At 47.7% G+C, this 115,343-nt stretch carries 91 protein-coding genes, 1 tRNA gene and 5 pseudogenes (2 of these 97 running past the window's edge); 56 read left to right on the top strand and 41 right to left on the bottom strand.

Annotated features, from left to right (window positions below; translation table 11 throughout):
- The 6 genes in view from AB7038_RS09210 to AB7038_RS09185 are tightly spaced (at most 47 nt apart) and all read right to left on the bottom strand, a layout consistent with a single transcriptional unit that may run on beyond the window.
- A protein-coding gene (locus AB7038_RS09210; protein ID WP_369453178.1) for a fimbrial protein crosses the window boundary here: on the bottom strand, nucleotides 1-241 show its 5' portion. Its footprint begins 299 nt before the window's first position; 241 of the gene's 540 nt are visible here — the first part of the coding sequence; the start codon lies at nucleotides 239-241; its stop codon lies off the left edge, out of view.
- A gap of 10 nt (nucleotides 242-251) precedes the next feature.
- Nucleotides 252-788, bottom strand: a complete 537-nt coding sequence (locus AB7038_RS09205) for a fimbrial protein (protein ID WP_369453177.1) — start codon at nucleotides 786-788, stop codon at nucleotides 252-254.
- 12 nt (nucleotides 789-800) lie between these two features.
- Nucleotides 801-1,805 carry a fimbrial protein gene (locus AB7038_RS09200; RefSeq protein ID WP_369453176.1) on the bottom strand — a complete coding sequence of 335 codons (1,005 nt, stop codon included), beginning with the start codon at nucleotides 1,803-1,805 and terminating at the stop codon, nucleotides 801-803.
- Nucleotides 1,806-1,816: 11 nt separating this feature from the next.
- Complete coding sequence (locus AB7038_RS09195) at nucleotides 1,817-4,363, bottom strand: fimbria/pilus outer membrane usher protein (RefSeq protein WP_369453175.1); 2,547 nt, start codon at nucleotides 4,361-4,363, stop codon at nucleotides 1,817-1,819.
- A 47-nt stretch (nucleotides 4,364-4,410) separates the two neighbouring features.
- Entirely contained in the window at nucleotides 4,411-5,088 is a 678-nt protein-coding gene (locus AB7038_RS09190) for a molecular chaperone (RefSeq protein ID WP_368888713.1), read from the bottom strand.
- A gap of 47 nt (nucleotides 5,089-5,135) precedes the next feature.
- Complete coding sequence (locus AB7038_RS09185; protein WP_368888712.1) at nucleotides 5,136-5,684, bottom strand: fimbrial protein; 549 nt, start codon at nucleotides 5,682-5,684, stop codon at nucleotides 5,136-5,138.
- A 794-nt stretch (nucleotides 5,685-6,478) separates the two neighbouring features.
- On the opposite strand from AB7038_RS09185, the gene AB7038_RS09180 reads away from it, so the two are divergent.
- From AB7038_RS09180 to AB7038_RS09160, 5 genes are read left to right on the top strand one after another with little or no spacing between them, the layout of a single operon-like run.
- Nucleotides 6,479-7,000, top strand: a complete 522-nt coding sequence (locus AB7038_RS09180; protein WP_369453174.1) for a fimbrial protein — start codon at nucleotides 6,479-6,481, stop codon at nucleotides 6,998-7,000.
- Nucleotides 7,001-7,055: 55 nt separating this feature from the next.
- Nucleotides 7,056-7,730: a molecular chaperone gene (locus tag AB7038_RS09175; protein WP_368888710.1), complete on the top strand. Its 675-nt coding sequence runs from the start codon at nucleotides 7,056-7,058 to the stop codon at nucleotides 7,728-7,730.
- Between the two features lie 11 nt (nucleotides 7,731-7,741).
- Nucleotides 7,742-10,279, top strand: a complete 2,538-nt coding sequence (locus AB7038_RS09170; protein ID WP_369453173.1) for a fimbria/pilus outer membrane usher protein — start codon at nucleotides 7,742-7,744, stop codon at nucleotides 10,277-10,279.
- Complete coding sequence (locus AB7038_RS09165) at nucleotides 10,272-11,261, top strand: fimbrial protein (protein WP_369453172.1); 990 nt, start codon at nucleotides 10,272-10,274, stop codon at nucleotides 11,259-11,261. The genes AB7038_RS09170 and AB7038_RS09165 overlap by 8 nt, the downstream gene beginning before the upstream one ends.
- A 16-nt stretch (nucleotides 11,262-11,277) precedes the next feature.
- Nucleotides 11,278-11,805, top strand: a complete 528-nt coding sequence (locus AB7038_RS09160) for a fimbrial protein (RefSeq protein ID WP_369453171.1) — start codon at nucleotides 11,278-11,280, stop codon at nucleotides 11,803-11,805.
- Between the two features lie 73 nt (nucleotides 11,806-11,878).
- Here the strand turns inward: AB7038_RS09160 and pflA are convergent, their stop codons facing one another.
- The 4 genes from pflA to ycaO form a co-directional block, all read right to left on the bottom strand.
- Complete coding sequence (gene pflA, locus AB7038_RS09155; protein ID WP_004235814.1) at nucleotides 11,879-12,619, bottom strand: pyruvate formate lyase 1-activating protein; 741 nt, start codon at nucleotides 12,617-12,619, stop codon at nucleotides 11,879-11,881.
- Between the two features lie 104 nt (nucleotides 12,620-12,723).
- A complete protein-coding gene (gene pflB / locus AB7038_RS09150; RefSeq protein ID WP_368888705.1) occupies nucleotides 12,724-15,006 on the bottom strand; it encodes a formate C-acetyltransferase in 2,283 nt (760 codons plus the stop codon).
- A gap of 54 nt (nucleotides 15,007-15,060) precedes the next feature.
- A complete protein-coding gene (gene focA, locus AB7038_RS09145) occupies nucleotides 15,061-15,921 on the bottom strand; it encodes a formate transporter FocA (RefSeq protein ID WP_072870939.1) in 861 nt (286 codons plus the stop codon).
- A 305-nt stretch (nucleotides 15,922-16,226) separates the two neighbouring features.
- A complete protein-coding gene (ycaO, locus tag AB7038_RS09140; protein WP_369453170.1) occupies nucleotides 16,227-18,008 on the bottom strand; it encodes a 30S ribosomal protein S12 methylthiotransferase accessory factor YcaO in 1,782 nt (593 codons plus the stop codon).
- A 353-nt stretch (nucleotides 18,009-18,361) separates the two neighbouring features.
- Here ycaO and serC point away from each other — a divergent pair, with 353 nt between their 5' ends.
- From serC to kdsB, 11 genes are all read left to right on the top strand, one after another.
- On the top strand, nucleotides 18,362-19,447 hold the full coding sequence (gene serC / locus AB7038_RS09135) for a 3-phosphoserine/phosphohydroxythreonine transaminase (protein ID WP_036414234.1): 1,086 nt from the start codon (nucleotides 18,362-18,364) through the stop codon (nucleotides 19,445-19,447).
- An 86-nt stretch (nucleotides 19,448-19,533) separates the two neighbouring features.
- The gene (gene aroA, locus AB7038_RS09130; protein ID WP_369453169.1) at nucleotides 19,534-20,811 is read left to right on the top strand and encodes a 3-phosphoshikimate 1-carboxyvinyltransferase; all 1,278 of its coding nucleotides are present in this window, start codon (nucleotides 19,534-19,536) and stop codon (nucleotides 20,809-20,811) included.
- Nucleotides 20,812-20,927: 116 nt separating this feature from the next.
- Nucleotides 20,928-21,617 (top strand): (d)CMP kinase, encoded by a 690-nt coding sequence (gene cmk, locus AB7038_RS09125; RefSeq protein WP_368888701.1) that lies wholly within the window; start codon nucleotides 20,928-20,930, stop codon nucleotides 21,615-21,617.
- Between the two features lie 226 nt (nucleotides 21,618-21,843).
- Nucleotides 21,844-23,517: a 30S ribosomal protein S1 gene (gene rpsA / locus AB7038_RS09120; RefSeq protein WP_004235822.1), complete on the top strand. Its 1,674-nt coding sequence runs from the start codon at nucleotides 21,844-21,846 to the stop codon at nucleotides 23,515-23,517.
- A gap of 65 nt (nucleotides 23,518-23,582) precedes the next feature.
- Complete coding sequence (gene ihfB / locus AB7038_RS09115) at nucleotides 23,583-23,867, top strand: integration host factor subunit beta (protein ID WP_369453168.1); 285 nt, start codon at nucleotides 23,583-23,585, stop codon at nucleotides 23,865-23,867.
- 376 nt (nucleotides 23,868-24,243) lie between these two features.
- The gene (locus AB7038_RS09110; RefSeq protein WP_368888700.1) at nucleotides 24,244-26,541 is read left to right on the top strand and encodes a DNA internalization-related competence protein ComEC/Rec2; all 2,298 of its coding nucleotides are present in this window, start codon (nucleotides 24,244-24,246) and stop codon (nucleotides 26,539-26,541) included.
- A 37-nt stretch (nucleotides 26,542-26,578) separates the two neighbouring features.
- The gene (gene msbA / locus AB7038_RS09105; RefSeq protein WP_439958081.1) at nucleotides 26,579-28,324 is read left to right on the top strand and encodes a lipid A ABC transporter ATP-binding protein/permease MsbA; all 1,746 of its coding nucleotides are present in this window, start codon (nucleotides 26,579-26,581) and stop codon (nucleotides 28,322-28,324) included.
- Between the two features lie 12 nt (nucleotides 28,325-28,336).
- Entirely contained in the window at nucleotides 28,337-29,320 is a 984-nt protein-coding gene (lpxK, locus tag AB7038_RS09100) for a tetraacyldisaccharide 4'-kinase (protein WP_368888699.1), read from the top strand.
- A 360-nt stretch (nucleotides 29,321-29,680) separates the two neighbouring features.
- Nucleotides 29,681-29,896: a cold-shock protein gene (locus AB7038_RS09095; RefSeq protein WP_024474051.1), complete on the top strand. Its 216-nt coding sequence runs from the start codon at nucleotides 29,681-29,683 to the stop codon at nucleotides 29,894-29,896.
- A gap of 106 nt (nucleotides 29,897-30,002) precedes the next feature.
- Complete coding sequence (locus AB7038_RS09090; protein ID WP_004235830.1) at nucleotides 30,003-30,179, top strand: Trm112 family protein; 177 nt, start codon at nucleotides 30,003-30,005, stop codon at nucleotides 30,177-30,179.
- A gap of 5 nt (nucleotides 30,180-30,184) precedes the next feature.
- Entirely contained in the window at nucleotides 30,185-30,934 is a 750-nt protein-coding gene (gene kdsB, locus AB7038_RS09085; protein WP_369453167.1) for a 3-deoxy-manno-octulosonate cytidylyltransferase, read from the top strand.
- 59 nt (nucleotides 30,935-30,993) lie between these two features.
- Here kdsB and elyC read toward each other — a convergent pair whose 3' ends face one another.
- Entirely contained in the window at nucleotides 30,994-31,797 is an 804-nt protein-coding gene (gene elyC / locus AB7038_RS09080) for an envelope biogenesis factor ElyC (RefSeq protein ID WP_369453166.1), read from the bottom strand.
- 209 nt (nucleotides 31,798-32,006) lie between these two features.
- Between elyC and cmoM the strand changes: the two genes are divergently transcribed.
- Genes cmoM through mukB form a run of 4 tightly spaced genes read left to right on the top strand, consistent with a single transcriptional unit; the run spans nucleotide 32,007 to nucleotide 39,315 of the window.
- Nucleotides 32,007-32,795: a tRNA uridine 5-oxyacetic acid(34) methyltransferase CmoM gene (gene cmoM / locus AB7038_RS09075; RefSeq protein ID WP_004235834.1), complete on the top strand. Its 789-nt coding sequence runs from the start codon at nucleotides 32,007-32,009 to the stop codon at nucleotides 32,793-32,795.
- Nucleotides 32,788-34,113 (top strand): chromosome partition protein MukF, encoded by a 1,326-nt coding sequence (gene mukF, locus AB7038_RS09070; protein WP_368888697.1) that lies wholly within the window; start codon nucleotides 32,788-32,790, stop codon nucleotides 34,111-34,113. Before cmoM ends, mukF begins: the two co-directional genes overlap by 8 nt.
- Entirely contained in the window at nucleotides 34,094-34,831 is a 738-nt protein-coding gene (mukE, locus tag AB7038_RS09065; RefSeq protein ID WP_072870915.1) for a chromosome partition protein MukE, read from the top strand. The genes mukF and mukE overlap by 20 nt, the downstream gene beginning before the upstream one ends.
- Complete coding sequence (mukB, locus tag AB7038_RS09060; protein ID WP_369453165.1) at nucleotides 34,828-39,315, top strand: chromosome partition protein MukB; 4,488 nt, start codon at nucleotides 34,828-34,830, stop codon at nucleotides 39,313-39,315. Before mukE ends, mukB begins: the two co-directional genes overlap by 4 nt.
- 66 nt (nucleotides 39,316-39,381) lie before the next feature.
- On the opposite strand, the gene AB7038_RS09055 is transcribed toward mukB, so the two are convergent.
- Nucleotides 39,382-40,059: a hydrolase gene (locus tag AB7038_RS09055; RefSeq protein WP_349418385.1), complete on the bottom strand. Its 678-nt coding sequence runs from the start codon at nucleotides 40,057-40,059 to the stop codon at nucleotides 39,382-39,384.
- 276 nt (nucleotides 40,060-40,335) lie between these two features.
- Here AB7038_RS09055 and aphA point away from each other — a divergent pair, with 276 nt between their 5' ends.
- The 4 genes from aphA (at nucleotide 40,336) to AB7038_RS09035 (ending at nucleotide 44,817) form a co-directional block, all read left to right on the top strand.
- Nucleotides 40,336-41,049, top strand: coding sequence for an acid phosphatase AphA (aphA, locus tag AB7038_RS09050; RefSeq protein ID WP_368888694.1), 714 nt, complete (start codon nucleotides 40,336-40,338; stop codon nucleotides 41,047-41,049).
- 333 nt (nucleotides 41,050-41,382) lie between these two features.
- Entirely contained in the window at nucleotides 41,383-43,116 is a 1,734-nt protein-coding gene (gene ldtD / locus AB7038_RS09045) for a L,D-transpeptidase (protein ID WP_368888693.1), read from the top strand.
- Nucleotides 43,117-43,582: 466 nt separating this feature from the next.
- Nucleotides 43,583-44,131: a DUF882 domain-containing protein gene (locus AB7038_RS09040; protein WP_368888692.1), complete on the top strand. Its 549-nt coding sequence runs from the start codon at nucleotides 43,583-43,585 to the stop codon at nucleotides 44,129-44,131.
- 38 nt (nucleotides 44,132-44,169) lie between these two features.
- Nucleotides 44,170-44,817: an MBL fold metallo-hydrolase gene (locus AB7038_RS09035; RefSeq protein WP_368888691.1), complete on the top strand. Its 648-nt coding sequence runs from the start codon at nucleotides 44,170-44,172 to the stop codon at nucleotides 44,815-44,817.
- 74 nt (nucleotides 44,818-44,891) lie between these two features.
- Here AB7038_RS09035 and AB7038_RS09030 read toward each other — a convergent pair whose 3' ends face one another.
- From AB7038_RS09030 to pncB, 4 genes are all read right to left on the bottom strand, one after another.
- Nucleotides 44,892-46,082: an amino acid aminotransferase gene (locus AB7038_RS09030; RefSeq protein ID WP_004235846.1), complete on the bottom strand. Its 1,191-nt coding sequence runs from the start codon at nucleotides 46,080-46,082 to the stop codon at nucleotides 44,892-44,894.
- A gap of 361 nt (nucleotides 46,083-46,443) precedes the next feature.
- A complete protein-coding gene (locus AB7038_RS09025) occupies nucleotides 46,444-47,616 on the bottom strand; it encodes a porin (RefSeq protein ID WP_368888690.1) in 1,173 nt (390 codons plus the stop codon).
- A gap of 293 nt (nucleotides 47,617-47,909) precedes the next feature.
- A complete protein-coding gene (gene asnS, locus AB7038_RS09020) occupies nucleotides 47,910-49,310 on the bottom strand; it encodes an asparagine--tRNA ligase (RefSeq protein ID WP_072870894.1) in 1,401 nt (466 codons plus the stop codon).
- A gap of 225 nt (nucleotides 49,311-49,535) precedes the next feature.
- On the bottom strand, nucleotides 49,536-50,750 hold the full coding sequence (gene pncB, locus AB7038_RS09015) for a nicotinate phosphoribosyltransferase (RefSeq protein WP_369453164.1): 1,215 nt from the start codon (nucleotides 50,748-50,750) through the stop codon (nucleotides 49,536-49,538).
- 274 nt (nucleotides 50,751-51,024) lie between these two features.
- On the opposite strand from pncB, the gene pepN reads away from it, so the two are divergent.
- The 4 genes from pepN to AB7038_RS08995 all read left to right on the top strand — a co-directional run bounded on the left by pepN (nucleotide 51,025) and on the right by AB7038_RS08995 (nucleotide 57,104).
- Complete coding sequence (pepN, locus tag AB7038_RS09010) at nucleotides 51,025-53,643, top strand: aminopeptidase N (protein ID WP_369453163.1); 2,619 nt, start codon at nucleotides 51,025-51,027, stop codon at nucleotides 53,641-53,643.
- 286 nt (nucleotides 53,644-53,929) lie between these two features.
- Nucleotides 53,930-55,156, top strand: a complete 1,227-nt coding sequence (locus tag AB7038_RS09005; RefSeq protein WP_369453162.1) for a TPM domain-containing protein — start codon at nucleotides 53,930-53,932, stop codon at nucleotides 55,154-55,156.
- Nucleotides 55,157-55,360: 204 nt separating this feature from the next.
- The gene (gene pyrD, locus AB7038_RS09000; RefSeq protein ID WP_004235854.1) at nucleotides 55,361-56,371 is read left to right on the top strand and encodes a quinone-dependent dihydroorotate dehydrogenase; all 1,011 of its coding nucleotides are present in this window, start codon (nucleotides 55,361-55,363) and stop codon (nucleotides 56,369-56,371) included.
- 187 nt (nucleotides 56,372-56,558) lie between these two features.
- Complete coding sequence (locus AB7038_RS08995; protein WP_004235855.1) at nucleotides 56,559-57,104, top strand: cell division protein ZapC; 546 nt, start codon at nucleotides 56,559-56,561, stop codon at nucleotides 57,102-57,104.
- A gap of 151 nt (nucleotides 57,105-57,255) precedes the next feature.
- Here the strand turns inward: AB7038_RS08995 and AB7038_RS08990 are convergent, their stop codons facing one another.
- Nucleotides 57,256-58,326, bottom strand: coding sequence for an MOSC domain-containing protein (locus AB7038_RS08990; protein WP_440590464.1), 1,071 nt, complete (start codon nucleotides 58,324-58,326; stop codon nucleotides 57,256-57,258).
- Between the two features lie 196 nt (nucleotides 58,327-58,522).
- On the opposite strand from AB7038_RS08990, the gene rlmKL reads away from it, so the two are divergent.
- The 6 genes from rlmKL (at nucleotide 58,523) to rmf (ending at nucleotide 66,622) form a co-directional block, all read left to right on the top strand.
- The gene (rlmKL, locus tag AB7038_RS08985; RefSeq protein ID WP_368888833.1) at nucleotides 58,523-60,637 is read left to right on the top strand and encodes a bifunctional 23S rRNA (guanine(2069)-N(7))-methyltransferase RlmK/23S rRNA (guanine(2445)-N(2))-methyltransferase RlmL; all 2,115 of its coding nucleotides are present in this window, start codon (nucleotides 58,523-58,525) and stop codon (nucleotides 60,635-60,637) included.
- A gap of 8 nt (nucleotides 60,638-60,645) precedes the next feature.
- Nucleotides 60,646-62,565 (top strand): ABC transporter ATP-binding protein, encoded by a 1,920-nt coding sequence (locus AB7038_RS08980; RefSeq protein ID WP_369453160.1) that lies wholly within the window; start codon nucleotides 60,646-60,648, stop codon nucleotides 62,563-62,565.
- 33 nt (nucleotides 62,566-62,598) lie between these two features.
- Nucleotides 62,599-63,876 (top strand): membrane integrity-associated transporter subunit PqiA, encoded by a 1,278-nt coding sequence (pqiA, locus tag AB7038_RS08975; RefSeq protein ID WP_368888683.1) that lies wholly within the window; start codon nucleotides 62,599-62,601, stop codon nucleotides 63,874-63,876.
- Nucleotides 63,866-65,515 (top strand): intermembrane transport protein PqiB, encoded by a 1,650-nt coding sequence (gene pqiB / locus AB7038_RS08970; protein WP_369453159.1) that lies wholly within the window; start codon nucleotides 63,866-63,868, stop codon nucleotides 65,513-65,515. The genes pqiA and pqiB overlap by 11 nt, the downstream gene beginning before the upstream one ends.
- 1 nt (nucleotide 65,516) lies before the next feature.
- On the top strand, nucleotides 65,517-66,107 hold the full coding sequence (pqiC, locus tag AB7038_RS08965) for a membrane integrity-associated transporter subunit PqiC (protein ID WP_153641877.1): 591 nt from the start codon (nucleotides 65,517-65,519) through the stop codon (nucleotides 66,105-66,107).
- A 347-nt stretch (nucleotides 66,108-66,454) separates the two neighbouring features.
- Entirely contained in the window at nucleotides 66,455-66,622 is a 168-nt protein-coding gene (gene rmf / locus AB7038_RS08960; RefSeq protein ID WP_015422581.1) for a ribosome modulation factor, read from the top strand.
- A 68-nt stretch (nucleotides 66,623-66,690) separates the two neighbouring features.
- Here rmf and fabA read toward each other — a convergent pair whose 3' ends face one another.
- Together fabA and AB7038_RS08950 are read right to left on the bottom strand one after the other, a co-directional pair.
- Nucleotides 66,691-67,209 carry a bifunctional 3-hydroxydecanoyl-ACP dehydratase/trans-2-decenoyl-ACP isomerase gene (fabA, locus tag AB7038_RS08955; RefSeq protein ID WP_025155194.1) on the bottom strand — a complete coding sequence of 173 codons (519 nt, stop codon included), beginning with the start codon at nucleotides 67,207-67,209 and terminating at the stop codon, nucleotides 66,691-66,693.
- 86 nt (nucleotides 67,210-67,295) lie between these two features.
- Nucleotides 67,296-69,041 (bottom strand): AAA family ATPase, encoded by a 1,746-nt coding sequence (locus AB7038_RS08950; protein ID WP_369453158.1) that lies wholly within the window; start codon nucleotides 69,039-69,041, stop codon nucleotides 67,296-67,298.
- A gap of 261 nt (nucleotides 69,042-69,302) precedes the next feature.
- Between AB7038_RS08950 and matP the strand changes: the two genes are divergently transcribed.
- Nucleotides 69,303-69,761: a macrodomain Ter protein MatP gene (matP, locus tag AB7038_RS08945; RefSeq protein ID WP_015422583.1), complete on the top strand. Its 459-nt coding sequence runs from the start codon at nucleotides 69,303-69,305 to the stop codon at nucleotides 69,759-69,761.
- A 58-nt stretch (nucleotides 69,762-69,819) separates the two neighbouring features.
- On the opposite strand, the gene ompA is transcribed toward matP, so the two are convergent.
- Entirely contained in the window at nucleotides 69,820-70,893 is a 1,074-nt protein-coding gene (gene ompA / locus AB7038_RS08940) for a porin OmpA (protein WP_108657483.1), read from the bottom strand.
- A gap of 349 nt (nucleotides 70,894-71,242) precedes the next feature.
- On the bottom strand, nucleotides 71,243-71,749 hold the full coding sequence (sulA, locus tag AB7038_RS08935; protein ID WP_369453157.1) for an SOS-induced cell division inhibitor SulA: 507 nt from the start codon (nucleotides 71,747-71,749) through the stop codon (nucleotides 71,243-71,245).
- A gap of 224 nt (nucleotides 71,750-71,973) precedes the next feature.
- On the opposite strand from sulA, the gene AB7038_RS08930 reads away from it, so the two are divergent.
- Nucleotides 71,974-72,585, top strand: a complete 612-nt coding sequence (locus AB7038_RS08930; protein ID WP_369453156.1) for a TfoX/Sxy family DNA transformation protein — start codon at nucleotides 71,974-71,976, stop codon at nucleotides 72,583-72,585.
- A 44-nt stretch (nucleotides 72,586-72,629) separates the two neighbouring features.
- Here AB7038_RS08930 and yccS read toward each other — a convergent pair whose 3' ends face one another.
- Nucleotides 72,630-74,846, bottom strand: coding sequence for a YccS family putative transporter (gene yccS / locus AB7038_RS08925; protein WP_368888677.1), 2,217 nt, complete (start codon nucleotides 74,844-74,846; stop codon nucleotides 72,630-72,632).
- A 156-nt stretch (nucleotides 74,847-75,002) separates the two neighbouring features.
- Between yccS and helD the strand changes: the two genes are divergently transcribed.
- Nucleotides 75,003-77,057 (top strand): DNA helicase IV, encoded by a 2,055-nt coding sequence (helD, locus tag AB7038_RS08920; RefSeq protein WP_369453155.1) that lies wholly within the window; start codon nucleotides 75,003-75,005, stop codon nucleotides 77,055-77,057.
- 45 nt (nucleotides 77,058-77,102) lie between these two features.
- Here the strand turns inward: helD and AB7038_RS08915 are convergent, their stop codons facing one another.
- Nucleotides 77,103-77,561 carry a methylglyoxal synthase gene (locus tag AB7038_RS08915; protein WP_032098482.1) on the bottom strand — a complete coding sequence of 153 codons (459 nt, stop codon included), beginning with the start codon at nucleotides 77,559-77,561 and terminating at the stop codon, nucleotides 77,103-77,105.
- 131 nt (nucleotides 77,562-77,692) lie between these two features.
- Between AB7038_RS08915 and AB7038_RS08910 the strand changes: the two genes are divergently transcribed.
- Nucleotides 77,693-78,106 carry a CoA-binding protein gene (locus AB7038_RS08910; protein ID WP_072870852.1) on the top strand — a complete coding sequence of 138 codons (414 nt, stop codon included), beginning with the start codon at nucleotides 77,693-77,695 and terminating at the stop codon, nucleotides 78,104-78,106.
- Nucleotides 78,107-78,151: 45 nt separating this feature from the next.
- Here the strand turns inward: AB7038_RS08910 and hspQ are convergent, their stop codons facing one another.
- Complete coding sequence (gene hspQ / locus AB7038_RS08905) at nucleotides 78,152-78,472, bottom strand: heat shock protein HspQ (protein ID WP_004235876.1); 321 nt, start codon at nucleotides 78,470-78,472, stop codon at nucleotides 78,152-78,154.
- Between the two features lie 202 nt (nucleotides 78,473-78,674).
- On the opposite strand from hspQ, the gene AB7038_RS08900 reads away from it, so the two are divergent.
- A complete protein-coding gene (locus tag AB7038_RS08900) occupies nucleotides 78,675-78,953 on the top strand; it encodes an acylphosphatase (protein WP_004235877.1) in 279 nt (92 codons plus the stop codon).
- A 7-nt stretch (nucleotides 78,954-78,960) separates the two neighbouring features.
- On the opposite strand, the gene tusE is transcribed toward AB7038_RS08900, so the two are convergent.
- Nucleotides 78,961-79,290 (bottom strand): sulfurtransferase TusE, encoded by a 330-nt coding sequence (gene tusE, locus AB7038_RS08895; protein ID WP_368888675.1) that lies wholly within the window; start codon nucleotides 79,288-79,290, stop codon nucleotides 78,961-78,963.
- 191 nt (nucleotides 79,291-79,481) lie between these two features.
- Between tusE and AB7038_RS08890 the strand changes: the two genes are divergently transcribed.
- Nucleotides 79,482-79,569, top strand: a tRNA-Ser gene (locus tag AB7038_RS08890).
- Nucleotides 79,570-79,787: 218 nt separating this feature from the next.
- On the opposite strand, the gene AB7038_RS08885 is transcribed toward AB7038_RS08890, so the two are convergent.
- From AB7038_RS08885 to AB7038_RS08845, 9 genes and pseudogenes are all read right to left on the bottom strand, one after another.
- Complete coding sequence (locus tag AB7038_RS08885) at nucleotides 79,788-80,150, bottom strand: hypothetical protein (RefSeq protein WP_154631964.1); 363 nt, start codon at nucleotides 80,148-80,150, stop codon at nucleotides 79,788-79,790.
- Nucleotides 80,147-80,539, bottom strand: a complete 393-nt coding sequence (locus AB7038_RS08880) for a hypothetical protein (protein WP_369453154.1) — start codon at nucleotides 80,537-80,539, stop codon at nucleotides 80,147-80,149. The genes AB7038_RS08885 and AB7038_RS08880 overlap by 4 nt, the downstream gene beginning before the upstream one ends.
- On the bottom strand, nucleotides 80,532-81,395 hold the full coding sequence (locus AB7038_RS08875; protein WP_161680411.1) for a hypothetical protein: 864 nt from the start codon (nucleotides 81,393-81,395) through the stop codon (nucleotides 80,532-80,534). Before AB7038_RS08875 ends, AB7038_RS08880 begins: the two co-directional genes overlap by 8 nt.
- A 143-nt stretch (nucleotides 81,396-81,538) precedes the next feature.
- Nucleotides 81,539-82,273: an outer membrane protein gene (locus AB7038_RS08870; protein ID WP_144140893.1), complete on the bottom strand. Its 735-nt coding sequence runs from the start codon at nucleotides 82,271-82,273 to the stop codon at nucleotides 81,539-81,541.
- 627 nt (nucleotides 82,274-82,900) lie between these two features.
- Nucleotides 82,901-83,737: a DUF932 domain-containing protein gene (locus tag AB7038_RS08865; RefSeq protein ID WP_369453153.1), complete on the bottom strand. Its 837-nt coding sequence runs from the start codon at nucleotides 83,735-83,737 to the stop codon at nucleotides 82,901-82,903.
- A 101-nt stretch (nucleotides 83,738-83,838) separates the two neighbouring features.
- Nucleotides 83,839-84,273, bottom strand: a complete 435-nt coding sequence (locus AB7038_RS08860) for an antirestriction protein (protein WP_087825876.1) — start codon at nucleotides 84,271-84,273, stop codon at nucleotides 83,839-83,841.
- A gap of 240 nt (nucleotides 84,274-84,513) precedes the next feature.
- The gene (locus tag AB7038_RS08855) at nucleotides 84,514-84,939 is read right to left on the bottom strand and encodes an antirestriction protein (RefSeq protein ID WP_099659355.1); all 426 of its coding nucleotides are present in this window, start codon (nucleotides 84,937-84,939) and stop codon (nucleotides 84,514-84,516) included.
- A gap of 91 nt (nucleotides 84,940-85,030) precedes the next feature.
- On the bottom strand, nucleotides 85,031-85,903 hold the full coding sequence (locus AB7038_RS08850) for a GTPase family protein (RefSeq protein ID WP_369453152.1): 873 nt from the start codon (nucleotides 85,901-85,903) through the stop codon (nucleotides 85,031-85,033).
- 412 nt (nucleotides 85,904-86,315) lie between these two features.
- Nucleotides 86,316-86,605 (bottom strand): annotated as a pseudogene (locus AB7038_RS08845) (transposase); the annotation flags it as partial.
- A 293-nt stretch (nucleotides 86,606-86,898) separates the two neighbouring features.
- Here AB7038_RS08845 and AB7038_RS08840 point away from each other — a divergent pair.
- Genes AB7038_RS08840 through AB7038_RS08825 form a run of 4 tightly spaced genes read left to right on the top strand, consistent with a single transcriptional unit; the run spans nucleotide 86,899 to nucleotide 97,233 of the window.
- On the top strand, nucleotides 86,899-87,828 hold the full coding sequence (locus AB7038_RS08840) for a WYL domain-containing protein (RefSeq protein ID WP_273800747.1): 930 nt from the start codon (nucleotides 86,899-86,901) through the stop codon (nucleotides 87,826-87,828).
- Nucleotides 87,825-90,713 carry an SNF2-related protein gene (locus AB7038_RS08835; RefSeq protein WP_369453151.1) on the top strand — a complete coding sequence of 963 codons (2,889 nt, stop codon included), beginning with the start codon at nucleotides 87,825-87,827 and terminating at the stop codon, nucleotides 90,711-90,713. Before AB7038_RS08840 ends, AB7038_RS08835 begins: the two co-directional genes overlap by 4 nt.
- 17 nt (nucleotides 90,714-90,730) lie before the next feature.
- On the top strand, nucleotides 90,731-93,841 hold the full coding sequence (locus AB7038_RS08830; RefSeq protein WP_369453150.1) for a DNA methyltransferase: 3,111 nt from the start codon (nucleotides 90,731-90,733) through the stop codon (nucleotides 93,839-93,841).
- A 2-nt stretch (nucleotides 93,842-93,843) separates the two neighbouring features.
- Nucleotides 93,844-97,233 (top strand): DEAD/DEAH box helicase family protein, encoded by a 3,390-nt coding sequence (locus AB7038_RS08825; RefSeq protein WP_369453149.1) that lies wholly within the window; start codon nucleotides 93,844-93,846, stop codon nucleotides 97,231-97,233.
- Nucleotides 97,234-97,263: 30 nt separating this feature from the next.
- On the opposite strand, the gene AB7038_RS08820 is transcribed toward AB7038_RS08825, so the two are convergent.
- On the bottom strand, nucleotides 97,264-97,566 hold the full coding sequence (locus AB7038_RS08820) for a hypothetical protein (protein WP_273800751.1): 303 nt from the start codon (nucleotides 97,564-97,566) through the stop codon (nucleotides 97,264-97,266).
- Nucleotides 97,567-97,712: 146 nt separating this feature from the next.
- Here AB7038_RS08820 and AB7038_RS08815 point away from each other — a divergent pair.
- Both AB7038_RS08815 and AB7038_RS08810 read left to right on the top strand, forming a co-directional pair.
- A pseudogene (locus AB7038_RS08815) lies at nucleotides 97,713-98,176 on the top strand (TraI domain-containing protein); the annotation flags it as partial.
- A gap of 34 nt (nucleotides 98,177-98,210) precedes the next feature.
- Complete coding sequence (locus tag AB7038_RS08810; protein ID WP_161729449.1) at nucleotides 98,211-98,444, top strand: lysis system i-spanin subunit Rz; 234 nt, start codon at nucleotides 98,211-98,213, stop codon at nucleotides 98,442-98,444.
- Nucleotides 98,445-98,603: 159 nt separating this feature from the next.
- Here AB7038_RS08810 and AB7038_RS08805 read toward each other — a convergent pair whose 3' ends face one another.
- Entirely contained in the window at nucleotides 98,604-100,610 is a 2,007-nt protein-coding gene (locus AB7038_RS08805; protein WP_369453148.1) for a hypothetical protein, read from the bottom strand.
- 86 nt (nucleotides 100,611-100,696) lie between these two features.
- On the opposite strand from AB7038_RS08805, the gene AB7038_RS08800 reads away from it, so the two are divergent.
- The 3 genes from AB7038_RS08800 to AB7038_RS08790 all read left to right on the top strand — a co-directional run bounded on the left by AB7038_RS08800 (nucleotide 100,697) and on the right by AB7038_RS08790 (nucleotide 103,424).
- On the top strand, nucleotides 100,697-100,939 hold the full coding sequence (locus tag AB7038_RS08800) for a helix-turn-helix transcriptional regulator (RefSeq protein WP_164528599.1): 243 nt from the start codon (nucleotides 100,697-100,699) through the stop codon (nucleotides 100,937-100,939).
- A gap of 17 nt (nucleotides 100,940-100,956) precedes the next feature.
- Nucleotides 100,957-102,450, top strand: coding sequence for a YfjI family protein (locus tag AB7038_RS08795; RefSeq protein ID WP_369453147.1), 1,494 nt, complete (start codon nucleotides 100,957-100,959; stop codon nucleotides 102,448-102,450).
- A 302-nt stretch (nucleotides 102,451-102,752) separates the two neighbouring features.
- On the top strand, nucleotides 102,753-103,424 hold the full coding sequence (locus tag AB7038_RS08790; protein WP_369453146.1) for an inovirus Gp2 family protein: 672 nt from the start codon (nucleotides 102,753-102,755) through the stop codon (nucleotides 103,422-103,424).
- A 691-nt stretch (nucleotides 103,425-104,115) separates the two neighbouring features.
- Here the strand turns inward: AB7038_RS08790 and AB7038_RS08785 are convergent.
- A complete protein-coding gene (locus AB7038_RS08785) occupies nucleotides 104,116-104,784 on the bottom strand; it encodes a Shedu anti-phage system protein SduA domain-containing protein (protein WP_243210029.1) in 669 nt (222 codons plus the stop codon).
- Between the two features lie 149 nt (nucleotides 104,785-104,933).
- On the opposite strand from AB7038_RS08785, the gene AB7038_RS08780 reads away from it, so the two are divergent.
- Both AB7038_RS08780 and AB7038_RS08775 read left to right on the top strand, forming a co-directional pair.
- Nucleotides 104,934-105,278 carry a hypothetical protein gene (locus tag AB7038_RS08780; protein ID WP_210786599.1) on the top strand — a complete coding sequence of 115 codons (345 nt, stop codon included), beginning with the start codon at nucleotides 104,934-104,936 and terminating at the stop codon, nucleotides 105,276-105,278.
- A gap of 304 nt (nucleotides 105,279-105,582) precedes the next feature.
- On the top strand, nucleotides 105,583-106,947 hold the full coding sequence (locus tag AB7038_RS08775) for a hypothetical protein (protein ID WP_369453145.1): 1,365 nt from the start codon (nucleotides 105,583-105,585) through the stop codon (nucleotides 106,945-106,947).
- A gap of 365 nt (nucleotides 106,948-107,312) precedes the next feature.
- Here AB7038_RS08775 and AB7038_RS08770 read toward each other — a convergent pair whose 3' ends face one another.
- Nucleotides 107,313-107,543 carry a hypothetical protein gene (locus AB7038_RS08770; protein ID WP_369453144.1) on the bottom strand — a complete coding sequence of 77 codons (231 nt, stop codon included), beginning with the start codon at nucleotides 107,541-107,543 and terminating at the stop codon, nucleotides 107,313-107,315.
- Nucleotides 107,544-107,626: 83 nt separating this feature from the next.
- Nucleotides 107,627-108,592, bottom strand: a complete 966-nt coding sequence (gene rlmF, locus AB7038_RS08765) for a 23S rRNA (adenine(1618)-N(6))-methyltransferase RlmF (RefSeq protein WP_210786593.1) — start codon at nucleotides 108,590-108,592, stop codon at nucleotides 107,627-107,629.
- Between the two features lie 461 nt (nucleotides 108,593-109,053).
- On the opposite strand from rlmF, the gene AB7038_RS08760 reads away from it, so the two are divergent.
- Nucleotides 109,054-110,727, top strand: a complete 1,674-nt coding sequence (locus AB7038_RS08760; RefSeq protein WP_369453143.1) for a DUF262 domain-containing protein — start codon at nucleotides 109,054-109,056, stop codon at nucleotides 110,725-110,727.
- Nucleotides 110,728-111,029: 302 nt separating this feature from the next.
- Here AB7038_RS08760 and AB7038_RS08755 read toward each other — a convergent pair whose 3' ends face one another.
- Entirely contained in the window at nucleotides 111,030-112,223 is a 1,194-nt protein-coding gene (locus tag AB7038_RS08755) for a tyrosine-type recombinase/integrase (protein WP_115113542.1), read from the bottom strand.
- Between the two features lie 813 nt (nucleotides 112,224-113,036).
- Between AB7038_RS08755 and AB7038_RS08750 the strand changes: the two are divergent.
- The 3 genes and pseudogenes from AB7038_RS08750 to AB7038_RS08740 all read left to right on the top strand — a co-directional run bounded on the left by AB7038_RS08750 (nucleotide 113,037) and on the right by AB7038_RS08740 (nucleotide 114,690).
- Nucleotides 113,037-113,555 (top strand): annotated as a pseudogene (locus AB7038_RS08750) (Hcp family type VI secretion system effector).
- A 60-nt stretch (nucleotides 113,556-113,615) separates the two neighbouring features.
- Nucleotides 113,616-114,095, top strand: a pseudogene (locus AB7038_RS18175) (contractile injection system protein, VgrG/Pvc8 family); the annotation flags it as partial.
- Nucleotides 114,096-114,420: 325 nt separating this feature from the next.
- Nucleotides 114,421-114,690 carry a PAAR domain-containing protein gene (locus AB7038_RS08740; RefSeq protein ID WP_368888673.1) on the top strand — a complete coding sequence of 90 codons (270 nt, stop codon included), beginning with the start codon at nucleotides 114,421-114,423 and terminating at the stop codon, nucleotides 114,688-114,690.
- Between the two features lie 104 nt (nucleotides 114,691-114,794).
- On the opposite strand, the pseudogene AB7038_RS08735 reads toward AB7038_RS08740, so the two are convergent.
- Nucleotides 114,795-114,935, bottom strand: a pseudogene (locus tag AB7038_RS08735) (MerR family DNA-binding transcriptional regulator); the annotation flags it as partial.
- Between the two features lie 161 nt (nucleotides 114,936-115,096).
- Here AB7038_RS08735 and AB7038_RS08730 point away from each other — a divergent pair.
- Nucleotides 115,097-115,343: the 5' end (the start) of a DUF554 domain-containing protein gene (locus AB7038_RS08730; protein WP_036414286.1), read on the top strand. It continues 449 nt past the right edge of the window; 247 of the gene's 696 nt are visible here — the first part of the coding sequence; the start codon lies at nucleotides 115,097-115,099; its stop codon lies beyond the right edge, outside the window.

The raw sequence follows: 115,343 nt of genomic DNA, 5'->3' as shown, positions 1-115,343 counted from the left end.
GGCATTCCAGAACAATATCCCAGTCAACTTTATCGCTGACAGAATCAGGTTTACTGCCCAGCCCGTTGTTACTCAGATACACATCATTCATTTTTACATTGATAGTGGAGGCGGAAACTAAGCTACAGGAACCCGGTTGAATACGGCCGGATATTTTATAAACAGCATCATAGGCTGCAGCATTAAAAGAGAGAAAAATAGCAGCAAGTATGAAGGCCGATTTTTTAGTCATTGTTAACATTTCAGGTCCCTTATTTATTTTCCACAACAAATGTTACGGATGTATTGGCTTTTCCGGTAGTGGCTTTCGCGGCTAACTGCTTATAACGGGCGCGGAATTTCAGCCGGTTTGTTCCTGCCTGAGTTTGTTTTACTGCCAGAAACTGACTGATTTTATTGGCATCTGCCGCTTCCCAGCGATTAGCGGATGCGGAGAAATAGTCAATCTGAATTGCCATGCCGCTGGCCGTACCGGGGATCTTATCCAATTCAAAGGAGGTATTATCGGATGCAGCCGTTCCCTGAAGTGAACCGGAAATCCGGCTCATACTGCTGTGGCAGTTAAAAACAAGTTCAAATTCAGTCCAGTCTGTCGTACTGCCGGCAGGGAAATTACTGCCGTTGCCGGTTAATAACCAGGTGCCCAGATCAACATTGGTACTCGTGCTTGTAATATCACATGCCGGTATTTTAATTGTTCCGCTGTAATTGACTTTTACATTGCTATCCGCTGCCGCATAGGATGAGAAAAAAAGCAGGCATAAAAAAACAGCGCGTATTTTTTTCATTATTATTACCTGTTATTTATAGATAAGGGTAATCGTTGCCTGCGCATTCCCTTCCGTTGCTTTTACATCATCTGACAGCTTTACATATTTAAAATCCAGATATTTGGTGATGCTCTCTGCATTATTATTGCCGGTCTTATAAAACGGATACTGGTGCGCAGAACCGGTTTTTTTATCTCCCCCTAACATATAGGGCTCTGATTTTTCCGGTTCAAATATCTGCACCCCGAATCCCGGATTGGTATTGTGATTTTCAAGAAAAAGGGTATCGGTATTTATATTTCCGGAATGCAGATGATCACCGAGTGTAAAAAAGACATTCATTCCGGCATCACATTTCACGGTAAGCCCGGCACGGGCATGACCGAAATTCTCACCCACTTTTAATTTTCTGACGGCCATCAGTTCATGGCTGCCGAGATCAACAGACTGGGTTTTATTGGTGACATTGCAGGTTTCAGCTTTCTGCTTTGCACCATTACTGCGTACTGATAATTCTTCCGGCATCCATGTGGGTGAGTTGTAAAACAGGCATTCGGTTTTTATCAGGCTGATTTCCTGTGCAACGTTTGTCGGTACTAACGTCTTTTGCGTCTTCACATAAATACCTTTTACGTCAAATGAGGTATTACTGCCGGGTTTACTGAGTGAAATTTTTGTCTGGTCTGCTGTGACCGGATACCAGACGGATGTGCCTTTTTCACGTATCGCGAGTGCCACGCCGACGCCTTCAATATAGGTCTTGAATACCGGGTAGCTTTTTCCGCCGTCAGACAGTGTTATTCCGGTGGTGGTATAGCCGTTATTACTGAAACGGTAAGTATCTGCGTCCATGCTTCCGGTACAACTTATTGAGGTTCTTAAATCCTGCCAGGAGCCGAGAGTGGTACCGGTGGACTGCTGTTGCGCAGCACTGTCAATCGTGATGCTGGTCATGTAAGAAATGTCGTAGGCACCGGCCTGAACAGAAAACAGACCGGCACACAGACAGAAAAAGAGGCGTTTTGTATAATTCATCGTAATATCTCTCAATGACAGATAACAGGGACAACCGGCAAATGCTGCTCAGTCTGTGATTTGGTCAGCTGATAATCAGCGCGGCACTGTTTATCCGGGCTGTTACCCCACTGAATATTAATCCGGCCTTTTTCCGGCATCCCGCTGAGGTAAACATCCCCGTTTTCATCTGCGATACCGGTGCTGTTGTCGCTGCCGCCATTCTGTTCTGACGATGCAACTGCACCAAACGGTACCGGTGCACCATCTTTGGTGACCGTAAAGAGGATGCGGTAACCGACATGTGTCTGATAATTGATCATAACGGCAGCACCTTTTACCGGTACAACGGTGGCAGCATTCGATTTCAGCTCCACATTGGCCGGCAGGCTGCTGACATCAAGGGCAATTTCATTTTTTGCATAGGCATTGAGGTAAGGCACAATCGCATAGCCCCGCCAGTCTGTGGATACGCCGCTGCGGTTGGTCACAGCGACATTTTCCGCACCCGGCGCGCGGATAATGGCAAATGCGTCATACACCGGTTGTGATAATGTCACCCCGTAAGGATGAGCAATAATGGCGCCGGTTAAGCCGTAATTCAGACGCTGTGAGTTTTTATCGTAGCTGTAGCCGGCATTGGCGATACCGTAACTGCCACGGTAAGAGGCTGACGCATTACCGCCCGCGCCGGTGCCCTGATTGGCATAAGATTGCTGAACGGAATAATTGAAACGGTTATCATCAGATAAGTTGCCGCTGATACCGGCCATCATATCGCTGCGTCCGTTATTATTCGTGGTTACCGAGGTATTAAAGGTCGCATTGCTGCCGGCTGATGCCGTTAACGGCACACTCACGGAAAATGAAAACTGGTTATCCGCCTTGTGCTGAAAAGCATTACCGGAATAGCTGTAGCTGAGGTTATAACTGATCCCCTCATAGCTGTTATTGTATCCCGCACTGGCGGAACGCTCTTTACCGGCCCGGTTCCGGTAATCCTGCTGATAAGCACTCAGGTAAACGCTGCCGTATTCATTCAGTGACTGGCTGAGTGTAATCTGCATACGGTTCTTTTTATTGTCACGGTACAGATCCGCACGGTTTTTATTGGTCTCTTCAAAGGAATAGTAGCCATCGGTGGAATAACGGTAGTTCGCCAGGGTAACGGAGGTTCCGGTGGTCATCATATTTTTTGAATACTGAAGACGGTAAGAACGGCCGCTGTCACGGGATCCTTCGCCGCGTAACTGACGGGTTGCGGCGTGGGTGACATCGGCGGAAAATGCCCCGAAATTACCCATGTTGATACCGGTTCCGGCAGCCAGGGACTGATAGTTATCCGCTAAAATGGTGCCGGTGTAGGCAGTGATCCCTTTCGGCAGGCCGTAAATCAGCGTGCCCTGAAAAAAATCCGGCTCTTTGCCGTCACCCGCTGACCGGAATTTACCGCCGGTCAGGGAGTAACGTAGCTGTCCCTCACGCTGCATAATGGCAACAGATGAGAAGGGTACAATACTGGTGCGCTCTGTGCCGTCAGCCTCTTTGATAACCAGGGTCAAATCACCGTTGGTACCTGTCGGATGGAGGTCATTGATTTCAAATGCACCCGGAGCGACATAGGTCTGATAGATAACATAGCCGTTTTGTCTGACCGTGACTTCCGCATTAGACTGCGCAATACCGCGGATCACCGGGGCAAATCCTTTCGCGGCATCCGGCATCATGGATTCATCACTTTGCAGCTGTATGCCGCGAAACTGAAACCCGTCAAAAATATCGCCCGGGGTGGATGAATCCCCGATAATCAGGCGTGATTTTATAAAGTTAATACCGCGTTCCAGGCTGGTATCGATATTTTTCCATTTTTTTTCACCGGCACTGACGGAATACGTAGAGTAATTGTTTACGCGCCATGCCCCGAGGTTCAGGCCGCTGCGTAAATTAAGATAATGGGCATCGCTATCCGGTGCATGGTTATTAAAATTATTTGAGCCGCTGTAATAATAATTCAGGATAAAGGCGGTAACGCCGTTTTCCCACTGAGCTTCAGGAATACCACCGGCAACGGTATTATTCATGGCAATCTGCGGAACAGAAATCAGCAGGCGCTGATGATTAATTTCAGGTGTGGCGGAGGCATCCGGAATATAGCGGCTGATATCGGTGATTTCCTGCTCCGGTGAAAGTGCTGCCAGCTCAGGGAGAGCATCAGTATTAATACCCCATGCAGTCAGGTCGGCTTTAGTCAGAACCGGTGACAGGCCGTTATTGTCATTATTGCCGGTAAAGGTGATTGTGCGGGTCTCCGTAATAACACCATTTACAACAACATCCACATTATACTCACCGGCCAGTTGCCCGCCCGGCGCGGAAAATTGATCAAGACTCTGAAGATCTGCGATATTCTGCCCTTCAGTCATGCTGAGTGAATTAACGCTGAAATAGTCTTCAGCAAACGAAATGCTGCTGCCTGCACTGAAGATCAGCGCGGTAACGGCAATAGCAATTCTGTTTAACTGAAAACGATATCCGGCATTATCGGCATTCTGATAAGGCTTTTCACAGGTGAACGTCATTGTTTTAATCTCTGTGGCGTGATGAATAATGAATAATTGTCCGGCGTTTAATTTAATGGCCGGGTTTTATTTTCTGTTATTGAGCCGTAATCATTAACTGCATTCCAGGTCACGCTGTTTGCCTGAATACCGCTGATATTCCATGAGGCGGTTCCTTTCGGCGGCACCATGCCGGAATATTCAATTTCGGTATTACCGGCTTTTAACTCACCGAATGACACATAATAAGGTGTCGGGTTTGTTGCCTGTAATACGCTGCCTTTCTTTTCAAAACGCAGTTGAGTATATGCTGTGGCGGCATCTGCGGACGGTAATCCGGCCGGGCGGTAAATCAGTTTTATTTTGTTATTGACGGAAATGGTCAGGTTATTTGTCGCCGCAGGGTCTGATGGCGGAATAGATTTTACATTCAGCCAGTAAACAGATTCTCTGTCTTCAGGAAGCCCCGGTGTAGTTAATACAACACGTATGGCATTGGCGGATTCCGGCTCAATTCTGAACAGCGGCGGTGTCACGGAAAATGGCGGTTTGGCCGTATTTTTGTCATCAAAGTTATTGACCCATGACTGCACCAGATAAGGTGTTTTTTCATCATTTCTGACGGTAATTGAGGCTTCTTTTTTATTGCCTTCATAAATCACACGGGTTCCGCCCAGAACAACACTTGCATTGGCCGCAGACACTGCAGTACCCAGAAGAAATAATGTGATCAGTGATTTTTTCATAATGAACTCCGGTAAAAAGAGGGAGCAGAGCCCCCTTCAGGGAATAATTACTGGGTGTACTGGACGGTGACGGTAACATCGGCATTCGCGGTGCCCGGGGTGACCGTATCTGAGGTTGTCATATAACGGGCGAAATAGGTTTTCTGGCCTCTGTTATCTTTACCCAGCTCAATGCCGTCTGCTTCAGTGTTCGGACGGTAAAAAGTTTCGCTGGTGGCGCTGCCGGTAATACCGATGCCGACGCCGGTGGCATTATCCACTTTATACAGATCCGCATTGTCATCATGCTCTGTACCGCCGAAGGTCACGCGGGCTTTACCCAGGGTTGCCGGGCAGCCGCTCAGGCCGATGGTGAACGGAGTAGCCTCTGTTTTTTCACCGGTCTTTGAGAAGGCCTGTGTCATCCAGGTGCCCAGCTGTACAGTTCCTTCTGTTTTATTTTCGTTATTGGTTTCCACCTGACAGGTGGAATCAATAAACTGGCCTTTGAAGTGAATTTTTCCGGCAGTATTTACATTTTCCGCTGCGGCAAAAACATTGCCGGAAAATGAAGCAGCAACCACAGATGCAATTAACAGAGTCTTTTTAATGCACATTGAAAACCTCGATATTATTTAAGTAGATTGTTATTAATTTATTACGACTAAAGGGTGTGAAATACAGATCCTGCTGTTTGTTTAACTCGTAATGATTGTATTTTGCTTTGCTGAGCAGATCTATTTCAGCGGGGATGTGCTTTAGTTTCCGTTTAGATTGCGGATTTAATTATTTTGATGCTGTTGAATTACGTGTTTGTTGGTTAGAAATTCGAGATAAATGGATTATTACGGAGTTAAATTCTGGTTTATCGTATGGTTATGGTGTTTGATGTTACTGACTAAATGAAACAAAGAGTAAACAGGTCTGCCAAAAGTGTGACTACAGATACAGACACACTGCTGGTGAAAATGCTATTCATTCTTAATACGTTATATTTTTTGCTGTCGCTACACTGACTGATTTTTATATGAGAGTAATTGCGATAATGATAGTAACGCAATGAATTATCACTTTTTATGTAACACAGCGTTCCATTTTTACTTATTTTAAGTTTTCTGCGTGATAATTATACTCTTTGCCGGAAGACAAATTCTTCACCTGTTTACCGGACAATGATGAATTCTGACACCATAAAACCTGAGGATAATATAGTGCTCTTATAATCCGGCTATTGGTTAATAAGAGAAAAAATACATATCAGATGATGAATTCAATTTTAAAAATATAAGATAATTTTTTTAACTCTTATGTTTATCATGTTAACAACATGGGTGAAAAAATGAATTTTCAGTCTTTGTATTTTTTATTTTTTATCAGGATGCATATTCCAGTCTTAAAAAAAGGTTAGTTAATGAAAAAAATATTATCAGCGACAGTCATTGGTATTGTGTCAATTATACCTGCTGCTGTCTCGTTTGCTGCAACCGGAACCATTAATTTCGCGGGCTCAATTATTGATAGTGCCTGTACCCTGAAAGGTGTTGGTACGGCAATTAATGTACCCATGGGTAAACTGAGTTCTGCAGATTTTACCGCAGCAGGCGATACCAGCGCAGCGCAGAAGTTCACTATTGTAATGACCAATTGCCCGGCTGCCGTAACGGCGACGGTTAATTTTGACGGAAAACCGGATGCCTCTGATCCTGCACTGCTGGGGCTTTCAGGGGCAGGAACCGCAGCGAAAGGCGTTGCTATTCAGCTGATGTCTTCGGATAAAACACTGCTTCCGTTAAATACAACCAGTATTCCGTATTCGTTAAATGCTACCGGTGATAATGAATTGGTCTTTTTTGCCCGTTATAAATCCACCGAAAAAACTATCACTGCGGGTGATGCTAATGCAACAGCCAATTTCTCGGTAGTGTATAACTAAATAATAATACAGGAAATAAAAGAAGGAATTCATTTCCTTCTTTTATTAATAAAATATGAATGCGTTTATAAAAGTAGCAGTCACCATTTCTCTTTTTCATTTTTCTGCAGCCAATGCCGGTGTCGTGATTGGCGGTACGCGCGTTATCTATGACGGAAGTAAAAAAGAAGCATCTATTAATGTCAGTAATCAGGACACGATACCTTATCTTATTCAGTCATGGATTGAATCACCTGATAATCATAATGAGAAACCACCGTTTATTATTACACCACCACTTTACCGGCTGAATCAGGGGCAAAAGAATGTGGAACGGATTGTGATGACGGGAGAGTTACCACAGGATAAGGAAAGTCTCTACTGGCTGAATATTAAAGCCATCCCGTCCTCTGATCCGAAAGATAATACATTACAGATTGCCGTGAAAACCAGGATCAAACTTATCTACCGCCCGGCAGCACTTCATGATTCCTTACCGGAGGCGCTGACAAATCAGCTTAGCTGGCACTGTCAGGGAAATCAGTTGGTCGTTTCAAATCCGACACCGGTGGTGATGAATTTTAATGAAATTACGGTTGGCGGGAAAAGTATCGCAAATGTCAGTTATGTCCTGCCCGGAGATAAAAATCACTTTGAGTCAAAGGAATGTGCCAAAGGGCATGAGGTGATATTTAAAATCATTAATGACTATGGTGGTATGGGGCAGTCTGTTCACTCCCGGATTCAATAGAGTAATAAAGAATGCTCAAAGAAACCTGCAGCAAAAAAAAGCAGTTTCAGCCTTCCCGGCTGGTGTTTTTAATCACTGCCGTCCTGAGCGGTTATAGTGGTGCGGCAACTGAACATGATTATTTTAATCCGGAATTGCTGGAACCGGGAAATCCGGGCGCGGAACGGGCTGATTTATCGGTCTTTGAATCAGGTGACCAGGCGCCGGGTGTTTATCACGTCGATATTATACTTAATGATCAGATTGTTGATTCCGGAAATATTGATTTCTCATTATCAGATGGTCTTCTGACACCGTGTCTTACGGCCCTGCAATTAAAAGCGTGGGGGGTGAAAACAGAGGCTTTCCCTGAATTAAAGACGGGTGATACCTGTACAGATATCAGCGCTGTTCCTGGTATTCAGGCTGATTTTCAATTCAGCAATCAGCAACTGATACTTCATATTCCCCAGGCGGCAACAGAAGTGCGTGCCCGCGGTTATGTTCCGCCGGAGAAGTGGGATAACGGCATTACTGCCGTGATGCTTAATTACAGTATCAGTGGTTCTCAGCGCAGGGAGCACGGAGACAGGAATAACGAAAGCAGTCTGTATGCTAATTTGCGGCCGGGTATGAATATCGGCGCATGGCGCTTACGTCACTATTCCACCCTGAGCCGAAATAGTGCGGGACAAAATAAACGGGAAAGTATTTATACCTACGCGCAGCGTTCGGTGATCCCGCTGAAAGCACAACTGACAATTGGTGACAGTACCGCGCCATCAGACGTGTTTGACAGTGTACCGTTTCGCGGAGGGCAACTGGCATCCGATGATGACATGATGCCCGACTCACTGAAAGGGTATGCGCCGGTGGTCAGGGGGATTGCCCGCAGCAGTTCTCAGGTGGTGATACGCCAGAATGGTTATCAGATTTATCAGACCTATGTTCCCGCCGGGGCTTTTGAAATCACCGATATGTACCCGACAGGGGGCGCCGGTGACCTTGATGTAACAGTCAAAGGGGATGACGGCAGTGAGCAGCATTTCATTGTGCCGTTTGCCTCACTGCCGGTTCTGCAGCGTGAAGGACGGCTGAAGTTTTCGGTGACCGGCGGACAGTACCGTTCTTATCATTCCCGCACAGATAAAGCCCGTTTTGCTCAGGTAACGGGCATCTATGGTTTACCCCGTGGTTTTACGGTGTATGGCGGCATACAGGAGTCAAAACAGTATCAGTCTCTGGCAATCGGTGCCGGTAAAAATATGGGCGGACTTGGTGCATTATCCTCTGATGTCATTCTGGCCCGCGCGGTACCGGCGTTACAACAACGGCAGCAGGGGCAGTCATGGCGGCTCCGTTACAGTAAAAACTTCGCACAGACCGGAACCAATTTCACGATCGCCGGTTACCGGTATTCCACGCGTGGTTTTTACGCCATGCAGGAAATTCTGGATTCTTACGGGGATAACCGTATACCGGCGGATCGCCGCCGCAGCCGTGAAGAGCTGACGTTGAGTCAGCAACTCGGGGAAAAACTGGGATCGCTGTCCGTCAGTGCCGTTAAGGAAGATTACTGGAATTCCGGTAACAGCATGACATCACTGAGCGCGGGTTATAACAATACGCTTGGCGGCATCAGTTATGGCTTGCTCTGGACCGGAAGCCGGAACGGCCGCAGCGGTGGCGTAAACGGTCGTCCCGTTTATACGAATGACCAGACATTCGCTGTCAATATCAGTATTCCGCTGAATGAATTTATGCCGCAGACATGGGCTAATTACAGTGTGAATACCGATCAGCACGGGCGTGCGGTGCATACCGCCGGGATCAGCGGCGTAGCGGGTAAAAATAATGCACTGAGCTGGAATATTCAGCAGGGATATAGTTCAGATGGCGCTGACTACACCGGCAGTATGAATGCCGATTACAAGGGCACATACGGGGAAGTGAATGCCGGGTATGCCTATGACAGAAACAGTGAGCGTCTGAATTATGGCGTGCAGGGGGGGATTGTTCTGCATGAAAACGGTATCACTTTCTCGCAGCCGCTGGGGGAAACCAATGTGCTGGTTAAAGCACCCGGAGCAGAAGGCGTCAGTGTACAGAATCAGGCGGGCAGCAAAACCGATTTCCGGGGCTATACCACGGTCAGTAATGTGATGGTTTACCGGCAGAATGATGTGACACTCGATAGTGAAACACTTCCGGATAATGCAGAGCCGGTACTGATGACACAAACGGTGATCCCTGCCAGAGGCGCGGTGGTCAGGGCAGATTATATGGTCAGTGTGGGGCGTCGTGTCCTGCTGACGATGACGCAGAGAAACGGGCAGCCGGTACCGTTCGGCGCGGTTGTCACCGCCGGGAATTCAGACCGGCAGGGGGCCATTACCGGACGTGACGGACAGGTGTATTTAACCGGGATAACCGGTGACGAAAAACTGTCTGTCACATGGGGCCCTGCCGCAGCAGAAAAATGCACTGTCCGGCTGAAAAATATATCTGAGGGCACAGGCGTGTTACAGGCAGATGAGACTTGTATTTCTGACAGGAGCAATAATGATTAACGTTCTGAAATTATGTGTTTTCACGTGGCTGATGCTGGTTTTTTCGTTGTCTTATGGTGCCACCTGTACTGCACAGGCACCCTTTTCGGTAAGTCCGTCGAATATTGTTATTCAGCGGGATGCGCCGGTGGGAACCAAATTGCTGGAAGTCCGCGGAAACAGGGATGTTGCATGGAAATGCAGTGGTTCTGTGATATCTCAGGCACTGGGAATTAAAACGTATGGACGCTTTATTCAGGTGCTGAACGGACGAAATATCTATGCAACAGATATTGCCGGTATCGGGTATGCATTCGGGGCTGAAATTGATGTTACCGGATGCAGGGGAGCTGTGACTTACCTGGGATATGGCGGCAGCAAAAATCAGTATAGTATATGCGCAGGCGGCGGGCTGATTGATGGCGGCAATGCGTATATACAATCTGGGATTGCATTTTATAAAATAGGTAAAAGCGGTTCCGGTACTATCAGAAGCGGGAGTCTGGGGGTACTTATAAATGAATTGCAGTCAGCGTGGCAAACCGAAGTGCCCGTCAATGTAACGGCGTTTACTGTGACAACCCTGGCGTGCAGTATCACCACACCATCACTGAATTTTCCGATCGGTGATATATCAGCAGCAAACTTTCGCGGTGGTATCGGCAGTATTCCTGCGGGCACGGAGGTTAACCGGAATTTAGGTCTTGATTGTGATGCCGGCGCGAATATCAATGTAAGCCTTCAGGGAACACAGAATCCGGATGTCAGTAACACCAGTGTACTGGCGTTAAGCGGTCAGGGCAGTGCCGGTGTGGCACAGGGTGTGGGCGTTCAGTTGTTATATAACGGCGCACCGCTGGAATTAAATAAGCGTCTGGTGCTGAAAACATCAGGCGGCGGCAAAGAAACCTTTCCGGTCACAGCGCGTTATTATCAGACGAAAACAACCGTGGTTCCGGGCAAAGCCAATACGTCCGCAACACTTGATTTAACCTATCAGTAAATAACAGGAACAAAGTATGTCTGCATTTCTCCGCCCTCTGATGTGTCTGGCGATAACCTGCGCTGTTCTGAATAATACTGCACTGGCCGGTGATACTGTATCGCTCAGTGTGACCGGTAATGTACTGGCGGCGCCCTGTGATATCCGCAGCGACAGTGTGACCAAAACAGTCGATCTGGGGGATGGGGCACCGGTTCAGGCCGGATTGCTGCAAACCCCGGGGTCTGCCACAAAATGGATTCCTTTCACACTGGGACTGGTTAATTGCCCGGCGGGAACAACAAAAGCCACGATTGAATTTTCGGGGAAACCGGATGCGGTTAATCCTGAGGACTTATATGAAAATACAGGGACTGCCGGGAATATCGCCATACAATTACAGGGAGCGGGGGGAGAGCCGTTCGGAAACGGTAAACGTTTCACCGGAGACATTGCGGCCGGAAGTTATACGTATAATCTCCGGGCACGGGTTTATTCTGAAACCGGCAAAGTGACGGCAGGAACAATTCGTGCGGCAGTCACAACCACATTCACCTATCAGTAACGGGCCGCTTCAAAACGCGTACAAATAAAAACAGCACACCGGAGTGTGCTGTTAATAATAAAGGAGATGTGACTTAATACATCACTTTATGACCATAGCTTTCCAGGATGGATTTCACTTTTTCCATGGTCTCTTTTGACGGAGGCTTAACACCATCAAGTTTGTATTCTTCATTCATTGCCGTCCATTTATGCTTTCCTAACTCGTGGTAAGGCAGCAGTTCAATCTTCTCGATATTCTTCATATCTTTGGTGAAATCACCGAGAAGGTGGGCGGAATGCTCATCATCAGACCAGCCCGGCACGACAACATAGCGCACCCAGGTTTTCTGATTACGTTCAGCAAGATAACGGGCGAACTGTAATGTGCGGTGATTGGACACACCGACTAAATTCTGGTGGATGCTGTCATCGAGTTGTTTTAAATCCAGCATAACCAAATCGGTTACTTCCATCAGCTCGTCAATGACCGGGTCATAACGGCGGACAAAACCATTGGTATCCAGGCAGGTGTGAATACCTTCTTTTTTACATTCACGGAACCAGTCACGCACGAACTCAGCCTGCAGTATCGCTTCACCACCGGATGCTGTCACACCGCCGCCGGATGCATTCATAAAGTGGCGGTATGTGACCGCTTCTTTCATTAACTCGTCGACAGTGACTTCCTGACCGTCATGCAGATCCCATGTATCGCGGTTATGACAATACAGGCAACGCATCAGACAGCCCTGAAAGAAGACGATAAAACGAATGCCCGGGCCATCAACGGTCCCGCAGGATTCAAATGAGTGAATACGACCTAATACTGACATGACAGGATTACTCCAAAACTGACCAGTTATAATAAAGGCCCCGAAACAGAGGGGCCTTTTAGTTTAAGTTATTTTAATAAGACAGCAAATGGTTACCGCACAAATTACATGGATTTTGTGAATGTACGGGTAATAACGTCTTTCTGCTGTTCTTTAGTCAGTGAGTTGAAACGAACTGCGTAACCAGAAACACGGATGGTCAGCTGAGGATATTTCTCAGGATTTTCCATTGCTTCTAACAGCATTTCGCGGTTCATCACGTTCACGTTCAGGTGCTGACCACCTTCGATGCTTGATTCGTGGTGGAAGTAACCATCCATCAGGCCTGCCAGGTTAGTACGACGAACATCGTCATCTTTACCTAATGCGTTTGGAACGATAGAGAAGGTGTAAGAAATACCATCTTTCGCGTAAGCAAACGGCAGTTTGGCAACGGAAGTCAGAGAGGCAACAGCACCTTTCTGGTCACGGCCGTGCATAGGGTTAGCACCTGGTCCGAACGGAGCGCCTGCGCGACGGCCGTCAGGAGTGTTACCGGTTTTCTTACCATACACAACGTTAGAAGTGATGGTCAGAATTGACTGTGTAGGAACTGCGTTACGGTACATGTGGTGTTTCTGAATTTTCTTCATGAAACGTTCAACGATGTCACATGCGATGTCATCAACACGGGAGTCGTTGTTACCGAACTGCGGATATTCGCCTTCGATTTCGAAGTCAACAGCCAGACCGCTTTCGTCACGAACCGGTTTAACTTTCGCGTATTTGATTGCAGACAGGGAGTCAGCTGCAACAGACAGACCCGCGATACCACATGCCATTGTACGATATACGTCACGGTCATGCAGAGCCATCAGCGCTGCTTCGTAGCTGTATTTGTCGTGCATGTAGTGGATGCAGTTCAGGGCGGTGACATAGTTAGTTGCCAGCCAGTCCATGAAGTGATCCAGGCGATCCATAACAACGTCGTAATCCAGAACATCTGAGTGAATTGGTTCGTGTTTCGGACCAACCTGGATTTTCAGTTTTTCGTCAACACCGCCGTTGATTGCATACAGCAGGGTTTTAGCCATGTTTGCACGGGCACCGAAGAACTGCATTTGTTTACCGACAACCATCGGGCTCACGCAGCATGCGATTGCGTAGTCATCGTTATCAAAGTCAGGACGCATCAGGTCATCGTTCTCATACTGTACAGAAGAGGTATCGATAGACACTTTAGCCGCATAACGTTTGAAGTTCAGAGGCAGTTTTTCAGACCACAGGATGGTCATGTTTGGTTCCGGTGAAGGACCCATGGTGTACAGGGTGTTCAGGAAACGGAAGCTGTTTTTGGTTACCAGAGTACGGCCGTCGGTACCCATACCTGCCAGAGATTCTGTTGCCCAGATTGGGTCACCGGAGAACAGTTCATCATACTCAGGGGTACGCAGGAAGCGGACCATACGCAGTTTCATGATCAGGTGGTCAACGATTTCCTGAGCTTCAACTTCAGTGATTTTGCCTTGTTCCAGGTCACGCTGGATGTAAATGTCCAGGAATGTGGAAACACGGCCGAAGGACATTGCAGCACCGTTCTGAGACTTAACCGCAGCCAGGTAGCCGAAGTAAGTCCACTGTGCAGCTTCCTGTGCGTTAGTTGCAGGACCGGAGATATCCAGACCGTATTTGGCAGCCATTTCTTTCATCTGGCCTAATGCACGGTGCTGTTCTGAAATTTCTTCGCGCAGCTGGATAGTTTCACGCAGATCTTCGCCGCTTTCTAATTTAGCCTGCAGAGAAGTGAACTGGGCGAATTTGTCTTTCATCAGGAAGTCGATACCGTACACAGCAACGCGACGGTAGTCACCGATGATACGACCACGGCCGTATGCGTCAGGCAGACCGGTCAGAACACCGGATTTACGGCAGCGGATGATGTCCGGAGTATAAACGTCGAACACACCCTGGTTGTGAGTTTTACGGTATTCGGTGAAGATTTTTTCGACTTCAGGGTTCATTTCGCGGCCGTAGGCTTTGCATGAACCTTCGATCATACGGATACCACCGAACGGCAGCATTGCACGTTTCAGAGGTTTTTCAGTCTGCAGACCAACAACTTTTTCTAAATCTTTGTTGATGTAACCGGCATCGTGAGAAGTGATAGTAGACGGCAGATCAGTGTCAAAATCGATAGGAGCGTGGGTACTGTTTTCGATTTTGATGCCTTCCATAACTTTTGCCCACAGAGCAGTTGTTGCCTCTGTAGCACCTGCTAAGAAAGACTCATCGCCTTCATATGGGGTGTAGTTTTTCTGGATAAAGTCACGGACGTTAACTTCCTGTGACCAGTCACCCAGATTAAAGCCTTGCCATGCTGAAGCGAATTTTTCATTTAATTCTGACATGATACTTTACCTTTTAACAATGGAACTTAGAAATTCAGTCGTGATAAACAGAGATTAATGCTTCTGGTCACCGCGTAAATGAATCAGCCAATAAGTCAGACCTACTAAAACTGCACCACCAATAATGTTACCGATGGTGACCGGAATCAGGTTGTTAATCACAAAATCAGAAACTGTCAGTGACGGAAACTGTTCAGGCGACGAACCAACCATAGTCCAGAATTCAGAAGGTGCAAAATTTTTAATCACAATCCCCATCGGGATCATAAACATATTGGCGATACTGTGCTCAAATCCGCTGGCAACAAACATACCGATAGGTAAGACTAAAGCTAAAAGTTTATCGGTCAGACTACGGCCTGCGTAGCTCATCCATACCGCCAGACAAACCATTAAGTTTGCCAGAATCCCGAGACAGACGGCTTCAATAAAGGTGTGATGAAGCTTATGATCCGCTGTTTGCAGGATATTTAATCCCCACAGCCCGTCGGCTGCCATATACTGTCCGGCGTACCAGATGAGGGCGACAAAGAAGAGGGCGCCGACCAGGTTACCGAAATACACGCGGGTCCAGTTTGCAAACATCTGTCCCCAGGTGATGCGCCCGGTGGCTTTCGCCACGCTGGTTAATACGGTGGAGGTGAATAAGTCAGCCCCGCAAACCACAACCAGCATCAGACCGAGCGAGAAACATAAACCACCGATAAGTTTAGCGATACCAAAAGGCACTATGCCTGCGGTACCGGTGGTGGCTGTAATATAAAAGACAAAACCTACTGAGATGAAAATTCCTGCCATAAATGCAGATAAGTATGTGATGTGAGGGGCTTTCGTTGCTTTATAGACACCCACATCGTCTGCAACATGTGCCATATCGGCAGGAGATAATAAATTAAAAAGTGCGTCAGTTTTCATAATGCTAACTGTCTCTTGATTCCAAATAATTATAGCACGCAATGATAGTAACAAAGGGTGAAAAAATTAAACTTGATGTGGATCATAAAGGCGTTCAAGAGAATCGTCAAATACCCTGAAAAAAGTTGAAAAATCAATGTAAGTTTATGTATATAAAGGAAAAACAATTTTTTAAAAATTGTAATATATTTTTATTTTTTGTTTTTTATTTAATTAAAGTAAAAAATCAGGTTAACTTGTCGTTTTTGTGTTACTTAAAACGAACAAATTAACCTAATATTTACGTTTATCGCTATTTACGACGATTAAATCGCATTTTTATCGTTTAGCCAAAAATGCGTTTTTGCTTTTTGCAGTTTTTCATAAGCTGCCAGCAGTGCCTGATGCGCAGGAAATGCTGTTAAATTATTATCTGATGCACATAGCCCGAAGAAACAGTTTTTACCGTTCAGGGCATCCAGCGCCGCATTCAGGGTTTCCTGACCATACATACGGGCAAACGCCGGCAGGTACTGTTCTGCGTCGCGCTCAGGCTCCTGTGTTAACAGCAGCAGGGTGTGCAGGCAGCGGTAATAGTTTGCCCGTGCGGCACTGAGAACACTGGCGTTGAAGTCCTGTGTCCACTCCACCCAGGCCAGTGCCTGATCGGTATCGCCGCCTGCCAGTGCCAGCATGGATTTCAGTTCACCGATGCGCAGGGTTGACCAGCCGTTATCTTTACCGGCAGCAATGCCCAGCAATTCACGGACACGGGTAAAATCGTCATGGCCTTCTTCATCCAGCTGTGCCAGCAGAGAGAGGTAATCTTCCTGACGGTAACGGCTTTCCGGCAGCGCGAGAATGGTTTCACGCAGATGAATACCCATGGCGTTATTCGCCATATGCAAGTCTTCCACCGGATAGATATCTGACATGCCCGGTACAAGAATACGGCAGGCATACACACCGAGATGCTCATAATCGGCAATATACACTTCGTGGCCGGATGCCGCGAACTGTGCCATCAGTGTGGTGAATTCTTCTTCGGTGGTGCCGCGGAACTGCCAGTCAGCGAAATCATAATCCGCATCCTGTTTAAACAGATCCCAGCTGATCAGGCCGCTGGAATCGATAAAGTGGGTTTCCAGGTTGGTCTGATCCGCCACTTCCTCATCATCAAAGGTCGGTGCGGTGAAGACATCGAGGTCTTTCAGGCTGCGTCCCTGTAACAGCTCAGTGACAGTCCGCTCCAGAGCTACACCGAAATCAGGATGAGCACCGAAAGAGGCAAAACAGGTACCGTTGGCCGGGTTAAACAGCACCACACAGATCACCGGATACTGACCGCCGAGCGAGGCATCAAAACAGAAGATCGGGAAACCTTCATTTTCCAGGGTGCGGATTGACTCAACAACCTGCGGATAACGCGCCAGCACTTCTTCCGGGATAGCCGGTAAGCTGATGCGCTCAGCAATAATGCGGTTTTTCACATAACGTTCAAAGACTTCCGATAATCCTTGTACGCGGGCTTCATTGCGGGTGTTCCCGGCGGACATGCCGTTGGACACATACAGGTTGGCGACGATATTCATCGGAATATAAACTGTTTTGCCGTCAGACTGGCGGGTAAACGGCAGGGCGCAGATACCGCGCTCCTCATTGGAGGATTGCAGATCAATCAGCTGGCTGCCCTGTAAATCATTTTCCGGATCATAATAATCGCGCAGATGCTGATCGAGAATACCTTCCGGCAGAGAGTCATCCTCTGTCAGCGGGAACCATTTCTCATCCGGATAGTGAACAAACTCCCCGCTGGCGATAGTCTCACCCAGCCAGAAATCAGCAAAAAAGTAGTTGGTGGACAGACGCTCAAAATACTCGCCCAGCGCGGAGGCCAGCGCGGCTTTTTTCGTGGCCCCTTTGCCGTTGGTAAAGCAGAGCGGGCAGTCAGTATCACGGATATGCACAGACCAGACGTTCGGCACCGGGTTGAGCCACGAGGCTTCTTCTATATTGAAACCCAGCTGCTGCAGTTTCTGCTGAAAACGGCTGATGGAATCTTCGAGAGCGGCATCTTTGCCGGGAATAAAAGTATGTGTTTGCGTCATGGGATCCACAATTGCTGTAACGGCCCGCTGTACGCGGACTCAGGAATACCGGGGAAGAAAGGCGCACATAATACGGATTTTTCGTGTCAGCGGCTACCTTTGTGAATGTAAAGTTACTGCCGGGTTATTCCGCTGTATTTCCGCTGTCCGCCATGCATCTCCGGAAATACATTATATAATATCCCAATCTGATAGTCAGAGGCAGTCAGATATTCTGCCGGGCGACAAAAAGGGTTTGCCGCCCATCATGCAATAAGCGTTGCAGCAAAGGGTGGGGAGTGATAAAACCGACAGACAGGGCGTATTCATATGATGGATATACAGGGCATTAATTTACAGATAGGGTGAGGTCAATGAGTCAGGTATACAACTTTAGTGCCGGTCCGGCTATGCTGCCGGTAGAAGTGCTGCGCCGTGCTGAGCAGGAACTGTGCAACTGGCGCGGGCTCGGCACCTCAGTCATGGAAATCAGTCACCGCAGCAAAGAGTTTATGTCGGTGGCAAAGGAAGCGGAAAATAATCTGCGCCAGATCCTCGCGGTGCCGGATAATTATAAAGTGCTGTTTTGTCACGGCGGCGCACGCGGACATTTTGCCGCACTGCCGATGAACCTGCTGGGTGAGAAAACCAAAGCGGATTATGTGGTGGGCGGATACTGGGCGGAATGTGCGGCAGAAGAAGCAAAAAAATACTGCACACCGAACATTATTAATGTCAGAACCGAATCAGAAGACGGCATCGGCGTGAAGCCGATGAGCGAATGGCAGCTCAGTGATGATGCAGCCTATGTTCACTACTGCCCGAATGAAACCATTGATGGTATTGCCATCCACGAAGAGCCGGATTTCGGCGATAAAATCGTGATTGCGGATTACTCGTCTGCCATCCTGTCCAAACCGCTGGATGTCAGCCGTTTCGGGGTGATTTATGCGGGTGCGCAGAAAAATATCGGCCCGGCCGGTCTGACCCTGGTGATTATCCGTGAGGATCTGCTGGGCAAAGCGCGCAGAGAAACTCCGTCCATCCTCGACTATACCGTACTGAGTGAATGCGACTCCATGTTCAACACCCCGCCGACCTTTGCCTGGTATCTCTCCGGCATGGTCTTTAAATGGCTGATTGAACAGGGTGGTTTACAGGAAATCGCCCGGATCAACTATGACAAAGCACAACTGCTTTATTCTGCGGTGGATCACAGTGATTTCTATATTAACCGTGTGGCGGCAGCCAACCGTTCACTGATGAACGTGCCGTTCCAGATGTCTGATCCGTCACTGGACAGCAAATTCCTCGCCGAAGCACAGGCACAGGGACTGGTCTCCCTGAAAGGGCACAAAGTCGCCGGCGGGATGCGCGCCTCCATTTATAATGCGATGCCGTATGAAGGCGTGCGCGCACTGGCTGAGTTTATGGCGGAGTTTGAAAGTCGTCACAGCTGATTTTTTGCAGACACTTTTCCGGGACCGGGTAAGCATCCGGCCCCGTTTTTCGTTTTTTATGTTTACACACCGGAGAATAACTTCGTATGGATTCCCTGACGTTACAACCCATCGCCCGCATTAACGGGACGATTAACCTGCCCGGCTCCAAGAGTGTCTCCAACCGGGCACTGCTGCTGGCGGCACAGGCAGCGGGCACAACACGCCTTATCAACCTGCTCGACAGTGATGATATCCGCCATATGCTCAGTGCACTGCGGGAACTGGGGATCCGTTATCAGCTTTCTGACGATAAAACCGAATGCATTGTGGAGGGTCAGGGCAAACCGATCAGCGGATTTAAAGGTATTGAATTGTTCCTCGGCAATGCCGGAACGGCGATGCGCCCGCTGACGGCAGCACTGTGTCTCGGGGATAATGACATTACCCTGACCGGCGAACCGCGTATGAAAGAGCGCCCGATTGGTCATCTGACCGATGCACTGCGTCAGGGCGGCGCACAGATTGATTTTCCTGAGAATGACGGTTATCCGCCGTTGCGGATCCGCGGCGGCTTTACCGGCGGGCGTATCAGTGTGGACGGTTCCGTATCCAGCCAGTTTCTGACTGCGCTGCTGATGGCGGCACCACCGGCGGAGAATGACACCGAAATTACCATCTCCGGCGAGCTGGTCTCCAAACCGTATATCGATATCACGCTGGCAATGATGTCCGTGTTTGGTATCACCGTGGTGAATGAAGATTACCGGCGTTTCCTGATCAAAGGAAAACAGCAGTATCAGTCCCCGGGAGAATACCTGGTGGAAGGGGATGCCTCATCCGCCTCCTATTTCCTCGCGGCGGCAGCCATTAAAGGCGGTACCGTACGGGTCACCGGCATCGGGCGTAACAGTCTGCAGGGCGACACGCAGTTTGCGGCAGTGCTGGAAAAAATGGGTGCGAAAGTCACTTTTGCTGACACATACATTGAATGCAGCCGCGATACTCTGCACGGCATCGATATGGACATGAACGCCATCCCGGATGCGGCGATGACGATTGCCACCACCGCACTGTTTGCGAAGGGGACAACCACTATCCGCAATATCTATAACTGGCGGGTGAAAGAGACTGATCGTCTCAGTGCAATGGCAACTGAACTGCGTAAAGTCGGCGCACAGGTAGAAGAGGGGCATGATTACATTCAGGTTACCCCGCCGGAAAAATTACAGCATGCGGAAATTGAAACCTATAACGATCACCGTATCGCCATGTGTTTCTCGCTGGTGGCACTGTCAGACACCCCGGTCACGATCCTCGATCCGGGCTGTACGGCAAAAACCTTCCCCGGCTACTTCAGTGAGCTGGCGGCACTGTCAGAATAAAAAAACGCCGTTCTGCGTGCAGGGCGTTTCCTCTGCTGTCACAGATGCGTATAATACGGGCATCTTTTTTCAGGCGGCCGTTGTGACGGCCGCCGGACTGCGACAGGAGAGCGCGCATGGCAGTATATGTTCCGGTCATTACCATTGACGGCCCGAGCGGCGCGGGCAAAGGCACCCTTTGTCACGCACTGGCAAACGAAATGGGATGGCATTTACTGGACTCCGGCGCAATTTACCGCGTTCTGGCACTGGCGGCACTGCATCATCATGTGGATATCACCTCGGAAGATGCACTGGTTCCGCTGGCGGCAAATCTGGATGTGAAATTCCTGGCAAAAGACACCGGCCCTGAGACCATTCTGGAAGGTGAGGATGTCAGCCGGGCTATCCGTCAGGAAGAAGTGGGGATGACAGCCTCACAAATCGCGGCGTTCCCGCGTGTCCGTGAAGCTCTGCTGCGCCGTCAGCGCGCATTCCGTGTGGCGCCGGGCCTGATTGCCGACGGCCGCGATATGGGCACGGTGGTGTTCCCGGATGCCCCGGTGAAAATTTTCCTCGACGCGAGTGCGCAGGAGCGTGCCCACCGCCGGATGAAGCAGTTGCAGGACAAAGGCTTTAGTGTTAATTTTGACCGCCTTCTTGCTGAGATAGAAGAGCGCGATTTCCGCGACCGCAACCGTGCGGTTGCCCCGCTGGTGGCTGCCGGCGATGCGCTGATTCTGGACTCAACAACCATGTCAATTGACGACGTTATTGCCGAAGCCCTTCGTTATACGAAGGCAAAACTGGCCGAAACGGCGGAATGATAAACAAAATTTGCGGGAATTCTGACTGAAAACGTGTTTTTTAGTAGGTTTCTGTATTCGTTTTTGTTTATAATGTTAAGTTGAAGTTTTTTACCGGCAGAGAACAAGGCAAAGAAGCAGTTTTCTGCCACCCCTTTGTGACAAGGAATGTTGCAAGGTATGTGAAACAACCCCATTCGGCCGGATGCTAAATGGACGTTAATACTTAAACACTTGAAGATCAAACATGACTGAATCTTTTGCTCAACTCTTTGAAGAATCCCTGCAGGCTATCGAAACCCGTCCGGGCGCTATCGTCCGTGGTACTGTTGTCGCTATCGATAAAGACGTAGTTCTGGTTGACGCAGGTCTGAAATCAGAATCTGCTATCCCGGTAGAACAGTTCAAAAATGCTCAGGGCGAGCTGGAAATCCAGGTTGGCGACGAAGTTGATGTTGCTCTGGACGCAGTAGAAGACGGTTTCGGTGAAACTGTTCTGTCCCGCGAGAAAGCAAAACGCCACGAAGCATGGCTGATGCTGGAAAAAGCATACGAAGAAGCTGAGACTGTTACCGGTGTTATCAACGGTAAAGTTAAAGGCGGTTTCACTGTCGAACTGAACGGCATCCGTGCGTTCCTGCCGGGTTCACTGGTTGACGTGCGTCCTGTTCGTGACACCACGCATCTGGAAGGCAAAGAGCTTGAGTTCAAAGTAATCAAGCTGGATCAGAAACGCAACAACGTGGTTGTTTCCCGTCGTGCAGTTATCGAATCAGAAAACAGCGCAGAGCGCGATCAGCTGCTGGAAAACCTGCAGGAAGGCATGGAAGTTAAAGGTATCGTTAAGAACCTCACTGACTACGGTGCATTCGTTGATCTGGGCGGCGTTGATGGTCTGCTGCATATCACTGATATGGCGTGGAAACGTGTTAAACACCCAAGCGAAATCGTGAATGTCGGCGACGAAATCACTGTTAAAGTGCTGAAATTCGACCGCGAACGTACCCGCGTATCTCTGGGCCTGAAACAGCTGGGCGAAGATCCTTGGGTCGCAATCGCTAAACGTTACCCTGAGAACACCCGTCTGACCGGTCGCGTGACCAACCTGACTGACTACGGCTGCTTCGTTGAAATCGAAGAAGGCGTTGAAGGTCTGGTACACGTTTCTGAAATGGACTGGACCAACAAAAACATCCACCCATCTAAAGTTGTTAACGTGGGCGACGTTGTTGAAGTTATGGTTCTGGACATCGACGAAGAACGTCGTCGTATCTCCCTGGGCCTGAAACAGTGCAAATCTAACCCATGGCAGCAGTTCGCGGAAACTCACAACAAAGGTGACCGCGTTGAAGGTAAAATCAAGTCAATCACTGACTTCGGTATCTTCATTGGTTTAGATGGCGGCATCGACGGTCTGGTTCACCTGTCTGACATCTCCTGGAACGTTGCAGGCGAAGAAGCAGTACGTGAATACAAAAAAGGCGACGAAATCGCAGCTGTTGTTCTGCAGGTTGATGCAGAGCGCGAGCGTATCTCTCTGGGCGTTAAGCAGTTAGCTGAAGATCCGTTCAACAACTACACCGCTGTTACCAAGAAAGGTGCTATCGTCACCGGTAAAGTAACTGCAGTAGACGCTAAAGGCGCAACTGTTGAGCTGATGGATGGCGTTGAAGGTTACCTGCGTGCATCAGAAGCTTCACGCGATCGCGTTGAAGATGCTACTCTGGTTCTGAGCGTTGGTGATGAAGTTGAAGCTAAATACACTGGTGTTGATCGTAAAAACCGTGTAATCAACCTGTCTGTACGTGCAAAAGACGAAGCGGATGAAAAAGACGCTATCGCTACTGTGAACAAGCAGGAAGAAGCTGGCTTCTCTAACAACGCAATGGCAGAAGCTTTCAAAGCAGCTAAAGGCGAGTAATTAAGCAGCAGCAGGCCGCGGAAGCGGTCTGCTTTTATGATAATCAGGGTAGTCCAGGAGGTTATATGACCAAATCTGAACTGATTGAGAAGCTGGCAGGCCAACAATCTCATCTTCCGGCTAAAATTGTTGAAGAAGCAGTAAAAGAGATCCTTGAGCATATGGCAAATACGCTTGCTGACGGCGAACGTATTGAAATCCGTGGATTCGGCAGTTTTTCTCTGCACTACCGTGCACCGCGGGTAGGTCGTAACCCGAAAACCGGCGAACAGGTGGAACTGGAAGGTAAACACGTTCCTCACTTCAAACCGGGCAAAGAGTTACGCGACCGCGCAAATATCTATGCTTGATTATTGACAGAGATAATAAAAATGACGCCACCGGCGTCATTTTTTTTGCAACGAACATTAAATTATCATTATTATAAAAATGTTAATATTATATTAATAAATTATGGTTGTGTAAGGTTCTGGTGTTGGCAAGCTGAATTCGTTTATTAATAATAGGTTACCGGAGATATCATATTCAGTTCGCCATAAAATACTATTGGAAATTAGATTGTGTTTATAATTAAGCAAATAATTGTGAGTTGACTCGCATAAAATAATTGATTATTTGTATGCTTTAAATATAAATTCGTGACGACACGCATTTTTCTATTATCGAAATAACACGTGATACCCGCCATAACATAATACCGGCCTGTTTACCTTTCCGGTGAGTAATATGTCTGTTATGGCTGTGATGAAATATCTGTTTCCCCGTCCGTTACCGCTCTGGCTCGCTGCGGCTGCTGTTGTGGCCGGGCATATGCCGCTGTTACTGATACCGCGACTGTTGTTACCGGCAGAAAGTCTGCTGTTATTCATCGGTATTTGTTTGCTTTTTCTTATCCGAACCCGGCTGAGTTTTTTTATCCGCATTGTTGCCGGTACTTTTCTGGCAGTAAATATTCATATCAGTAATACATTATCACTCTTTTCCGCTGAATCACCCGATAATATCGATATTATGATCCATGATGTCATGGTTAATTCATCTGACTATTATTCTGTCAGGGGTCGGATTATTAATATAAATAATAAAGTGTATGATGATACTGTTTTTATTAATATAAAAATAAAAGGTTCATTTAAACCGGTGTGTGCCGGTGAAGTCTGGCGTATATTTCGTCCTGTATTGAGGCCGGTACACGGTCAGCTAAATGAAGGGCAGTCAAACCGGCAGCAATATTTATTGTCGGAACGGGTTCTGTTTTCTCTGACGCCCGGACGCAGCAAAAAATTATCGTCAGACTGCAACCAGCGTCAGAAGATGATTGCGGCATACCTTCCTGCGATAGCTAACCTGCCGCATAACGGACTGATGGCGGCGCTGTTATTTGGCGAGCGGCGCGGCATCACTGCAGAGCAGCGCAGACTGGTGCAGGAAACCGGGGTGGCGCATGTGGTGGCCATTTCCGGGCTGCATATCGGGCTGGCGGCGTTATGGGGCTGGTGGGCCGGGCGGTTATTGTTGCTGCTGTTACCGCTGCGTGTGATGACTTATTTAATTCCCTCTCTGCTGTCAGTTTGTGCCGCGATTGCTTATGTCTGGCTGGCCGGGTTTGGGGTTCCGGCCTGCCGGGCACTGTCTGCGCTGTTGTTATGGCATCTGCTGCGCTGGCGGCATTACCATCTGCCAACATATCAGTTTGTTGTGATAAGCGCTGCACTGCTGTTGCTGGCCGATCCGCTGACAATTTTATCCGCAGGATTCTGGTTGTCTTATACTGCGGTTACCGCATTACTGTTCTGGCATCACACGGGTGTTTTTTCCCGTAACAGAGTATTCATTCCGCTGACACTCTTTACCCGGCTGTGGCGCAATATCCGGCTGTTTCTTTCTTATCAGTGCGGACTATTTTTATTACTGCTGCCGGTTCAGGGATTTTTCTTCGGCGGTGTGAATGTGTTGTCGTTTCTGAGTAATCTGTGGGTGGTACCGGTGATCTCCTTTCTGACGGTGCCGCTGCTGTTTGCCGGGTTATTGATCGGGCCTGCACTGCTGCCGGCTGATTATTCTCTGGCGCTGGCATTATGGCCACTGCCGTTTCTGGCACAGGGCTGGATGGTTACCGGACATATCGCTCTGATATGGATACCACTGATGTGGGTGGCTGTTTATATCATCCGGCTGGATATGTGGCGGCAGCACCCGCTGCTGCTGCCGGGGATGGTGTTCAGTTGCTGTCTGTATCTGCGGAAAACACCGCCGGAATGGTCGGTTACCGTACTGGATATCGGGCACGGGCTGGCGGCGGTGGTGATAAAAGACGGCAGAGCGGTTGTGTATGATACCGGCAACCGCTTCGGGTCACGGGATGACGGGCTGCGCACAGTGCTGCCTTATCTGCATTATCACCGCCTGACTCCGGACTGGATTATGATAAGCCATGACCACCGTGACCACACCGGCGGACTGGGCTCTCTGCGCCGTGCTTATCCTGCTGCGGTGGTTAAAGGCAATATTCCGCAGGCCGACACCCCCTGTCGCCGCGGGGAGCGCTGGCGATGGCAGTCATTATATTTTGAGGTGTTATGGCCGGACGAAAAATATCAGCTGAGCAAAAATGACGGCTCCTGTGTTATCCGCATCAGTGACGGGAAACATCAGGTTTTACTGACCGGGGATATCGAAAAACAGGCAGAAAAACAGCTGATTAAGTATAAAGATGAACTCTCCGCCACCGTGCTGCAAGTTCCGCACCATGGCAGCAAAACCTCATCATCAGAATTTTTTATTCGTGCGGTAAATCCCGCTTTCGCACTGGTTTCTGTTGCGCGCTATAGCCCGTGGCGTCTGCCTTCTGATAAAGTACGCCGTCGCTATCATGATCTCGGCGTGCAGTGGCATGATACTGCGCACAGCGGCCAGATTTCTGTGTCCTTTTTTGCTGATGAGGTATCCGTTGCGACTTACCGTGCCGGTCTCTTCCCCCGCTGGTTCAGCGCATGGTTTGGAGATCAGCCGGTAAACGGGTAATATAGGCAGCTAATTTTTGGTATTGGTAAACGCAATAATGAAAGATATTGATATTTCAACCCGGCAAACATTCCGCCGGTTATGGCCGACAATCGCACCGTTTAAAGCAGGTATCATCGTGGCGGCTATTGCGTTAGTCATCAATGCGGGCGGCGATGCATTTATGCTGTCGCTGCTGAAACCGCTGCTTGATGAAGGTTTCGGCACTGCCGACAATGATTTTCTCCGTATCATGCCGCTGATTATCCTGGGGCTGATGCTGTTACGCGGTATCTCCAGTTTTGTCTCAGGTTACTGCCTCTCCTGGGTGTCCGGTAAAGTGGTTATGACCATGCGCCGTAACCTGTTCCGTCATATGATGGGCATGCCGGTTTCCTTCTTTGATCAGCAATCCACCGGGACTCTGCTTTCCCGTATCACTTATGATTCCGAACAGGTGGCTTCATCTTCTTCCGGTGCGCTGGTAACGGTCGTCCGTGAAGGCGCTTATATTATCGCGCTGTTCGGGCTGATGTTTTACAACAGCTGGCAGCTGTCGCTGATTCTGATTGTTATTGCCCCGATTGTGGCCTTTGTTATCCGCAAAGTATCTGTGCGCTTCCGCGAAATCAGTAAAAACATGCAGAGCGGTATGGGACAGGTCAGCGCCAGTGCTGAACAGATGCTGAAAGGGCATAAAGAAGTGCTGATTTTCGGCGGTCAGAAAGTGGAAAATGATCGTTTCGATAAAGTCAGCAACCATATGCGCCGCCAGGGTATGAAACTGGTTACCGCATCATCTATTGCCGACCCGATTATTCAGATTATTGCCTCCTTTGCGCTGGCATTTGTGCTGTTTGCCGCCAGTTTCCCTGAAATTAAAGAAGCGCTGAGTGCCGGTTCCATTACGGTTGTATTCTCCTCCATGATTGCCCTGATGCGTCCGCTGAAATCCCTGACCAACGTGAACGCCCAGTTCCAGCGCGGGATGGCTGCATGTCAGACACTGTTTGTTCTGCTTGATATGGAGCAGGAAAAAGACACCGGCACCAAAGTGCTGAAAGATGCCAAAGGTGATGTGGCGTTTGAGAATGTCACTTTCCGTTATCAGGGGAAAGAGAACCCGGCGCTGAAAAATGTGTCGTTCACTATCCCGTCAGGCAAAACCGTAGCGCTGGTCGGGCGCTCCGGCTCCGGCAAATCCACCATTGCCAATCTGATCACCCGTTTCTATGAAATCGAAAGCGGACATATTACGATCGACGGTAACGATATCCGTGACTACACACTGGCATCACTGCGCAGTCAGGTGGCGCTGGTGTCGCAGAATGTTCACCTCTTCAATGATACGGTCGCGAATAATATCGCCTATGCCACAGAAGGGAAGTATACCCGCGGGCAGATTGAAAAAGCCGCTGAAATGGCCTATGCCATGGACTTTATCAATAAGATGGAGAAGGGGCTGGATACAGAAATCGGTGAAAACGGTGTCCTGCTTTCCGGTGGTCAGCGCCAGCGTATTGCAATTGCCCGCGCACTGCTGCGTGACGCACCGATCCTGATCCTCGATGAAGCCACCTCAGCACTGGATACTGAATCTGAACGTGCGATCCAGGCTGCGCTCGATGAGTTACAGAAAAACCGTACCTGTCTGGTGATCGCTCACCGCTTATCCACTATTGAGAAGGCTGATGAAATTCTTGTGGTGCAGGACGGAGAAGTGCAGGAGCGCGGTACGCATGATGAACTGGTGAAACAGCCGGGTATCTATGCGCAGCTTTATAACATGCAGTTTGGTCACTAAGCGGCATTGCTGATGATCGATAAGATTTGGTCCGGCCGCTCAAAGCTTTACTGGCTGCTTCTGCCGCTCTCGTTTCTGTACGGGGCGGTGAGCGGCCTGCGGCGTTTGCTGTTCCGCTGCGGCCTGAAAAAATCCCGCCGTATGCCGGTGCCGGTGGTGGTGGTCGGTAATCTGACCGCTGGTGGTAACGGCAAAACACCGGTGGTTATCTGGCTGACAGAGCAACTGCTGGCCCGGGGATACCGTCCCGGGGTGGTTTCCCGGGGTTACGGCGGCAAATCGGATCATTACCCGCTGCTTATCACGAAAGAGACAACGACGGCACAGGCCGGTGATGAGCCGGTTCTGATTGCCCGCCGTACCGGTGTGCCGGTTGCGGTCGCGCCTGACAGGGCGGCTGCGGTAGAGGCTATTTTGCAGCATGCACCCGTGGATGTGATCATCACCGATGATGGTTTACAGCACTACGCGCTGCAGCGCGATATGGAAATCGTGGTGATTGACGGCGAGCGCCGTTTCGGTAACGGCTGGTGGCTGCCTGCCGGGCCGATGCGGGAACGGGCAGGACGTCTGAAACAGGTGGATGCGGTGATCGTCAACGGTGGTACCGCACAACCCGGGGAAACCGCTATGCAGCTGGTGCCGGGAGAGGCTGTTAATCTGTCTGACGGCACCCGTAAACCTGCAGCGGATATCGGTGAGTGTGTGGCGATGGCCGGTATCGGGCACCCGCCGCGCTTTTTTGCCACTCTGAACGCCCTCGGAGTGACACCTGCGCAGTGTGTTGCGTTTCCGGATCACCAGTCTTACAGTCCTGAACAGCTTTCTGCGCTGATAAAACCCGGCCAGTCACTCCTGATGACAGAGAAGGATGCAGTGAAATGTTTTGCCTTTTCTGCAACTGACTGGTGGTATTTACCGGTCAGTGCCGCCATTTCCGCAAAATCCGCCGATTTAATTCTGGATAAAGTCATATCTCACATAAAAAATGCATAAAGGGACTTGCGCTTTTTATCTGAATATGGCTTAATCAAAAAGTTGTATTTCTGTGATGTATTTCATATCTCACTGTGCAGCCAATCCGCGTGTCAACACATATTCTGATCCCGCTGTCATAATTTTTTCACACCACCTTGTTAATCTTGTGGTGCGGATGACCGGATCCCGCGGATAAACGGTATGTTTTGCAGCAGGTGTCTGACCGGCTGCAAATCAGAATAAAAAATAATAACTATAATGTTTTGCTCATTACCGGGTGGCTGTTCGCAAAGAGAGCACCCGTGTTGCCCGGCCGGAGCAGACATAACCAGCGATGGGGTGTATACCATTCCTGGTGATATAAAAGGAGTTAATACTATGTCTAAACAATTACAACTTGGCCGCGTTAAATGGTATGACGCGAAAGAAGGTTACGGTTTCATCTCCCCGGTTAACGGCGGCGACGATATCCGGGTAACCCGTAACGGGATCGCCAATTCCCGTAACAAATTACTGTGCGAAGGGCAGGAAGTGGAATTCTCTCTGACCCGCGGCAGTTATGGTATTGCAGCGAACGATGTGATCGCGCTGTAATATGGGTAAAAACGCGATTATCTCTGTGATATCGCAACAACAGAGTTAACGGTGAGACCGGGCTTATGTTATTCTGAGCCAACGTTTTTATCTCATTGGGGGACGTATGGATCACCGTTTACTCGAAATCGTGGCCTGCCCTGTTTGCCACGGCAAACTCAGCTACGACAAGCAAAATCTCGAACTCATCTGCAAAGGCTGCCGTCTGGCCTATCCCGTCCGTGACGATATCCCTGTCTTATTAGAGAATGAAGCCCGCGAATTGCCGGTCTCAGAAGGATAATCTCCATGTTTACAGTTATCATTCCCGCGCGTTATGCCTCCACGCGTCTGCCCGGTAAACCGCTGGCGGATATCTGCGGCAAGCCGATGATTGTCCGTGTGATGGAGCAGGCAAGACGTTCCGGCGCTGCGAGAGTCATTGTCGCCACTGACACTCAGGCGGTATTTGATGCCGTGATCGCAGAGGGCGGCGAAGCCTGTATGACGCGCGAAGATCATCAGTCCGGGACCGAGCGCCTGGCGGAAGTGATTGATCACTACCGGTTCGCTGATGATGAGATTATCGTGAATGTTCAGGGGGATGAGCCGTTAATCCCTGACAGTATTATTGCGCAGGTTGCTGAAAATCTGGCAGCCAGCGAAGCCGGTATGGCCACCCTGGCGGTAAAAATCACCTCAGCGGAAGAAGCCTTTAACCCGAATGCGGTGAAAGTGGTGATGGATAAACAGGGCTATGCGCTCTATTTCTCCCGTGCCACCATTCCGTGGGATCGCGAGCGTTTCATGCACAACCGTGACAGCGCCGGTGATAATTTCCTGCGCCATATCGGGATTTACGCCTACCGCGCCGGGTTTATCCGCCGCTATATTCAGTGGGAAACCAGCCCGCTGGAGAAAATCGAGATGCTCGAGCAGCTGCGTGTACTCTGGTACGGTGAAAAAATTCATGTCGCGGAGGCATCCGAAGCACCGGGCACCGGTGTTGATACCCCGGAAGATCTTGAAACCGTGCGCAGATTGTTTGCCGCCCGCTGAGAGATATCAGTTATAAACAAAAACGCGGGTCATTTCTGAACCCGCGTTTTTGTTGTCTTCTATTCCTGTCCTTCATTATCTGAATCTGACGTTTTCACTGACTGCCAGAGCCGCCCCAGCCCTTCATACCAGACCCGCTCACTGTGTGATAAATAGTACGCGGAAGGAATGGTTTTCTCCCAACTGTGCAGCGGGGTGGTAACCGCCAGCTGGTTCGCCGGCGCCGGGATCGGATGCAGGCCGCGCGCATCAAAGAAGGCCTTGGCGCGGGCCATATGGTTAGCGGAGGTCACCAGCAGGAAAGGCACGTCACCCACCACTTTTTTCACTTCGGCAGCTTCCTCTTCTGTGTCTTTCGGCAACACCAGCGGCAGTGTGCGTTCAGCCGGGATCCCCAGTGACTGCGCAACTTGCGCTGCGGCCTCTGCACTGCTGATACTGTTTGCGCCCGGCCCGCCGGTGAAAATCAGCGTCGCCTGCGGATAAAGCAGCGCGAGGCGCACGCCTTCCGTGACGCGCGGCAGACTGTTACTGATCAGGTTGGCGGACGGTGACCATTCAGGGTTATAGGTAAAGCCGCCGCCGAGCACAACAATATAGCGCAGTTCCTGGTGCTGAACCTCCTGCGGGGTGATGAGCTCATAGCGTTTTTCATACGGTTTTTCTGTTGTCAGCAGCAGGGCATCTGCCACCGGCTGCAGGCTGAGCAGCACCAGACCGAGCCAGCCCGCGGTGATCAGGGTTTTGCCGGTTCTCTGCCGGCGGGAAAACCACAGCAGCAGTAATCCGGCCAGGATCAGCAGGAGCATAAACGGCAGCGGCATCAGAAAACCGCCGAGGTATTTTTTCAGGGCAAACAGCATGAGCGCACCTTAAATATGATTGATTTATCACCGGTTAACGGCAGGAGTCTGCACAAATCGGGTGACATTAAACACGTCTGTGACACAATAGTTACCGACTTTGCATATTGCACTGCTCTGCCCGGCAATACAATTGAAGATAGCCGGATTGCGCGGGAAACCGCCGCAGACTGACCCGAAATATCCCCCGGAACTGAACACAGGTTTTCATGGTTGATCGTAATTTTGACGATATCGCGGAGAAATTCACCCGCAATATCTATGGCACAACAAAAGGGCAAATCCGCGAAGCGGTGGTCTGGCAGGATCTGGATGCCTTACTGACCCGGCTGAAACCGGGTCCGCTGCGTATTCTGGATGCGGGCGGCGGTGACGGTTTCTTCTCCCGCCGTCTGGCTGCACTGGGGCATCAGGTGGTATTGTGCGACCTGTCAGAAGAGATGATTGCCCGCGCACAACAGGCCGCACTGGATGACGGCGTGGCAGAAAATATGTCCTTTATTCATTGTGCGGCACAGGATATCGCACTTCACACTGAAGGGGCGTTTGATCTGGTATTATTTCATGCCGTTTTGGAGTGGATCACAGATCAAAAAGGTGCAATTGAAGCACTGACCGCTATAATAGCGGGCGGTGGTGCATTATCGTTAATGTTTTACAATGCGAACGGACTTGTGATGCGAAATGCGATATTAGGCAATTTTCATCTGGCAACCCCGGAAATTCAGCGCCGCCGCAAGCGTTCGTTATCGCCGCAGAATCCCCTTATGCCGGAACAGGTTTATCAGTGGCTGGATGATTGCCGTCTGACGATTGAGGCAAAAACCGGCGTGCGGGTTTTCCATGATTATCTGCAGAGCCGCCAGTTACAAAACCGTGATTTCCCGGCGCTGCTGGCACTGGAGCAACGCTACTGCCGTCAGGAGCCTTATATCAGCTTAGGCCGCTATATTCACGTTATGGCACGAAAACCGATCAGAAGGATGGACAATGAGTGAGTTTACCCAAACAGTCCCGGAACTCGTGGCATGGGCGCGAAAGAATGATTTCTCCATCGCGCTGCCGCCGGAACGGCTGGCCTTTTTACTGTCAGTTGCGGTGCTCAACAGTGAGCGCATTGACGGTGAAATGAGCGAGGGGGAACTGGTGGATGCCTTCCGCGAAGTCTGCAAAGGCTTTGAACAGACAACGGAATCTGTCGCGGTCCGCGCGAACAATGCCATCAACGATATGGTGCGCCAGAAAATATTTAACCGCTTTACCAGTGATATCTTTGAGGGTAATGCGATTTACCGGCTGACCCCGCTCGGGATCGGCATCAGTGATTATTACATCCGCCAGCGTGAATTTTCTTCACTGCGTTTATCCATGCAGCTCTCGATTGTGGCCGGTGAACTGAGCCGCGCGGCAGATTCTGCCGAAGAGGGCGGGGATGAATTTCACTGGCACCGTAATGTGTTTGCCCCGCTGAAATATTCTGTGGCGGAGATTTTTGACAGCATTGATATGTCGCAGCGCGTTATGGATGAGCAGCAAAACGGCGTCAAAGACGATATAGCCAAGCTGCTGAATCAGGACTGGCAGGCCGCGATTGCCAACTGTGAACAGTTGCTGTCAGAAACTTCTCTCACACTGCGGGAACTGCAGGATACGCTCGAAGCCGCCGGTGACAAATTACAGGCGAATCTGCTGCGCATCCAGGATGCCAATATGAGTGCCGCCACCGGATCCGAACTGGTGGATAAACTGATTTTTGATCTGCAGGCCAAGCTCGACCGCATTATCAGCTGGGGCCAGCAATCTATTGATTTATGGATTGGTTATGACCGCCATGTCCATAAATTTATCCGTACCGCTATCGATATGGATAAAAACCGTATTTTCTCGCAGCGTCTGCGCCATTCTGTTCAGCATTATTTTGACTCGCCGTGGGCCCTTAATGTGGCTAATGCGGAGCGCCTGCTGGATATGCGTGACGAAGAGATGGCACTGCGTGATGACGAAGTGACCGGGGAATTACCGCCGGATCTGGAATATGAAGAGTTCAGCGAGGTCAACGAAGAGCTTGCCGCCATGATGGAAACTGCGCTGGCTGTGTATAAAGCACAGGCGAAGCCGCTGGATCTGGGCGCGGTTCTGCGTGATTACCTCGCGAAATATCCGCGCAGCCGCCAGTTCGATGTGGCACGGATTATCGTGGATCAGGCTGTCCGCCTCGGGGTGGCTGATGCTGATTTCTCAGGCATCCCGGCGGAATGGTCAGTAATTAATGAATACGGAGCGAAGGTGCAGGCACATGTCATCGACACATATTGAACACTTTATGTCAGCAAAGCTGGCTCAGGCACTTGCCAATAACCTTTTTCCGGAACTTGACAGCCAGTTACGCGCAGGCCGCCATATCGGCGTGGATGATCTGGATAATCATGCCTTTCTGATGGATTTCCAGGATGAACTGGAAGGCTTTTACGCCCGTTATAACGTGGAACTGGTCCGTGCACCGGAAGGGTTCTTCTATCTGCGTCCGCGTTCCACTACGCTGATCCCGCGCTCGGTATTATCCGAACTGGAAATGCTGGTTGGCAAGGTGCTGTGCTATCTGTACCTCAGCCCGGAACGCCTGGCCAACCAGGGTATTTTCTCCACGGCAGAACTCTATGAGGAACTGCTGTCACTGGCGGATGAAGCCAAATTACTGAAAGTGGTGAATAACCGCTCCACCGGCTCTGATCTGGACAAACAGAAATTACTGGAAAAAACCCGTGGTGCGCTGAATCGCCTGCGCCGCCTGGGCATGATCACGTTTGTCTCTGCGGATAACAGCCAGTTTGTGATTGCCGAATCCGTTTTCCGCTTCGGTGCAGATGTCCGCAGCGGGGATGATCCGCGTGAGGCGCAGCTGCGTCTTATCCGTGACGGTGAGGCTCAGTCTCTTGCGGAAGAAGAAAAACACCCGCGCCCTGAAGATCAGGACGATGATAATGAAGAATCTGATAATGACAACGCGACGGATGAAGCGGAGGATGAAGAATGATTGAACGTGGTAAATTCCGCTCGCTCACGTTAGTCAACTGGAACGGCTTTTTTGCGCGCACTTTTGATCTGGATGAGCTGGTCACCACCTTGTCCGGCGGCAACGGTGCCGGTAAGTCCACTACCATGGCGGCTTTTATTACCGCTATGATCCCGGATTTAACCCTGCTGCACTTCCGTAACACCACGGAAGCCGGGGCAACATCCGGTTCCCGTGATAAAGGTCTGCACGGTAAACTGCGTCCGGGCGTGTGCTACGCCATGCTGGACGTGGTGAACTCCCGTCATCAGCGCGTGCTGGTGGGTGTGCGTCTTCAGCAGATTGCCGGACGTGATAAAAAAGTCGATATCAAATCCTTTATGATTCAGGGATTACCGACACAGTACTCCCCGACACAAATTGTCAGCGAACAGCTGAGTGAACGCCAGGTGCGGGTTCTGCCGCTGAATGACCTGAAAGCCCGCCTGGATGAAATCGAAGGTGTGCATTTCAAACAGTTTAACTCGATTACCGATTACCATTCGGTTCTGTTCGAACTGGGCGTTATCCCGAAACGTCTGCGTTCTGCGGGCGACCGCAGCAAATTCTACCGCCTGATCGAAGCCTCACTCTACGGCGGTATCTCCAGCGCCATCACCCGTTCCCTGCGTGACTATTTACTGCCGGAGAACAGCGGGGTGCGCAAAGCCTTCCAGGACATGGAAGGGGCGCTGCGCGAAAACCGGATCACACTGGAAGCTATCCGTGTTACCCAGTCTGACCGCGATCTGTTCAAACACCTGATCACCGAAGCGACCGCGTATGTTTCTGCGGATTATATGCGTCATGCCAATGAGCGACGTGTGCATATCGATCAGGCGCTGAATGTACGCCGTGAATTGCTCGGCAGCCGCAAACAGCTGATCAGCGAACAGTACCGTCAGGTGGAAATGTCCCGTGAGCTGGCGGAGCAGACGGCCTCATCCGCCGATCTGGAAACGGATTACCAGGCGGCCAGTGATCATCTGACGCTGGTACAGACAGCCATGCGTCAGCAGGAAAAAATTGACCGCTATCAGGCTGATGTCGAAGAGCTGACATTCCGCCTGGAAGAACAAACTGAAGTGGCGGAAGAAGCCGCAGAACAACTGGCGGAATATGAAGAACGCAACCATGTTGCGGAAGAGGAAGTGGATGAGCTGAAAAGCCAGCTGGCCGATTACCAGCAGGCACTGGATGTTCAGCAGACCCGCGCGATTCAGTATCAGCAGGCATTACAGGCGCTGGAACGTGCCAAAGCAGTGTGTCAGCTGCCGCAGCTGGATATTGATTCACTGGATGAATGGCTGGAAACCTTCCGCGCCCGCGAAGAGCAGGCAACCGAATCCCTGTTAGTACTTGAGCAGAAAATGAGTGTGGCACAGGCCGCACACAGTCAGTTCTCTCAGGCGTATGAACTGGTGAAATCGGTGGTGGGGGAAGTCAGCCGCAGCGAAGCTTACCAGACCGCCCGTGAATTACTGCGCGACCTGCCGTCACAGCAGATGATGGCCGATCGTGTCCAGCCGCTGCGCCAGCAGTTATCTGAACTGGAACAGCGTCTGCACAGCCAGCACAATGCACAGAAATCGCTGGATGATTTCTGCAAACGCATCGGGCAGCAGATTGAGGCGGACGGGCTGGATGAGATGCTGATGACCCTTGAGGCGCAGCAGGAAAGCCTGAGTGTCAGTGTCAGTGAAAGCGGCGAACGCCGCATGGAAATGCGTCAGCAGACTGAACAGCTGAAACAGCAGATCCAGTCCCTGACCGTCAAAGCCCCGGCGTGGCTGGCGGCGCAGGAAGCCCTGACGCAACTGTGTGAGCAGTCTCATGAGACGTTCACCAGCGCCAATGATGTCACGGAATACATGCAGCAGTTACTGGAGCGTGAGCGCGAAGTGACTGTTGAGCGTGATGAAATCGCGCTGAAAAAAGCACAACTGGAAAAAGACATTGAACGGCTCAGTCAGCCAAGCGGCGCAGAAGATGGCCGTATGCTGGGTCTGGCAGAGCGTTTCGGCGGTGTATTGCTGTCAGAAATCTATGATGACATCACGATTGACGATGCACCGTATTTCTCTGCGTTATACGGCCCGGCGCGTCATGCGATTGTGGTACCTGACCTCAGCGCTGTGCGTCCGATGCTGGAAGCCCTCGATGATTGTCCGGAAGACCTCTATCTGATTGAAGGGGATCCGCAATCCTTTGATGACAGCGTCTTCACCACCGAAGAGCTGGAGCATGCGGTGCTGGTGCGCAGCACTGATCGCCAGTGGCGTTACTCCCGCTTCCCGTCAGTGCCGTTGTTCGGTCGCGCGGCGCGGGAAAATCAGCTGGCGGTGCTGGAGCATGAACGGGATGAGCTGGCAGAACGCCTGGCGACACTCTCTTTCGATGTCCAGAAAATGCAGCGTGCCCATCAGGCATTCAGCCGTTTCGTCGGTAAAAATATCTCGGTAGCCTTTGAGGCTGACCCGGAAGCGGAAATCCGCACACTGAATCAGCGCCGTAATGAGCTGGAACGCGAGCTGGCACAGTTTGAGGATCAGACTGCCGTTGCCCGTCAGCAGTACGCGCAGATCAAAGAAAACCTGAGCATCCTTAACCGCCTGATCCCGAATACCGCTCTGCTGCTTGATGAAACACTGGCAGATCGTGCGGATGAGATCCGTGATGCACTGACGGATGCACAGGAATCTGCCCGTCATATTCAGCAGTACGGTGCGGCACTGCGCAAACTGGAGCCGATGGTTGCTGTTCTCCAGAGTGACCCGGAGCAGCACGAAGCCCTGATCCGCGATTATGAAAACGCGAAACAGGTTCAGCAGCAGGCCCGTCAGCAGGCGTTTGCCCTGGAAGAAGTCGCGCAGCGCCGTCAGCACTTTAATTACGGCGGATCAGCCGGCATGCTGACAGAAAATGCCGATCTTAATGACAAACTGCGTCAGCGTCTGGAACACGCGGAGTCTGATCGTACACGTACACGTGAGATGCTGCGCCAGCAGCAGACCAAATGCGCGGAATTCAATCAGGTTCTGGCCTCACTGCGCAGCTCGTATGAAACCAAATCGGACATGCTGCGTGAACTTGAGCGCGAAATGAGCGAGATTGGTGTTCAGGCGGATGCCAATGCGGAAGAGCGCGCCCGTGTGCGCCGTGATGAACTGTACAACCAGGTCAGCCATAACCGCGCCCGTATCAATCAGCTGGAAAAACAGCTGGGGATCGGTGAGTCGGAAATGGATAACCTGCAAAAACGTCTGCGCAAAGCAGAGCGCGACTACCAGCAGATCCGCGAGCAGGTCGTGACCGCCAAAGCGGGCTGGTGTGCGGTGATGCGGATGGTGAAAGAGAGTGGTGTTGAGCGCCGCCTCCACCGCCGTGAACTGGCCTATGAAGATGCAGATACACTGCGTTCTATGTCGGATAAAGCTCTCGGGGCACTGCGCCAGGCCGTGGCGGATAATGAACATCTGCGTGATGCACTGCGTCTGTCCGAAGATCCGAAGCGTCCGGAACGCAAAGTACAGTTCTTTATCGAAGTGTACCGCCATCTGCGTGAACGTATCCGCCAGGATATTATCAAAACCGATGATCCGATCGATGCTATTGAACAGATGGAAATCGAGCTGGCGCGCCTGACCGACGAACTGACCGCCCGTGAACAGAAACTGGCGATCAGCTCGAAAAGTGTGGCCAATATCATCCGCAAAACTATTCAGCGCGAACAGAACCGTATCCGCATGCTTAACCAGGGCCTGCAGGCCGTGGCATTCGGTCAGGTCAAAGGGGTGCGTCTGAATGTGAATATCCGTGAAAGCCACGCGATACTGCTGGATGTGCTGTCCGAAGAGCACGAGCAGCATCAGGATCTGTTCGCCAGCCAGCGTCTGACCTTCTCTGAAGCGATGGCAAAACTCTATCAGCGCCTGAACCCGCAGGTGGATATGGGGCAGCGTCTGCCGCAGACCATCGGTGAGGAACTGCTGGATTACCGTAACTATCTCGAGCTGGAAGTGGAAGTCAACCGTGGTTCTGACGGCTGGCTGAAAGCCGAGAGCGGCGCGTTATCCACCGGTGAGGCGATTGGTACCGGGATGTCCATTCTGGTGATGGTGGTGCAGAGCTGGGAAGAAGAATCCCGCCGTCTGCGCAGCAAAGATATTTCGCCGTGCCGTCTGCTGTTCCTGGATGAAGCAGCGCGTCTGGATGCGAAGTCTATCGCCACCCTGTTTGAGCTGTGCGATCGCTTGCAGATGCAGCTGATTATTGCGGCACCGGAAAATATCAGTCCGGAGAAAGGCACAACGTATAAACTGGTGCGTAAAGTCTTTAATAACCAGGAACATGTGCATGTGGTGGGACTGCGCGGCTTTGGCCAGCCGGAACCGACTCCGGCACCGGAAGCACTGCCTGAACCGGTGACGGAAGAGGAGGATGACGGGGAAGAAGAGCAGGATTAATTTCTCCCTCCCGGTCTTTTCTCTGAAGCGGATGAGCACAACGATGTGCTCATCCGTTTTTTTATATCAGCGCTGTGAATCTAAAATCTCGCTGTTATTCACAACGTCCTGCGCTTTGGTATAGCTCTCAATCAGTAACTGATAGGCCGGGAAAATCTGCGTGTACGCCTGTGCCCATTCTGCCGCATCCGCACGGTTCCAGGTTTTTTGCAGTTCAGAAGCCACTGCTGCAGTATCCATCGGCACCACACCGGCCTGAACAACGCGTGCCAGCGTGATTTCCTGTGCCATCTTGGTGTAAGTACCGGAAGCATCAATTACCGCAAACACCTGATAACCGTCAGCCACGGCGCTGATCGCCGGGAATGCCATACAGACGCTGGTAATGGTACCGGCAATGATTAACTGCTTCTTACCGGACGCCTTCACCGCAGCCACAAATTCCGGGTTATCCCAGGCATTAATTTCACCTTTACGCGCAATATACTGAGCATGCGGCGCATTCTGATGAATTTCCGGGATCAGCGGGCCATTCGGGCCCTGCGGAACTGAGGCGGTGGTGATCACCGGGATATTGGCGAGTGTTGCCATTTTTGCCAGCACGGCGGCTCTGGCGCGTAATTCCGTCATCGGCATATCGCCGACAGTCTGGAACAGTCCGCTCTGATGATCGATTAACAGCATCAGTGCATCATCAGGATTAATAACAGGACGCTGACCATTAAAGTTTGCCGGAATACTCATTTTAAGACCCTCGTTTATGATAATTTGAACGTTATTTTTGTTTAAACAGGGTGTTTACCAGACTCCCTGTTGTGCGGATTAAAATTAATCCATAAGCGAAAGTCTGAGTAGTGCGGATATTGATAAACAATGTTCTGAATTCAGAACAATCAGGCGGCAGTCAGCCGGTATAACGTGGCGGGATTCCTCACAGTGTGATCTGAATAACGTTAATATGAAACCGTAATGGTTAGATTTTCACTCCGCGTGATCGACACAGAAAATTAAGGATATACAATGCGTAAACTGACCCTCACCCTGAGTGCTCTGGCACTCGCTCTGAGCCTCAACAGTGTGGCTGATGCCAAAGTGTACATGCCGGAAAAAATCAGTGACGGCGTGACTGCTGCTCAGCTGGCAGAACAGCATGCCATTCACTGGATTTCGGTTGAACAGATTGAAGAAAGCCTGAAAGGGCAGCCGCCGATGGCGGTGGGCTTTGATATTGATGACACTGTCTTATTCTCAAGCCCGGGTTTTTACCGCGGTAAACTGGAATACTCCCCGAACGACTACAGTTATCTGAAAAACCCGGAATTCTGGGAAAAAATGAATAATGAGTGGGATAAATTCAGTATGCCGAAGAAATCCGGTACGGAACTGGTTCAGATGCACCTGAAACGTGGCGATACCGTTTATTTCATCACCGGGCGCAGTAAAACCAAAACAGAAACAGTCACCCAATATGTACAGGAAGGGCTGCGTATTCCGGCGGATAAAATGAACCCGGTTATTTTTGCCGGTGACGAGGAAGGGCAGAATAATAAAGTCAGCTGGATGCGTGATCACAAGCTGAAAATTTATTACGGTGATGCGGATGCCGATATTGCCGCAGCACGGGAACTGAATATCCGGGGTATACGGGTATTACGCGCATCAAACTCCTCGTATCAACCACTGCCGAAAGCCGGTCAGTTCGGTGAGGAAGTGGTTATTAATTCCGAATATTAATTATAACCTGTCCGTCATATAACAACTCCGTCATCCGGCGGAGTTTTTTGTCTGTATTGCCGGGTATCCGCGCTGCTTATCCGGATAAAAAGCAGAGAATGAGATGTATTACATCACACCCGATACATGCGTTTGTGTAATTAGTGCAGTGTATTCCTCTTAAAAAGATGTATTTGCGCCTTTTTTCTACGATTTTTCCGTTATCCTATTTTCAATTATTCTCTGACAGGTAAAATCAGCAGGGAAGTCTTTTAAACGATACATTTACTATACTGACCATAAGTATTAACAATTGGCCGGAACAGACATAATAAAAAATAAGAGAGGGATGTTATGGTGACGGGAGTTAAAAAAGTTGTTCCCATTTCCGCCATGATAGGAACACTGTTACTGACGCCTGTTTCGTGGGCCTCAACAGCACCGGTAACGCATCTGACTGAAGCAGATGCCAAAGTGGAAAATCTGAAAGTATTTTCAGAATCACCGGAAAGTACAGAAACACAGGCCGCAGAGCCGGTGGCCGGTGTTAATGCACTGCCTCTGAGCGATGTCGCTGACAGTATCCGCCGTGAAGTTCCGGCGGCAACACCATTACTGTATACCGATACACTGACAAACATTTATGCGGAACATCAGCTGAAACCGCTGTGGACCGATGAAAAAGCGCGTCTGTCCCTGGAAAATCAGCTGGCGGAAGCCGCACTTGCCGGATTCCAGCCGCAGTTCACGGCCTGGCTGAATGCCCTGGCACAACCGGATTTGTCCCCGCTGGCGCGGGATATGATTTTAACGGATGCGGCACTGGGGTATCTCTATTACCTCGACAACGTGAGCACCAAAGGCGATAAATGGCTGTACGGTGCCCGTCCGTTCACGTTTGCGGCTGTCAGTGCCCCGTCACTGGCACGGCTGAATACAGCGGCGCATAACGGCACACTGGCGGCATTTACAGATACGCTGTTACCGGCGAATAAGATGTATCAGCCGATGCGCAAAGCTATGCTGACAGAACTGGCGGATACCGCGCCGTGGCCGGAAATGGTGATTAACCGCACATTGCGTCCGGGGGAAAGCCACGAATCTGTCGGGGCACTGCGTGAGATCCTGCACCGCTTTAATCTGATCTCTGCCAATGACATGATGAGCGCCGGTGCTGCTTACGATAAAACGCTGGTGGCGGCCGTTAAACAGTTTCAGTTACAGCACGGCCTGGAAGCCGATGGTGTCATCGGTAAGCAGACCCGTGAGTGGCTGAATAAGACACCACAGATGCGTGCAGCCATTATGGCGGTGAATATTCAGCGTCTGCGTATTACGCCGGACAGTCAGCCGACCGCTATTCTGGTCAATATTCCGGATTTTTCCCTGTATTTCTATGTGGATAATAATCTGATCCTGGAATCCAGAACCATTGTCGGCCGTGCGGAACGTAAAACACCAATTATGTCCAGCGCCCTGAATAATGTGGTGATTAATCCGCCGTGGACGGTTCCGCCGACCATGAGCCGACAGGATGTTGTACCGCGCGGCAGGGCCGATCCGAGCTATTTCAGCAGCCGTGGTTACACCATCTATAATGGCTGGAGTAACAACGCCTCTGTGGTTGACCCGTACAGCATTGACTGGAGTGTTATCACACCGTCAAACTTCCCGTACCGGATAACCCAGGCACCGGGTCCGTCCAACTCGCTGGGACGCTATAAATTCAATATGCCGAACTCAGAGGCGATTTATCTGCACGATACCCCGAACCACAGCCTGTTTAATAAAAACATGCGGGCTATCAGTTCCGGTTGTGTGCGGGTGAATAAAGCCAAAGATCTCGCGGCGATACTCCTTGGTGACGCAGGCTGGAACGAAACCCGTGTAGATGGTGCACTGAAAGCGGGCAGTACCCGTTATGTCTCTATCCCGAACCGTATTCCGGTTTATCTCTATTATCAGACTGCATGGGTAAATGCGGAGAATATCCCGCAATATCGCGCGGATATTTACCGCTACGATGACAGCAGCCTGAAAGGTATTGATAAATTAACGGATATCACGCCTTTCCTGATAAAAAGCTGATCACATGAAGCCGTTTATTTATTACAAATAAGCGGCTTTCTTCTTCTGAAATATAATTAACCGGAAAACGATGTGCAGATAAAAATAATTCACTGCGCAATATTATATTCTGTTATTCCGTTAATTAACTAAAAATGATTAATTCGGTCATATCACTACTACCGGCAAAGGCTCAGCGGATGCGGCACTGTGCCGTCACACACCGGATGTTCATGAAAATGTCGGTGAGGTTTACTTTCTGAGTAAAAATGTGTTTTTTTATTTGACTCCGGGGGATTGAATCGGTAAAAAATAGACGGTCAGTTTTGTTTATTGCTGTTTTTTTCATATTGACGTTAATATTGAAATAACCTGACGAAAATTTACAGAAATAGACAAAACTGATCCGCTGCGGGTCTGAACGGTGAACATAATTATCGCTGTCCGGCCATGTAATATTTAATCAGATAAAGAGTGATTACCGTCAATGGATACAATTGATAACGACCGCCGCAAATGGCTGGGTTTTGGTGCGGCGGCGCTGGGGTTGGCTTTATTACCGAATCACGCATTTGCGTCCCTGACCACACCCCGGCCGAAAATTTTACGGTTTGAAAACCTCAATACCGGTGAATTTTTGAAAGCAGAATTTTTTGACGGTAAACGTTATAACCGCTCTGAACTCGCCCGCCTTAACAAGCTGTTCCGCGACCACCGCAGTAACAAAATCAAAACCATTGACCCGCACCTGTTTGACCAGATGTATCTGTTACAGGTGATGATGAACATCAATAAACCTATTCAGCTGGTGTCCGGCTATCGTTCTCTGATTACCAATAATGAACTGCGCAGAACCACCTCCGGTGTGGCGAAAAAAAGTTATCACACCCGCGGCCAGGCAATGGATTTCCGTATTCCGGGCATCCAGTTAAGTCAGGTTCGTAAAGCAGCCATGAAAATGCGGGCGGGCGGTGTGGGCTATTATCCGTCCAGTAATTTTGTTCATATGGATACAGGACCGGTCAGAACGTGGTAATCTGTTGTTATTACCCGCTTTAACCGGAGTTTTGTGTCATGCAATATCATATTATTCCTGTCACCGGCTTTATGCAGAACTGCACCCTGATTTGGTGCGATGAAACTAAAGCCGCTGCCATTGTCGATCCCGGCGGTGAAGCGCCGCGTCTTATCCGTGAAATTGAACAACGCGGTCTGAAACTGGAAAAAATTCTCCTGACTCACGGTCACTTTGACCATGTCGGCGCAACTGCGGATGTGGCAGAGCACTTTAATGTACCGGTGATCGGCCCGCAGAAAGAAGATGCTTTCTGGATAGAGGGGCTGACACAGCAGAGCCAGATGTTCGGTGTGGAGCCGTGTCGTGCATTTACCCCGGATCAGTGGCTGGAAGAGGGCGACAAGGTCACTGTCGGCAATCTTGAGCTGGATGTGCTGCACTGCCCGGGCCATACACCGGGTCATGTTATTTTTGTGGATAAGCAGGATAAACTGATTTCAATGGGTGATGTGCTGTTCAGAGGGGGCGTCGGCCGCAGTGACTTCCCGCGCGGTAATCATCAGGATCTGATCCGCTCCATTAAAGAAAAAGTACTGCCGTTAGGGGATGAGTATCGCTTTATTCCCGGCCACGGCCCGATGTCCACACTCGGGGAAGAGCGCCGCACAAATCCGTTCCTGCAGGATGAGCAGCCGGTCTGGTAAGTTACATCACCGCACATTGCAGCAATAAAAAAAATGCCTGACATAGTCAGGCATTTTTTATGGTCAAAACGAAATTACAGTACCGCGACAATGGCTTCGCACAGCGGAACCATATTTTCCAGCGTCAGACCGGCAACGTTGATACGACCGGAGCTGACAGCATAGACTGCATATTCATCACGCAGACGCGCAACCTGCTCTTTGGTCAGGCCGCTGAAAGAGAACATACCGTTCTGGCGGATAATAAAGCTGAAGTCCTGCTTCGCGCCTTTTTCCTGCAGGGTGTTAACAAAGAGCTGACGCATACGCTTGATGCGCTCACGCATGGTGGTCAGTTCCTGAATCCACTCTTCTTTCAGTTCCGGATCAGACAATACTGTCGTTACCACAGCGCCACCGTGTGACGGCGGGTTAGAGTAGTTGGTGCGGATCACTATCTTGATCTGGCTGAATGCGCGATCAGCGGTATCCGGATCAGCCGCAACCAGAGTGCAGGCACCGACACGCTCATTGTACATACCGAAGTTTTTGGAGTAAGAGCTGGCCACCAGCATTTCAGGGTGAGATTTTGCGAAAATACGCAGTCCCTGAGCGTCTTCATCCAGACCGGCAGCGAAGCCCTGATAAGCAAAGTCAAAGACCGGCAGCAGACCTTTTTCTTTTACCAGAACAGATAATTGCGCCCACTGCTCAGCTGTCGGGTCAATACCGGTCGGGTTGTGGCAGCAACCGTGCAGCAGGATCACATCACCGGCCTGTGCCGCTTCCAGGCTTGCCAGCATGCCATTGAAATCCAGTGAATGGTTTTCGGCATCATAGTAATTGTAAGTGCAGATTTCCAGACCGGCACCGGCAAAGATGCCGTTATGGTTAGGCCAGGTCGGGTTGCTGATCCAGACACGTTTTGCGCTGGTTTGTTTAGCAATAAAATCAGCCGCGATACGCAGCGCACCGGTGCCGCCCGGCGCCTGTGCGGTACGGGCACGTTTGGCGGTGATGATATCGCTGTTATCACCAAACAGCAGTGCCTGAGTTACTGTTCCGAATTCAGGGATCCCGGTAATCGGCAGATAGTTTTTCGTGGTTTCATTATCCAGCAGATACTTTTCCGCTTTTTTAACGCAGCTCAGTACCGGTGTTTTACCGGTTTCATCTTTATAAACACCAATACCTAAATTGATTTTGTTTTCACGGGGGTCCTGACGGAAGCTGTCAGCCAGACCTAAGATCGGGTCGGCAGGCGCGGCAGTAATATTCTCAAACATAGTTGTTGATCCCAATAGTATCTGATAGTGCGGATAAGAGGACTGTCACAAGGTTATCAGGTTAACTCCCTGTAAATCATTTGCCAACTGTTTACAGAAAAAAGACGAAGATCTTGTGAAGTGGGTGACGTCCTGTTGAGGTTTGCATGAAAATGCATCACAAAACGGGTTATATATCCAACGTCATTCAAGTTACAGGAAGGCGGCAAAGGAAGACAGATGGGGAGCATACATTAGTATGTGACCCAGCGGGCTGAGTGCAGCCAACGAACCTGTAGTTTGAATGAATAAGGATATACAGATAACAAAAAACCCACGGCAAGCCGTGGGTTTTGTATTCATACTTAGCGTTAAAGCTAAATCAGAACTGGTAGGTCAGACCTAAACCAACAACGTCACCAGTGTTGATTTTCGCATCACGGGTAAAGTCATTGTTGTCCAGCAGGTTGATTTTATAATCGATAACTGCAGACATGTTTTTGTTGAAGTAGTAGTAAGTACCTACAGAGATGTATTTTAACAGATCCTGGTTATCAGAATAACGCTCGCCATTGCTGTTAGTGAAATCTGCATCTACGTTCAGGTTCTTACCTTTAGACTGCAGGTATGCGATGGATGGACGCAGACCGAAATCGAACTGGTACTGTGCTACTAATTCGATGTTCTGAGTTTTGTTAGCGATCAGGTCGTATTCACCGAACTTAGTCATGTTACGGGTTTCGCCGTACATAGCTGCCAGATACAGGTTGTTAGCGTCGTATTTAGCACCAACGTTCCATGCTTCAGCACGCTTGCCTTCTGCGATAGAGTTATACTGCTGACCTAAAGGACGGGCAGAGTTAGAATAACCAGCACCCAGAGTCACGCCCCAGCCCAGATCATAGGCAGAAGAGAAGCCGTAACCGTCGCCATTAGCTTTAGCATCGGCGGTATAATCAACTTCACCAGTTACTGGATCTTTGATTGCTTTACCACGGTTTGCGATAGAGTTATCGTCGTTAGCACCCTGGTACTGCAGAGCGAAGCTCAGGCCATCAACGTAACCGAACATGTCGCTGTTACGGTAAGTCAGCAGGTTAGCGTTACGACCGGTCATGTAAACGTCGGTCTGTGCCATGGTGTCGCCACCGAACAGTGGCAGAACGTCGGTCCATGCTGCAGTGTCATATACCACACCGTAGTTACGGCCGTAGTCGATTGAACCGAATTCAGCGAATTTGAAACCAGCGTAAGCTAAACGTACTTTGTTTTTGTTGTCGCCTTCAGTGCCGTTGGTTTTGATTTCGTTTTCGAAACGACCGAAACCGGTCAGCTGGTCAGTGATCTGAGTTTCACCTTTGATGCCGAAACGAACGCGTGAATCGTCGCCATCTTCTTTAGAACCGTTGTCATCAGACTTAGCGAACATGTGACGAACGTCAACTTTACCGTACAGGTCTACTTTGTTGCCGTCTTTGTTGTAGATTTCAGCTGCGTTTGCTGCACCAGCAACTAACAGAGCCGGGATAACCACTGCAAGAATATTGCGTTTCATTATTATTACCCTCATTGGTGTTATTCGGACACCTGCCACTGCCAGAAATAGTTCTGAAAAAAATTTGGAACTATTTATGAGAGTTTAGTGTCGTCTGTGTCGGCGACCAGTGTTCCATTGGTAAAATATTTTATCTACCCTGAAAGTGCTACAAAAACGAAGAATCTGTAACAAATGGCAAAAAAGTATTTCAAAATGTAAATAATCGGGAACTTTTTGAACAGTCAGATCATCAGACATAAAAAAAGCCGACCTGAAGGCCGGCTTTTTACATTCAATATTTTTGATGGAAATCAGAATGTGGCGCTGCGCGGGGTGCGAGGGAACGGGATGGTTTCACGGATATTTGAGACACCCGTCACATATGATACCAAACGCTCGAAGCCCAGACCGAAACCGGCATGCGGCACTGTGCCGTAGCGGCGCAGATCACGGTACCACCAGTAATCTTCTTTATTCATACCCAGTTCATCAAAGCGGGCATCGAGTCTGTCCAGACGTTCTTCACGCTGGGAACCCCCGATGATTTCGCCGATCCCCGGTGCCAGGACGTCCATCGCGGCCACGGTTTTGCCATCTTCGTTTTCGCGCATATAGAAGGCTTTGATGGCTTTCGGGTAGTTTTTAACGACCACAGGCGCTTTGAAGTGTTCTTCTGCCAGGTAACGCTCGTGCTCAGAGGACATATCCACGCCCCAGTACACGTCGTTTTCAAAGGTTTTGCCGCAGTTTTCCAGGATTTTGATCGCGTCGGTGTAATCAACCTGTGCGAAATCGGAAGTGACAAAACGCTCCAGACGTTCGATTGCTTCTTTATTAATACGCTCAGCAAAGAATTCGAGGTCGTCGCGGCGCTCTTCCAGAACGGCTTTGAAGACATATTTCAGCATGGCTTCGGCCAGACCGGCGATATCATTCAGATTGGCAAACGCCACTTCCGGCTCGACCATCCAGAATTCCGCCAGGTGGCGGCTGGTGTTGGAGTTTTCCGCACGGAATGTCGGGCCGAAGGTGTAGATTTTGCTCAGCGCAGAGGCATAAGCTTCGCCGTTCAGCTGACCGGATACAGTCAGGAAGGCTTCCTGGCCGAAAAAGTCTTCGCTGAAATCCACTTCGCCTTTGTCGTTACGCGGCAGGTTGTGGAAATCCAGCGTAGAGACGCGGAACATTTCACCGGCACCTTCGGTATCGGAGGTGGTGATCAGCGGGGTGGATACCCAGAAGAAACCCTGCTCATCAAAGAAACGGTGTAATGCCTGGGATAAGGTATGACGGACACGGGCAACCGCACCAATCAGGTTAGTACGCGGACGCAGATGCGCCACTTCACGCAGATACTCGACAGAGTGGCGTTTTGCCGCCATCGGGTAGGTATCCGGGTCATCAACCATACCAACCACACGAACCTGTGAGGCATGAATTTCAAAGCTTTGTCCCTGGCCCGGGGAAGCAACTACTTTCCCGGTAACTTCGACAGAACAGCCCGCCGTTAAATGAAGCACTTCATCATTATAATTAGGTAAATTATTTTCGATGACGGCCTGTACCGGATTAAAGCAGGAACCGTCGTAGACGGCGAGGAATGAGATCCCGGCTTTTGAATCTCTCCTTGTACGGACCCAACCCTGTACCGTGACTTCGCTGTCAACAGGTACACGGCCTTGCAGTACATCGACCACAGGCGCTATGCTCATAGTTGAAACTCTCTCTTCTTATATATAGGTCTGTTACACGCGTTACCCGCCATCCTCTGAGATGTGAGTAACAGAATAGTCATCAGTTGCCGTCAAACGGGCAATCTCACTATGTTACTTGCTCACTCTCAGGAAACAAGCAGAAATTAGGGGGGAACAGCCCGAAAAACAGAAAAAATAACCGTCTTTTTCTGTTCTCCGGGGGCTGGTATATAAAAGGAGGGATCAGCAGGCGCGCTGAACGTGGGGAATATCAAAAGCGCGGCGCAGTTTATCGACAAATTCATCATCTTCGCAGATGGTTTTGCCCGGGCTGTCAGAAAGTTTGGCAACCGGTTTGCCGTTGCATTCCACCAGCTTGATAACAATATTAAGCGGCTCGACATCCGGGATATTGCAGGTCAGGCGGGTGCCGATACCGAACACCAGGTTTATCCGGTCACAGAAATGGGCATAAAGCGCGAGGGCTTTGCCGAAATCCAGGTTGTCTGAAAAGACCAGCGTTTTACTCATCGGGTCGATACCCAGCTTTTCATAATGAGCAATGGCTTTTTCACCCCATTCCACCGGATCCCCGGAATCGTGGCGCAGACCCTGATAGGCACGGGCAAAGGGGGCATCGAAATCGCGCAGGAAAGCATCCATTGTGATGCAGTCTGTTAAGGCGACACCGAGCTGATCGGGATATTCATCAAGCCAGGTCTGGAGGGCAGCGCGCTGGCTGTTGGCCAGTTCAGCACTGATCTGCTGATGTGCCTGGAACCATTCATGTGCCTGGGTGCCGACCGGTTCCAGATCGAGTTTTTCCGCCAGCAGGTAATTACTGGTGCCGACCAGATAGGGGAAATGTTGTTTCAGTTCAGTGACAATCGCCTTCTGAACATCAAAAGAGAAACGGCGGCGGGTACCGAAATCCATCAGTTTAAAGCGGCTGAGGTCGATCCCTGCCTGCTCTGCATCCTGATAAAAACGTGCCACCAGCTCACGCAGACGGATAACGGCATCTTCCGGCGTGACCTGAGGTGATTCATGATGGTGGACGAGTTCACTGATCAGCGCCAGCAGCGGCACTTCCCACAGGATAACTTCCACCCACGGGCCGCTGATACGGATAGCCAGCTGACCGTTGCTGTCACAGCGGATATTCACCTGTGACGGATCAAACCGGAACTGACGGAACCAGGCGAGATAGTCCGCCGAAAAGAACGGCAGGCGGGCCAGGTAGTTGTACTCGTCATCACTGACTGACAGCTCTGCCATCATTGCCACCCGGCGGCGCAGTTCATCTGCGTACTGCCCCAGACGTTTGCTGCTCCGGCAGCGGAATTCCGCGACCACAGGAATTGAGCGGTAATGATGGAACACTGCCTGCTGCATATGCAGCTTATACGCATCGGTATCCAGCAGTGATGTGATAATCGGGGTTGCTTCTGAATTCATGGCGCTTTCAGCATCCTCACGGAGCAATCAACCTAAACAGGTTATAGCTTACTATTATCTGCGTATAGTAACACGTTATTTTCCCTGTGCGTGATGTTCAGCGCGCAATCACATTATTTGTTAACATTTTATTCATATTTAGTGCGGTACCGCACCGTCAGGAAATCAGGGTGTATCACAAACTGCTAAAATTTCGTTTACCACGATGCCTGAATTATGAGAGCCTAAGTACAGCGTAATTGTAATCATTTAATAAAACAGTGAAGAGAAAACCATGACACAACAGCGGCAGGCGAAGTATCGTCAGGACTATCAGGCTCCTGACTATACCATTACCCATATTGATCTCGATTTTGCGCTCGACCCGCAGACGACAGTGGTGACTGCCGTCAGTCAGGTGAAGCGCCTGAATGACAACGCCTCTGAGCTGGTGCTTGCCGGTGAGGGGCTGACCCTTAAGCAGCTGACCATTGACGGCAAAGTCTGGTCAGATTACCGCGAAGAATCCGGTTCGCTGCACATTCAGAATGTGCCTGAACAATTCACCCTGCAAATTATTAATGAAATCAGTCCGGCGGAAAATACCGCCCTTGAAGGGTTGTATGTGTCCGGTGATGCACTCTGCACACAGTGTGAGGCGGAAGGCTTCCGTCATATCACGTATTACCTTGATCGTCCGGATGTGCTGGCGCGTTACACCACCCGGATCACGGCGGACAAAGCCCGTTATCCGTATCTGTTATCTAACGGTAACCGGATTGATGCCGGGGAATCCGGGGATAAACACTGGGTGAAATGGGAAGATCCGTTCCCGAAACCAAGTTATCTGTTTGCTCTGGTGGCCGGTGATTTTGATGTGCTGCGCGATACTTTTACCACCCGCAGCGGCCGTGATGTGGCGCTGGAACTGTTTGTCGACAAAGGCAACCTCGACCGCGCCGGCTGGGCGATGACCTCCCTGAAAAATGCTATGAAATGGGATGAGGAGCGCTTTGGTTTCGAGTATGACCTCGACATCTATATGATTGTGGCCGTTGATTTCTTTAATATGGGTGCGATGGAGAACAAAGGGCTGAATGTCTTTAACTCCAAATATGTGCTGGCGAAGAATGAAACAGCAACGGATAAAGATTATCTCGGGATTGAATCTGTTATAGGTCATGAATATTTCCATAACTGGACCGGTAACCGTATCACCTGCCGTGACTGGTTCCAGCTCAGCCTGAAAGAAGGGCTGACCGTTTTCCGTGACCAGGAATTCAGCTCTGACCTCGGTTCCCGCCCGGTCAACCGTATCAATAATGTCCGCGTGATGCGTGCCGCTCAGTTTGCCGAGGACGCCGGTCCGATGGCGCACCCGATCCGTCCGGATAAAGTCATTGAAATGAATAACTTCTATACACTGACGGTGTATGAGAAAGGTTCTGAAGTGATCCGTATGATCCACACGCTGCTTGGCGAAGAGCAGTTCCAGGCGGGGATGCAGCTTTATGTTCACCGCCATGACGGCAGCGCCGCGACCTGTGATGATTTTGTGCAGGCGATGGAAGATGCGTCTAATGTCGATCTCACCCTGTTCCGCCGCTGGTACAGCCAGTCCGGTACGCCGCTGGTGACTGTACGTGACAGCTATGATGCGGATAAAAAACAGTATCAGCTGCATGTGACCCAGATGACCCCGCCGACACCGGATCAGCAGGACAAACAGCCGCTGCATATCCCGTTTGATATTGAACTGTACGGCAGTAACGGCGACGTGCTTCCGCTGCGTCATGAAGGGGAGCCGGTTCATTCAGTACTGAATATTACCCGTGATGAACAGACCTTCACCTTTGATGATGTCAGTGAAAAGCCGGTACCGTCACTGTTCCGCGAATTCTCCGCACCGGTGAAAGTGGATTATCCGTATACCGATGCACAGCTGGCATTCCTGATGCAGCACGCCCGCAATGAATTTGCCCGCTGGGATGCCGCACAGTTTCTGCTGGCGTTACATATCAGGGAAAACATCCGCCGTTATCAGGCCGGTGAAGACTTACAGTTACCGGAAGGGGTAACCGATGCTTTCCGTGCGGTGCTGCTTGATGAGCAGATCGATCCGGCGCTGGCGGCTCAGATTCTGACCCTGCCGTCAGAAACCGAGGTTGCGGAATGGTTCCCGGTGGTGGATCCGGATGCAATCAACGCGGTAATGACCTTTATCGCCGGTACATTTGCCCGTGAACTGGCGGATGAGCTGTATGCTGTGTATGTCAGCATGAAAACCGGGGCATACCAAATCGATCATGCGGATATTGCAAAACGCGATCTGCGCAATGTCTGTCTGGGCTACCTGGCACTGGATGAGGACAAAGTGCAGGCGGACAAGCGTGTATCACAACAGTATGCGCAGGCCGACAATATGACCGATTCCCTGGCGGCCCTGACGGCGGCGGTGAAAGCCGCACTGCCGTGCCGCGATAACCTGCTGGCGGATTACGACAACAAATGGCATCAGGATGGTCTGGTGATGGACAAGTGGTTTATTCTTCAGGCCACACGTCCGGATGCGGATGTGCTGGATAATGTGAAATCACTGCTCACTCACCGTTCCTTCACCATGGCGAACCCGAACCGGGTGCGCTCGCTGATCGGTGCGTTTGTGATGAATAACCCGAAAGCGTTCCATGATAAGTCCGGTAAAGGCTATGAATTCCTGGCGGAGATCCTCTGTGACCTCAACAGCCGTAACCCGCAGGTCGCGTCACGTCTGATCGAGCCGCTGATCCGCCTGAAACGGTATGACGACAGCCGTCAGAGCAAAATGCGTGATGCATTGCTGCGCCTGAAAGGGCTGGAAAATCTCTCCGGTGATCTGTTCGAGAAAATCACCAAAGCGCTGGATGAGAACTGATCATTGCTTTTGCGGATAAAGGAGCGATAGCGGGCAGGGAAACGAAAAGCATGCGCGTTATGGATGACGCGCCTGAGCGTACAGGGAGGTATTTACAGCGACTTTTCGTTTTTGCCCGCTGTCAGCGACTTCACTGAAGCTGATACAGACCAAACTCCTCCCAAACACCTCTCCGGAGGTGTTTTTTTTGCACTGAAATACATTATCACTGTAACAGCGCGTTATTTTTAACCGGATACGGTACACTCAGGGCAATGACGACCTGTCTATAAGAAAGGATTTCGGGATGAAAAATAACATAAACCGGTTCAGTCACTGGTTACAGGGGATCTTTTCCCTGTTTTTGCTGCTTTTTGCGGTAACGGCGGCGGCTCAGACGGAAACATTTCCCCGTATGCAGGGATCGGTTACCGATACCGCCGGATTGCTGACTGCATCTGAGCGCAGCAGTATTGAGCAGAAACTGAATGCACTGCGCGAGCGGACCGGTACGCAGATTGCGGTACTGACGGTGAATACTACCGGCTCGCGCGATATTGAAAGTTATGCGGAAAAAGTCTTTAACCAATGGCGGTTAGGTCGTATCAATATTGATGACGGTATTTTATTGCTGGTGGCGTCAGATGATCGCGCGATGCGGATTGAGGTCGGATACGGACTGGAAGGGGCGGTGAGTGATGCGGTGGCAAATCGTATTCTCAAGGATTATTTCATTCCGAATTTTAAAATGGGAAATTATGCCGGTGGTATTAATGACACCGTCGATGCCCTGATTGCCAGAGTCCGCAATGAACCACTGCCACCGGTCACCACTCCGGCATTCTTTATTGCCAAACAGGCAGGGCCTGTCGGCTGGATTGATATTGTGCTTGGTGCGGTACTGGCCGCGAGTGCATATCTGTGGGGCGCTTTCCTGTATGGCATGGTGAAACGCTTTAAGCTGAAAGCGGCAATTCCGATCGCCATTATTCTTTATCTGACCTGGTACGCCGGCGGCTTTAATAATCCGGCCGGAAACGGTATTCATTTCGGGGAAGATTTTCTCTACACAGAATTACCGCGCTGGAGTCAGTTCCTGTTCCTGCAGATTCTGCCGTTCTGGCTGGTGATAGTGCTGACATTCACCATGTTTATCGCGGCCTTCTTCTTATTCCTGCTCACTCTCGGCGGATTGTACTGGATACTGACGAAAATTGTCCGGCCTCAGAAACTGCGGGTTTCAATCTGTGTCGGCTTTTTATTCGGCGGATTTGCTTTTATTTTCGGATTACTGTTTTCAGAAGGTAGCCTGGCCGCCGGTGTGGTGGCGGGAGCGGGATTCGGCATGTTTGTCGGGATCGGACACTATTTCGGTTTTGTCACTGTCGGCGGAGGCGGCGGTGGTTCAGGGCGCGGCGGCCGTGGCGGGGGAAGCAGCGGCGGCGGTTACAGCGGCGGCAGCCGGAGCAGCAGCCGATCCTCATCCGGAGGCGGCGGACGCAGCGGCGGCGGCGGGGCATCCGGGCGCTGGTGATCTGACAGGATATGGCGCACAAAAAGTGTGCGTCATTTACTGCGTAAAAAAGCCGTGCAGAACGGACGCATTTCACCTATTATAGCCGCCTGAGATAGGCTCCCGCTGTTTCAGCTATGATTCACGACCTATTTTGTTACAGAGAAATTGCCCGGTACGGCGTGTTGTGCCGAAAACACATATCTATAGCAAAAGGTATTTAAGATGTATTATCCGCTAGTCAGGAAGGCCCTGTTCCGCCTTGATCCGGAACGCGCCCACGAATTCACCTTTCACCAGCTTAAACGTCTTTCCCGCTCTCCTTTCCGTTTTCTTATTCAGCAGCATGTCGCCACCAAACCCGTTCAGTGCATGGGACTCTCTTTTAAAAACCCGCTCGGATTAGCCGCCGGTCTAGATAAAGACGGTGAATGTATTGAAGCATTTGATGCAATGGGTTTTGGTTTTGTTGAAGTCGGTACGGTCACACCGAAACCACAGCCGGGAAATGATAAGCCGCGTCTGTTCCGTATTGTCGAAGCAGAAGGGCTGATTAACCGGATGGGATTTAATAATCTCGGAGTGGATAACCTGGTTGAGAATATTAAACAGGCCCGTTTCGGCGGTATTCTGGGAATTAATATCGGTAAAAATAAAGATACACCGGTTGAACAGGGAAAAGATGACTATCTGATTTGTATGGATAAAGTGTATACCCACGCCGGGTATATCGCTGTTAACATCTCCTCACCGAATACCCCGGGATTACGGACGCTGCAATACGGCGATATGCTGGATGACCTGCTGTCAGCAATAAAAATAAAGCAGCAGGAACTGCATCAGAAGCACGGAAAATATGTGCCTGTCGCGGTAAAAATTGCCCCGGATTTAACAGCAGAAGAATTAATTCAGGTTGCTGACAGCCTGGTGCGTCATAATATTGATGGTGTGATTGCCACCAATACCACATTAGACCGCTCATTAGTGCAGGGATTAAATCACTGTAATGAAACCGGAGGATTAAGTGGCCGCCCGGTGCAGAGTAAGAGCACCGAAATTATCCGTTTATTATCTAAAGAGCTTAACGGGAAATTACCAATCATCGGTGTCGGCGGAATAGATTCACTGGTTGCCGCCCGGGAAAAAATGGAAGCGGGTGCATCATTGATCCAAATCTATTCAGGATTTATCTACCACGGGCCCAAATTAATTAAAAATATTGTAAATTGCCTGTAATTTTCACTATTATTCCTGTCAGGGGGTTTATTTTTCCCCCTGTTTCTTTTATATTTTCAGATGTTGCCTGAAAAATTGTCACTGACAGGCAATGCACGTTAAAGTAAACAATCACTTTTAATTATTTTATTTAATGTGTAGTGAAAATATAAATCGCTAATCAGGTATTAGCCGGGAATGTGATCAGATGAAAATAAAACCTGACGATCAATGGCAGTGGTATTACGATGATACGCATGAGCGTATTATGCTGGATCTTGCCAACGGAATGGTATTCCGCTCCCATTTTGCACCACGCCTGCTGGCGCCGTACGCACGGTGTCACAGCCCGTTTTCTGTTGATGATGCCGCATTATTTTTTATCTTTGAAGAACAGATTAAAAAATTAGATATTCCGGCACAGCAGTGTGCTGAGTTAACACTGAATGCGTTAATTGCATCGCGTTTTTTAAAGCCGCAAATGCCGAAGAGCTGGTATTTCTCATTGTTCTGCGCAATGACAAAACCGGAGCAGGGGCAGCTGGTTGAAGTGGTGGCGGATAACAATCGTCAGCGCAGCAACTTTATTGTGGCGGAAGCAGGGGACAGTGCCAGTTTATGTCTGCTGGTTGATCCGGTACTTGAATTACACGATCGGAGCATGTGCTTTTGTGATCCGATAAAGATCATGAATGATCGTTTATTACCGAGAACCCCGGTAACACGGAGTTTATTAATGGGCAGAGCTGTCTGAGGCTGTCCGGTAAACGATCATAATCAGGATCAGATAACGTTATATAACCCCGGCGGATCCTTATTATTAATAAGTGATCAATTCAGCCGGAAATACCCCCGGTAGTTTATCTGCCGGGGGTATTTTTTTACCGGTTATTCGTGACGGCCGGTTATGCGTGACGAATAATAATATTGGTTTTCGGAATACAACTGCATGCCAGAATATCGCCGTTCTCTTTTATCGCCCCGGCTTTCAGCGGAGTCACTTCGCCGGAGACCAGTGTGACTTTACAGCAACCGCAGACACCGGCACGGCAGGAATACGGAATATTGACCTGATGGCCTTCCAGCTGCTCCAGTAAGACGTGCTGATTATTCACCGGGTACAATTTTCCGTTGAATGTCAGTTCCAGTGCTGCTTCCGGTTGTGCGGGGGCAGCCTGCACCTTTTCCACTTCCTGTTCCTGATACTGACGCGGCTCACGGATCTCCAGTATGGTGACGGTATCACCGACCTGAATCACACCGCTGTTGCGGGCAATGGCATTCATGCCGAAATCCACATCATCATTATCTGCGGCTTTCCGGAAGGTTTGCAGGGTGTGAAACGGCTCCATTTCCGGGTGTTTAATCCCTTTATCTGTACTGACGGTGGTGAGAATACAACGGCTGCACGGCTTTTTCAGATCAAACACCACATCACCGATCTGAATGGTTTTCCAGCGGTCTTCCGCAAACGGCTCCGCACCGGTGACAATAATATTGCCGCGGAACTGCTCGATTTTAATGCCGGCATCGCAGCGGCGCTGAACCTCACGGAAAGAGGCTTCATTGACCACCAGATAAGGATAACCGTCGGCAAATGACACGGCAGTATCCGGGAATTTTTTTACTCTGCGGGTGGATTGCGGACTGAGCCAGCGCAGCTGTACCGGGATATCAAAGAACTGACACAGCCACTGATTGATTTTTTCCGGCGCAAGCAGTGAGGTGAAATGGTTTCCCCAGACTTCGCATGGCAGATGATCGGGGCGGAAATCCTCAAACAGGATCGTGGCGCCGCTGCCTTCCGGGCTGCGCAGATAAATCCCGTTACTCAGCAGCACCGGGGTAAACAGCACCATCTGCGGGTAACGGCGGGCGGTAATAAATTTTCCGGTCTCGTCCGTTATCATAAAATTGCGGTCAAAGCCCAGCCCGGTTTCCCCGGCATGACTCTGTGACTGGCGGATGCCCTTCATTGACTTTACAGGAAAGGTGTATAAACGGGAGAGTGTGATGGGTGTTGTCGTCATTGTTATCCGTTCTTTTCGTTATTATCAGTAATACCACAATGGCATCCCGGTTTATCCGGAAAAAGGTGAACGTCAATTTTATGATTTACCGCCCGGATCCGCTATAATGCGCTCCAATTTTTTATTTCAACGGTAAACCATGATGAACGCGTATTTTGCCAGCACCGCCCGCGGGCTCGAAGAACTCTTAAAAAATGAATTAGCGACACTGGGCGCTGAGGATCTCAGTATTACGCAGGGTGGCGTTCACTTCCGGGCGCAGCCGCGTACGATGTACACGTGTCTGATGTGGAGTCGTCTGGCATCCCGTATTTTATTACCGCTGAATGAGTTTAATGTCTATAGTGACATGGATCTTTATCTCGCGGTACAGTCCGTTGACTGGCCGTCAGTGTTCTCCGCTGACAAGACATTTGCCGTGCATTTCAACGGAACTAACGATGAGATCCGCAACAGCCAGTACGGCGCACTGAAAGTCAAAGATGCTATCGTCGACAGCTTTACCCGCAAAACCGGCACGCGCCCGGATGTGGCGAAACAGCAGCCGGATATCCGCATCAATGTCTATCTCAATAAAGAAAAAGCCTCGCTGGCGATCGATCTGAGCGGGGATTCCCTGCATATCCGCGGCTACCGCGAACTGGCCGGTCAGGCGCCGCTGAAAGAGAACCTGGCGGCGGCGATTATTCTGCGTTCCGGCTGGCAGAAAGAGACCCCGATGGTTGATCCGATGTGCGGCTCCGGCACCCTGCTGATTGAAGCGGCAATGATTGCCTCTGATTGTGCACCGGGCCTGAACCGCCACCACTGGGGTTTTGAAGCCTGGGGCGGCCACGATAAAGCGGTCTGGGAATCGGTCCGTGCCGAAGCCCGTGAACGTGCCAATGCCGGCCTGGTCAGTGCAACCGCGCGCTTCTTCGGTTCTGATACCGATAAACGTGTGCTGGATATGGCCCGTGCCAACGCCCGTCGCGCCGGGGTGGATAAACTGATCACTTTCCAGCAGAAAGATGCCACCAAACTGGAAAACCCGCTGCCGGAAGGCCCGAAAGGCACCATTATTTCCAACCCGCCGTACGGCGAGCGTCTGGAGAGTGAACCGGCGCTGATTGCCCTGCACAGTGTGTTTGGCCGTGTGGTGAAAACCCGTTTCCCGGGCTGGCGTCTGTCATTATTCAGTGCTTCCCCGGAACTGCTCAGCAGCCTGCAATTGCGTGCAGAGCGTGAATTCAAGGCGAAAAACGGCCCGCTGGATTGTGTGCAGAAAAACTATCAGTTAAGTGACACACCACCGGCAACAGCGCAGGATATCGGGGCGGACTTTGCCAACCGCCTGCGCAAGAATGAGAAAAAATTAGCAAAATGGGCGAAGCAGGAAGGCGTTGAATGTTATCGCCTTTATGATGCGGATCTGCCTGAGTATAATGTCGCGGTTGACCGTTATGCGGATTATGTGGTGGTGCAGGAATATGCACCGCCGAAAACCGTGGATCCGAACAAAGCGCGTCAGCGCCTGTTCGATGTGATCAGCGCGACACTGGCCGTGCTGGAGTTACCGGCGCACAAGCTGATCCTGAAAACCCGTCAGCGCCAGAAAGGCAAACAGCAGTATGAAAAACTGGCGGAGAAACAGAACAGCTTCCAGGTGAAAGAGTATAACGCACAGTTATGGGTTAACCTGACTGATTACCTGGATACCGGTCTGTTCCTTGATCACCGTATTGCCCGCAAAATGCTGGGACAGATGAGCAAAGGCAAAGACTTCCTCAATCTGTTTGCCTACACCGGCTCGGCAACGGTTCACGCCGGTCTCGGCGGCGCGCGCAGCACCACGTCTGTGGATATGTCACGTACTTATCTGGAGTGGGCGGAACGCAACCTCCAGAGCAACGGCCTGAGCGGCAGACAGCACCGTTTAATTCAGGCGGACTGCCTGAGCTGGCTGGCACAGACCCCGGAACAGTTTGATCTGATCTTTATCGATCCGCCGACGTTCTCCAACTCCAAACGGATGGAGGACACCTTTGATGTCCAGCGTGATCACATTGATCTGATGAAACATCTGAAACGTATGCTGCGCCGCGGTGGTACGCTGATGTTCTCCAACAATAAACGCGGTTTTAAATTAGATCAGGACGGTATGGATGCACTGGGGCTGGTTGCTCAGGAGATCACCGCCAAAACACAGTCACAGGATTTTGCCCGTAACCGTCAGATCCATAACTGCTGGCTTATCCGCCATGCAGGCGAGGAATAACAGAAATTATGTCGTTGATTAATATGGCGGGCGCCTGGCTCGCATTCAGTGATGCTCCGCTGCTGGAAAATGCGGAGATGCATATCGAAGAAAATGAGCGTGTCTGTCTGGTCGGACGCAACGGGGCGGGAAAATCCACCCTGATGCGTGTGCTGACCAAAGAGCAGCCGCTGGATGACGGTACGGTTATCTATGAACAGGATCTGATTGTTGCCCGTCTGCAGCAGGATCCGCCGCGTGATGTGGAAGGCACGGTGTTTGATTTTGTTGCCGAAGGGGTGGCAGAGCAGGCACAGCATATCAAGGCGTTCCATCAGATCTCAAAACTGGTCGAAAGTGATCCGAGCGATAAAAATCTGTCAAAAATGGCGGAACTGCAGGAGATCTTAGACACTCAGAACTTATGGCTGCTCGACAGCCGGATTGCGGATGTGATCGCACATCTGGAGTTGCCGGCAGATGAAAAATTATCTGCACTGTCCGGCGGCTGGCTGCGTAAAGCGGCACTCGGCCGTGCACTGGTCAGCGGACCGAAAGTGCTGTTCCTGGACGAACCGACCAACCACCTGGATATCGAAACCATCCAGTGGCTGGAAGGCTTCCTGAAAAACTTCAGCGGCAGTATTGTCTTTATTTCCCATGACCGTTCATTTATCCGCAATATGGCGACACGGATTATCGATCTGGATCGCGGAAAATTGGCCTCCTGGCCGGGCAGTTATGATGATTATCTGGTGGCCAAGGAAGAAGCGCTGCGTGTCGAAGAGATGCAGAATGCGGAATTTGACCGCAAACTGGCGCAGGAAGAAGTGTGGATCCGTCAGGGCATCAAAGCCCGCCGCACCCGTAACGAAGGGCGTGTTCGTGCCCTGAAAGCGCTGCGCAGCGAACGCGCGGAACGCCGCGAGGTGATGGGCAAAGCGAAAATGCAGGTGGAAGAGGCGACCCGCTCCGGCAAAATCGTCTTTGAAATCGATGATATCAGCTATGGTATTGACGGTAAGAATCTGGTCAGTCATTTCAGTGCTCAGGTAAACCGGGGGGACAAAATTGCCCTCGTCGGCCCGAACGGCTGCGGTAAAACCACGCTGCTGAAACTGATGCTCGGTGATTTACAGCCGGACGACGGCAGTGTACACATCGGTACCAAACTGGAAGTGGCTTACTTCGACCAGCACCGTGCAGCGCTGGATCCGGATAAAACGGTGATGGATAACCTGGCGGAAGGCAAACAGGAAGTGCTGGTCAACGGCAAACCGCGCCATGTGCTCGGCTATTTACAGGAATTCCTGTTCCACCCGAAACGGGCGAGAACACCGGTGCGGGCCCTGTCCGGCGGGGAGCGTAACCGTCTGCTGCTGGCAAGATTGTTCCTGAAACCAAGCAACCTGCTGATCCTGGATGAACCGACCAACGACCTTGATGTCGAAACACTGGAACTGCTGGAAGAGCTGGTGGATAACTATCAGGGCACTGTCCTGCTGGTCAGCCATGACCGTCAGTTTGTTGATAACTGCGTGACTGAATGCTGGATTTTTGAAGGCAACGGCACCATCGGGCGTTATGTCGGCGGTTACTTTGATGCTCAGCAGCAGCGGGCACAGGTTCAGTCGCTGAAAGCCCCGGCGGAGAAAGCAGCGAAACCGGAAGCGGCGGAAGAAAAACGTAAAGATAACATTAAAAAAGCAAATACATCTGCAAAATTAAGTTATAAATTACAGCGGGAACTTGAACAGCTGCCGTCATTGCTGGAATCTCTCGACGAGGAAATTCAGCAACTGCAAAGTCAGGTCAGTGCGCCTGAATTCTTTAACCAGCCGCATGATGAAACAGATAAAGTGCTGAAGCTGCTGGCAGAGAAAGAGCATGCGCTGGAAGAGGCGTTTGAGCGCTGGCAGACGCTGGAAGCAATGCAGAGCGGGAACTGATCCCGCCTGTGATTTTGGAGAAATAACGAAACAGTGTGTGCTCATCATTCACATGATTCAGTCACGGTGCTGTGTCCGCAGTGCGACCTGGTGGTGGAAATCCCTGAGCTGGAACGGGGAACCAAAGCTGAGTGTCCGCGCTGCCACACCCATCTGGCCGCCCGCTGGCGTGAACCGCGCCGCCAGCCGCTGATGTATGCCCTCAGCGGCCTGGTGATGTTTGTGCTCGCCGGAATGTTTCCGTTTGTCTCGATGAAAGTGGCGGGTATTGAAAGCGAAATCACGCTTTATCAGATACCGTCTGTAATGTTCGGGGATAACTACGGCGAACTGGCACTGTTCTTCATGGGATTTGTGCTGGCGGTGCCGGCCTTCTGCCTGTTTGCTATTACCTTACTGTGCAGCGGGATCCGCCTGCCGCCCTCGCTGGCCATCCCGGTCACGCGGTTGCTGTTCCGGCTGCGTGCCTGGTGTATGGCGGAGATTTTCCTCGCCGGTGTGCTGGTCAGCTTCGTAAAACTGATGGCATACGGGGATATCGGGCTGGGCGTGAGTTTTCTGCCTTATTGTCTGTTCTGCGTGATGCAGGTGCGGGCGTTTCAGTGCCTGGATAAACACTGGGTCTGGCAGCGGATTGCACCGCGTCCACCGCTGCCGGTGGCGCTGGAGGCAGGAAAAGGCGGTTTGTGTCAGGGAGTACGGCTGTGCGGTACCTGTCAGGCGATTCTGCCGGCAGATATGCATGAGTGTCCGCGCTGCAGCAGCCGGGGTCATGCGCGGCGGCCGAACAGTTTACAACTGACCATGGCGCTGCTGTTTACCTCCGTGATTTTATATATCCCGGCAAATCTGATGCCGATTATGATCACCGAATCGCTCGGCAGTGATTTCGGCTCGACCATTATGGCCGGGGTGATTCTGCTGTGGGGGGATGGCTCTTATCCGGTGGCGATGGTGATCTTTATCGCCAGTATCATGGTGCCGAGCCTGAAAATGCTGGCCATCGGCTGGCTGTGCCTGGATGCGAAAGGTCATGGCTGGCGTGATCCCGGCCGGATGCACTTTATTTATGAAATCGTGGAGTTTGTCGGACGCTGGTCCATGATTGATGTGTTTGTGATAGCCGTACTGGCGGCACTGGTGCGGATGGGGCGTCTGATGAGCATCTATCCGGATATTGGTGTGATTTTATTTGCGATGGTGGTCATTCTGACAATGATTGCCGCCGAAATGTTCGACCCGCGCCTGACGTGGGATCGGCTTGAAAAAAAACGGGCGGAGAGTGCTAAGGAGCCTCAGGTTGAACGATAAAACTGATGATTTGACAGAAGCGAAGGTCAGCAAACTGAAAAGCTGGTCACCGGTCTGGATAATTCCCATCGTCACGGTACTGATTGGTGCCTGGATCCTTATCAGCCACTTTCGCGGGCAGGGACCGGAAATCACCCTGATCACCTATAACGCGGAAGGGATCGAAGCCGGTAAAACCAAAATCAAAAGCCGCAGTGTGGATGTCGGCGTGGTTGAAAGTGTCATGCTGGACCAGAGCTACAGCCGCGTGATCATCAAGGCCCGCCTGAATGCAGAAATGAAAGACGTTCTGCGCAAAGATACCGTTTTCTGGGTGGTGAAACCGACGGTCGGCCGTGAAGGAGTCTCCGGGCTGGGCACACTGCTGTCCGGGGCATATATTCAGGTGCAGCCTGCCAATACCGGCGGCGAACGCCGTGAATTTGAACTGCTTGATTCACCGCCGCTGGCGTCTCCGGATGCCAAAGGGATCCGCGTGATATTAACCAGTCAGCAGGCCGGACAACTGAACCCGGGCGATGCTGTGCTGTTCCGTGGTTACCGTGTCGGTTCCGTGGAAACGGCAGAATTTAATCTTGATGAGCGTGAAATGCAGTACGAGCTCTTTATCAACGCACCTTATGACAAACTGGTGACCACCAACGCCCGCTTCTGGAAGGACAGCGGTATTGCCTTTGACATGTCCTCACAGGGCGTGAGTGTGCAGGTCGGTTCGCTCTCCACACTGTTCAGCGGCGGCGTCAGTTTTGATGTGCCGGATGGCTGGCAGCCGGGTGAGGAAGTGAATCCTAAGACCCTGTTTAAGCTGTTTGATAACCAGAAGAGCACGCAAAACTCACTCTACACCGAATATAAAAGTTACCTGCTGTTCTTCTCCGACTCCGTGCGCGGCCTCTCTCCGGGTGCACCGGTGGAATTCCGCGGTATCCGTCTCGGTACAGTGGCACAGGTTCCGTTCTATGCCAAAGGGCTGGGACAGACATTTGACCGCGATTTCCGCATCCCGGTCCTGATCCATATCGAGCCTGAGCGTTTCGAGAAAGACGTGGGTAAAGATTTCAAACTGGCACAGGAACTGGAAACCGCATTACAGCAGGGGCTGCGCGCCTCACTGAAATCCGGTAACTTACTGACCGGCGCACTGTATGTCGATCTTGATTTCTATCCGGAACAGCCGGCGTGGAAAGCGCCGATGAAAATTGCGGATTATGACATTCTGCCGACCACCAGCGGCGGCCTGGTCCAGCTGCAGCAAAAAGTACTGGCGGCGCTGGATAAAATCAACGGTATGCCGATTGAACCGATGATGAAACAGGCGACAGAAACACTGCGTGCCAGCGAAAAAACCATTGCGGAAGCACAGAAAACACTGTCTGAGCTGAATGTGTTACTCAGCAGCAAAGAGTTCAAAGCGCTGCCGAAAGATATGCAGGCCACCCTGCGTGAACTGAACCGCAGTATGCAGGGTATCCAGCCGGGATCACCGGCGTACAACAAACTGGTTGATGATATGCAGCGTCTGGATCAGGTTCTGCGTGAATTACAGCCGGTATTGCGTACCCTGAATAACAAGAGCAATGCTCTGGTCTTTGAAGCCGCGCCGCAGGCGGATCCGCAACCTAAGAAGGCGAAGAATTAAGATGAAGAAACTGACAAAAGCACTGGTATTCCTGGGCGTTTTTGTACTGGCGGGGTGCAGCAGCACCCCGGTCAAACAGTATTATCAGTTGCCGGTGGTGGCGGCTGCGGACAGCAGCAGTGAACAGACAAGCTTCCGCAGTACCGGCAGTGACAACCGCCATCCGCAGTTATGGATCCAGCGTATCACGCTCGGGGACGTGCTGGGGAATGCCGGGATTGTCTATCAGACCAGTGATGTGGAATACAACATCGGCAGCACTAACTTATGGGCCGGCCCGCTGGAGCAGCAGTTGCTGGAGGTGATGACGACGGAACTCAGTCAGGCACTGCCGGACAGACTGGTTTCGGTGCAGCCGCTGGAAAGCAAACCGGATACCCTGACTGTCACGGTCACCGGCTTCCACGGCCGTTATGACGGTAAAGTGATTGTGGCGGGCAGCTGGATTTACACCCACGGTGACGCGGTTATCCGCCATCCGTTTAATCTGGTACTGGAACAGGCGGAAAACGGCTATCCGGCGCTGGTACGGACGCTGGGTGAAGGCTGGGCGCAGGTATCAAAATCGGTGGCTGACGAGCTGCGTAAGTAACTGCTGATTTACTCTCTGCACCGGATGTGCAGAGAGTAAATTGTCATCAAAATGACAAATTTGTGAAACACGCCACATTAATCCGCTTAATCTGCTGATCGCTAAAACGATTCTTATTCCGTCTGATATATCCTTCTGACTGCCTTTACTGTCCTTTGAAAACTAATAATCTGATTACGCTGGTAAAATAACAGCCCTGTTTTTATTGTGTATTTTTATGAAAAGCGGGACTGACACACCCTGAATCTTCTTTACTTGCAAACTCTGCCCCGAAAGCGTATTCCTATTATGGGTTGAATAAAAATCAACCTGTTTTCAGCACTGAATAACATGAGGGAAGTAACGGCATGAAAAGACAAAAGCGTGATCGTTTAGCCAGAGCATTAACCAAAGGTTATCAGGCGGGTATTTTAGGACGTTCTAAAGAGAGTTGCCCGTATCTTAAAATTGACGAACGTTCTCATTGGTTGGGAGGCTGGCGCGAGGCCATCGATAAAAGGGCGGTCATTGCGTAACCCGGTTTGAAGGATAAAAAACCTCCGCATGCGGAGGTTTTTTACGGATAACACCACGGCAGGAAAGATTAAAACGCGCTGGTGTCTTTGAAAAGACCCACTTTCAGATCTGTTGCGGTGTAAATCAGTTTATCATCAACAAAGACTTCGCCGTCACCGATGCCCATGATCAGCTTGCGGTTGATCACTCGCTTGAGGTGGATGCGATAGGTGACCTTTTTCGAGGTCGGCAGTACCTGGCCGGTAAATTTCACTTCACCCACACCCAGAGCACGGCCTTTTCCTTCGCCACCCAGCCAGCCGAGATAAAAACCGACTAACTGCCACATGGCATCCAGGCCCAGACAGCCCGGCATGACCGGATCATTGACGAAATGGCAACCGAAAAACCACAGCTCAGGTTTGATATCCAGCTCAGCTTCGATATAGCCTTTATCAAAATGCCCGCCGGTTTCGCTCATTTTAATGACGCGATCCATCATCAGCATGTTGCCGGATGGCAGCGGCGGCCCGTTTTCACCAAAGAGTTCGCCCCGTCCTGAGGCTTCAAGTTCTTGCTTTGTGTAGGATTCTTGTTTTGCGACCATAACTCAATCTTTGCCTTGTTTATCAGATAGGCTACACAATAGCTTACACTTGTACGCTGAACAAGTCCGATCAGATAAAAATTGTGCTATTTCCACCAGCGGGAAAACCACGAATTTCTTGGTTTATCCTGATTGTTCGCCAGGAAAATCCGATCCTGAATTATAGCTAACAGGTGTTCTCCGGACGGATTACCTTCCTCTTCATAGTACGGCATATTCATCAGGTGTGAGGCCGCCTGAGAGACGTGGCCTGCTGTCCATATGTGGAATTCACCCTGACGTACCGCTTCAACCACATCATCTGACAGGACCAGGTGGCGTTCGTTGGAGGCCGGAATAATCACACCCTGCTTGCCGGTCAGCCCTCTGGCCTGACACAGCCGGAAGAAACCTTCGATTTTTTCATTTACGCCGCCGATGGCCTGCACAAACCCGAACTGGTCGACAGAGCCGGTCACGGCAATCTGCTGGTCAACCGGCTGCCAGGAGAGGGCGCTGATAAGTGCGCACAGCTCGGCCAGAGAGGCGCTGTCACCATCCACTTCGCCGTAGGACTGTTCAAAGACCACGGAGGTAGAGAACGGGAACGGCTGCTCCAGTTTAAGCTCCGCAATCAGGTAAGCCTGCATAATCATCATGCCTTTGGCGTGAATGTTACCACCAAGCTCTGATTTGCGCTCGACATCAACAAACTCACCATCACCGATATGTGCCACACAGGTGATACGGGAGGGCTCTCCGGTCGCTTCCGGGTGTCCCGGATACTGCAGAACGGACAGGCCGTTGATCTGGCCGACAGCGCTGCCCTGAGTCTGGATATACACCTGACCCTGAAGAATTTCATCCAGCCCGCGATCGGCCAGGTAGCCGTGGCGCCAGCTGCGGTTATCTTTGATTTTACGCAGCGCTTCTGCCGTGATGGTATCCGCAGGCAGCAGGGTGGCGGCATCGCGCAGCAGGGTGGTCAGCCATGTCAGGTCGAGCGGCAGGGTCTTTTTATCTTCCTGAAAACGCATCCCCTGACGGAGCAGCTCATACCAGCCGTCAGCACTGAGCGGCGGCAGCTGATTTTGCTTCAGCAGCCCGTTGACAAACTGACACCAGACGGTCAGCTGTTCTGTTTCTTCCAACTGACAATCAAATTCATATTCGCCGTACAGCGCTTCTTCGCTCAGTTCCGGCTCGGAGAGCATAAACTCATCCAGGCTCAGGCGATCGCCCACCACAATGACCCGCAGGTCAAGCGGCATGCTGTCAACCGGGAACGGCAGCGGATGCTGTTCGGTGTGTGCCAGCCAGTCAAAACGCTGTGCGCAGACCATCTGCTTTAAGCGCAGCCACATCAGCGGCTGTGCGAGCAGGCTGCGCAGTGACATGATCAGAAAGCCGCCATTGACCTGATGAATAATACCGGGCTGCAACTGTACATGCTGGTGATGGGTATAAACCTGGCCGAACAGCTGCTCCGGCTCTGTCCAGTCACAGACAGCAAATGGCTGCACAGCACTGAAATGGCCGTTATCCGATGGTGTAAAGACAAACCTGTGATTATCGAAGTGGTATTCACCGCCCATAGTGCGTTTTTGCCGGACTCTGGCTTCCGGCGGCAGTAATTGCGCTATTGTATTCAGGTAACACTCGCTTTCGTCACTTTTGACCAGCATAAAACGGCGTTTTGCCGCCGGATGGCTGAAAAGTGACAGACTTTCCTGTAAACGCGGCTGCACGATATCGGCCTGCTGAGCAGGCAGTTCAGAGGCGGTTTGCAGGATGGTGTGGTAACTGTTTTCATCAGGCAGTAATGCCTGCCAGGTCAGCTGTTTAATATTCACTCGGTATTGTCTGCTTTTGATAATGTCGGATTTAATCGTTGCGGCAGGATCTGGTGCTCTCCGCAGTGTGCGGTTATCAGCACCGCCTATTGAATAGTAACGAAAATAGCGGGATATTGTAGCGCGTAAGCAGGCCGGATAGCTATCCTCGCGGCGTTTATTTTTACCCGTTCTGAACGGAAAGAATTGTGCAGAGGAGCGGTTTTTTACGGGGAATATTGCTATGCTTATGTCAGTGTTACCCTGTCACTGAGAAAAATCATGAAATATCAGCAACTAGAGAATCTTGAATGTGGCTGGAAGTGGGCATATCTGGTCAAAAAACACCGCGAAGGTGAGGAAATTACCCGTTATACGGAAAAAAGCCGGGCTGAAGAGGCTGTGGCGCAGTTACTGAAACTGGAGTCACATCCGGTAAAAGTGACGGCGTGGATACAAAAACATATGGCACCGGGACTGGCGAACCGGATGAGTCAGACTATCCGCGCACGGCGCAAGCGGCATTTTAATGCTGAGCAGCAGCATACCCGCAAAAAGTCGGTTGATCTGGAGTTTCTGGTCTGGCAGCGGCTGTCGGCGTTATCACAGCGGCGTGGCAGTACCTTATCGGACACGATTGTGCAGTTGCTGGAAGATGCGGAGCGCAAGGAAAAGTACGCGACGAAGATGACATCGCTGAAGGAAGATTTGCAAAGCCTGCTGGGAACAGACAAAAAATAAACCCCATCCGGAGATGGGGTTTATACAATTCATTGCATCATGCAACCGAATTCAGAACTTACTGAGCAGCCTGCTGAGAGACTTGTTCAGTTACACCCTGGATTTCGATTTCAACACGACGGTCTGGAGCCAGACATTCGATCAGAGCAGCGCGCTGTTTGATATTGTCACATTTGTTGCCAGTAACAGGATCTTCTTTACCGCGGCCTTCTGCACGGATGCTGCCGGCAGGGATGCCTTTAGCGACCAGGTAATCTACAACGCTCTGTGCACGTTTCTGAGACAGTGGCAGGTTGTAGTTCTGGGAACCGATGCGGTCAGTGTAACCGATAACCAGGACGTTGCCCTGAGTCGGATCGATTGACGCCAGTTCGTTGAACAGCTGGTTCAGAGCTTCCTGACCTTCAGCTTTCAGAGTAGATTTGTTGAAGTTGAACAGAACGTCTGAACGCAGGGTGAAACGTTTGTTCTCAACAACTGGTGCAACAACCGGAGCTGGTTCTGCAACTGGTGCAGCAACTTCATCCTGGCCGAAACGGTAAGCAACACCAACACTCAGCATGCCGTTATCAGGACGTGCCATAGTGGTTTCTTTATCGCCGATGTTGTTGATCCACTGATATTCTACGCGAGCTGCGATATCACGGGTGATTGCGTACTCAGTACCCAGTGCAAACAGCGGAGAAACGCCAGTGTCGTTGTTTTTGTAACGCTCACCATCGATAGATGCGGTTGCATCTGCACGCCATACCATTGCACCCAGACGGGTATAAATGTCTAAGTCATCCATTACCGGATAGCTCAGTTTGGTAGTCAGCTGAACGCCCTGTGCTTTGAATGCGCCGTTGTTACCGTCGCCTTTGTAAGGCATACGACCTAACCAGTCATAACCTAATTCAAAGCCCATGTACTGGTTGTGCTGATAACCAGCATAGATACCAGCGCCGAGCTGATCTTTATGAACCGGACCAGTGTTGCCTAAGCTTTCACCGTCAAAACCAGTACCGGTGTTCTGATACTGAGACCAACCTAATTTACCACCGGTATACCAGGTATTGTCTTTTGGAGCTGCCTGCGCAACGCTTGCGAAAGCTGCCACTGCCACTGCTACTGCGATAGCTGTCTTTTTCATTTTACGCCTCGTTATCATCCAAATTGGCTCTGGCTTAATAGCCTTATTATCGCCTTTGGTTTTTAAAAATAGTCAGGGATTATGTGCGCTATTTAGTAAATAGCTCCCAACAGGGAATTTTAAGCACTACCTTAACGGTGTAAAGTCTACAGCGAACTTTAAAAGTTACAAGCCTGTCCTGCGGAATTCGACTAAAAAAATGTAAAAAACTGTACTGATTCATAAACATACAAAATAGTCAATTTCTTTGGATATTTAGCTTAACGCGTTGAAATAGTGTAATTTTATTAATTAAGCAGAGCAAATGATACGGGCATGTAAAAAAGTCTGAGAATATTCTTAATTTTCCTTAATGATAAGGGAAAGAGTGAATTTGTAATGTATTCAGTTGTCGTGCAACAGGTGCACTGTCATGATGCCATTCCTGCGGACGCATAATAAAACCAAGGCTGCCGCCCTGTTCCGCAGCGCGCTGTAACCGGGCATTTTCCTGCTCAGTCAGTACCGGCAGCCAGCCCAGAACCACACTGTAGTTACTGCTGGCGAGCGCTTTCTCCATAGCGGCAACACTGTTGATTGCCGGGATGCGGGACAACTGCATGATTTTATCACCCGGCAGCTGATTCTGCGATAACCAGGTGCGGTTGAGTTTTGCACCCGGAGAGAGCCATAACAGCCAGCGGGACTCCCCGGCAAGCTGACGTAATAAAGGAAGCAGGATATGGGTCAGGACGATATCATTATTGCGATAAACCAGTTCGCTGACCATTCCGTTCAGATGGCGTTCCCCCGCAAGGGCGGGTGACACAGATGCCGGTGTAACAGGGACATATTCCCGGGTTGCCTGCTGGCGCATAGTTAACCTCACATAGTGATACTGTATATGTGTACAGTATAATCCAATTCCGCTCAGATCAAGTAAATTTTTTCCATACAACTCGCAAAATTCAGGTTTGCCGGATGCAAATACGAATTTATCGTTGGCAATCGGGGAAACATTCCTTATTTTGTGGCGACAGCTGAGCTCAGTCAGGGAATGACACAACGATACGTTTAACCTGCTTTCAAAGGACTGATAATATGAAGGATTATTTGAAATTGTCAGATGTTCAGTTTGATCGTCTTCAATACAGCACACAGCCGTTCGGCCGGATCCGCCTGAAATCACAGTTCGGGTGTATGGGATTATCCATTGACCGGGTCACTTTCGCACTGATAGCCAACAGCCAGCTCTGGCTGAAAAGCACAGAAGCCACCCGCGAACTATTCTGTCGCCTGGACCTGAATGACCGGTTCACCTATCCCAAGCGGATCCTGCCGATGCGGATTAACTACTATCGCGTACCGGATGCGGTATGGCAGTGCCCTCAGCAGTGTGAGTTTCTTTTTTACCAGACCTATCTGCATGCACGGGAACATGCACAGTCACGTCAGCAGCTGCCGTCGCGGATTAAAGATCTGCCGAATGTAGACAGAGCACTGGAACGCCGCTTATGGCAGGCGGGGATTCGCCGGGTGGATGACCTCTATTTACTGGGAGCCAAAGCGAGTTTTCTGAAGGTCAAAGCGCGGCCGCAGAATGAGCTGAAATTATTGTTTGCCATCGCGGGAGCCATTGAGGGGTGTCACAGTGCGGTATTACCGAAGGCACTGCGGGAGGATCTTATTCACTGGCACGGTCGGCTGAACTAAACGGTACGGCCATCCCGGGGAAACGTTTTTTCCCCGGGATGACGTCAGTTGTCCGGTGTTTCTTCCGCCGCAGTCTGTTTTTTACGGCGGAACCGCCCGGCGGAAGGCTGCAGATTATGCTCTTTATCATTGATCTGCCGGATAAGCCCGGTAATGTCCGGCGTCAGGCTGAGTAACAGACGGATTTGCTCCAGCACCAGCTGCTCGGTGCTGTTATTGTCACAGGTACATTTATCCAGACGCTGTGCGAGTGCATCCGCGATAGCCTGAATCTGCAAATCTTCCCTGTGTCCTTTTTGCAGGGCGGTCTCGATATAGCGGATGGCATCATTCAGCAGACGCAGAATAGTGTCATCAGTGAGTTTGGTACGGTGAGCCCCGAGTGCGGAAATATAACTGAGCAGCGTGTGGTTAAGACAAAGCAGGCGGAACGCCTCATCCTGCGATGTGCGGTAACTGCTCGGCTCTGAGGACATATTTGCCACCACCGAGGCAAACTCCCCGTCGCTGATATGCGCATCACGGCGGGCAACCCGGTACTCCAGGCTGTCAGTTTTACCGTTGTAATACTGCTGCAGGATTTGTTCAAGATAACGGCCGTTTGCCTGCATAGTGCGGTCAATTACCAGCGGCAGCTGACGGTATTTCCAGTCCGGCCAGATATAACTGACAGCAAACCAGGCGAGTCCGCAGCCGATAAGGGTATCAATAATGCGGTGAATGGCGATATCAAACCCTTCACCCAGCAGGTTAAAACTGAACAGCACCAGCAGGGTGATAAAAATGGTGGCCTGGGCGTACTGACTGGTGCGGAACACAAAGAACATCAGCCCGGACAGCACCATCAGAATAAGCTGTCCCTCATAAGACGGTACAAAATACATGATCGGCAGGCCGATAAGGATCCCGGCGAGTGTCCCCACTATACGCAGCATCAGGCGGCGCCGTGTGGCACTGTAGTTCGGCTGGCAGACAAACAGGCTGGTCAGCATAATCCAGTAACCGCGGGTCAGATCGAAGGTCAGGATAATGGCATAGCCGGCACACAGCAGCAGCGACATCCGGATAGCATGGCGGAACAGGGCGGATCGCGGTGTCAGGTTCTGCCGGACACGTGCCCAGATATCACGCAGTCCCTGCAGGTTTTCGTTGGACAGGCGTGCATCTTCCTGCATCTTTTCCGCCGGCAACTGAGTCTGCTCTGCGGTCAGCCCTTTAAGCTGGGAATCGACCCCGCGCAGGTTGGTCAGCAGATGGCGCAGAGCCATAACACTGCTGTTACCGGGTTTTTGCTGTTCCAGCAGGTTGAGGGAGTTTTCCAGATAAGAAAATGTCCGCTCAAAACGCGGGTTATGATGGTATTTGCGGCGCTGCAAAATAGCCTGCGCAACCGCGGCACAGGCGTGTCCCTGCATGGTCATCAGCCGCTGAAAGCGGAACATGATATCGCTGTAACGCAGTTCATTGCTTAAATTCTGATACTGGATATGAGACGAACTCGCCCGCTCGTGAATATCCTGGGCGACAAAGTAGTAATGAAGAGCGTGACGGGTACTGCGCTGGCCGCGATCACCTTTAAGGCGGGAAAACAGGGTCATTTTTGCCTGATGCATCGCTTCCGTCAGTGCACTGTTCGCCATCGCCAGTTCAAAGACGGATTGCTGATAATCTTCTTCGATATCCGGGTCAAACAGGTTTGCTTTTGCCTCCAGATAATTGGAGAGCTGCATATAATAGCGGGCAAGATTATCCTGCAGCGGGCGGACAGGGAAAAACAGGTGCCCGGTCAGGGTCAGCAGGTTATACCAGACCGCACCGGTCAGCAGTAACAGCGGCTGCTGGTACCAGTCATCAAACAGGTTTTTTCCCAGCATGGTGTAAATCGCGATCAGCAGCGCTCCGAAGGCAATGGTGGCGTAACGCTGCCCGAGCGCACCCAGCAGGATAAACCCGCTGGTTGATACCGCAAGACCGGCCATAAACAGGAGGTGGTGGTCATACAGCAGTTCAATGGCCGCAGACGCGACAAAGAAAGAGACCAGTGTGATAAACAGATTACGCAGACGCCCGGCGAGCCGGTCATCCAGGTCTGTCAGTGCGGCGGCCACCATCCCGAGTGTCAGTGCGATGGTGACTTTCGGCGGCATGTGCAGCAGCCACGGCACCAGCGTGGTACCTGTCAGCGCAATCAGGATGCGGAAATAATAAAGAAAATGGCTGTTATAAATATACCGGCTGAAGCCGAGAAACGCTGCAAGCACAATAACCTCAATGAGTCAGAAATACCCTTAACGGGAATTTGGCAGTAAACTAATTGTGTCTTTCCTGTAATATGGCAATGGTATGGCGCTGGCATACGTTTTACCACATCTGGTTTTATCACATATTGATTTCAATCTTGTAACGGTGCGGAACACATGGAATTAAAATCAACACAAATGGGGCAGACACTGGCCCGGCATCCTTACAACCGCGTGCGGTTACTCAACGCAGGTATCGAAGTCAGCGGGGCAAAACACCGGTATGTTATTCCTTTCAATGAGTTAATCAATATTCAATGTAAACGCGGTATCGTCTGGGGTGAACTGGAATTTGAACTGCCGGATGAGCAGGTTGTGCGTCTGCACGGCACGCAGTGGCAGGAAACTCAGGAATTTTATCAGTATGTCACCGAGATCTGGTCACGCTGGAGTGAAGAGATGAGCGTGGTCAGCGCGGGTGTGCTGGATAAACAGGTCAGTGAAATTAAGGCGGTGATTCAGGCTGATCGCTGGCTGACACAACCGGAAAGTCAGAAACTCCGTGACAACATTCTGCACGCCTTTGCGGCACTGCCGCTGCCCCGTGCACGTCTGGCCGGTTTTGACAATTGTGCACAGTCTTATCAGTTTTGTCTGGACTGGCTCAGTCACACCGATGAAAAACGCCGTCAGCGCAACCGTGAATGGACAGAACAATGCCTTGAAACCTACGCGGATTTCTTTGCCAATGTGGAATCCTCCCCGCTGAATACCTCGCAGAGTGAGGCGGTGGTCAATGGAGAGCCTTCCGTGCTGGTACTGGCGGGTGCCGGAAGCGGTAAAACATCGGTGCTGGTGGCGCGGGCGGGCTGGCTGCTGCGCCGTCAGCAGGCACTGCCGGAGCAAATCCTGATGCTGGCCTTCGGGCGGCAGGCAGCGGATGAAATGAATGAACGGATCCGCACCTGTCTGCATACAGACGATATCCGCAGTAAAACCTTTCATGCCCTCGCACTGCATATTATCCGCGAAGCATCCAATAAATCGCCGGTTATCAGTACGCTGGAAAGCGACACAGCCGCCCGTCATGAACTGATTAAATCCGTCTGGCAGACTCAGTGCCGTGAGAAAAAAGCACAGGCAAAAGGCTGGCGCGAACTTATCAGCGGCAGTATGAACTGGCTGGTGGATGAGGGGGACTACCGGGAAGATGAAACCCTGTGCCGCCGCATGGTGCCGAGGATTGACCGCTGGCTCAGCCTGATGCGCATGAACGGCGGCAGTCAGAAAGTGATGATTGAATCCGCACCGCCGGATATCGCGCCGGAATTCACAAAACAAATCAAACTGATGGCTCCGTTTTTAAAAGCCTGGAAAACGGCTCTGAAAGAAGAGGGAGCGACAGACTTCTCCGGGCTTATCCATCAGGCGGTGAATCTGATTGAAAAAGGGCGCTTTATCTCGCCGTGGAAAGCAGTGCTGGTGGACGAATTCCAGGATATCTCACCGCTGCGGGCAAAACTGATCCACGCCCTGCGGGCTCAGAACCCGCAGACCACACTGTTTGCCGTCGGTGATGACTGGCAGGCCATTTACCGTTTCAGCGGAGCGGAACTGACGCTGACCACGGATTTCAGCGCGGTCTTCGGCGAGGGCGGCCAGTGTGCGCTGGATACCACGTACCGCTTTAACAGCCGTATCGGGGAGATAGCGAACGGCTTTATTCAGCGCAACCCGCAGCAGTTAACCAAGCCGCTGAACAGTCTGACGAAAGGGGATAAAAAAGCCGTTCTGCTGCTGCCGGATAATCAACTGGAAGCGCTTCTGAATAAAATGAGCGGTTATGTGACAGAAGAAGAAACGATTCTGATCCTGGCCCGTTATCACCATCTGAAACCGGAGATTCTGTCGCTGGCGGCCACCCGCTGGCCGCATCTGACTATCCGCTTTATGACCATGCATGCCTCAAAAGGGCAGCAGGCGGATTACGTCATTATTACCGGACTGACCGATGAACGGGACGGCTTCCCCGCGGCTGCGCGGGAATCGGTGATTGAACAGGGACTGCTGCCGCGGGAAGAGGAATTTATGCACGCCGAGGAGCGCCGCCTGATGTATGTGGCACTGACGAGGGCGAAAAAACAGGTCTGGCTGCTGTATGACAAAGATTCGCCATCCTGTTTTGCGGAAGAACTGGCGGACATGGGCGTCAGCCGGGTGAGAAAGCCCTGAACAGGAAAGCGGCGGCGGGCATATCACCGCCGCCGCAAAACGTGGTTACTGAGTCCGCTCACTTAAATAGCGGTTGTAATCCGGAATAACAATATCCACATCATTATCGAAATCCGGCGAGTGAATAATAAAATCGGCGGTGGACATATTGGTTGCCACCGGGATATTCCAGACGGTCGCCAGGCGCAGCAACGCTTTCACATCAGGGTCGTGAGGCACGGCATTGAGCGGATCCCAGAAAAAAATCAGTACATCAATTTTGCCTTCTGCAATCATTGAGCCTATCTGCTGATCCCCGCCCATCGGCCCGCTCAGCATGCCGGTGATTTCAAGCCCGGTTTCACGGCTGATCAGTTTGCCGGTGGTGCCGGTGGCGAACAGTTCATGGCTTTCTAATTTAGCCAGATTGCGTTTAACCCAATCCAGTAATTTGGTTTTATAGTGATCATGAGCCACAAGGGCGATTTTTTTATGCTTGGTCAGTACTCGGGTGGTCGATTCCATAACGCTCTCTTTTCCGGCGAATAAAATGTTATTCAATAACATAAGCGAAAAAAAAGGTTCCGCCAACAGGTGATTTTCAATTCAGTATGCTATAACTCAGATTGTTGCGCAGGATGATAAAAGAGGCTTCTATGAATGACACATTTCTGACCGGTATTCTTCAGCAGGTAAAAACGATTGCCGTGGCGGGGGCGAGTGATAAGCCGGATCGCCCTGTTTATCATGTGATGGAGTATCTGCTGGGACAGGGATACCGGGTGATTCCGGTGAATCCGAAACTGGCGGGAAAAACCCTGATCGGGCAACTGGTTTATGCCACACTGGCCGATATTCCGGAGCCGGTGGATATGGTGGATGTTTTCCGTAACGCGGATGCTGCGCCGGGTATTGCGCAGGAAGCGATAGCCATAAAAGCGAAAGTGCTGTGGCTGCAGCAGGGAATAATCAGCAGTGAGGCGAAAGCGCTGGCAGAAAACGCCGGGCTGCTGTTTGTTGAGGATCGCTGTCCGAAAATTGAGATCCCGCGTCTGGGGCTGGAAAAGTAAGCAAAAATAAAGCCCCGGCATGTGAGTGGCGGGGCTCTTCGTATCTTAATTGCGCAACCGGGGAGACTGTAACTGGTTGCGGATGGACTCAGCCAGTTCATCCATAGTGATGTTATCGGGGTGGTCTTCATCCATCTCATAGGTGATCTGGGCTTCTGCCAGATAGCTATGGATAGGCTCACCGTTATCGTCTTCCATCACGACGTGGTACCAGGGCGCAGAGCGCAGGTTCATATTGGATGCGATGTCGTCCTCTTCCGGCTGATCCAGTGAGTATTCAGCATCAATGTCGACAATCACGCCCAGGTAGCCAAGCAGCTTATGGCGAACTTGTTGTCCGATACCGAACTTACTTGAAATCATCATAATCACCTCCGAAGAAACTTTGCTCTGTTACTAATATGGGGGGTACTGATGACAGATTCAATCCCTTAACAGATTGTTGTTTCCTATCACTGCAATCAGCAACAGCTGATAATTTCAGGTTATCGGGGAGTTGGTAAAATTACAACCGGCGGACAGCGATACAGATTAAAATAGTGACATTTTCGGAAAAAGGAGCGACATAATGAAGATCGGACGACATTTTGCCGTATACGGGCGCGTTCAGGGCGTTGGTTTCCGCTATCAAACGTTTTACTGGGCAAAACGCCATAATGTGACCGGTTTTGTCCGCAATCGTCAGGACGGCAGTGTGGAAATTGAGGCGTACGGTGATGAAAGTGTACTGGAGGCGATGACTGCATGGCTGGAAGCGGGCGGGCCGCCGGGGGCGAAAGTAACAGATATTATCGCAACCCCCTGTGATTACAGGGAAGTTGCGGTATTCCGTGTCCGTCACGAATAAACGGCAGTCAGATACATTTCACCGGTTTCGGCAGACCGGCCAGTTTTGTTGCCTGTTTGGCCGGGCCTTTTGGAAACAGGCGGTACAGATAACGACTGTTTCCGCGCTCCTCGCCATACTTCTGCGTGATGGCTTTCACCAGCATGCGGATAGCCGGTGAGGTATTAAATTCCAGATAAAAATCCCGCACAAAGCGGATAACTTCCCAGTGCTGTTCTGTCAGGGTAATTTCTTCCTGTTCAGCCAGCAGCGGCACCATTGTTTCCTGCCAGTCCTGCACATTGAGTAAATAGCCGTGGGGGTCAGTGGCGATTTCACGTCCTTCAAACACAAACATAATCTGAACCTGCTGAAAATGAGAATGAAAATGTAGCAAAAATCTGCCGCTACCCCAAGCATCAGAAGAAAGAAAGCGGTGATTATGATGATAAAATCAGCTAACACATTGAGAAATGACTAAATTTCCGTCATTCAGACAATCCGGGACTTTACAAGGCACGGGGAGGGGACTATAGTGCACGTCATTGCGGAGGGGTGGCCGAGCGGCTTAAGGCAGCGGTCTTGAAAACCGCCGACGGGAAACCGTCCGAGAGTTCGAATCTCTCCTCCTCCGCCAAAATTCAACGCCATGCTATTGATTAGCATGGCGTTTTTGTTTTTTAGGTTTTATGAGTATGCCATCCAGTATGCCATTTTATTTTGGCTTCCCTCCGATTGTATTGGCTAGTATTGGACTCAATTTGGATATAACGAGTTCGAATTGAGACTAGTAAAATAATAAAGGTGAAGTAATGGTAACAATACCCACCTTCAATTATTATTTTATCATGAGTGCTAATTCTTAGTCATGCACTCAAATATCCCCAATGTGTTTATGTTCGTGGTACTAACCCATCCGAGTTTAGCTGATTCAGGTAAATCATCAAAAAGTGTTATGGCATGGTAGAGTTGTACCCATTGTTCATCAGCTGTTCGTTTAGCGACCCAGAATTGTTCTTTTCCTGATGTGGGCTGATAGTTGATAGACTTGGAAGCTCTATCGGGTTGATCATAAACCTGAAGCGTATTGGCAGGAGATGAGCTGAACTCAACACAATCTCGATAGGTTGGCTTAGGTTGTTTGCCGAAATAAATCCCCAATGTGACGATTGCGATAATTCCCACAAAAGGAAGGCTATTTAATGTGCGATTTTTCATTGAAAGATAACCTCCACATGGTCAATGTGTTTTCCTTGACTGTAAGCATCCAGCCACACTTTTTTGTTAATACGGGATAAGCGGTAATAGGTATCGAGAGGGCCGTCTTCACAATCGCCAGTTGATGTACTAAATAGTTGGTTGGTTTGACTATCAATCACTTCGGAAATTACGAAGGCACATTTAGCGCCCAGATTCACTGTGCTCGTGACGACATAACGTCCCTCGAGGTAATCGTCAACACGACAATTCTTATCGGCAATCGCTTGGTTATTACACATTGGTGTAAAACCACTTTTATCGATGGCGGTATCAAATACATTCGTGTTAAAGGCGCTCGCGGTAAAATTGAGGCAAAACACCATGAAAATAAATACGTATTTAGTCATGATTTATCCTCATTGTTGAACCGTCTTTCTGATGGTTGTTTTTCTGATAGGTGAGTCGACCTAATGTGATTGCAATAGCCAGTTCGATAAAAAATAGCAGGAATAATCCGAACATATTTAATCGGTTAGGCAATAGAACGTTAAGGAGTGCCAGTAGCGCTAAGATAACAAGGGAAATGATTGTTGACAGGGTTATCCTGAGTTTCCGAGAACGCGTTGCCGTGTATTGTTGTAGGAAGCCATATCCCCAATACCCCACATAACCTGCGATAGTACCCGCTAGAATCACCATGATATTGAGATTGATTTGGTTGCCAATGCCTATCGCTAAGGCATTCATAATGACAAGGTATAGCGCTAAGAATGTCATTAAACGGAAAATAGGATGCGGGTATTGAAATGGATGGGATACATTTTTAACGGTATGGATATAGACAATAACGCCAGCGCTCAGTCCGATAAGGCAGGCGAAAAGGAGGAAAATAAAAAAGTATTCATAAAGTATAAAAATTAAAGCATGGTCAAAAACCATAAAAGGAATAATCCCGATGAGCAATAAGTAGATAACACATAAAGAAGCGATGAAAGCGAAGACGAATGCCAAAATTTTTCGCGTTAGCATTAAACGGAAAGGGATACCCTTAAACCCATAAATGACCCACAACAATATTTGAGAAATCAAGAGTGGAGCTAACATCGCGATAAGGTAATACAGTAGATACATTAAGGGCTTACCAATAAATAAGTCGACCTTATAGTGATTGGCGATGATGACTGTAAAACCGAATACTAGCACTAAGCTAATGATGAAAAAAATTCGTTCAACACCTAAACGAATATGATTAATTGAATTCATTTTTACCTCTTTTTATTACAATTTTTTTGTGGTTAAAATTTAACCGTGGTTATTTTTTTTGTTTAATCAATAAAATAGCCAACATCAAAAAGGCATGTTGGCTAGGTAAGTTGAGGGTAATCTTTAAGGCTGAATGCCAGAGATTAAAATCGGTAAGTTAAACCAAGCATGATATCGTTGGCCTTCACTTTGATTTTTGAGGTGTTTTCCCCATCGCCTACCGCTGTCGTGATGTCGGCTTTTCCAGCATCTAAATAGCGATAACTTAGCCCCATATCCCAATCGTCATTGATGGCATAGTTCACCCCCGCACCGACACTCCAGGCAAAGTTATTGGCGGTATGCGTGTGAGTATCATGCAGAGAGAGTCCTGGAGTATAAGCATCAGCACGGGTGGTTTTAAAATCCACGGCCGCATAGCCTAGCCCGACAGAGATATACGGCGTGAAATTTGAGCTATTTTTAATGTCGTAGTACCCATTGACCATTAACGTATTGAGTTTGATTTGGTTTTTAATATCACGAGTTTGATGTACGCCATTACGCACACGGTCGCGGATGTTGTAGGTTGAATTCGCTTTATCACGCGCCATAAACTCCAATTCAGCGCGAACAGGGATATCAAACTGATTGGAAAAGTCATAACCTAACGCAAGTCCACCGCCAAATACGCCAGTACGATGGCTATCTCCATTTTTTGTACCATTATCACCGGCATCAGCATAGCCGCTGTAGACAAACTGCTGGCCAGACATTTGCACAATGGATGCGCCCATTTTACCCGTGACATAAAGCCCCGTTTTACTGTCATCCGTGTTAGCGAATGCTGGTAATGAAATGCACCCCATTAGGGCGGGAACAATAAACGCTTTTTTCATGATTGATTTCCTTTTAATCAATATCACATTAAGTATGGTTGAATCGCGTTATGTCAGTGGAAGGCATGAAAGATTTGACTCAATCACCTTAATATCACTGACATAAAGATAATTTAGCGTGAGACAGTTTAACTTAATCGATCTGTTTTACCTATCAATAATTAAAATACGATCGGTAATATCGATCATAACTATCAATAAACGGTTATCGATCGGCGTAATCGATCAATTGTTGTTTTGGTGCTTAAATAAGAAAAAGAGTTGATGAGAGAGTGAGTCAAAATGGAAGGGAATAAAATGATGTTTAAAGAATTCTCTCCTTTCTTGAATAGGTTGGTATGCTCGATATTATCAAGTACCAAAATACGGGATAAGTCTTTATGTTAGCGCTAACGCTTTATAAGCAACGCCGTTTACTCATGTTATCGATATGAAAACCGAACTCCGTTAAGACCCAATGGTTTGATGTATTCCATTGAATCATTCCTTTTTTCTCCAGCGAGTTGAGTGTCCTTTTGTTGCAAAGTGAGCCATAATTGAGTTTCACATTACTCAAGGTTTTTAGTTGCCGTTCTGATAATTTCATCGCGTTCACCGTAAGATCCAATTATTTAACGTATACTGTGGCTATAGTTGTTCGCGTCCAGCAAAATGAGCATGCATTTGTTCTGTCAGTACCCACAACGCTTTATTGAGCTTAATATCCCCATCAATTCCATTCACTGAACGCGTGCGAGCGCGTTTACCTTTGGCATTCCTGCCTGATAATCCTCCCTTGATTAAATTTTCCTGCAAACGTTGGTACACTGTCCAAAGATCGTCTTTTTTATCTTCAAAGCGGCGAGGTTGTAACACTTGGGCTTCAGTGATCGGTTGATGTTCTTCGCCATAACGATACATGAGAGCGGCTTGGGCGAAGATCTGTTGTGCTGGTGGCGGTAATAGTAAGGACTGCATTTGCTCACGTTTTTCAGCGATAGCATCAAACGTATCTAACACTTCGTAAGCCCCTTCAATCACTTTATCGACGACATTACCTTTATGGGGAACTCTGACCTCCGCAAAGGTATCGCCACAAATTAGTCCATTTTGACAAACATAGCGAAAAAAGCCCGGTAACATTTGATAACTGCTTGAACCATCATGGCTATTAAGTAAGATGATTTCAGGCACTTGGCTACCCGTAATTTGGTCATGACGTCGGAGCCGTAACATATGCTTAGTATGATCACGACGGCTGTCATCTCGCACACGAGTTTGGCATGCAAAGAACGGATAAAAGCCTTCTTTTTGCAGGCTATCCAATAAGGTAATCGTAGGAATATACGTGTACTTTTCGCTACGAGAATCGTGTTTCTCTTCAGAGAACACACTGGGTACTGTGCGAAATAACTCTTCGAGAGTTAACGGGCGGTCACGGCGAATGCTATTCGCCGCACCAAAGCGAGAAGCTAAACGAGACATAGGGGGCCTCCTCAGTGATAACACTGATAAATTAAAATAAGATAAAGGAAATAAGTGATGTGATAAGCTGGTGGACGCTGTATTAAAGCGTTATCAATAACTTAGTCAATTAGGTGAAAGATTTGTGCTTGCTCGGGATGTTGCATCGCATAGTCACGAAGTTGGTAAAAATACTCTACCAGCACAGAACTCTCGGTTTTAAACGACCAGATGCTATACACCATTAGACAGACTGCGATACCGGCTGCTTCAGGGCTTAACTCAGCCTCGTTACCATTATGAGGGTTAAACATCGGCAAGATGATTTCAATCATCTCAGGCCAGATAAAAGCCCCCCCATTCGATAACATGGTGAACTCCCAAAACGCGCCCTGATAGCGATGACAGAGCTTCGCCATCATGTTAAAAATATCGCCCTCGATACGTTGCCAATCGGGTACCGTCCCAAAGTAGAAACGCCAGAAGATATGACGGCCACTGGAGTGAACGAGATTGGTTTTGATAACAGTTGATTCTTGCTCTTGTAAGGTAAACATAATAGAACTCCAATTCAGTCGATATTGATAGACAGTAATAAGCAAAAAAGCCCTACACCTTGCGGTGCAGAGCTTTCTAGAAATGATAGGTATATTGAGTATCATTTTTAGTGACGCATTCTGATGATTGATTCACTAAAATAATATAGATATAAAAATAAATGTAAGTTAATTAATGGGTTAGTCTGATGATGCTTTTATAATGAATCAGATAATACGAAGGCGTAAATAAGGACGTGGTTAATCGATTAGATGGAAAATGGCGGAACGTTCTGGGTGTTGCGCCGCATAATCACGCAATTGATAAAAGCGATCGACGAGGATGTCACTTTCCGTTTGAAATGACCATAAACTGTACATCATCAAACACACGGCAATGCCTGCCGCTTCGCAACTGACGTTGGCTTCGTTACCGTTATGTGGGTTGAACAGCGTCAGTGTCTCTTGAGGTAAATCGGGATAAATAAAGGCGCCACCATTGGATAAGGTACAATATTCCCAATACCCGCCGTGGTAGTCCTCACAAAACTGTCCCATAGTGGTAAATATGACCACTTCAAAGGTGCTCCAGCCTTTCACGCTTCCGAAGTGGTTGATCCAAAAATCCAGGCGTTGCTCATCGGGAACGAGTGTCATTGTAACTGCACATTCAGTTGAATTATTCATCAGTTGATACTCCAAGAAAAAGAAATAAAAAAGCGCCAGTCCTTAACGGGACTGGCGCTGAGAGTGATAATTAATGGTTTAATGTAAGAGGTTAAAAGAACATTCTCCACAGGGATTTAGCGACGGAGACGATACTGTTTTTAACGGTGCTAACCGTACTTCTTATCAATGGCGGCAAGGGAATGATATTGATTAAGGTATCCACAATATCACTGACACATTGACCAAAATCGTTACGTGCGGCGTTCTCCACCGATTGCGTCCGGTAAGGGGTGTTCAGTTGCCTAGCTACTCCGCTACTGGCTTGCGCCGGTAACGCCTGTATGAGTTGCTCTGCTAATTCAGTGAGTTGATAGTTTTCGACCGCAGAAACTGTTATCACAGGATGATGTGGCTTAAAGGCGGTTATGACGGCTTGTTGCTTTAATTTTAAGTTATAGGTCTGCTCTGAGGATGGTTGATGCTTGTATTCATCCCACTGGCGACAAGGCTCTATTTTATCGGCTTGGTTCAAGACAAATAGAAATTGATTAGGTTGGTAACCGCATTTCTTCGTGAGAAAGCGATAACACTGTTCATCAGAAGACCATGCTCGGTCATCGGCCTTGAGTACCCAAATGATTAAATCGAATTCTGGTAATAAGTTGCGATAGAGCCGGTGGTACTCTTTATCCCGCTCAAGGCTTTCCCCCACGCCGGGTAAATCTACAAAAGTGAGAGTATGGTTGTTCATCGTCATGCTGAAGCGTTGGGCTTGGCGTGTGCAGCCTGAAACATCACTCACAGGTGATAATGGCGATTGGAATAGTGCGTTGATAAGACTGGATTTTCCCGCTCCCGTTTTACCCATCAAACCGATGATGGGAGAGTAGTTGATTAGGTGACTGAGTTGGTTGAAAAAAGAGGTTTGGAATGAAGTCGGTAGCGTCGATAGGAGGGTTTTAAAGTGAGCGTTGTGATGCATATTACTCCTTGAAATAAAAGAAAATGATAGCTATTCAAGGAGATAATATATATCTGAGATTTTTTGTAATACTGAGTTGCCCTTATTAAATATATCATGAGTCGCTTACACTAGATTATCTACATGTTCTTTCTATCAGGGATCTCTTTAGCTACCTAATTCTTTATCAAATGGAATAATCAATACTCCTGCTTGCTCAATGAAGATAGTCAGCGATGGGGGGTATACGCTTAACTAAGGTTACTCAACAGATTGAATATATCACCAAATTGTGGGGGGGATTTGAATATAGTAAATAAGATTGATGATGAATAAATTTTTTCATTGATGCTTGTGAAATAAAAATTGGTAACCTGCTACAGCTGCTACAGCTGCTACATGTAGCAGCTGTAGCATATACTTAGAGCCTACCGTCCAGCTGTTTACATGCAAGCAAACCGTTCTGCCAAAAGCGCTCAAAGACACCGGTATCACGCCATTCCTGGAAGCGCCGATGTGTAGAACTCGAAGAACATATCCCGTGGCATTCAGGGCGTTCCACTAACCGCCAGTCCTGAGCAGAAAGAATATTGCATTCATGGCAGCTCGGTTATCAACTCGTTTGCGGTGAGTGCCGAGCGGATAATTGGTTTTGTGTTCAGGGATAAGCGGTGCTAATTTTCCCCAGAGTTCATCGCTGATCCGTAATCTGCTACCTGTCATATTTTCACCTTCAGAAATTGCTCGTTACGACATTCTGACAATCCCTTCTGTGGTAGGTTTTTAGTCTTCCTTACAAAATAATTTATGATAGGATAAGGCCTAATAAAATTAATTAGGTTGGAGCCTATTCCGTGTTTTATATCCATCAGTCCAGCTTCAACCCGTAGAGATGATTGAGTCATTGTGGATGAATAACCGCGTTGAGCGGATCAGTTTAATGTTATTATGCGATGCCAGTCATGATTTGATAAACAGAGTATTAAGACATTGCTTGAATGGGATAAACAAGACGTATGACAAATGATGGGCTGAAACAAACGGTAGGGGCGAAGTCAGATAGGCTTTCGGAGATAGCACAGTTGCCACAAGCAATCCGGGATCGCATTGCTCACATCGATTTCACCTTATTATTTAAGGGAGAAGCGATACGGGCAGATTTAGTCGATCGCTTCAGCATAGCTGCTACACAAGCAACGAAAGACTTCTCTCTATACAGAGTGCTTGCACCAGGTAACATTGAGTATGACCAAAAGCTCAAGCTGCATAAACGAGGTGAAGCATTTGAGCCCTTGTTCGACTACGACGTCGTTCGAACATTGGCGACAATTAGCCAAGGGTACGGAGATGGTTTTACTGGCAAGATAAAACCGCCTTTTGCGTGTGAAGCGCCTTATCACCTTAACAAGCCGAGTTTATCGATAGTGGCGAAAGTTACCGAGGCCATCCACAAAGGTAAAGCCTTGCGTATCACCTATGTGTCGTTATCGAGTGGTGAAACAATACGTGAAATTGTGCCGCATACGCTGGTGGACAATGGTTTACGTTGGCACGTTCGTGGTTTTGACCGCGAGCATAGTGAGTTCCGTGACTTTGTATTGACTCGAATTAAAGCTGCGTTTGTGCTTGAAGACTCCACTTTGTCTGAAACGGAGCTCGAACCCCAAGATCGGCAATGGAATCGCTTTGTAGAGCTAGAGTTAGTGCCGCATCCTCGTATTGAGCACAGCGAAGCGATTGAGCTAGACTATGGCATGACGGGGGGCGCTCTAAAGGTTGAGATTAGAGCGGCAACTGCGGGGTACTTGCTTAGGCTTTGGAATGTTGACTGTTCATATAATCACTCATTAAAACAACTTGAATATCAACTATGGCTGAAAAACAAACAAGCGTTATATGGAGTAGCAAACTTAGCTTTAGCGCCAAGTTATGAGGAAGATGAATGAACAATATTACGGAATATCATGCTAAGTATTTTGCGCACGAATTATCAATCCTGCATTCAAATAATGGGGTTGATAGGCTATCCCAGTCGCTATTTGACGCCAGCGTTGATCTGAACCCACACCAGATTGAAGCCGCACTTTTTGCCATTGAAAATCCGCTCAGCAAAGGTGTTGTACTTGCTGATGAGGTCGGTTTGGGTAAAACAATTGAAGCTGGATTGGTCCTTTGTCAATACTGGGCTGAACGTAAACGGAAGTTGTTAATCATCAGCCCCGCGTCATTGAGACGTCAGTGGGCCTGTGAATTGTTAGAAAAATTCAATCTGCCATCTCAAATTATTGATGCAAAAACATTTAACCAGTTGCAAAGGGAAGGTATTTATAATCCTCTTAATAACAAGCAAATTGTCATCATGTCTTACCATTATGCGGCAAGATTAGAAGATAAACTTGTTGCTGAAATGTGGGATTTGGTCGTAATTGATGAAGCCCACAAGCTTAGGAATGCACATCGTGAAAGTAACAAAATGGGGCAAGCTCTAAAACGAGCTTTAGATGGCCGAAAGAAACTGTTACTGACTGCCACGCCATTACAAAATTCTTTAATGGAACTTTATGGCATGTCTACATTAATTGACGAGTATGCTTTTGGCGATCAAAAAGCATTCCGAAAACAATTTATGCAGGCGGATAGCGACCCTTTGGAGTTGAAAGAACGTTTGTCTGGGTTTGTAAAGCGAACGCTGCGTAAAAACGTGCTTGAATACATTAAGTACACTGAGCGAAAGGCTATAACAATACCTTTTTACCCTAGTGAACAAGAGCAAGATTTGTACGAACGCGTGCAATTATTGCTTGAACGAGAAGACAGTTATGCACTACCGAAGAGACATCGACATCTGACAGGATTGATCCTGAGAAAACTTTTGTCTTCAAGTACAAAGGCAGTGCTTAACAACTTGCAGATCCTTAAGTATCGATTGGAAAAGTTAGCGAGTGACGGGGAAGATGACAGTGCAATCGACATCGTCCAACAAATCATTACAGACGACGATTTGGAGGATGATTTTGTTGATGAACTTGATAGTACATCTGAAGCACAAGAGAAAAAACCAATAAATTTTTCTGCTCTTCATGCTGAAATCTCAGAACTGGAAATCTTGATCAAGAAAGCAGAGCAAATCGGGGTTGATACCAAATCAAAAGAGCTGCTTGTTGGTTTAGAAAAAGGGTTTGTGCAACTCGCTGAAATGGGCGCTGCCAAAAAAGTCATCATCTTCACTGAGTCAATGCGTACCCAGCAGTACTTAGCAGAATTTCTCGAAAACAATGGTTATGCCGATAAAGTCGTTACTTTTAGTGGCACTAACAACACCCCTCAAGCGAACAAGATTTATCAACAGTGGAAAGAGCAATATCAAGGGTCATCACGTGTTACAGGGTCAGCACAAATTGATAAGCGCTCTGCGCTGATAGACCATTTTAAAGAACATGCTGAAATTATGATTGCGACAGAGGCGGCGGCTGAAGGTGTTAACCTTCAGTTTTGCTCTCTGTTAATCAATTACGATTTGCCTTGGAACCCGCAGCGTGTAGAACAGCGGATTGGCCGCTGTCACCGATATGGTCAAAAGTTTGATGTCGTTGTCGTTAACTTTCTCAATCAACGAAACCAGGCAGATCAGCGAGTACTCGAACTGCTAACAGAAAAGTTTAATCTATTTGATGGTGTGTTTGGCGCATCAGATAGCGTATTAGGCAGTATCGAGAGCGGTGTAGACTTTGAAAAAAGAATTCAATCTATCTATGACTCATGTCGCTCGTCTGAAGAAATTGAAGCTGCATTCTCGTTGCTACAAAAAGAGCTTGAAGAGGAAATTAGCGTCAAAATGCAAAGGACCCAAGAAAAGTTACTTGAGCACTTTGATGAAGACATCCACGATATTCTAAAGATCAAACTCGACGAAGCAAGAGAGCGCCTAGACAAAGTGGGACGGTGGTTTTGGGCTGTAACGCATCAACAATTAAAAGATTGCGCCAGTTTTGACCACGCAAATTATCGATTTACGCTACAGAAATCAGTCAAGCAGCTACCAGTAGGTCAATATCAATTACTGAGAAAAGCGGGTAGTGAAAACAGTGAGTTGCAGGTTCAAGATCAACATAGCCATGCTTACCGCATTAATCATCCACTTGGTGAATATGTAATTGATAATGCTAAATCGATAGAAACTAAACGAGCACTGTTGTCGTTCGACTACACCAATCACGCAACGAAGATATCCGTTGCTGAAAAGTTAAAGGGGCAGTCAGGGTGGTTAACGTTGAGTGTTCTTGGAGTTGATGCATTCAACAGGCAAGAGTTTTTGCTTTTTACAGCTAAAACAGACAGTGGCCAACTTATTGATAATGATGCTTGTAAAAGGCTGTTTAATTTAGGGGCGAGTGTAGGCCGAAGTGAGAACGGCAACGAGCAAAATACCTTACCTTCTGAGCTTATTGAACTGAAAAAACGCCAAATTGACGCCAAGCTGGCTGAAGTTATGGACGAAAATAATGCATTGTTTGAAGTTGAAAGAGACAAATTAGAGAAGTGGGCTGAAGACAAAGTGTTCGCAGCAGAGGAGGCGCTGCGGGATACGAAGGCACAAATTAAGTCAGTAAAGAGAGAGTCTAGGCACGCTATAACAGTTGAAGAGCAAAAGCTAAATCAAGAGAAGCTCAAGCAACTGGAACGACTACAAAAACGCCAGCGAATGGAGATATTTGATATTGAAGACGAGATTGCTGATAAGCGGGATGAACTAATCGCTGCTTTAGAAGAGCGCATGAAGCAAAGAACTGAAGTGACTGAGTTGTTCACAATTCGTTGGCAAGTAATTTAATTTTATAAGAGAAGACTATGAGTAAGTACAACGAGCTAGTTAAAAAGCTAAAAGAGATTTTTCAGATTGACCGTCCAGAGTTGGACTTTGGCATTTACCGTATCCTCAATTCGCGTGCTGACGAGATAAATGACTACCTAGACAATAAGCTTAAATCAAAAATACAAACTGCATTGGCTGATGCAGGAAATGCGAATAAAGCTGATCTTGAGCAGCAACTCCAAGCTGTAATAAAAGCGACAACGGAAGCGGGGTTTGAGCCAGATCAAAGTCCAAAAGTTCAGGCGTTGAAAAAGCAAATAGCTGAAACTGCAACCGGTGCTAGCGAGCATGAAAATGCCGTATTCTCACATCTGCTCACATTCTTTTCTCGTTATTACGATAACGGTGACTTTATCAGCAAGCGCCGCTATAAAGGTGATACTTATGCTATTCCCTATGCAGGTGAAGAAGTCATGCTGCATTGGGCCAATAAAGACCAGTATTACATTAAAAGCGGCGAGAACTTTGCCAACTATGCTTTCAAACTCGATGATGGTCGTAAGGTGAGCTTCAAACTGCTGGCGGCAGATACCGCCAAGGATAATCGTAAAGATAACGATGCTGACCGTCGCTTTGTCCTCATAGAGCCCCATACTCGCACCAAATTGGACGAGGATGGAGAAGAGTTTGAACAGACTTATAAACCAGTTGAAGTTGTAAAATCGACAGAAATTATTAACGGTGAATCAGTTGTCACTGAAGAGCTGGTCATTCATTTCGAATACAAAGCGATGAAAAAAGGCACCAAGCAAGATGCCTTAGTGCAAACAGCGATCGCTACTATTTTATCAGATAGCCAAGTCCAGCAGTATTGGGCGGATCTTTCCAAACGAGCGCCAACCGAGAGTAACCCAAGCCGCACAGAGCTTGAACGCCATCTTACCACCTACACTCAGCGTAATACCGCAGATTACTTTATTCACAAAGATCTCGGCGGATTCTTGAGTAATGAGCTGGACTTTTACATCAAGAATGAAGTGATGAACTTGGATAATGTTCAAAATGCGGAAGTGTTTGCGAACATCGAAAAGCAGTTACGTATGATCCAGTGTTTACGATCTGTGGCGCAAGAATTAATTACCTTCTTGACACAACTTGAGAATTTCCAAAAGAAACTATGGACTAAGAAAAAGTTTGTTGTTAATACTGATTATCTAATAACAGTTGATCGTATTCCTGATTCCCTCCTGGATGAAATAGTCCAAAACGATGAGCAAATTAGTCAATGGATAAGTTTGGGCTTAATTGATAAGAACGCAGCTAAAAGTCTATCTCGTGAAACGATTAGAGAATCCTACCCTAATTTGGTCTGTGATACGCTTTTCTTCGATGCTTCATTTAAAGAAAATTTATATAACGATTTGGATGATATAGATAATTCAGTAACCGGGGTTATCATTAATAGCGACAACTATCAGGCGCTAAATTTGATATCTGAAAAATATAAAAGCAGCATGGATTTCATATATATAGATCCTCCATACAATACTGTTCATTCAAAAATTCTATATAAGAATCAATTTGAACATTCAAGTTGGCTTAGCTTAATTAATAACACTATGTCATTATCCCGAAGACTACTAAAAAGCGAATTTAGCTTTGGCTTTGCAATAGATGATTATGAATTCAACAATGCGTATAAGATAATTGAGCAAAGTTATAGTGACTGCGAAATATCCACAATTGTTGTAAATCATCATCCTCAAGGTTCTGGAGGCAGGCTGTCTAGGACTCATGAGTATTTCATAGTGGCATCTCCTTCTCATGCTCCTGCACTTTTGGGTGCACCAAAGTCAGATGAAATCGAAGAACGTCCATTCATGCGTAGTGGAACAGCAGAAAACAATTACAGGTATGGCAGGTGGAAAAGCTTTTATGCTCTATTGTGGGATTCCGAGACTAAAAAGTTTGTCGGTGTGGAAGAACCACCAGAACTAGGCTCCGAATACCCAATTGAGAATACTGCGAATGGATTAGTTAGGATTTACCCCATTAACTCCTCAGGAGAAGAGCGTGTTTGGAGGTCGAGTTTTAATACAGGTAAGGAACGTGTAGAAAATGGCGAGTTAATCATGACAGAAAGGGGCTCTGTTAAGCAAGTTATACACCATAAAGGTAAAAGAGAGACTCTTTTTAGTAACTGGACTGGTTCTGATTTTAATGCTGGCACACAAGGCACATACATTCTAGATTCTATGGGATTGGGCGACAAATTCGATTATCCAAAGTCGGTTAAGACATTGGAGCAAACCTTTTGGATGCAGTCTTACGGTAAAACTAATTTCCATGTAATAGATTATTTCGCAGGTTCTGGTACTACTGCTCATGCTGTCAATAACCTGAATAGAGTTGATGGCGGGAATCGGAAATATATTTTGGTCGAACAAGGGGAGTATTTTAATTCGGCCACTAAACCTAGATGTATTAAGTCTGCCTACAGTAACTCTTGGAAGAATGGTAAATCGTTATTACACAATGATGGTGTTTCATCATTAATAAAAGTTATTAAATTAGAGAGTTATGAAGATTCTTTGAATAATATTTTCCTCAGTAAGAGACAAACAGAAGATTTATTTAAAGGTCTTGACTCTGATATACAAGACGATTACTTGATTAAATACATGATTGAAGTGGAGGCAAAAGCTTCTTTCTTGAATACAAGTGATTTTCGGAAACCATTTAGCTATGAGATGGATATTGCTGCCGACTCTGCTGGTGCGACAGAGCGTAAGCCGATTGACTTGGTAGAAACTTTTAATTTCTTAATTGGCTTACATGTTAAGTCGATTGAATCGAATATTGAGCGTGGCTTTGTTCGTGTTGAGGGGACTTTACCAAGTGGTGAACGCACTCTTATTTTGTGGCGCGATTGCGAAAAAATTGGTTATGAAAAACTTAATGAGTATGCAAACCGTTTTGACCTGTATGCCAAAGAGCAGACCTTTGATGTGATTTACATTAACGGCGACCACAACTTACCAACAGCATTTACGGTTGATGGTAATGAAGGCGATGTGATGCGTAGCTTAAAACTCCGTCAAATTGAGCCGGAATTCCTAAGCCTGATGTTTGCTGAGGAGATTTAAGCATGGCCCGTTCTCCACAAAAAGCTGCGTCTACTGGGAAAGCAGTAAAAAAACAAAGCAATAGTAAATTAAGCTTCCATAAACAACTGGTGCTTAACCGTTTTATGTTTCGCTTTTTCAAAGATGGGACTTTGCAAGGTTTAAAACTACGTTTAGGCGAAGACCGTTTTGAAGGCATTCATGAGGATGGACAAAGCTTGTTCTTCCATGAATTGAGTAACTATCTTTTTGAGGTCGATTTAATCGACCTTGATGAGCTGCGTCGCTACGACTTGAACATTGTTAAGCATTGGCAACAGATCACCAAACACCGTAACCGTAAAGAGGATACGGTACTGAATATGAAGTATTTCCAGTACTTATCTCTCTTATTTACAGAGATTTATCTCGACTGGCACTTCAACCGAAAACAAGAGCTGCTTAATGGGCTGAATCGTGAGCTTGAAGCTTACAATGTAGAAAACAGTAAAACAGCGAAAGACAGAGCTAATCAGTTTAGACAGTATATTTTGGATGATTTGAACAAGCTGGCATTTTGGAATGCTACGGGTTCAGGTAAGACGTTGTTATTACACGTTAATATTTTGCAGTATTTGCACTATTTTCAAAATGGTAATACCAGCCATTACCCTGACAAGATCATTCTGTTGACACCGGATGAGCGCTTGTCACAGCAGCACATGAATGAACTGTATGACTCAGGTTTTTCTCATATTCAGTTGTTTGATAAGTCTAAGCCAACACCGTTCAGAGGCACGATTGAAGTTATTGATATCAATAAACTTGCAGATGAAATGGGCGATAAAACGGTAGCGGTTGAAGCTTTTGAAGGTAAAAACCTTGTACTAATTGACGAAGGCCATAAAGGTACTGGTACTGCTGCTGGAGCTTGGATGCGTCGTCGTGACAAGTTGACCCGTGATGGCTTTGCCTTCGAGTATTCTGCTACCTTTGGTCAGGCTGTTTCCGACGGTAAAACGGTTGATACAATTGAAGCGGATATCAAAAAAAAGAAAGCTAAAATGTTGTTCGAAAAGACAGCTTTAGGTAAGTTAACTGAAGAGCAGTTGGCACAATTGGAATTAGATACTGAGGAGCAGCGTGACGCTCGAATTCAGGCAACACGCGAAGTGTATGGCAAATCAGTGCTATTTGATTACTCGTATAAATTTTTCTACGAGGACGGTTATGGTAAAGAGTCTTTAATCCTTAACCTGAACCCAGCGCAAGATAAACAAGATGAGCGACGTTATGAGTACTTCACTGCGTGTTTGCTTAGTTTTTACCAGCAGCAATATTTGTTCACTAAAAACAAAGACCAGTTAGCTGAGTTCAACATTGAAAAACCACTTTGGGTGTTTGTGGGAAACACTGTTGGCGGTGAAGATTCTGATATTCATGCGGTATTGCGCTTTTTAGCTTGGTTCTTGAATAATGAAGCACAAGCTAAAGCTTGGATAAAAGATCTGGTGGATAACAAAGCGCGGATTCTGGATACCAAAGATAGGAATATTTTTGAGAAGCGCTTTATAGCTTTGATGAATGGTCCTGAAGATATTTATGCCGATATTCTGGCCAAGTTATTCAACACAACTCATTCAGGCCAGCGTCTTCGAGTATTAAATCTGATAGGTAGTAAAGGTGAGTTGGCGCTTCAGGTTGGCGAAGCTACGCCATTTGGTTTGATTAACATTGGCGATTCACCATCGCTTTACAAGATGTGTGAAGAGGACGCCACCTTTGATTATCAAAGGGATGATTTTGCTAGATCACTCTTTCATACCTTGAACGATAAAGACTCTAAACTGCATATCTTGATTGGTTCTCGTAAGTTTACCGAAGGCTGGAGTAGTTGGCGTGTATCTACTATGGGTCTTTTAAATATGGGTAGAGGTGAAGGTTCGCAGATCATTCAGCTGTTTGGCCGTGGTGTACGCTTAAAAGGTCGCGACTACTCGCTAAAACGCAGCACGCCGGGGCAACGGCCAAAAGGGATTCATTTAGATAAGCTTGAAACTTTGAATATTTTTGGTGTTCGTGCCGATTACATGGCGACGTTCAAGCAGTATCTCGAAGACGAGGGGATTACTCCTAGTGATGAAATATTAGAGCTGAATTTTGAAACGCGTCCTAACTTACCGGCAACCAAGTTGAAAACGCTAAAATTAAAAGATGGGTATAAAGATAATCAGAAGCACGGTTTTAAGCGTGTTCATTTTCCTGAACTATATCAAGTTCCTGCTGAGTTCGAAGGGAAAATTAAACTTCCTCATGTGAAGTTAGACCTGTATCCAAAGCTTGAATCCATTGATACAAATAGAAAAGGCGACAACACGCCCGTCAATGTTCGATTTGAAGGTAAACTCGATTATAAAGTGGTTTCTGCATTCGACTTTGAGCGCTTATACCTTGCAGTTCAGGATTATAAATTGCAACGAGGTTGGTCGAATCTTCGTCTTGATAAGCAACGGTTAATGGATTTTTGTTTAGGCAATAGTGTTTTTTCAAACAAGTGGTATACACTGCTTATTCCGAAATCAGAACTAGATATCAAGCAATTTTCTGATGTTAAGAAGCAAGAAGATATTATGTTGCGCCTGTTGCTTGACTATACAGAGCGATTTTATAACGCGTTGAAAAATGCTTACGAAGGTCAGTTCTATCAGGTAACGCAAGTGCAGGAAGACGATCCTGGCATGATCAAAATGTATCATTTTGAAATTGAGGAATCGGATGACGGCTTGGATTATGCTCAGCGATTGGAGCAATTGCAGGATATCGTTGCTAAAGGGGATATTGGCAAAGCTAAAGAATGGAATGCTCCAGGAATGGTAGCTGTGACTTTTGACAAGCATTTGTACTATCCACTTCTCTCGATTGAAAAAAATGCTGACTTGCCCTTAAAAATGCGACCTATGGCATTTGATGCGCCAAGTGAAATTACTTTCATTCAAGATTTAGAGGCGTTTATTGAAACACCAAGAGGCCAGGAAATCATCGGTGATAAGAGCTTATATCTTCTACGTAACGCTGATACAAAATCAAAAGGATTAGGTTTTGCGACTGCGGGGAATTTTTATCCTGATTTTCTATTATGGCTAGTGGATGATAAAACGGGTAAGCAATGGCTTAGCCTTATTGATCCCAAAGGTATTCGAAACCTGAATTTAGATGACGCTAAGTTTGGGCTGTATTCTGAAATTAAAGCATTAGAGCCGAAACTCGCTGATAAAGACTTAAGCTTAAGTGCTTTCATCGTATCTGAAACGTTGCATTCGGATTTGATCAACGTATCTGAGTCAAAAGATAAACTTGAAGAGCGTAATGTTTTATTTATGGAAGATACTGGACCGGTTTATTTAGAGAAGCTGTTTAGAAAAATGGTTGCTTAGGCAGGACTGAAGGGCTGAAAAGCCCTTCGATTACATCCAATGTGTTGGTATCTCTAACTCGAAATTTTTAGCAACATACTGAAGCATCGTGATGATCTCACGATGTTTTTTTTCATCATAGGGTAACCCATCTTGCTTTTTCTGGATGATGTCTTTTAGCTCGTTCAGGTTGAACATTCCAAGCTTATAAAAATTTCCCCAGCTAGGAACTCCAAATAAGTTATAAATCGTTTCAGTGGCATCGCGCTCGCTAGCAAGACGCTTGGGTTCATCGATTTTAGCAAGAGCTGCTTCACCTTCTTCTTTTGTTTCGTATGTGTTGAGTTGTTTCATTGTTTTACCACTTAAATAGCTTAAAGATTCGATTATTTATCTGATGACAGATATTGCCATTTACTAAGGATGATACCACTTTTGCAGGGGTATTTATGCTTAGTAGATTTTTAAAGTCGCAACACCAACCTGAGTCAACTGAATCAGAAATTCAGCGCTATCCGCCATTTCTAAAGGGGTTGCCAGCTGCGTCACCCGAGGATTTGCAGTCCACACAAGACGAGCTAATTTCCAAACTGCGCCAAGTACTTGGCTTTAACCAGCGTGACTTTCAAAAGCTGATCCAGCCCTGCATTGACCATCTGGCGTCCTATGTTCACTTGTTGCAAGCTTCTGAGCATCATCATCACAGTGGTGCTGGTGGTTTATTACGTCATTCGTTGGAAGTTGCTTTCTGGGGGGCACAAGTAGCCGAAGGAATTGTCTTTGTTGCCAGTGGCAGACCTGTTGAGAAAAAAGAGCTTGAACCAAGGTGGCGTGTTGCAGCGGCCTTCGGCGTTTTGTTCCATGATATTAGCCCGTATCAGACTAGTCCCTAACAGACGAGGATGGCGGCTATCAGTGGAACCCTTTTAAAAGGCAGATAGCGCCCACTACCTGCCTAAGCAGCTTCTAGTACTGACTATAGCCTAGCCATATGGGGAATGTGGAAACAACACGAAAGGATAGGTGAGCTAAACACTAAGAATGCCGAATTACTTGTTGAGCTGACCGAACAAGTCAAAATCAATGCAGATTATCAAGAACGCGTCCAATCCCTCCATCAACTCGATACAAAACATACTCAGGAATTAGCTAATGCAAAAATTCAAATTGATAAGTTGCGTAACCCGATGATATTTTTTTGCTCTATAATATTCCTCTCTGCCATCAAGTAGGTATTGCCCAACTTAAAAATCATAAAACGAATTAATAACAAGTTAACGGGCCGCCCACTAGCCAATAAAATGTAAAAATAGAAGGTATACCCTGCAACAGCTGCTACATGTAGCAGCTGTTGCAGGTGCATTGATTGACATGAATAAGAGTGAAGGTGTTTAGTTATCTTTATTAGTCTGTTTTTCTTTCACGATGAGTAATGCGCGGCGTAATGTTTCTCTTTCTTCATGTTCATATTTTGATATTCCTGTGAATGATAATATGTTTGGAAGTGATTCGCCATAACCCGCTAGATTTTTATATAAATAAGAAAGGCAACCAAGGCAATTATATAATGTAGCCTCATTGAGTATACCTATCAGATTATCATTGGTTTCGTGTTTCGTTAATACTTTATTTTGAATGATAAGGCTTGCCAGTTCTTTATCTGTAAGCAACATTTTCTCCTGAAAAAAAGCTTCCCTTAATTTTTTAAGGGCGAGCTCAACCGAGTCGAGAAGCCCATAAACGGATTGTGAAGGAATTAGTTCGGAGTGATCATTATCATAAATAATCATTTTTTTTATCATTCTATTATATATCATGATTGAATGCAGAACTGTTTGGTTGTTGGGATCATTAATTACAGGGTTTTCTTCTATATCAGAAACTGACTGAGTAGGATTTTTAATGTCGTGTGTAACAATGATATATTCAGTATATACACCTTGATTTGTTAAAATAGGATTGATATAGGAGAGCAATGATCCGTATCGAATCGATTTTGGTTCAAACTTTATTTTTAATGCGAGATTGATAATAGCAAGTGTAGATGTAAAAAAACCTAATGGGAATTCTTCAAATGAGATTTCGTTAATAACCTCTCTTATGTTATCTAACTCGTTAGCGTAAAGTAGCTCAAGAATATAAGGGATTTCTTTGTATAATTTAAGAGATGGCACTTCGTCACAGAGCTCATCTAAGTGTGATGATAATTCAAAAATGCTTATTTTTTTTTGGGGGGAAAACTTAGATAATTTTATGGAAGGCACAAGAGTAGGTAAAGGCAGATGAGATTTATTTTCAAATATAAAGTTTTCTAAAATAGTAAGAATACCGTAACAATAACTAGGGATACATTGACACTCACATTCAGGGCCTTGGCCGCAATCATAGTCATCTTCACAACTAGAGATATCTATTTTCTCGTGAGAAATTAACACCTCGATATACTCATACAGTGCATTTTCCCCCAAAAAAATAGGATCATTTTCAACATTTTGGTAAAGATACTGTTCTAAAAAGAAGAGGGGATCTGGCGCTTCAAGTTTATCTTCAAGTAATTTTTTATAATTTGATACAAGTGGCGTCAGTAGGTGAGTGATTTTTTGAAAGGCGAGCAGGACACTAAGAGAAGTATAAGCAACTCTCAATTGCTCAAATTGGGTATCGTGTGGTTTACCTATCTCGCTCGCTTCTTTTTTGCAAGCATCAATAATCGTATCGATGTTACAAATTGTTGTGAATGATGAGGTTCTTATATTGTTAATTGAGGTTGTAATTTCAAAAAGATTAACAATGGGGTTGAACGCTAATGTCTTGATGTAGTATTTGAGATAGGCTCTCACCCCCTTACAGAGCGATTCGAGATTATTGTGATGATTGTCGTAGTATTCACTCAGTATAAAATGATGGATATGACTGTAAAAATGTAATTGTTCTTTATCGACGGAAAGACTCAGCGTTTTATACATATCTAATGCCACAATGGCGGGTATGGTGGCTTTTGTATATTTTCTTAATATTTCTTTTTTTTCTAAATTAGACACAACGTATTGAGCAATCAATGCGTTATACAGTTGCTCATATTTATAGAAAAACATCTGTCTTTCTGTCTGAGTAAAGACTGCTTTGCTATCGATGATATTAATCAATTTTTGATAAGTTTCTTTAGTATTGATGTTGTCATCACCATATTCCTGCGTTTTCAGATTACCTGTTTTTGCAAAAAAATCTTGATGTAATGAAAAATTTTCAATTTTTCTCTGGTTAGCTAGATTTAGCGTTTTATATTTTTTATTTTTATTTTTTCTTTCTTTTGTGTTGATTTTTTCTATTCTTTCCTTATTTAAAACTGTTATGTCGTAGGCTGTTAACATGATATTAGCAAAAATATGGGTGTACATGACATTCTCCAGTTGGTTTCCAATTTTCTACGAGGACATATTGCCAGATGATGTGGAAAATGAATATCTCTTAAGAACGTGAATCAATGGAGAATCAAATGCATCATCTAAACGAAAATATGAGTCAGAATAATTTGCCTATACGTATTTTACGTATGACCGAGTTAACGGTAATGCTAGGGATATCCAGATCGAGCATTTATGAAAAATTGAACCCTCGCTCTAAGTATTACGATGAGAATTTTCCTAAGCCTATCAAGCTTGGCGCCTCATCAGTTGGCTGGCAATATGCTTCAGTTGAAAAATGGTTAACTTCAAGAATGGTTTAATCAATAAGGCGGATGAAATGTCACAAAAAAATGAAGAGTTATATTTAAACATAGAGAAATTACCAGATTATTTTCAACGCATGATTGAGCAAGTACATATAAAAACAGGAGCGGCGGCTGAAATTATTTTGCCTACTCTGTTAAGTGTGATGTCCCTGTCGTGTCAGGATAGCTTTGATATTGAACCGATAAGTGGACGAAAATATCCACTGTCACTTTATCATGTTGTTTTGGCGAGGTCGGGGTGCCGAAAATCTACTGTTTATAAACTGCTCACAAAAGCAATTTCAGAATTTGAGCAACAACTCGAACAGGATTTTTATATTGAAAGAGATAATTATGAGCGGAGTCTGGTGCTATGGAATGTAAAATTTAGCGCATTAAATAAATGCTATCAAAAAGCGCTGAATCAGGGAATAAAAGTGAATGAAGCTTTTTTCAATTTAGAAGAGTGCCTTGTTCAAAAACCAGTAGCGCCAATAAAAAAACGTTTAGTAATCAATGATTCAACAAGTGAAAGTCTGGCTCAGGAGTTGGGGGATGGATATCCCGTATTGTCGCTGATGTCAGATGAGGCGGGTGAATTGTTTGAAAGTAGTTTATTGCGAAAAACACCATTACTAAATTCGCTTTGGTGCGCAGAGGGGAAATCGGTAAGCCGAGCATCTAGAGATAACTATGTCATCAAAGATTGTCGTTTTAGTCTGTTACTCATGGTCCAGCCAGCGTTATTTGACAGCTTTATGGATAAAAAAGGAAAGAAAGCAAAGAGTTCAGGTTTTTTAGCTCGCAGCTTATTAGTGGATCTAGATCAAATTCAGCAATTATGTGAGATAAAAAATGTTTCACATTCAACTGAATTAAGTTTAGCAGATTTATCGGCTACGTTAATAAAACATTTACAAAAAGGAATAAAACGTCGGGAAAATGACGAAGAACGCCATTGTATTACTTTAGCACATGATGCCCAAGGGGCGTGGAATGGCTATTATCAAGCTGTTAAAAAGATGATGGAGCCTGGTGGGGAATTACATGCTTATGATGATTACGCATCGCGCTTTATGGAGCATGCTTCTCGAATTGCTGGGGTGATGCAAATGTTTATGACACCCGATTCCACTGTTGTTACGTTGGAAACGCTGGAGTCGGCAGTCTATATTACTCAGTGGCATCTTAATCACTTTATCAAAAAAATAGATGATTTTAAGGAAGTCAGTGATGCTGAAAAACTCCTGTTATGGTTGGAGGAGCATCTTGTCAGTAATAAATCTTATGATTTTAGGCGAAATGATATCATTAAAAATGGCCCCTATTCACTGAGACGCTCTGACCGTTTGCGGCCTGCATTAGAAAAACTACAGCAGGAAGCTAAAGTTCAATTATTCGAAAAAAATGGGATTAACTATGTCAAGTTTACGGGGGCAAGAATGACACCTGAAGAGCTAGCCGAACGATTGAATATTCCGTTGAGTAGCAGAGGAGTATTCATACTCAATAACTCACCAAGATAAGGATAACTTCAGAGTTATTTTTAATAATATCAGTGAGTAGGATTATATCACCAAGCGAGGTTTATTGCGGCTTTGGGGAGGATTGAGTCTGTCTTTTATTAAATGGAATGATGTCGGTATAGGTAATATATATCATCTTACTAAATACAATACTAATTTATAATAATAACACCTATCAATCAACAAAGCAATGTTTATTTAATCACTGTACCTATTGTGTCTATAACTCACTGTGTTATGGATGCGATAGGTACTTAAACACGAATACAGATATCACTATTTCTATGATATAGGTAATAAAAATGTCAGATTATGCATTAACTAAAACAGAATTGGACCAACTGATAACTATCGCGAGTGATCGCTATGATTCCTCGATATCGTATTATATCCTTCGTCGATTACTGGCAGTGGTTGAGAATACACTAGAACACCATAACCGAGTATTTGCAATCCGAGTTGATTTACGATTCGCTCAGGATAGTAGTCCTGATGCCCCAGATATGCCTATATGTTTTCAACGCACGGATGAGCGAGCCATTACCCGTTTTATCGAGTCACTAAAAAGCCAACTGAGAGCCGCACATCATCGTACGGGGCGTTCAGGTACACCAGCACTCCCTTATTATGCTTGGGTAAGAGAACGTAACGAAAGTGAATATCCTCACTACCATTTAGTTTTGTTATTTAATCGTGATATATACGGCTATTTAGGCAACTATTTACAAGATGATGCCAATAATATGGCGACTAGAATACAACGGGCATGGTGTAGCGCCATTGGCTTAGTGTACCCAGACTATGCACCATTAGTTAACTTTCCAGAGAACCCCGTATTTCGATTTGATAGACGAGATGCTCTGGCCCGTCATTCTAATTATTTTGATTTCCTATTACGAATAACGTATCTGGCTAAAATGAATACCAAAGAGTTCATTACTGACTTTAGAAACTTTGGAACCAGTCAGGTTTAATTGAGAGGTATTAGCTCAGACTTGAACTAACAGGTTTTGTTGGGTAGAACATAACTAAGCCTGACCGACTGGTCTGAGCGAAGAACTGACATTAATGCTTTTAGCAGGGGCGCGACGTCAGGAGCGTCCCTTGCCTAAACTTGTTAAGGCATTTGCGAACAAACGCCACCAGTATTTGGGTTTAGAGCCAATGCACACTTCATACGAATACAGCCTATCTCGAATCAAGCAGGAACCATCCAAGATTGGCATAAAAGGTACATTCAACCTTTTCACAGCATCCCATTGGTGGGCATATTCGGTTTTGCAGCTCGGGCACTTTGGATTTGCTCCTGGAACAAACCTGCCTCCACAAGGACAATTTGGGAGAGTTGCCGCTATTTGCTCCAAGAGCTCTTGGTTGGCTTCATGCTCATAGAGCAGGGCATGATCTTGTTCTCTGTGGATTACATTCGAACAAGTATCACAGAAAAAGTGCGGGCAACTACCGCTCATACCGCTTGATTGCCAAGCAGGAGTTTCCTTTCCGCACTTAGGGTTTGGACATTTCATTTTCCCTACCCATGGTGCATTCGATTCGTAGTGTACGATCTTCATATAACCTTAACGCCCAGCACATCGGCTGGCAAAGCTGGCACGTAATTGCGCAGCAATTTGAGTGACAGCTTTGACAGTCCGTTGCTGCGGCTTGTTAGCCATTTTTTTCTACTGACCATGAGCTTCCTGTTGAACGAATAAATGCATCATACGTTCTGATTTGCAAGCGACCACCACTCAATCTATTCCAAGCCGCCTTAAGACTTTGTTTTCTAGGGTCATCTAATAGTTCACTCTCGCGCCCGACTATAAGACACCCTTCAGGCTCCCGGAAATCATTCAAACGCAAAGTATCTCGTAGATAGCTTTGTGCTGATGAGCAATAATCCACATAATTTAATAGTTGGCAAATACCATCGTTAACTGCATTGCTGAAAACAACATTGCCATTTCTTTCAGTAAAGATATTTTGGTCCGCTCCTTTTAATTCAACGACAAACCATTTATATCCATCAGATCCCTTTCCACCAACTATATAGTCGGGTTTAAGCCCGCGTTGTTCACTTGTTAAAGGCGGACGCACTTGTTGTTGAGGAATTACCCATGTCCCATGGTGACCAAACTGAGTAAAGTTCATAAATTTAGCTAATAAACCGCGATATTCTTGCAGATATTCATCAATTACTTTCTCACCCTTACGTGCATCTACCAATTCAGTAAACTCTGCCAGTCCATCATTCACTGTTCCAGGCTGAATCCAAAAGTCTTTTGGTGGAAAGTGATCTGGATACTTAAATTTGCTAGTTGATTCAATTTCTAACATTTAGACATTTCTCAAATTTCACACGGACTAAGTGGCTAGACATCATGATTCCCTGACCGAGGTGTCGACCTCCTGCGTTGTCGTGGGTTAGTCGAACCAGAGCCACACTGTTAATGAGCATTAATCATTAACAGAAACAGGAGATCGACATGTCTAAACCTAGCACGATTTTCATCGGCATGGATGTGCACGAAGAAACCACAGATGTTGCGTTTGTTTCTACCGAGGATAGTGCTGTCTCTTTTTACGGCACTATCCCTACCAACAGTCGTTCTGCTCTCAACATTATGAAGAAGTTTGCAAATAAAGCCAGTCACTTATGTGTGGTTTATGAAGCAGGCCCCTGCGGCTATTGGCTCTACCGATTGTTAAAACACAAGGGCATTGAATGTTGGGTGGTTGCGCCATCCCTCATCCCCAAAGCGTGCTGGCACATTATTTCTTTTCTCTGGCCTGTTATTTTTAGGTTAGCCCACTCTAAGTATCTAAGTTAAAGTGTTTTTCCTTCTTCAGTAACAAATAAGTGTGCCTATTGATTTACTCAAAGCGTGCCTGTTTTATGATTAAAGCAAATAACACTGTATATTCGACCAGATGTGCGACCAATGTCCGTTTTTGGCACACAGCAGTTAAATTCCTGACGCTGAAAGTCTGCGGTGAGCGAGTAGCGGGCGTTGCTGGTTTTTTGGATGCAGCCCTTCTAATGAGTAATTGGCATATAATTTTTTAACAACAATTAGTTAAACATACTCTCTTGATGTATGATTTTCTTTTTTATATCGGAATGGAAGAAAATACATGGGCAGTTATGCATATGATTATCTTAACGATTCACTACTTTTAGATGGGGCATTGGCATCACAGCTATACCAGGGTATATCTGATTTGACCTTAGAGAGGGAGCTAACCAGATATCGCGAGTACTGTCTTAAAATTCTTCCGGAAGTACGAAAAGATGTTAAAGCCAGTAATGATGCGCTTAGCTGTATGGCTACTGATACGATGTCTCATATCTCACGACTTAAACAAGCAGCATTATACTTAGAGGAAGCTATAGTCTCAGATCCTATTTTCAAACTAACTGACTTTAGAAGCGCTTCGACTGAAGCTATAACTTCATTTATGGGTGTGACATCAACACCGATGATTGATCGCAGAGAATTAGCTAATGCTGCAATCAGACTTATTGAATTGCGTCCATTAGTAGTAGGTGGTTACGTTAAGTTGTATCCCGTAAGTTTCGAGTTAGAACGTGGCGAAGAGATTCCTTTGCTTTATTCTAATAAAGGGTTCGAAGATTGTTTACCATCAAATATCCTAAAACAATACAAAACAAATGCTGATGTACGAAGTGTCCAAAACGACAATGGACGCATGTTGGTTATGAGAGATCTTTATCTATGCAGAAATATTAGTATTCACTTTAAAGGGATGGAAGGTGGGTTTGTAATGGGATATATGCTTAATCCTACTGAAATTAAACCGGCAAATAAAGAAAATGTATACACCTTCATACAAAAGAAATCATCAGAACCACCATCAAAAGAAGATTTTGTTGCATGGGTAAGACAATCTGTAAATCAAACTGCCAGAAACCATTATATCGATCTGAATAAACGGATCGCTCTATGCGAATATCTTGGATGCATGTTTGGTACTGAGCATCCGTTTGAAAGTAATTTACTAAACATGAACTTTGACTCCAGTGATATTAAAGCAAATACTTTAAATTGTACTCTTCAAATGGATGTTCCCTTTCTAGAACAAATATCGTCGGCTGATTTAATGTCTATCCGAAACAATGATGGTGAAGCATTTCAATCGTTCCGCTCGGAACTAGAGAGAGGTTTACGTCAGGCTAGGCATGAATCAGATCCTAGTCGTGTACGTGCTATTATAGAGGACACACAACATGAACTATTTGAAGTTCAAATGAGTCAGATTGCCCCCCAGGTTAGTCACATAAAAAAAACACACTTGACTGAAGTTGCTATCGCAACTGCTGGTTTAGGGCTGAGCGTGTTGACTGGCGGCACTAGTTTACTCGCGACAGCGATCGCAGTGGCACACGGCTATAAGTCACACAGTGACTACAAATCAAAAGTAACAGCGAACCCATGCCATTTTTTATGGAACGTAAAAATGAAGGCAGAACAAAACTGACGATTTTCTCTTGTGGTGTAGTTGCATACCGATTTGGGCTGCATAAGCAGAAGTGTGCTATGTCTGCCTCTGGCACATTGCAGCAATCCAGACAGGATTAAACCTTAACTATGAACCAATAAAATATTGGGTTAATAAAGCATTGAAAGCGAGCTAGACTGCGAGTTTCAAGTTCCCAAAATTCTCACGCTTAGATTTCATTTTTTCTTCAACACGACGAGACTCCTGCCTTGTTTCAATAGCCGTAGAAGTTGTCACTGCTCGAATAAGTCGAGTACGTGTTGGTTTTGTTGCTTGAGTTAATTCATTCTTGTTCATACCTATCTTACCTCAAATTAACGATAGTAAATTATTATCATTATTTTTTATATGACCACATAATTACAAACTCTATTAATAGATAATGCCAGTTTAAACAAAGCACGCTCGTAATCTTTTATTACTGGTTCATTATCTGTTTTAGAGTTTTGATGTGTTGCCATTTGCAAAGCTGCATATGCCTGACCAAACAATGTTGAAAAATTAGTATTAACTGGAATCTGAGCACCAAATTTTGAATAAATAACTTTTTTAAGATTTTTAGTATTGGAAGACATATTGAGAATAACGCAACATGCAGAAATTGAAAGGGAAATGCTAAGTTTTATCGGTGCCGGTTAAATAACTGGCACCAGAGAAATTAACGCCAGCGTTCTGTCGCCCAGGCGGCCTGCTGTTGTGCGTCGTGGAACGTCCAGGCCACGAAGCGACTGATTTTTTGCCCCTGCGCCATTTCAATGGTACGGACTTCGGCCGCATCCACCAGCTTTAACGCGTGATAAATCGAAGGCAGGGTAGTGTTTTTAGAAATCAACGAGGTGAACCACAGGCAGTTTTGTGCCAGGCTAACGCTCTCCTCTACCATTTTACGCACAAAAGCTTCTTCACCGCCTTCACACCATAGCTCTTTATTTTTGCCGCCAAAGTTCTGTAGCGGCGTGTCGGCTACCTTGCCTTTACCCAGCTTGTGCAGTTTGCGACGGGTGCTGGCTTGCGCTTCCTGTTCAGAGCTGTGGAACGGTGGATTACACAGTGTGGCATCAAATTTCTCCGCCACGCCGATGATGCCGTTCAAAATAAATTCAGTTTGTTTTTGTAAACGCAGGCGCACGCCGTTTCTCAGTGTCGGATTCATCTCCACGATCATTTTGGCCGAATTGAGCGATATCGGATTAATCTCCGAACCGGTAAAACGCCAGCCGTATTCACGCAGGCCAATAATCGGATAAATACAGTTGGCGCCAACACCCACATCAAGGATCGCCACGCCTTTACCGCGAGGGAACTCACCGCCGTTGCTGGTCGCCAGTAGGTCGGCCAGATGGTGTAAATAGTCGGCACGCCCAGGGATCGGTGGGCACAGATAATCGGCGGGAATGTCCCAGTGTTCGATACCATAAAAATGTTGCAGCAACGCACGGTTGAGCATTTTAACCGCCGCAGGATCGGCAAAATCTATCGAGATGTCGCCCCAGGCGTTCGGCTTGACGAACGGCTCCAGTGCCGGGCAACTGGCGATCAGCGCCGGGAAATCATAGCGTGAACGATGACGGTTACGCGGGTGTAAGCCGCTTTTCTGCTGCAGGAAGGTTTTCTTTTTTTCCACCGTGAAGGGTTCTCTTAAAGGTATTTCTGACGCGTACGATACCATATACCCTATAGCTTTCAAGTTGCAGCTAACAGCTCGGGATGAAACCGTATTAAGCCTGCATTCAGAGTTTATGCCGGAATGTCCTACTCTTTATACCCAACGTAATTCAAGATGCAGGAAGGCGGCAAGGGAAGATAAACAGGGAACATACATTAGTATGTGACCCGGCTGGCTGAGTGCGGCCAACGAACCTGCCCACATGTAAAATTCAAATGGCTGTTTTGAGAAGCGGACAGCCGGGTAAACTCGTTTTTGGAAATTTCTGTGTTATGAATGCCATCAGTGTCTGCCTTGTTCACATAAATAAAAATATTGGAAAACTTTATATCAGTGGCCAGTTTTAGTGAGCCACTACAATATGATATGATTAAATTTTTGATATTAAACACTGTGTAATGTTTAGTATTGGGAGTGACATGAACTTTAATCAAACCACAGTATTGGCTTTCTTTGAACCCTCCAGGGTTAGTTACGAGATCCCTGTATACCAGCGGGCTTATGCTTGGGGAGAGAATAACTGGAATGAATTCTTGTCAGATCTTTATGAGCAAGTAGATGGGGAAAACAACTATTTTTTCGGGAATATTCTTCTTGAATGCGTTGAAAAGAACAAGTTATACGAAATCATTGACGGCCAGCAAAGGGTCACTACCATTACTATATTTGTTCGCTCTCTACTCAATGTATTAAAGACACGAGATGACCTGTCAGAGCATAATTTTGACATTGAAGACACTGAAGAAGCTTTCATCAGAGATAAAAATATTAAACTCCGCCCAGTTGAATATGATCGAAGTTGTTATGACTGCTTAATTGTCGAAAATCACGATCAGTTTGATGCTTATTCTCCATCACAAAAGAAACTACTTGAAGCGAAAGCATACTTCACTAAACAACTCTCTAAACTAGATACTGCACGCCTTGTCAGTATCCAAGATAAGCTTGAAAATACCGACCTTACCATCATCGAGTTGGAGGGTAAGAAGGATGCGGCTCTGATGTTTGAACTGGAAAATAATAGAGGCAAAGAATTGACCAATATGGAAAAGGTCAAATCGTATTTCATGTATCAGATGTACGTGAATAGCCCTGCTGACGATGTTGATAACAATATCGAATTTGTATCGAACATATTTAAACACATTTATCAGAGAATCAACAATATAGAGCGGATTAATGAAGATAGTGTGCTGATTTACCACAACAATGCGTATATCAAGGGGTATGCCTACCGCACTTTGGATGACTTGAAGGAAGCTTTCCGTAACAAAGATGACAAAGTTACCTGGATAAAAGGGTACGTTCGAAGTTTAAACGATTCATTCGTGGCCATAGATAAGTTACAACATGAAAAGAGTTTGTATGCGAAAAGGCTGTTTAAACTTGGGATCCCCGCGTACATTTACCCATTCATTATTAAGGGCTACCGTTATAACTCTTCAGATCTCCCAACTCTTTTCCGCATTCTTGAAGTGATAACCTTTAGGGCTAAGCTCATCAATAGTCGGGCAAATATTCAAGAGCGTCTCAATGAAATTCTGCTCTCCTACGATGGCAACAATGCTGTCTTATCAGAAAAAATAGCAAGTAAGCTCAACGATACGTGGTATTGGAGTGATACAAATATGAAGAACTATCTACATGGCGGGATGTACGGAAATAATGTACTAAGCTACCTGCTTTGGAGCTACGAGAGTTATCTTCAGAGAGTTGGATATTCAGTCGAAGGGTTCAAGATTACCAACCAACAAATTGAACATATAGCACCGCGCACGCCTACTGATGGAAGTCCTCTCGAAACAGGATATGAACTCAATGAGCAGGGTGAATATTCCGAGGACTTTAGCTCTGAATACCTCAATTGTCTTGGCAACCTGATGCTCATATCAGGGTCGCACAATGCGTCCATCGGAAACAAACCATTTGCCGATAAGTTAATGTCTTACAGAAAGACCCCCATTCTTAACCAACAGGCTGAGATTGCTTCTTTCGTTAAAGATAGCGAGAACCCAGTGTGGGATTGTGAAGCAATAGATAAACGGCATAACAAAATCGTAGACTTTGCGATCACTGAGTGGTCATTTCGGTAAAGGGTAACCAGCCATTATCCAGAATCTATTGAGGCTGGATAGTGGCAACAGGCGGTTCATATATGTCGCAAAGTTATGAAGAAGTACAAGCCAACTGATTTTCAGATATTTACCCTGTGATTTTGTACCTAATTATTTGCAAAAATCGATAGTAGATTAAACTCCTATTAATAAAGTCTAGATGGTTAAAATCGGTCAGATTTGGTGTGGATTTGCCTGTAGTGACATAAGTTTTCTACAGCCCATGCCTTCTATTGTTAATAAGAGATAAAAGAGCTAGCCATATTGGCTAGCTCTTTAGTTTAAGGCAAGAGATAATCAGCCCACGCTTGCATCATAGGGCGTCGCTGATCTAATAGGTCCGTTCGGTGATAAGCTGCTTCCACTTTATTTTTGACTGTATGAGCGAGTGCTCTTTCAGCTAAATCCCGAGAATAGCCATGCTCAGAGCACCAATCCCGGAAAGTTGAACGAAAGCCATGTGCTGTTGCAACGCGATTAGGATTATCGCTTGGGGCTTTCGTACGCCGTAAGAATGCAGTGAGCACCATGTCGGAAAGGACAACTTGTTTTCTGGGGGAAGGAAAAACCAATTCATCATGTAGCCCTTTTAAGCTATGGAGTAGCGACATAGCTTGATCCGATAAGGGAACTCGATGCTGCATGCCAGCTTTCATTCTTTCGGCTGGGATAGTCCAAACTCGTTGTTTAAAATCAATTTCTCCCCATCGCATGGCTCTAGCCTCTCCAGAACGTGAGGCGGTGAGTATGACAAATAAGAGTAAGGCACGAGTGACATTGTATCGTTCATCTGTGGATACATAGGTTGCAATATAAAGAGGGAGTGATTTCCATGGCATTGCAGGTTGATGTTCGGTACGGATACTCACGCTGATTTGTTGTGGTAATAAATGGGCGACCACATCGACAGGGTTAGCAGAACAATAACTATGTGCCCATGCCCATTGCATAACCGCATGGATACGTTGTTTGACGCGAGAGGCAGTTTCGGAGCGAGTTAACCAGATAGGGCGTAATGTGTCAGCTATATCAGCGGGGGCAATGGTATCTAATGTCATTGAGCCGATAAATGGAAATACATATTGTTCCAGTGTAGTGATCCATTGTTTACCGTGTTTTTCATTTTTCCAGCCAGGAAGTAATTCAGTATGAAGTTTACGAGCAGCATCTTCAAAAGAAGGGATTGATGGCTTCTCGGAAATTGATTTTTTGAACTCAAGGGGATCAATACCTTTGATTATTTGCTCTCTCATTATTGAAGCAATATTTGACACTTCTGAAATTGTGATTTCTGGGTAACTACCTAAACCCGCATTTCGGCGTTTTTGTGTTACTGGGCTCATATAGCGAAGTACCCACTTTCCTCTTCCTTTTGTTGATGATGGATGTAGAGTGAGACCCGTGATACCGCCATGAGGTAATGGTTTATCCCCAGGTTGTATATTCTTAGCTTTGGTATTGGTTAATAAAGCCATGGTGAATTTATCCTAAGGTTGAGTATGCCATCTGGTATGCCATTGTTGTTAGGCTTTGTATGGAGAATATTATACATGTTTGGATTTGAATTTAAATAATCTATTGATATTCCGTTACTAATTGAATATCTATGGATGGGGTTGGATTTATATTAAGCGGACTCCTCCTCCGCCATCTTAACTCCTGATAATATCTCCTGACGTTTTTCAATTTCTGATAAATCAAGCCCCACTGCAAAATTTCTTTCTGACGAAGTCTGCTGGTGTTTTTCTGATTCTCTTCAGTTTCCCCTATGTAATACCTCATTCTGTGCTGCTATTTTCTGAATCCCGGTTACTTCTCGTCAGACTAGTTATTTAAGTGATAAAAATAAAACAGCATAATATTGTGTTTTTATCCATATATCTTGTATTCAGCGGAATTAAAAATCCGGTAGGTTTGTATAATTTTCCGGAATGATATTTTTATTGTTATAATTCATTGTATTACGTGACATTTGTATTTGGTTAAATATTTATTTTTCTGATCATAAGGGGAATGGTTGTTTTCTCTGTTTTTTACAGTGTATTAGCGAGACATGTTAAAAAATATGATTGCTTGTCATTTTTTTGATCTGACATATTTCACTGCATTAACCGGTCATTAGTGTTACTTAAGGTCAGATATCCTGTGAGATACAGCCCTTCCTCCGGTCTTTACAGACCAGTAAGTAAAATTTATCCTTTAATCATTATCACCATGCGCACTGGCTGATGACGAAGTCACTCGTCCGGTAACGATTTGTTACCTGTTAATAAATAAGGAATTTTATCATGCCAACTCCATGCTATATCTCCATCGAAGGTAAAACTCAGGGCAATATTACTGCCGGTGCGTTTACCGCTGAATCCGTCGGCAATATCTATGTGCAGGGTCATGAAGATGAGATGCTGGTGCAGCAGTTTGACCATATCGTTACTGTTCCGACCGACCCGCAATCCTGACAGCCGTCCGGCCAGCGTGCGCACCGTCCGTTTAAATTCACCGTCGCACTGAACAAAGCGGTTCCGTTGCTGTACAACGCCCTGGCGGCGGGTGAAATGCTGCCGAAAGTGCAGTTGAAATGGTACCGCACTTCGGTTGAAGGGAAGCAGGAGCATTTCTTCACCACGTCTTTGGAAGACGCGACTATCGTTAATATCTACTGCAAAATGCCGCACTGTCAGGATCCGCAAAAAACGGACTACACGCAACTGATCGAAGTGTCACTCTCTTACCGTAAAATCGACTGGGAACATACCGTTGCCGGCACCTCCGGTGCTGATGACTGGCGTGCGCCAACCGAAGCGTAATGATACCGGCCCGGACAGGATGACTGCCGGGCCGCGCTGTTTTCAATGACGGGAGTCGGCATGATACCTTCCATTTCTGATTTGCTGCCGGGGCATTCCGGGCTGGTGTTTACCTGCAAAATCGGCCGGTTGCCGGAACAGACCTTTCAGGTCACCGAATTCTCGCTCAGTGAATCCCTTTCTTCGCTGTTTTCACTGACCATCAGCGCGGTCAGCCTGCTGCCGTCGATCACCTTTGAGGATCATCTCGGCTCTGCCGCCTCACTGACCGTAACCCGTGACGGCGTCAAAGTCCGTACCGTTCAGGGGCTGCTGGCCTCTGCGGAACAGGGCAATACCGACGGCAACAAAACCTGGTATCACTTTCTGATCCGTCCTGAAATGTGGATTATGACGCTGAATCAGGACAGCCGCATCTTCCAGAAGCAATCCGTGCCGGAAGTGCTGGCAACTATCAAAGCGTTTTATGAAGAGCTCCACAATGCGTTCAGACGGCAGGACCTGGCGAAAATACGGAATATGACCGGCGGGGCCCGGGAGATGTTAGCCACCACGCAGGGCGGCACACCGGACAGTATGTGGGATTCCATGGATTTTAAGCGCTATTTTGATAATGGCTTTAAAACAGTTCCGGTTAACTGGGATAAATACGAATTACATACGTATAAAGACGGCAGAATATTTCGTTACGAACTCGGTTATGATCGGGTATCACCTATCGAACTGGAGAATAGAGACGGCGACAATTTTGTCTATAACCCGTATCTTTCTGTCATCAACGGTAAGGTAACCGTTGTTCATTAATATAAAAGAGAGCCATTACTGCTGCACTGTAATTGCTTTTTCTGACTGAATAAGGAGCTGTATGCCTTCCGTCATTCTTATCGGGGACATTGGTACCGGTCATGACAGCCATAAACCCACGAAAGTCATATCCGGCTCCGGTACTGTCAAAGCGGATGATAAAGCAATTGCCCGGTTGGGTGATTCTCTGGAATCTCATGGTAACCACAGCCGGACTATTGTCAGCAGTTCCGGGAGTGTTTTTATTGACGGAAAGCCCGCGGCAAGAAACGGTGATAAAATTAACTGCGGCGGGGTACTAACCGGAAAATCAACCGTCAGGGTTGGTTAAACAAACTACCGGGGCGGTAAACACCGTGAAGAGATGAGTGTCCTCCTTGAACTGACCGCTACCGCCAAAAAATGTATCTCCGGAAACCACAACTGCCCGATCGGTTCGATATTGTCAGCATTGTAGAGGCGGTAACCGGCACCGGTCCGGCTTACAGGCTGTAATAAACCTATCGCTTCATAATGATGAAGTGTGCGGACAGTCAGTCCGGTTTTCTCAGCAATTTCACCAACCTGAAGTAACATATTTCCCTCCTGTAATGCGGCTCAGACTGCGGCCTTACGTAACGTAAGAGTCAATACCCGGTTTTTATTTTATTGCGTCTGTTTTGCAGACGGGTACACGTACAGTATTGTAGCGGTTCCGTATAATAATGAGATTCCAATAAAAAAAGCAGGAGTATTCTTTGGTTACCGGACCTTTTATTAACGCCGCCGCAGTATTAATTGGCGGCATTGCCGGGGCAGGGCTGAGCCACCGGCTGCCGGAACGTATCCGGACATCCATGCCCTCTGTATTCGGGCTGGCCTCGCTCGCTATCGGGGTGTTGCTGATTATAAAATGTGCCAATATGCCGGTGATGGTGTTGTCGGTATTGCTGGGGGCGGTTATCGGTGAACTGTGCTGCCTGGAAAATAAAATTAATGCGGTGG

This window comes from Morganella morganii, from assembly GCF_041099235.1.
Taxonomy (GTDB): Bacteria; Pseudomonadota; Gammaproteobacteria; order Enterobacterales; family Enterobacteriaceae; genus Morganella; species Morganella morganii_E.
Note: the sequence above shows the minus strand (reverse complement) of the source record. Positions and strands in the feature narration are given on the sequence as shown.

Bases quoted from the DNA above. Each gene is read 5' to 3' on its own strand.
- AB7038_RS08770 (WP_369453144.1), bottom strand. From the start codon at position 107,543: ATGTCTTCCAATACTAAAAATCTTAAAAAAGTTATTTATTCAAAATTT.
- AB7038_RS08775 (WP_369453145.1), top strand. From the start codon at position 105,583: ATGGGCAGTTATGCATATGATTATCTTAACGATTCACTACTTTTAGAT.
- kdsB (WP_369453167.1), top strand. From the start codon at position 30,185: ATGTTTACAGTTATCATTCCCGCGCGTTATGCCTCCACGCGTCTGCCC.
- AB7038_RS09025 (WP_368888690.1), bottom strand. From the start codon at position 47,616: ATGAAACGCAATATTCTTGCAGTGGTTATCCCGGCTCTGTTAGTTGCT.
- AB7038_RS09190 (WP_368888713.1), bottom strand. From the start codon at position 5,088: ATGAAAAAATCACTGATCACATTATTTCTTCTGGGTACTGCAGTGTCT.
- ihfB (WP_369453168.1), top strand. From the start codon at position 23,583: ATGACCAAATCTGAACTGATTGAGAAGCTGGCAGGCCAACAATCTCAT.
- AB7038_RS08800 (WP_164528599.1), top strand. From the start codon at position 100,697: ATGGAGAATCAAATGCATCATCTAAACGAAAATATGAGTCAGAATAAT.
- lpxK (WP_368888699.1), top strand. From the start codon at position 28,337: ATGATCGATAAGATTTGGTCCGGCCGCTCAAAGCTTTACTGGCTGCTT.
- msbA (WP_439958081.1), top strand. From the start codon at position 26,579: ATGAAAGATATTGATATTTCAACCCGGCAAACATTCCGCCGGTTATGG.
- pepN (WP_369453163.1), top strand. From the start codon at position 51,025: ATGACACAACAGCGGCAGGCGAAGTATCGTCAGGACTATCAGGCTCCT.
- AB7038_RS08915 (WP_032098482.1), bottom strand. From the start codon at position 77,561: ATGGAATCGACCACCCGAGTACTGACCAAGCATAAAAAAATCGCCCTT.
- AB7038_RS09030 (WP_004235846.1), bottom strand. From the start codon at position 46,082: ATGTTTGAGAATATTACTGCCGCGCCTGCCGACCCGATCTTAGGTCTG.
- aroA (WP_369453169.1), top strand. From the start codon at position 19,534: ATGGATTCCCTGACGTTACAACCCATCGCCCGCATTAACGGGACGATT.
- AB7038_RS09195 (WP_369453175.1), bottom strand. From the start codon at position 4,363: ATGACGTTCACCTGTGAAAAGCCTTATCAGAATGCCGATAATGCCGGA.
- matP (WP_015422583.1), top strand. From the start codon at position 69,303: ATGAAATATCAGCAACTAGAGAATCTTGAATGTGGCTGGAAGTGGGCA.
- focA (WP_072870939.1), bottom strand. From the start codon at position 15,921: ATGAAAACTGACGCACTTTTTAATTTATTATCTCCTGCCGATATGGCA.
- AB7038_RS08865 (WP_369453153.1), bottom strand. From the start codon at position 83,737: ATGTCTCGTTTAGCTTCTCGCTTTGGTGCGGCGAATAGCATTCGCCGT.
- rmf (WP_015422581.1), top strand. From the start codon at position 66,455: ATGAAAAGACAAAAGCGTGATCGTTTAGCCAGAGCATTAACCAAAGGT.
- mukF (WP_368888697.1), top strand. From the start codon at position 32,788: ATGAGTGAGTTTACCCAAACAGTCCCGGAACTCGTGGCATGGGCGCGA.
- AB7038_RS08835 (WP_369453151.1), top strand. From the start codon at position 87,825: ATGAACAATATTACGGAATATCATGCTAAGTATTTTGCGCACGAATTA.
- hspQ (WP_004235876.1), bottom strand. From the start codon at position 78,472: ATGATGATTTCAAGTAAGTTCGGTATCGGACAACAAGTTCGCCATAAG.
- AB7038_RS08790 (WP_369453146.1), top strand. From the start codon at position 102,753: ATGTCAGATTATGCATTAACTAAAACAGAATTGGACCAACTGATAACT.
- AB7038_RS08825 (WP_369453149.1), top strand. From the start codon at position 93,844: ATGGCCCGTTCTCCACAAAAAGCTGCGTCTACTGGGAAAGCAGTAAAA.
- pqiC (WP_153641877.1), top strand. From the start codon at position 65,517: ATGAAGAAACTGACAAAAGCACTGGTATTCCTGGGCGTTTTTGTACTG.
- AB7038_RS09205 (WP_369453177.1), bottom strand. From the start codon at position 788: ATGAAAAAAATACGCGCTGTTTTTTTATGCCTGCTTTTTTTCTCATCC.
- AB7038_RS08760 (WP_369453143.1), top strand. From the start codon at position 109,054: ATGAACTTTAATCAAACCACAGTATTGGCTTTCTTTGAACCCTCCAGG.
- rpsA (WP_004235822.1), top strand. From the start codon at position 21,844: ATGACTGAATCTTTTGCTCAACTCTTTGAAGAATCCCTGCAGGCTATC.
- elyC (WP_369453166.1), bottom strand. From the start codon at position 31,797: ATGCTGTTTGCCCTGAAAAAATACCTCGGCGGTTTTCTGATGCCGCTG.
- cmk (WP_368888701.1), top strand. From the start codon at position 20,928: ATGGCAGTATATGTTCCGGTCATTACCATTGACGGCCCGAGCGGCGCG.
- AB7038_RS09095 (WP_024474051.1), top strand. From the start codon at position 29,681: ATGTCTAAACAATTACAACTTGGCCGCGTTAAATGGTATGACGCGAAA.
- AB7038_RS08870 (WP_144140893.1), bottom strand. From the start codon at position 82,273: ATGAAAAAAGCGTTTATTGTTCCCGCCCTAATGGGGTGCATTTCATTA.
- ldtD (WP_368888693.1), top strand. From the start codon at position 41,383: ATGGTGACGGGAGTTAAAAAAGTTGTTCCCATTTCCGCCATGATAGGA.
- AB7038_RS08930 (WP_369453156.1), top strand. From the start codon at position 71,974: ATGAAGGATTATTTGAAATTGTCAGATGTTCAGTTTGATCGTCTTCAA.
- AB7038_RS08900 (WP_004235877.1), top strand. From the start codon at position 78,675: ATGAAGATCGGACGACATTTTGCCGTATACGGGCGCGTTCAGGGCGTT.
- AB7038_RS09110 (WP_368888700.1), top strand. From the start codon at position 24,244: ATGTCTGTTATGGCTGTGATGAAATATCTGTTTCCCCGTCCGTTACCG.
- AB7038_RS08850 (WP_369453152.1), bottom strand. From the start codon at position 85,903: ATGCATCACAACGCTCACTTTAAAACCCTCCTATCGACGCTACCGACT.
- ompA (WP_108657483.1), bottom strand. From the start codon at position 70,893: ATGAAAAAGACAGCTATCGCAGTAGCAGTGGCAGTGGCAGCTTTCGCA.
- AB7038_RS09175 (WP_368888710.1), top strand. From the start codon at position 7,056: ATGAATGCGTTTATAAAAGTAGCAGTCACCATTTCTCTTTTTCATTTT.
- AB7038_RS08875 (WP_161680411.1), bottom strand. From the start codon at position 81,395: ATGAATTCAATTAATCATATTCGTTTAGGTGTTGAACGAATTTTTTTC.
- AB7038_RS09170 (WP_369453173.1), top strand. From the start codon at position 7,742: ATGCTCAAAGAAACCTGCAGCAAAAAAAAGCAGTTTCAGCCTTCCCGG.
- pncB (WP_369453164.1), bottom strand. From the start codon at position 50,750: ATGAATTCAGAAGCAACCCCGATTATCACATCACTGCTGGATACCGAT.
- aphA (WP_368888694.1), top strand. From the start codon at position 40,336: ATGCGTAAACTGACCCTCACCCTGAGTGCTCTGGCACTCGCTCTGAGC.
- pflA (WP_004235814.1), bottom strand. From the start codon at position 12,619: ATGTCAGTATTAGGTCGTATTCACTCATTTGAATCCTGCGGGACCGTT.
- AB7038_RS08820 (WP_273800751.1), bottom strand. From the start codon at position 97,566: ATGAAACAACTCAACACATACGAAACAAAAGAAGAAGGTGAAGCAGCT.
- asnS (WP_072870894.1), bottom strand. From the start codon at position 49,310: ATGAGCATAGCGCCTGTGGTCGATGTACTGCAAGGCCGTGTACCTGTT.
- AB7038_RS08885 (WP_154631964.1), bottom strand. From the start codon at position 80,150: ATGAAAAATCGCACATTAAATAGCCTTCCTTTTGTGGGAATTATCGCA.
- AB7038_RS08990 (WP_440590464.1), bottom strand. From the start codon at position 58,326: ATGAAGGGCATCCGCCAGTCACAGAGTCATGCCGGGGAAACCGGGCTG.
- AB7038_RS08860 (WP_087825876.1), bottom strand. From the start codon at position 84,273: ATGTTTACCTTACAAGAGCAAGAATCAACTGTTATCAAAACCAATCTC.
- ycaO (WP_369453170.1), bottom strand. From the start codon at position 18,008: ATGACGCAAACACATACTTTTATTCCCGGCAAAGATGCCGCTCTCGAA.
- sulA (WP_369453157.1), bottom strand. From the start codon at position 71,749: ATGCGCCAGCAGGCAACCCGGGAATATGTCCCTGTTACACCGGCATCT.
- AB7038_RS08805 (WP_369453148.1), bottom strand. From the start codon at position 100,610: ATGTACACCCATATTTTTGCTAATATCATGTTAACAGCCTACGACATA.
- AB7038_RS08840 (WP_273800747.1), top strand. From the start codon at position 86,899: ATGACAAATGATGGGCTGAAACAAACGGTAGGGGCGAAGTCAGATAGG.
- serC (WP_036414234.1), top strand. From the start codon at position 18,362: ATGAGTCAGGTATACAACTTTAGTGCCGGTCCGGCTATGCTGCCGGTA.
- AB7038_RS08910 (WP_072870852.1), top strand. From the start codon at position 77,693: ATGAATGACACATTTCTGACCGGTATTCTTCAGCAGGTAAAAACGATT.
- AB7038_RS09005 (WP_369453162.1), top strand. From the start codon at position 53,930: ATGAAAAATAACATAAACCGGTTCAGTCACTGGTTACAGGGGATCTTT.
- AB7038_RS08830 (WP_369453150.1), top strand. From the start codon at position 90,731: ATGAGTAAGTACAACGAGCTAGTTAAAAAGCTAAAAGAGATTTTTCAG.
- cmoM (WP_004235834.1), top strand. From the start codon at position 32,007: ATGGTTGATCGTAATTTTGACGATATCGCGGAGAAATTCACCCGCAAT.
- mukE (WP_072870915.1), top strand. From the start codon at position 34,094: ATGTCATCGACACATATTGAACACTTTATGTCAGCAAAGCTGGCTCAG.
- AB7038_RS09035 (WP_368888691.1), top strand. From the start codon at position 44,170: ATGCAATATCATATTATTCCTGTCACCGGCTTTATGCAGAACTGCACC.
- mukB (WP_369453165.1), top strand. From the start codon at position 34,828: ATGATTGAACGTGGTAAATTCCGCTCGCTCACGTTAGTCAACTGGAAC.
- AB7038_RS08880 (WP_369453154.1), bottom strand. From the start codon at position 80,539: ATGACTAAATACGTATTTATTTTCATGGTGTTTTGCCTCAATTTTACC.
- AB7038_RS08810 (WP_161729449.1), top strand. From the start codon at position 98,211: ATGTGGAAACAACACGAAAGGATAGGTGAGCTAAACACTAAGAATGCC.
- tusE (WP_368888675.1), bottom strand. From the start codon at position 79,290: ATGTTTGTGTTTGAAGGACGTGAAATCGCCACTGACCCCCACGGCTAT.
- AB7038_RS09055 (WP_349418385.1), bottom strand. From the start codon at position 40,059: ATGAGTATTCCGGCAAACTTTAATGGTCAGCGTCCTGTTATTAATCCT.
- fabA (WP_025155194.1), bottom strand. From the start codon at position 67,209: ATGGTCGCAAAACAAGAATCCTACACAAAGCAAGAACTTGAAGCCTCA.
- AB7038_RS08755 (WP_115113542.1), bottom strand. From the start codon at position 112,223: ATGGCTTTATTAACCAATACCAAAGCTAAGAATATACAACCTGGGGAT.
- AB7038_RS08995 (WP_004235855.1), top strand. From the start codon at position 56,559: ATGAAAATAAAACCTGACGATCAATGGCAGTGGTATTACGATGATACG.
- pflB (WP_368888705.1), bottom strand. From the start codon at position 15,006: ATGTCAGAATTAAATGAAAAATTCGCTTCAGCATGGCAAGGCTTTAAT.
- AB7038_RS09180 (WP_369453174.1), top strand. From the start codon at position 6,479: ATGAAAAAAATATTATCAGCGACAGTCATTGGTATTGTGTCAATTATA.
- AB7038_RS08780 (WP_210786599.1), top strand. From the start codon at position 104,934: ATGTCTAAACCTAGCACGATTTTCATCGGCATGGATGTGCACGAAGAA.
- AB7038_RS08785 (WP_243210029.1), bottom strand. From the start codon at position 104,784: ATGTTAGAAATTGAATCAACTAGCAAATTTAAGTATCCAGATCACTTT.
- AB7038_RS09090 (WP_004235830.1), top strand. From the start codon at position 30,003: ATGGATCACCGTTTACTCGAAATCGTGGCCTGCCCTGTTTGCCACGGC.
- AB7038_RS09165 (WP_369453172.1), top strand. From the start codon at position 10,272: ATGATTAACGTTCTGAAATTATGTGTTTTCACGTGGCTGATGCTGGTT.
- AB7038_RS08855 (WP_099659355.1), bottom strand. From the start codon at position 84,939: ATGAATAATTCAACTGAATGTGCAGTTACAATGACACTCGTTCCCGAT.
- AB7038_RS09160 (WP_369453171.1), top strand. From the start codon at position 11,278: ATGTCTGCATTTCTCCGCCCTCTGATGTGTCTGGCGATAACCTGCGCT.
- helD (WP_369453155.1), top strand. From the start codon at position 75,003: ATGGAATTAAAATCAACACAAATGGGGCAGACACTGGCCCGGCATCCT.
- rlmKL (WP_368888833.1), top strand. From the start codon at position 58,523: ATGAACGCGTATTTTGCCAGCACCGCCCGCGGGCTCGAAGAACTCTTA.
- AB7038_RS08795 (WP_369453147.1), top strand. From the start codon at position 100,957: ATGTCACAAAAAAATGAAGAGTTATATTTAAACATAGAGAAATTACCA.
- AB7038_RS08740 (WP_368888673.1), top strand. From the start codon at position 114,421: ATGCCTTCCGTCATTCTTATCGGGGACATTGGTACCGGTCATGACAGC.
- pyrD (WP_004235854.1), top strand. From the start codon at position 55,361: ATGTATTATCCGCTAGTCAGGAAGGCCCTGTTCCGCCTTGATCCGGAA.
- AB7038_RS09040 (WP_368888692.1), top strand. From the start codon at position 43,583: ATGGATACAATTGATAACGACCGCCGCAAATGGCTGGGTTTTGGTGCG.
- AB7038_RS09200 (WP_369453176.1), bottom strand. From the start codon at position 1,805: ATGAATTATACAAAACGCCTCTTTTTCTGTCTGTGTGCCGGTCTGTTT.
- AB7038_RS08980 (WP_369453160.1), top strand. From the start codon at position 60,646: ATGTCGTTGATTAATATGGCGGGCGCCTGGCTCGCATTCAGTGATGCT.
- AB7038_RS09185 (WP_368888712.1), bottom strand. From the start codon at position 5,684: ATGTGCATTAAAAAGACTCTGTTAATTGCATCTGTGGTTGCTGCTTCA.